Origin of the sequence: Prevotella sp. P3-92 (genome assembly GCF_002251205.1) — a bacterium.
Taxonomy (GTDB): Bacteria; Bacteroidota; Bacteroidia; order Bacteroidales; family Bacteroidaceae; genus Prevotella.
The window spans coordinates 1-115343 of the sequence record NZ_NPJE01000062.1; the positions used below are offsets into that span (position 1 = coordinate 1).

The 115343-nt window shown below is 43.8% G+C and carries 90 protein-coding genes, 2 tRNA genes and 1 pseudogene (1 of these 93 running past the window's edge); 60 read left to right on the forward strand and 33 right to left on the reverse strand.

What is annotated here, in order from left to right; translation table 11 throughout:
• Window positions 1-651: 651 nt before the first annotated feature.
• Window positions 652-1374 carry a Bax inhibitor-1/YccA family protein gene (locus CIK93_RS10410; RefSeq protein WP_094447324.1) on the reverse strand — a complete coding sequence of 241 codons (723 nt, stop codon included), beginning with the start codon at window positions 1372-1374 and terminating at the stop codon, window positions 652-654.
• Between the two features lie 147 nt (window positions 1375-1521).
• Between CIK93_RS10410 and CIK93_RS10415 the strand changes: the two genes are divergently transcribed.
• Genes CIK93_RS10415 through CIK93_RS10430 form a run of 4 tightly spaced genes read left to right on the forward strand, consistent with a single transcriptional unit; the run spans window position 1522 to window position 5125 of the window.
• Window positions 1522-2337, forward strand: a complete 816-nt coding sequence (locus CIK93_RS10415; protein ID WP_094447325.1) for an SGNH/GDSL hydrolase family protein — start codon at window positions 1522-1524, stop codon at window positions 2335-2337.
• 31 nt (window positions 2338-2368) lie between these two features.
• Entirely contained in the window at window positions 2369-3106 is a 738-nt protein-coding gene (locus CIK93_RS10420; RefSeq protein ID WP_094439241.1) for a (Fe-S)-binding protein, read from the forward strand.
• A 36-nt stretch (window positions 3107-3142) separates the two neighbouring features.
• Window positions 3143-4510: a lactate utilization protein B gene (locus CIK93_RS10425; RefSeq protein ID WP_094389460.1), complete on the forward strand. Its 1368-nt coding sequence runs from the start codon at window positions 3143-3145 to the stop codon at window positions 4508-4510.
• 21 nt (window positions 4511-4531) lie between these two features.
• Entirely contained in the window at window positions 4532-5125 is a 594-nt protein-coding gene (locus CIK93_RS10430; RefSeq protein ID WP_094389459.1) for an LUD domain-containing protein, read from the forward strand.
• Between the two features lie 43 nt (window positions 5126-5168).
• Here the strand turns inward: CIK93_RS10430 and CIK93_RS10435 are convergent, their stop codons facing one another.
• The 8 genes from CIK93_RS10435 to CIK93_RS10470 form a co-directional block, all read right to left on the reverse strand.
• Entirely contained in the window at window positions 5169-6284 is a 1116-nt protein-coding gene (locus CIK93_RS10435; protein WP_173815138.1) for a DegT/DnrJ/EryC1/StrS aminotransferase family protein, read from the reverse strand.
• Entirely contained in the window at window positions 6259-7098 is an 840-nt protein-coding gene (locus tag CIK93_RS10440) for a GNAT family N-acetyltransferase (RefSeq protein WP_371597817.1), read from the reverse strand. The genes CIK93_RS10435 and CIK93_RS10440 overlap by 26 nt, the downstream gene beginning before the upstream one ends.
• Before the next feature lie 86 nt (window positions 7099-7184).
• Window positions 7185-7598, reverse strand: coding sequence for an FdtA/QdtA family cupin domain-containing protein (locus CIK93_RS10445; RefSeq protein ID WP_094447328.1), 414 nt, complete (start codon window positions 7596-7598; stop codon window positions 7185-7187).
• Entirely contained in the window at window positions 7579-8766 is a 1188-nt protein-coding gene (gene purT / locus CIK93_RS10450; RefSeq protein ID WP_094389456.1) for a formate-dependent phosphoribosylglycinamide formyltransferase, read from the reverse strand. The genes CIK93_RS10445 and purT overlap by 20 nt, the downstream gene beginning before the upstream one ends.
• A gap of 20 nt (window positions 8767-8786) precedes the next feature.
• Entirely contained in the window at window positions 8787-9923 is a 1137-nt protein-coding gene (locus CIK93_RS10455; protein WP_094447329.1) for a dTDP-glucose 4,6-dehydratase, read from the reverse strand.
• Between the two features lie 20 nt (window positions 9924-9943).
• Window positions 9944-10441: a metallophosphoesterase gene (locus CIK93_RS10460; RefSeq protein WP_094389454.1), complete on the reverse strand. Its 498-nt coding sequence runs from the start codon at window positions 10439-10441 to the stop codon at window positions 9944-9946.
• A 13-nt stretch (window positions 10442-10454) separates the two neighbouring features.
• Window positions 10455-11081 carry an AAA family ATPase gene (locus CIK93_RS10465; RefSeq protein WP_094389453.1) on the reverse strand — a complete coding sequence of 209 codons (627 nt, stop codon included), beginning with the start codon at window positions 11079-11081 and terminating at the stop codon, window positions 10455-10457.
• Window positions 11068-12423, reverse strand: coding sequence for an MATE family efflux transporter (locus CIK93_RS10470; protein WP_094436051.1), 1356 nt, complete (start codon window positions 12421-12423; stop codon window positions 11068-11070). The genes CIK93_RS10465 and CIK93_RS10470 overlap by 14 nt, the downstream gene beginning before the upstream one ends.
• 518 nt (window positions 12424-12941) lie before the next feature.
• Here CIK93_RS10470 and CIK93_RS10475 point away from each other — a divergent pair.
• The 8 genes from CIK93_RS10475 (at window position 12942) to CIK93_RS10510 (ending at window position 21067) form a co-directional block, all read left to right on the forward strand.
• Window positions 12942-14381 carry a S8 family serine peptidase gene (locus CIK93_RS10475; protein WP_094447330.1) on the forward strand — a complete coding sequence of 480 codons (1440 nt, stop codon included), beginning with the start codon at window positions 12942-12944 and terminating at the stop codon, window positions 14379-14381.
• A gap of 4 nt (window positions 14382-14385) precedes the next feature.
• Window positions 14386-15555, forward strand: a complete 1170-nt coding sequence (gene xseA, locus CIK93_RS10480; protein ID WP_094389450.1) for an exodeoxyribonuclease VII large subunit — start codon at window positions 14386-14388, stop codon at window positions 15553-15555.
• Window positions 15552-15746, forward strand: coding sequence for an exodeoxyribonuclease VII small subunit (xseB, locus tag CIK93_RS10485; protein ID WP_094389449.1), 195 nt, complete (start codon window positions 15552-15554; stop codon window positions 15744-15746). The genes xseA and xseB overlap by 4 nt, the downstream gene beginning before the upstream one ends.
• A gap of 69 nt (window positions 15747-15815) precedes the next feature.
• On the forward strand, window positions 15816-16865 hold the full coding sequence (locus CIK93_RS10490; RefSeq protein WP_256387585.1) for a branched-chain amino acid aminotransferase: 1050 nt from the start codon (window positions 15816-15818) through the stop codon (window positions 16863-16865).
• A gap of 140 nt (window positions 16866-17005) precedes the next feature.
• Window positions 17006-17659 (forward strand): DUF975 family protein, encoded by a 654-nt coding sequence (locus tag CIK93_RS10495; protein ID WP_094447331.1) that lies wholly within the window; start codon window positions 17006-17008, stop codon window positions 17657-17659.
• A 10-nt stretch (window positions 17660-17669) separates the two neighbouring features.
• Window positions 17670-18440 (forward strand): tRNA (guanosine(46)-N7)-methyltransferase TrmB, encoded by a 771-nt coding sequence (trmB, locus tag CIK93_RS10500; RefSeq protein WP_094389467.1) that lies wholly within the window; start codon window positions 17670-17672, stop codon window positions 18438-18440.
• A 133-nt stretch (window positions 18441-18573) separates the two neighbouring features.
• Entirely contained in the window at window positions 18574-19779 is a 1206-nt protein-coding gene (locus CIK93_RS10505; protein WP_094436037.1) for a pyridoxal phosphate-dependent aminotransferase, read from the forward strand.
• A gap of 40 nt (window positions 19780-19819) precedes the next feature.
• A complete protein-coding gene (locus CIK93_RS10510; RefSeq protein ID WP_094447332.1) occupies window positions 19820-21067 on the forward strand; it encodes an ABC transporter permease in 1248 nt (415 codons plus the stop codon).
• A 47-nt stretch (window positions 21068-21114) separates the two neighbouring features.
• On the opposite strand, the gene CIK93_RS10515 is transcribed toward CIK93_RS10510, so the two are convergent.
• A complete protein-coding gene (locus CIK93_RS10515; protein ID WP_094389444.1) occupies window positions 21115-21819 on the reverse strand; it encodes a tRNA1(Val) (adenine(37)-N6)-methyltransferase in 705 nt (234 codons plus the stop codon).
• 332 nt (window positions 21820-22151) lie between these two features.
• Here CIK93_RS10515 and CIK93_RS10520 point away from each other — a divergent pair, with 332 nt between their 5' ends.
• From CIK93_RS10520 to CIK93_RS10585, 13 genes are all read left to right on the forward strand, one after another.
• Entirely contained in the window at window positions 22152-24131 is a 1980-nt protein-coding gene (locus tag CIK93_RS10520) for an alpha-L-arabinofuranosidase C-terminal domain-containing protein (protein ID WP_094447333.1), read from the forward strand.
• A gap of 32 nt (window positions 24132-24163) precedes the next feature.
• Complete coding sequence (locus CIK93_RS10525; RefSeq protein ID WP_094447334.1) at window positions 24164-25201, forward strand: alcohol dehydrogenase; 1038 nt, start codon at window positions 24164-24166, stop codon at window positions 25199-25201.
• Window positions 25202-25236: 35 nt separating this feature from the next.
• Window positions 25237-25707, forward strand: a complete 471-nt coding sequence (locus tag CIK93_RS10530; protein WP_094447402.1) for a PaaI family thioesterase — start codon at window positions 25237-25239, stop codon at window positions 25705-25707.
• A 59-nt stretch (window positions 25708-25766) separates the two neighbouring features.
• On the forward strand, window positions 25767-27878 hold the full coding sequence (locus CIK93_RS10535) for a prolyl oligopeptidase family protein (RefSeq protein WP_094447335.1): 2112 nt from the start codon (window positions 25767-25769) through the stop codon (window positions 27876-27878).
• A gap of 572 nt (window positions 27879-28450) precedes the next feature.
• Window positions 28451-29368, forward strand: coding sequence for a fimbrillin family protein (locus CIK93_RS10545; RefSeq protein WP_094447337.1), 918 nt, complete (start codon window positions 28451-28453; stop codon window positions 29366-29368).
• An 83-nt stretch (window positions 29369-29451) separates the two neighbouring features.
• Window positions 29452-33003, forward strand: coding sequence for a fimbrillin family protein (locus CIK93_RS10550; RefSeq protein WP_094447338.1), 3552 nt, complete (start codon window positions 29452-29454; stop codon window positions 33001-33003).
• A 49-nt stretch (window positions 33004-33052) separates the two neighbouring features.
• The gene (locus CIK93_RS10555; RefSeq protein ID WP_094447339.1) at window positions 33053-33949 is read left to right on the forward strand and encodes a fimbrillin family protein; all 897 of its coding nucleotides are present in this window, start codon (window positions 33053-33055) and stop codon (window positions 33947-33949) included.
• Window positions 33950-34005: 56 nt separating this feature from the next.
• Window positions 34006-35067, forward strand: a complete 1062-nt coding sequence (locus CIK93_RS10560; protein ID WP_094447340.1) for a hypothetical protein — start codon at window positions 34006-34008, stop codon at window positions 35065-35067.
• A gap of 1 nt (window position 35068) precedes the next feature.
• Window positions 35069-36064, forward strand: coding sequence for a hypothetical protein (locus CIK93_RS10565; protein WP_094447341.1), 996 nt, complete (start codon window positions 35069-35071; stop codon window positions 36062-36064).
• Between the two features lie 3 nt (window positions 36065-36067).
• Window positions 36068-37714 carry a leucine-rich repeat domain-containing protein gene (locus CIK93_RS10570; protein WP_094447342.1) on the forward strand — a complete coding sequence of 549 codons (1647 nt, stop codon included), beginning with the start codon at window positions 36068-36070 and terminating at the stop codon, window positions 37712-37714.
• Window positions 37715-37749: 35 nt separating this feature from the next.
• The gene (locus CIK93_RS10575; RefSeq protein ID WP_094389434.1) at window positions 37750-38319 is read left to right on the forward strand and encodes a hypothetical protein; all 570 of its coding nucleotides are present in this window, start codon (window positions 37750-37752) and stop codon (window positions 38317-38319) included.
• A gap of 36 nt (window positions 38320-38355) precedes the next feature.
• Window positions 38356-39324 (forward strand): serine/threonine-protein kinase, encoded by a 969-nt coding sequence (locus tag CIK93_RS10580; RefSeq protein WP_094447343.1) that lies wholly within the window; start codon window positions 38356-38358, stop codon window positions 39322-39324.
• A 241-nt stretch (window positions 39325-39565) separates the two neighbouring features.
• On the forward strand, window positions 39566-40333 hold the full coding sequence (locus CIK93_RS10585; RefSeq protein ID WP_094436012.1) for a LytTR family DNA-binding domain-containing protein: 768 nt from the start codon (window positions 39566-39568) through the stop codon (window positions 40331-40333).
• A gap of 1828 nt (window positions 40334-42161) precedes the next feature.
• Here CIK93_RS10585 and CIK93_RS10595 read toward each other — a convergent pair.
• Window positions 42162-42235: transfer RNA gene (locus CIK93_RS10595), tRNA-Arg, on the reverse strand.
• A gap of 270 nt (window positions 42236-42505) precedes the next feature.
• Window positions 42506-42579, reverse strand: a tRNA-Arg gene (locus CIK93_RS10600).
• A gap of 310 nt (window positions 42580-42889) precedes the next feature.
• Between CIK93_RS10600 and CIK93_RS10610 the strand changes: the two genes are divergently transcribed.
• The 4 genes from CIK93_RS10610 (at window position 42890) to CIK93_RS10625 (ending at window position 50397) form a co-directional block, all read left to right on the forward strand.
• Window positions 42890-44788, forward strand: coding sequence for a cation-translocating P-type ATPase (locus CIK93_RS10610; protein ID WP_094447346.1), 1899 nt, complete (start codon window positions 42890-42892; stop codon window positions 44786-44788).
• 3 nt (window positions 44789-44791) lie between these two features.
• Window positions 44792-45865, forward strand: coding sequence for an AI-2E family transporter (locus tag CIK93_RS10615; RefSeq protein ID WP_094447347.1), 1074 nt, complete (start codon window positions 44792-44794; stop codon window positions 45863-45865).
• Between the two features lie 195 nt (window positions 45866-46060).
• On the forward strand, window positions 46061-48229 hold the full coding sequence (locus tag CIK93_RS10620) for an ATP-binding protein (protein WP_094436002.1): 2169 nt from the start codon (window positions 46061-46063) through the stop codon (window positions 48227-48229).
• Window positions 48226-50397 (forward strand): HAMP domain-containing sensor histidine kinase, encoded by a 2172-nt coding sequence (locus CIK93_RS10625; protein ID WP_094447348.1) that lies wholly within the window; start codon window positions 48226-48228, stop codon window positions 50395-50397. Before CIK93_RS10620 ends, CIK93_RS10625 begins: the two co-directional genes overlap by 4 nt.
• A 15-nt stretch (window positions 50398-50412) precedes the next feature.
• Here CIK93_RS10625 and aat read toward each other — a convergent pair whose 3' ends face one another.
• From aat to CIK93_RS10640, 3 genes are read right to left on the reverse strand one after another with little or no spacing between them, the layout of a single operon-like run.
• Window positions 50413-51060, reverse strand: coding sequence for a leucyl/phenylalanyl-tRNA--protein transferase (gene aat, locus CIK93_RS10630; RefSeq protein ID WP_094435998.1), 648 nt, complete (start codon window positions 51058-51060; stop codon window positions 50413-50415).
• Window positions 51061-51072: 12 nt separating this feature from the next.
• Window positions 51073-53355 (reverse strand): AAA family ATPase, encoded by a 2283-nt coding sequence (locus CIK93_RS10635; protein ID WP_254046784.1) that lies wholly within the window; start codon window positions 53353-53355, stop codon window positions 51073-51075.
• 17 nt (window positions 53356-53372) lie between these two features.
• The gene (locus CIK93_RS10640; RefSeq protein WP_094447350.1) at window positions 53373-53675 is read right to left on the reverse strand and encodes an ATP-dependent Clp protease adaptor ClpS; all 303 of its coding nucleotides are present in this window, start codon (window positions 53673-53675) and stop codon (window positions 53373-53375) included.
• Between the two features lie 124 nt (window positions 53676-53799).
• On the opposite strand from CIK93_RS10640, the gene CIK93_RS10645 reads away from it, so the two are divergent.
• The 4 genes from CIK93_RS10645 (at window position 53800) to CIK93_RS10660 (ending at window position 60295) form a co-directional block, all read left to right on the forward strand.
• Window positions 53800-55200, forward strand: a complete 1401-nt coding sequence (locus tag CIK93_RS10645; RefSeq protein ID WP_094439206.1) for an aminopeptidase P family protein — start codon at window positions 53800-53802, stop codon at window positions 55198-55200.
• A gap of 43 nt (window positions 55201-55243) precedes the next feature.
• Window positions 55244-56443, forward strand: a complete 1200-nt coding sequence (locus CIK93_RS10650; RefSeq protein ID WP_094447351.1) for an aminopeptidase C — start codon at window positions 55244-55246, stop codon at window positions 56441-56443.
• Between the two features lie 155 nt (window positions 56444-56598).
• A complete protein-coding gene (recJ, locus tag CIK93_RS10655; protein ID WP_094447352.1) occupies window positions 56599-58335 on the forward strand; it encodes a single-stranded-DNA-specific exonuclease RecJ in 1737 nt (578 codons plus the stop codon).
• 64 nt (window positions 58336-58399) lie between these two features.
• Window positions 58400-60295, forward strand: coding sequence for an ATP-dependent DNA helicase RecQ (locus CIK93_RS10660; protein ID WP_094439201.1), 1896 nt, complete (start codon window positions 58400-58402; stop codon window positions 60293-60295).
• Window positions 60296-60329: 34 nt separating this feature from the next.
• On the opposite strand, the gene CIK93_RS10665 is transcribed toward CIK93_RS10660, so the two are convergent.
• The 10 genes from CIK93_RS10665 to CIK93_RS10710 form a co-directional block, all read right to left on the reverse strand.
• Window positions 60330-61238, reverse strand: coding sequence for a dihydroorotate dehydrogenase (locus tag CIK93_RS10665; protein WP_094389401.1), 909 nt, complete (start codon window positions 61236-61238; stop codon window positions 60330-60332).
• Window positions 61226-62002 (reverse strand): dihydroorotate dehydrogenase electron transfer subunit, encoded by a 777-nt coding sequence (locus CIK93_RS10670; RefSeq protein ID WP_094439253.1) that lies wholly within the window; start codon window positions 62000-62002, stop codon window positions 61226-61228. The genes CIK93_RS10665 and CIK93_RS10670 overlap by 13 nt, the downstream gene beginning before the upstream one ends.
• A gap of 59 nt (window positions 62003-62061) precedes the next feature.
• Window positions 62062-63366, reverse strand: coding sequence for an NCS2 family permease (locus CIK93_RS10675; protein ID WP_094447403.1), 1305 nt, complete (start codon window positions 63364-63366; stop codon window positions 62062-62064).
• 223 nt (window positions 63367-63589) lie between these two features.
• Entirely contained in the window at window positions 63590-64639 is a 1050-nt protein-coding gene (gene ilvC / locus CIK93_RS10680; RefSeq protein ID WP_094447353.1) for a ketol-acid reductoisomerase, read from the reverse strand.
• A 173-nt stretch (window positions 64640-64812) separates the two neighbouring features.
• Entirely contained in the window at window positions 64813-65598 is a 786-nt protein-coding gene (locus CIK93_RS10685) for an acyl-[acyl-carrier-protein] thioesterase (RefSeq protein ID WP_094389403.1), read from the reverse strand.
• An 81-nt stretch (window positions 65599-65679) separates the two neighbouring features.
• Window positions 65680-66222, reverse strand: coding sequence for an acetolactate synthase small subunit (ilvN, locus tag CIK93_RS10690; RefSeq protein ID WP_094435986.1), 543 nt, complete (start codon window positions 66220-66222; stop codon window positions 65680-65682).
• A gap of 54 nt (window positions 66223-66276) precedes the next feature.
• Window positions 66277-67986, reverse strand: a complete 1710-nt coding sequence (gene ilvB, locus CIK93_RS10695; RefSeq protein WP_173815139.1) for a biosynthetic-type acetolactate synthase large subunit — start codon at window positions 67984-67986, stop codon at window positions 66277-66279.
• 55 nt (window positions 67987-68041) lie between these two features.
• Window positions 68042-69826, reverse strand: a complete 1785-nt coding sequence (ilvD, locus tag CIK93_RS10700; RefSeq protein WP_094447354.1) for a dihydroxy-acid dehydratase — start codon at window positions 69824-69826, stop codon at window positions 68042-68044.
• 314 nt (window positions 69827-70140) lie between these two features.
• On the reverse strand, window positions 70141-72660 hold the full coding sequence (locus tag CIK93_RS10705; RefSeq protein WP_094447355.1) for a glycosyl hydrolase 115 family protein: 2520 nt from the start codon (window positions 72658-72660) through the stop codon (window positions 70141-70143).
• Between the two features lie 441 nt (window positions 72661-73101).
• On the reverse strand, window positions 73102-74250 hold the full coding sequence (locus tag CIK93_RS10710) for an OmpA family protein (protein ID WP_094447356.1): 1149 nt from the start codon (window positions 74248-74250) through the stop codon (window positions 73102-73104).
• Between the two features lie 174 nt (window positions 74251-74424).
• Here CIK93_RS10710 and cobU point away from each other — a divergent pair, with 174 nt between their 5' ends.
• The 11 genes from cobU (at window position 74425) to buk (ending at window position 86731) form a co-directional block, all read left to right on the forward strand.
• Window positions 74425-74931 carry a bifunctional adenosylcobinamide kinase/adenosylcobinamide-phosphate guanylyltransferase gene (cobU, locus tag CIK93_RS10715; protein WP_094447357.1) on the forward strand — a complete coding sequence of 169 codons (507 nt, stop codon included), beginning with the start codon at window positions 74425-74427 and terminating at the stop codon, window positions 74929-74931.
• Window positions 74928-75977, forward strand: a complete 1050-nt coding sequence (cobT, locus tag CIK93_RS10720) for a nicotinate-nucleotide--dimethylbenzimidazole phosphoribosyltransferase (protein WP_094389410.1) — start codon at window positions 74928-74930, stop codon at window positions 75975-75977. Before cobU ends, cobT begins: the two co-directional genes overlap by 4 nt.
• 21 nt (window positions 75978-75998) lie before the next feature.
• On the forward strand, window positions 75999-76859 hold the full coding sequence (locus CIK93_RS10725; RefSeq protein ID WP_094447358.1) for an adenosylcobinamide-GDP ribazoletransferase: 861 nt from the start codon (window positions 75999-76001) through the stop codon (window positions 76857-76859).
• A gap of 410 nt (window positions 76860-77269) precedes the next feature.
• A complete protein-coding gene (locus tag CIK93_RS10730; RefSeq protein WP_094439185.1) occupies window positions 77270-78976 on the forward strand; it encodes a glutamine--tRNA ligase/YqeY domain fusion protein in 1707 nt (568 codons plus the stop codon).
• Between the two features lie 17 nt (window positions 78977-78993).
• Window positions 78994-80427: a lipopolysaccharide assembly protein LapB gene (locus CIK93_RS10735; RefSeq protein WP_094447359.1), complete on the forward strand. Its 1434-nt coding sequence runs from the start codon at window positions 78994-78996 to the stop codon at window positions 80425-80427.
• A complete protein-coding gene (locus tag CIK93_RS10740; RefSeq protein WP_094389414.1) occupies window positions 80424-81053 on the forward strand; it encodes a DedA family protein in 630 nt (209 codons plus the stop codon). The genes CIK93_RS10735 and CIK93_RS10740 overlap by 4 nt, the downstream gene beginning before the upstream one ends.
• Before the next feature lie 117 nt (window positions 81054-81170).
• Complete coding sequence (locus tag CIK93_RS10745) at window positions 81171-82238, forward strand: mannose-1-phosphate guanylyltransferase (RefSeq protein ID WP_094447360.1); 1068 nt, start codon at window positions 81171-81173, stop codon at window positions 82236-82238.
• An 84-nt stretch (window positions 82239-82322) separates the two neighbouring features.
• Window positions 82323-83411, forward strand: a complete 1089-nt coding sequence (gmd, locus tag CIK93_RS10750) for a GDP-mannose 4,6-dehydratase (protein WP_094389416.1) — start codon at window positions 82323-82325, stop codon at window positions 83409-83411.
• A gap of 65 nt (window positions 83412-83476) precedes the next feature.
• Complete coding sequence (locus tag CIK93_RS10755) at window positions 83477-84682, forward strand: GDP-L-fucose synthase (RefSeq protein ID WP_173815140.1); 1206 nt, start codon at window positions 83477-83479, stop codon at window positions 84680-84682.
• Between the two features lie 32 nt (window positions 84683-84714).
• Window positions 84715-85554, forward strand: a complete 840-nt coding sequence (locus CIK93_RS10760) for a phosphate acyltransferase (protein WP_094447361.1) — start codon at window positions 84715-84717, stop codon at window positions 85552-85554.
• A 109-nt stretch (window positions 85555-85663) separates the two neighbouring features.
• Window positions 85664-86731: a butyrate kinase gene (gene buk, locus CIK93_RS10765; RefSeq protein ID WP_094447362.1), complete on the forward strand. Its 1068-nt coding sequence runs from the start codon at window positions 85664-85666 to the stop codon at window positions 86729-86731.
• 90 nt (window positions 86732-86821) lie between these two features.
• Here the strand turns inward: buk and CIK93_RS10770 are convergent, their stop codons facing one another.
• The gene (locus tag CIK93_RS10770) at window positions 86822-88312 is read right to left on the reverse strand and encodes a xylulokinase (protein ID WP_094435959.1); all 1491 of its coding nucleotides are present in this window, start codon (window positions 88310-88312) and stop codon (window positions 86822-86824) included.
• Between the two features lie 238 nt (window positions 88313-88550).
• Between CIK93_RS10770 and CIK93_RS10775 the strand changes: the two genes are divergently transcribed.
• From CIK93_RS10775 to CIK93_RS10825, 11 genes are all read left to right on the forward strand, one after another.
• Complete coding sequence (locus CIK93_RS10775; protein ID WP_027449457.1) at window positions 88551-88919, forward strand: response regulator transcription factor; 369 nt, start codon at window positions 88551-88553, stop codon at window positions 88917-88919.
• A 23-nt stretch (window positions 88920-88942) separates the two neighbouring features.
• Window positions 88943-90160 (forward strand): sugar transferase, encoded by a 1218-nt coding sequence (locus CIK93_RS10780; protein ID WP_094439177.1) that lies wholly within the window; start codon window positions 88943-88945, stop codon window positions 90158-90160.
• A 22-nt stretch (window positions 90161-90182) separates the two neighbouring features.
• Window positions 90183-91145 carry a TolC family protein gene (locus CIK93_RS10785; RefSeq protein WP_094389421.1) on the forward strand — a complete coding sequence of 321 codons (963 nt, stop codon included), beginning with the start codon at window positions 90183-90185 and terminating at the stop codon, window positions 91143-91145.
• A 17-nt stretch (window positions 91146-91162) separates the two neighbouring features.
• Window positions 91163-93346 (forward strand): hypothetical protein, encoded by a 2184-nt coding sequence (locus tag CIK93_RS10790; RefSeq protein WP_094435957.1) that lies wholly within the window; start codon window positions 91163-91165, stop codon window positions 93344-93346.
• A gap of 4 nt (window positions 93347-93350) precedes the next feature.
• Complete coding sequence (locus tag CIK93_RS10795; protein WP_094447363.1) at window positions 93351-94880, forward strand: O-antigen ligase family protein; 1530 nt, start codon at window positions 93351-93353, stop codon at window positions 94878-94880.
• A gap of 3 nt (window positions 94881-94883) precedes the next feature.
• Complete coding sequence (locus CIK93_RS10800) at window positions 94884-95780, forward strand: glycosyltransferase family 2 protein (RefSeq protein ID WP_094447364.1); 897 nt, start codon at window positions 94884-94886, stop codon at window positions 95778-95780.
• 3 nt (window positions 95781-95783) lie between these two features.
• On the forward strand, window positions 95784-96959 hold the full coding sequence (locus CIK93_RS10805; protein ID WP_094447365.1) for a glycosyltransferase family 2 protein: 1176 nt from the start codon (window positions 95784-95786) through the stop codon (window positions 96957-96959).
• Between the two features lie 156 nt (window positions 96960-97115).
• Window positions 97116-98132, forward strand: coding sequence for a glycosyltransferase family 2 protein (locus CIK93_RS10810; protein ID WP_158215513.1), 1017 nt, complete (start codon window positions 97116-97118; stop codon window positions 98130-98132).
• A 6-nt stretch (window positions 98133-98138) separates the two neighbouring features.
• On the forward strand, window positions 98139-99662 hold the full coding sequence (locus tag CIK93_RS10815; protein ID WP_094447367.1) for a lipopolysaccharide biosynthesis protein: 1524 nt from the start codon (window positions 98139-98141) through the stop codon (window positions 99660-99662).
• A 121-nt stretch (window positions 99663-99783) separates the two neighbouring features.
• Window positions 99784-100593 carry a glycosyltransferase family 2 protein gene (locus CIK93_RS10820; RefSeq protein ID WP_094447368.1) on the forward strand — a complete coding sequence of 270 codons (810 nt, stop codon included), beginning with the start codon at window positions 99784-99786 and terminating at the stop codon, window positions 100591-100593.
• A 4-nt stretch (window positions 100594-100597) separates the two neighbouring features.
• Window positions 100598-101521: a DUF6625 family protein gene (locus tag CIK93_RS10825; protein WP_094447369.1), complete on the forward strand. Its 924-nt coding sequence runs from the start codon at window positions 100598-100600 to the stop codon at window positions 101519-101521.
• Between the two features lie 108 nt (window positions 101522-101629).
• Here the strand turns inward: CIK93_RS10825 and CIK93_RS10830 are convergent, their stop codons facing one another.
• Window positions 101630-102925 carry a glycosyltransferase family 4 protein gene (locus CIK93_RS10830; protein ID WP_094449236.1) on the reverse strand — a complete coding sequence of 432 codons (1296 nt, stop codon included), beginning with the start codon at window positions 102923-102925 and terminating at the stop codon, window positions 101630-101632.
• 92 nt (window positions 102926-103017) lie between these two features.
• On the opposite strand from CIK93_RS10830, the pseudogene CIK93_RS10835 reads away from it, so the two are divergent.
• A pseudogene (locus CIK93_RS10835) lies at window positions 103018-103300 on the forward strand (IS1380 family transposase); the annotation flags it as partial.
• 729 nt (window positions 103301-104029) lie between these two features.
• On the opposite strand, the gene CIK93_RS10845 reads toward CIK93_RS10835, so the two are convergent.
• The 6 genes from CIK93_RS10845 to CIK93_RS10875 all read right to left on the reverse strand — a co-directional run bounded on the left by CIK93_RS10845 (window position 104030) and on the right by CIK93_RS10875 (window position 110434).
• On the reverse strand, window positions 104030-104932 hold the full coding sequence (locus CIK93_RS10845) for a transposase (RefSeq protein ID WP_094447372.1): 903 nt from the start codon (window positions 104930-104932) through the stop codon (window positions 104030-104032).
• 134 nt (window positions 104933-105066) lie between these two features.
• Window positions 105067-105561: a hypothetical protein gene (locus CIK93_RS10850; protein ID WP_094447373.1), complete on the reverse strand. Its 495-nt coding sequence runs from the start codon at window positions 105559-105561 to the stop codon at window positions 105067-105069.
• A gap of 40 nt (window positions 105562-105601) precedes the next feature.
• Complete coding sequence (locus CIK93_RS10855) at window positions 105602-106063, reverse strand: acyltransferase family protein (protein WP_094447374.1); 462 nt, start codon at window positions 106061-106063, stop codon at window positions 105602-105604.
• Window positions 106064-106317: 254 nt separating this feature from the next.
• Window positions 106318-107301, reverse strand: a complete 984-nt coding sequence (locus CIK93_RS10860; RefSeq protein ID WP_094447375.1) for an acyltransferase family protein — start codon at window positions 107299-107301, stop codon at window positions 106318-106320.
• A complete protein-coding gene (locus tag CIK93_RS10865) occupies window positions 107298-108281 on the reverse strand; it encodes a cellulase family glycosylhydrolase (RefSeq protein ID WP_094447376.1) in 984 nt (327 codons plus the stop codon). Before CIK93_RS10865 ends, CIK93_RS10860 begins: the two co-directional genes overlap by 4 nt.
• Before the next feature lie 1364 nt (window positions 108282-109645).
• Complete coding sequence (locus CIK93_RS10875) at window positions 109646-110434, reverse strand: sialate O-acetylesterase (RefSeq protein WP_094447378.1); 789 nt, start codon at window positions 110432-110434, stop codon at window positions 109646-109648.
• Window positions 110435-110688: 254 nt separating this feature from the next.
• Here CIK93_RS10875 and CIK93_RS10880 point away from each other — a divergent pair, with 254 nt between their 5' ends.
• The 4 genes from CIK93_RS10880 to CIK93_RS10895 all read left to right on the forward strand — a co-directional run.
• Entirely contained in the window at window positions 110689-111966 is a 1278-nt protein-coding gene (locus CIK93_RS10880; protein ID WP_094447379.1) for an ATP-binding protein, read from the forward strand.
• Window positions 111967-112274: 308 nt separating this feature from the next.
• Window positions 112275-113429 (forward strand): ROK family protein, encoded by a 1155-nt coding sequence (locus CIK93_RS10885; protein WP_254046786.1) that lies wholly within the window; start codon window positions 112275-112277, stop codon window positions 113427-113429.
• Window positions 113430-113790: 361 nt separating this feature from the next.
• Window positions 113791-114936, forward strand: a complete 1146-nt coding sequence (glf, locus tag CIK93_RS10890) for a UDP-galactopyranose mutase (protein WP_094447381.1) — start codon at window positions 113791-113793, stop codon at window positions 114934-114936.
• A 34-nt stretch (window positions 114937-114970) separates the two neighbouring features.
• Window positions 114971-115343, forward strand: partial view of a ComEC/Rec2 family competence protein gene (locus tag CIK93_RS10895; protein WP_094447382.1) — the beginning only. 1214 nt of this gene lie beyond the right edge of the window; 373 of the gene's 1587 nt are visible here — the first part of the coding sequence; its start codon is at window positions 114971-114973; its stop codon lies beyond the right edge, outside the window.

Here is a 115343-nt window from a genome sequence, read left to right on the forward strand (position 1 = left end):
TCCTAAAAATCGACGGTTCGTAAATTCACCCAAGACTGTACTCATAAAAAGTAAGTCTCGCTTCTTGTACTACTACTTCTCTGTTTTATGTAAATCTTTCAAAGAACTCTTCCTTCAGTGCTTGTCACCAGTTTTGTGGTGAAAGCGAATGCAAAGGTACGTACTTTTTCGATATCACCAAAGAAAATCCATGTTTTTTTTCATTTACACACATTATTTTTCCGTTTCTTTGACACTACATTTTTCTACACCTTATTATATATATGCACTGTTAAACTTTTGCCGTACGTTTTGTACATTGGAAAAGGTTCGTGAAGTGGCTTAACATTTGGAGGTTAAATAAAAGAAAATTGGAGCAGAAGGAGGCAATGGATAAGTTTTTCTCTTAGGCTGTGTTCGGGATGTGTTCGGGATACGTGAGAACTTCATTCTTATCAAAAGCGTCTATCGAATTATTGTAATGTTTCCCAAGTAAGTTTGATATAAGTCCGATGCAAGTCCCTTTTTTAGCGAACGATATTGGATCTTAGTGGGGACTATCATGAAAATTAGACTTATATAGTCTTGATAGAATTTAAGTGAAGAAAAACAAAGATCCCACTTTAAAAGGTCAGACCTGTTTTAAAGTGGGATCTATTAGATATTATCTTTTTATTCTCTTTTTCCAAAAATACGGAGAAGATATAAGAAGAGATTAATAAAATCGAGATAGAGTGACAATGCTCCGAGTAGAGCTATTTTTTGCGCTGATTCTCCAGCATCTGGAGCTTGTGCAAGCATTATTTTTATTTTTTGGGAATCGTATGCTACCAATCCTACAAAGATTAATACTCCGGCATAGGTGATAAAGAGTTCCACTCCTGTGCTTTTAAGGAAGAATACGTTTACGAGTGTGGCAATGATTATTCCCACGAGAGCCATCATCGCCAAGCGTCCTATTGATGTAAGATCTTTCTTTGTCGTATAACCAACAACTGCCATGACAGCAAATGTTCCTGCCGTAACCAAGAAAGTAGAAGCAATGGACGATGCTGTATAGATAACGAATATACTAGAGAACATAGCTCCGTTGATGACGGAATATAGTATAAACAGAAGTGTAGCTGATGTAAGCGACAATCTGTTTATGGCAGCACTTACTCCTATAACAATGGCAAGTTGAGCTATTACCATTCCCCACAACAACATTGAGTTGGAATAAATTGTCATGAGTACACCAGGACTTGTAGCTACGGCATATGCTGTGAATCCTGTAATTGCCAAGGCAAAAACCATCCATGTATAGACTTTACGCATCAGAGCGGGAAAGGCCGAAGAAACTTCCCATTGTCGCTGATATGCGACGCGATCATTTTCAAAATAATTGTTATTCATATTCGTTTTGTATTTATTCGTTTGCAAAGTTAGTCATTTTTTTCGCTAGTTGCAGCATCAATAATATTAAAAAAAAACAAAGGAAGTTGGTAGTTTCTTCATTTTTTTCTACTTTTGCAGTTAAATAATCCATAATTTAATAAAATAATGAAACGATATATTTTTTTTGCGCTGTATTTCATCCTTACACTGGCTCATGAAGTCAATGCTCAGACCATTAGCTTCCCTCATCCATGGGCGCATAAGCGCGTGGCTTATTTTGGTGATTCAATTACTGACCCCAACAACGATGGTTCTAAATTGAAGTTTTGGAATTTTCTAGAGGACTGGCTCGGTATTACACCTTATATATATGGTGTCAGCGGTCGTCAATGGGACAACATTCCCACCCAAACAGAAAAGTTGCATCAAGAACATGGTGATTCGGTTGACGCCATCATCGTTTTCATCGGTACCAACGACTTCAATGCCGGTGTTCCCATTGGAGAGTGGTATGACATCAAAGAAGAACAAGTCATGGCAGGCATACACGAGCCCAAGCACATGGTAACTCGTAAACGTATGTATCCTATAATGGATAAATCGACCTATCGTGGACGAATAAACATCGCCCTCGACAAATTGAAACGCACCTACCCTACCAAACAGATAGTATTACTCACTCCAATTCATCGGGCAGGTTTTTATCGTAATGAAAAGAATTGGCAACCTACAGAAGATTATTACAACCTCTGTGGCGAGCCCTTTCAGCGTTATGTAGAATCAGTAAAAGAAGCCGGTAATATCTGGGCCGTTCCTGTTATCGATCTCAACTCACTTTGTGGTCTATTCCCCATGATGGACGAATATACTACATACTTTAAGGACAAGGAGGTTGACAGACTGCATCCCAATGATGCGGGTCATCGTCGAATGGCTCAAACTCTTCTTTACCAACTGAGTACTCTCCCTTGCACATACTAAACAAACAATAATAAACAAGCACAATTCTTTTATGAAAATCGGACTATTCATCCCCTGCTATGTAGATGCCGTTTATCCGGAAGTTGGTGTTGCAACTTACAAACTGTTGCGCCATCTAAATCTGGATGTCACCTATCCACTCAAGCAGACCTGTTGCGGACAGCCCATGGCCAATGCCGGTTTTGAAAACGAAGCCGTTCCTTTAGCCAAAAAGTTTGAAGACAAGTTTAAGGAGTTTGATTACGTCGTAGCTCCCAGTGTATCATGTACCGCGTTCATTAAGCTCAACTACCCAAGGTTGTTGAAAGGAAAGCACGAATGTCAGACGTCTGACAAGATTATGGACGTTGTAGAATTCCTTCACGACGTAGTCAAGGTCAATCAGCCCTTAGGAACATTCCCACACAAGGTAAGCCTCCACAACTCCTGTCATGGTGTACGTGAACTGGGCCTTTCTTCCCCATCAGAAGAGCACGTCGCTCCATTCAACAAAATCAAAGACCTTCTTCAATTAGTACAAGGAATTGATGTTGTAGAGCCTGACCGTCCAGATGAATGTTGTGGCTTCGGAGGAATGTTCTCCGTAGAAGAGACCGCAGTGTCAACGCAAATGGGCATAGACAAAGTTGAACGTCATATTGCGACCGGTGCGAAATATATTACCGGTGCCGACTGTTCTTGTTTGATGCACATGGCCGGAATTGCCCGTAAACAAGGCAAAGACATACAATTCAAACACGTTATTGAGATTCTTGCCTCAGGCCTTTAACAAGACTTTATGTATTCCTATTAAAACGCATGCACTATGAGTACATCACATTCAAAAGCAGCCAAAGAATTCTTAAAAAACCAAGAATATGCAAAGTGGCACGACGCCACATTTTGGTCAGTTCGCACCAAACGCGACAAGATGGCCTATGGACTTGAAGAATGGGAGCAATTACGTGAGAAAGCTTCAGCTATCAAGCGTCACACCTTGACCCATCTTGACGAATATCTAGATCAGTTTGCCACCAATGCTGAGAAGAACGGAGTTATTGTACATTGGGCGAAAGATGCCAATGAATTCAATGAGATCGTCTATGATATCTTGAGCAGCCACCATGTTAAGAAGATGGTGAAATCAAAATCAATGCTCACGGAAGAATGCGAGATGAATCCCTATTTGGAAGCACGTGGCATAGAAGTAGTAGAAACCGACCTTGGTGAGCGCATTATCCAATTGAAAGGTCAGAAGCCGAGTCATATCGTAATGCCCGCTATTCACCTGAATCACAACGACGTAGGTGAATTGTTTGAAGAAAAGCTCAATTCAGAGAAAGGAAACCACGATCCCACGTATCTAACCTATTGTGCCCGATTGAGTTTGCGCAATGAGTTTCTTACTGCAGATGCAGGCATGACAGGTGCCAATTTCGGTATAGCCGAAACTGGTGATATAGTGGTGTGTACCAACGAAGGTAATGCAGACATGTCCACTTCCTGTCCGAAACTACATATTGCCGCAATCGGGTTAGAGAAAGTCATCCCCAATTACGATTGTCTTGCCGTTTTCCAGCGCATGCTCTGCCGTGCAGGAACAGGCCAACCCACAACAACATACACCAGCCACTTCCGTAAAGCTCGTCCTACAGCTGACAATATGCACATTATCTTAGTTGATAATGGCCGTTCGGAGTGGATAGGCAATCCTACCCATTGGGAATCTTTGAAATGTATCCGCTGTGGTTCATGTATGAACACCTGCCCTGTTTATCGCCGTAGCGGTGGTTATTCCTACAGTTATTTCATTCCAGGTCCTATAGGAATCAACCTTGGTATGCTTCGTGACAGTAAGAAACATTCAGGCAATGTATCAGCTTGTACGCTCTGCAACAGTTGTCAGTCAGTATGTCCTGTCAAAGTAAACCTTGGAGATCAGATATACCTTTGGCGTCAGCAGTTAGATGAATTCGGCACAGCCAATCCACAGAAGAAGTTAATGTGTAAAGGTATGACTGCACTTTACAACCATTCATGGCTTTACAACCTTGCCACGGGCATGGCCTCATGGGCCAATATTCTTCCATCGTTTGTTCTTAACAATGGTCTGAATCCATGGGCAGAAGGTCATAAAATGATGCAATTTCCCAAGAAGCCTTTCCATGAGTTAATTAAGGAATTAGACAAATAACACCCTATCATACAACAGATTATGAGCAACAAGGAAGATATACTTAAGAAGTATCGTTCAAATATTCATGAACGTTTTGAAATGCCCGATCTAAGTGACATCACGCCCATTACTTATAAAGAACCACTTTCTCAATTTATAGAAATGAGCAAGAATGTTGGTGGCAACATCATAGAAGTAAAAGAGAATCAAGATATTAATGCTCTGGTCAAAGAACTCTATCCTGATGCCAAAGAGATTGCCTCCAACCTCTCCGAGATTACCATCGCCACACGAAATCCCGACACAATAGAGAATGCTCAAGCTCTCAACGGGACTGACGTGGGTATAATACGAGGAATGTTTGGTGTGGCAGAAAACGGATGCATTTGGATTCCTCAGCAAATGAAAGAAAAAGCCGTTTGTTTCATCTCCGAGAATATCGTCATTCTACTTCGTAAGTCTCAGATTGTAAACAACATGCACGAAGCCTACAAGCAGATTGCATTCGACTCGAAATATGATGGTTACGGTACCTTTATTAGCGGTCCATCAAAGACAGCAGATATTGCCCAGGTATTGGTAATGGGAGCTCAAGCAGCACGAAGCGTTACTATTCTTCTGATGCCAGATTGATGTTTGCATCAATGGATACTCCCTCCTAATGAGCTAATGAGGGTCAAAAAAAATCATTCAAGAGGCGGGCAATATGGTCTGCCTCTTTTTCTTTCATCATTGGATAACAAGGCAGACTCAATTCCTGCTTATGAATCAGCTCCGTTATAGGGAATGAACGTTTTAATGCAGGATAACACTTCTGTAGATGTGGGGGAACTGGATAATGGATTACCGTTTCCACATCATGTTCTTTCAGATATGTCTGAAGTTCATTTCGTTTTTCACAAAATAGAGGATAGATATGATAGACAGCCCGAGAAGACATTTTTGCTGTTCGAATCAATGGATTGTTAATCAGTTTATCGTAGATGTTAGCAATATTTCGTCTGCTCTGATTATCCGAATCCAACCATGACAGTTTCACATCAAGAACAGCCGCTTGTATTTCATCTATTCTCGAATTTCTTCCACAGCGTTCAAACAAATACTTCTGGGAACTACCATAATTCCCTAATTCTCTGATTATTTCCGCCAATTGTTCGTCATTGGTTGTAACAGCTCCAGCATCACCTAATGCTCCAAGATTTTTTGTTGGATAAAAACTATGTCCTGCTGCATCTCCCAATGCCCCTGTTTTTATACCATTCCATTCACATCCATGAGCCTGCGCATTATCCTCCACTAATTTCAGCTCGTATTTCTTACAGATTTCAGCAATACGTTTACTATAAGCACACGAACCATATAGATGCACGATCATAACGGCACGTGTTCGTCTGGTAATCGCCTTTTCTATCTGACTTTCATCAATTTGCAACGTTTCGAGATTTGGTTCAACAAGAACAGGAACGAGTCGATTCTCTGTAATAGCCAATAAAGAAGCAATATACGTATTGGCAGGTACGATCACCTCGTCTCCTTCGTTTATCACTCCCATTTCTTTATATGCACGAAGAATCAGCCACAAAGCATCAAGTCCATTGCCACAGCCTACACAATATCGCGTTCCAATATAACGGGCATAATGTCTTTCAAAGCGTTCTGTTGCTTCCCCTCGTAGATACCACCCACTCTGTAAAACAGAATCTATGGCATCATGTAATTGCTCTTTTCTATGGTCAGACAATAATTTCAAATCGCAATATTTCATATCAAAGATTCCATTGGTACGTATCATAACAAATGCTTCTCGCCCCAAATCCTTCTTTTTGATAAGCCAAGGAAGCATTCAACAGGCAACTGTCTGTTGCTGTTGATTTTCCGAAATCAAAATAGTGGCATTCTTGCGGAAGATTTTCCAGAAGGAAATCGAAAAGGCAATCAAGTACATGTAAACGTTTGCCTTCAGCAGAAGCAGATATATACTGCACATGAACTACATTTCGAGTCATGTACAAAACAGTTCCTCCCATGACACGACCATTAATCTCTGCCACAAAAAGTCTGATTTGTTTTGGAAAAAGATGATGAAGCAAATGTATTTCATCTAACGTATGAACAGGAGATACGCCATATTTTGTCTGTAGATTCTCAGTCAGAATATCCCAAAAATCAGAATAGTTTTCCCCCCCACGAATAACACAACCATGTTGAATTGCTTTTTTAGCTCCTTGTTTACGGATATTCCTCCATGGTAGCAAATGATTTGTGCAGGCGACAGCAGCCACATCACGTCCCACGAGTTGAGCTTTACATACATTATACAAAGCATAAAGATCCTCTTCTGCAGCATACTGATGATAGATCCATGGTACTGGTTTATAGAAGACTGTCCTAAATCCTTGGTTTCGCAGGTAATCATTCATTTCTGCAAACAACACAGATATTCTTTTTGCAGTAGCCTTTTCATCCATTATCAATCCACCGTACGTCAATCCATTATGTGAGCAAAGCGTATCTCCGTCTTTGTGGGCAGGTAACAAAGCGACCAGTCTTCCTTCAAGATAAAACATCAATGAGGCATCCTGAAAACGATCAGCATGATAATCCATATAATGTCTGTCGAAAAGGAACGTGGCATTTTTAGAACGCTCCACAAAAGCATTCCATTTTTCGTATTCAGATGAATGGTAAGGAGTTATTTGGAACATTTCACATACTTCAAAAACTCGTTGTAATCATCAATATAATCTGCGGCATTATAACCTTCTGATGCTAAAACCAAACAAACAGCACCTGGTGAAAATTGATCAAGAGTCACCCATAGTGTCTTATCAATGAACAATCCTTGATAGGGATTATTGAGAAGTATCGTTTTTCGTTCGTAGCCATTATCGAGTGTGACATGACAAGCGCCACTCACAGCAACAAGAAGTTGCTGGAGCCGGCGATGTGCATGTCCTCCCCTACTGCCGTTTTCTGGGACTTCATACAACCAATAAACCCTTTTTATATCAAAGGGCACGTTATCGAAAGCCTCTGCAACGGTGAGGTTTCCCCTTGAATCGGCAATTTTTGGAAGAGTAATCAGTTTAGTGTTCAATTTTTGCATAAGGATCTGTTCCCAGCACAGTCTTTGCCAATCGTTTAGCTTTATTGCGCAAGGCATCAGTATCGGCATCAGTATCACCATAGCATAGGACCACACCCATGCGTCTTCCCGGATGAGCTTCTGGTTTTCCGAAGATACGCACTCGTGTGCATTCCTCTTTTAGTGCATCGACGAGGTTGTAATCAAGTGGACCTTTCTTTTCTATAGGCGAAAGGACTACCGCAGAAGCGCCTGCATGTTCCAGTCTAATATCGGCGATAGGCAAGCCCATGATAGCTCTGAAATGAAGTTCAAACTCCGATAGGTTTGTTGTATGTCCGAGAGTTACCATTCCCGTGTCATGTGGGCGAGGGCTCAATTCAGAGAAAATGACTTCTCCTTGTTTGGTCAGGAAGAATTCCACGCCCCATATTCCGTATCCTGTCAGCGCTTTAGTCACTTGGTCAGCCATATGCTGAGCTTGTGCAAGAGCCTGTTCTGATATTTTATAGGGTTGCCATGACTCGCGATAATCTCCGCTCTTTTGTACGTGTCCGATAGGTGGGCAGAATATTGTTGGAGCGTTTTTCTGTGTCACAGTAAGAAGAGTGAATTCAGATTCAAAATCAATAAATTCCTCAATAATCACCTCTTTTACATCTCCACGGCTACCTTCCATAGCATCTTTAAAAGCCTGTTCAAGTTCGTCATCATTGTGTACATAGCTTTGTCCATGTCCAGAAGATGACATTAGTGGTTTTACCACACATGGGAATCCGATTTCGTCTGCAGCTTTTTTAAATTCATCAAATGTTTTAGCGTAAAAATACTTGGCAGTACGAAGACCCAATTCGCGTGAGGCCAGATCGCGGATAGCGCGTCTGTTCATAGTAAAATTCACGGCGCGAGCAGAAGGTACAACTTGAATGCCTTGTTTTTCAAAATCAAAAAGACGTTCTGTACGGATTGCTTCAATCTCAGGAACGATAAGATCTGGTTTATGCTTATTGACGACAGCCGTAAGGGCATCACCATCCAGCATAGAGAAAATCTCTCGCTCATCTGCCACTTGCATGGCAGGAGCATTGTCATAACGATCGCATGCCACCACGTAGGCACCTGCACGCTTTGCGGCAATTACGAACTCTTTACCAAGTTCTCCGCTTCCAAGTAGTAATACTTTCTTCATTAATAATGTTAATGTTAAAATTATGATTGTTGTGAATACATATTGTCATAGTATTTCTGATAGTCTCCCGAGGTCACATTATCGAGCCAGTCCTGATTGTCGAGATACCAGCGTACCGTTTTCTCTATACCCTCTTCAAACTGTAATGAAGGTTCCCATCCGAGTTCTTTCTGCAATTTTGTAGAGTCAATAGCATAGCGCAGGTCATGTCCAGCTCGGTCTGTTACGAAATTAATGAGATCCATATCTTCTCCTTCTTTACGTCCGAGCAACCTGTCAACGGTTTTAATCACCACCTTGATAATATCGATATTCTTCCACTCGTTAAATCCTCCGATATTATAGGTATCAGCTATTTTTCCTTTATGGAAGATCAGATCAATAGCTTTTGCATGATCTTCCACGAAGAGCCAATCGCGTACATTTTCACCTTTTCCATATACGGGCAATGGTTTGCGATGACGTATATTGTTAATAAACAAAGGAATCAACTTCTCCGGGAACTGATAGGGTCCGTAGTTATTAGAACAGTTTGTCACCACTATAGGCATTCCGTATGTATCGTGGAAAGCTCTAACGAAATGGTCAGAACTTGCCTTCGATGCAGAATATGGAGAGTGTGGGTTATACTTTGTTGTTTCGAGGAAGAACTCTTCTCCGTAAGCCAGATGGTGCTGTGCAGACGAAGCTGTTGTAGTATATGGTGGTTTGATACCCTCTGGATGTGTCAGTTCAAGAGCTCCATACACTTCATCGGTAGAAATGTGATAGAATCGTTTTCCTTCATATTTTTCGGGCAATGACTCCCAATAGAGTTTTGCAGCCTGAAGTAGCGCGAGTGTTCCCATCACATTGGTTTGTGCAAATGTAAATGGGTCTTTGATAGAGCGATCCACGTGACTTTCTGCGGCAAGATGAATGATGCCATCGACATGCTTTTCTTGCATGAGTTTATAGAAGGCGTCGAAGTCGCAGATGTCCATTTTCACAAACTCATAGTTAGGTTTATCTTCCACATCTTTAAGATTGGCCAGATTACCTGCATAAGTGAGTTTATCGAGGTTGATGATGTGATACTCAGGATACTTGTTCACGAACAGGCGCACTACATGGCTTCCTATAAAGCCTGCGCCACCAGTAATGACGATTGTTTTCATATCTATCTGCTTCCTATGGTTTATAAATGATGACCAAGAGTGATGACCTCACAGTCTTTAAATTCATTTTTATCTATGGTCAGTCTGACCAGTGTGCGTTCCTTGTGCCAACCTTGTTGTCCGGCAGCACCAGGATTGATGTGTAAGAGACGAAGTGTCTTATCGTATTTCACTTTAAGGATGTGTGAATGTCCACTGATAAACAATTGTGGCGGTGAGGCATAGATTTGTCCTCTTATGCTGGCATCATAGTTGCCAGGATACCCACCTATATGTTTCATAAGCACTTCCACATCTTCACATTTCCATCTCAGCACTTCAGGGTACATCAGTCTTAGGTCTCCTCCGTCGCAGTTTCCGCAAACAGCCCGTAACGGTCTGAAAGCCGCTAATTTTTCTGCCACTTCTACCGAGCCAATATCTCCAGCGTGCCATATTTCGTCACACTCTTCGAAATAGGTAAGATATTTATCATCCCAATAAGAATGTGTGTCACTGATGATTCCGATTCTCTTCATATTTCTTTTTGTTTCAATCGAGGTCGAGATATTTTCTTATGAAGTCAGCAATGATGTGTTCCGTTGCTTGCAATCCAAGTTTTGAAGAGTCGATACAGAGATCATAAGACGAAGCATGTCCCCATTTCTTTCCGGTATAATAATTATAGTATGCAGCACGTTTTGACTCACCGTTTTCAATGAATTTTCGTGCTTCCTCCCTTCCTATATTTTGTTTATGCATCACTTGGTCTATGCGAAAATCCATATCTGCAGTAACAAACACGTTGACGACATTAGGGTAATCACGCAGCACATAGTCAGCACATCTTCCAACAAAGACGCACGAAGACTCTTGTGCTGCCTTTCTTATAGCATCGCTTTGAAATTTGAAGAGATTCTCTTGCGAGAAGTCGTTGCTGTACATGTTATTATCCCCCATGTGAGGTGCATGCAGATGAAAGAGTGTTCGCAGAAATCCACGTTGTTCATCATTCTGTTCGAAGAATTTTTCGCAGAATCCACTTTCCTTGGCAGCCAGGTTAAGCAATTCTTTATCGTAGTATTTCGCATTGAAATCCATGGCGAGCATACGTGCGATGTCGTGTCCGCCACTACCGAGTTGTCGGCCTACGTTGATGATGATTTTATTGTTGAGCATTTGTTCTAAGTTTTTTCTTATAGGTTTCCATTGTCACCCACGTCACAATAAATGCAATTCCATCACTAGCAGGTAGTGCAGCCCATACTCCGTCTATTTTAAATATCGGTGGTAGGATAATGAGTAGTGGCACGAGGAATAGCATTTGTCTCGACAAGGAGAGAAGCATGCTGATTTTTGCTTTTCCTATCGATTGGAAGAAACAGGTGACCACCATCTGGTATCCTATCAAGGGGAATAGGAGCATATTAACCCTAATAGCTTGTATGGAATGATTGATGAGTGTTTGGTCAGAAGTAAAGAGTCTGGCGCAATAGTATGGCAACAGTTGTCCTGTAACCCATCCTGCCACAACCACTACTGTTGCAGCAAGCATTGCCAATCTTACTACGTGTATGAGTCTGCTATGGAGTTGTGCACCATAATTATATCCAGCAATGGGCTGCAATCCCTGCTTGATTCCCATAACAATCATCACAAAGATAAAGGCAATTCTATTAGCGATTCCATAGGCTCCAACGGCCATATCCCCACCGTAGCGTACCAATGCTGTATTGATGAAGATAACCACAATACAAGCACAAGCATTCATGGAGAAAGGAGAAATACCAATAGCCAGAATATTCTTGATGATATCCGCTCTCAACCGATATGTTCCCTTTTTAAAATGGAGCATTTCTTTAGGATTGGAGAAGATGGACAGTTGCCAACATAGTGCCAGCATCTGTGCAAGAATCGTAGCCAATGCTGCTCCTCGTATGCCCATATCAAATACCCAGATGAATATGGGGTCCAGAATCGTGTTGACAACAACCGTAAATATGGTTGCATACATGGCCTGTTTGGGTTTCGAAGCTGCCCTCAGCAAGGCATTAAGTCCAAAATACAGATGCGTTGCCACATTTCCCACTAAGATAATCTGCATATATTCACGTGCATATCCTATAGTGTTCTCTGTTGCACCGAAGAAATAAAGGATAGGGTCAAGGAACAAAAGGCATACGGCTCCGAATAGGATTCCCGTAATAATTTTCAGAACGATAGCATTTCCCAAAAGCAGCTCTGCGGTCTTATAGTCTTTCTGTCCAAGTTTCACAGAGAGATAGGTGGACGCTCCCACACCAATGGCAGCTCCTACAGCTCCCGACAGGTTCATAAAAGGAAATGTGATTGCCAATCCCGAAATAGCCATAGCTCCTACACCTTGTCCTATGAATATGGAGTCAACCATATTGTAGAGACTGGAGGCGGTCATTGCCACAATGGCAGGTAGCGCATATTGCATAAGCAATTGTCCTACAGGTTTGGTTCCAAGTTCAAGGGTCGCTTGTCTATTATCCATTCGTTTATATTTTGTGCAAAGATAGTGCAATTCGAGCAGAATACCAAATTTTGGAGCAGCGAAAGCAGAGTAACAATACATTTTTACCTGTTGAGTCGCGACATAATAAGCCAAAGGCAAATTTTGGAGCAGCGAAAGCAGAGTAACAATACATTTTTACCTGTTGAGTCGCGACATAATAAGCCAAAGGCAAATTTTGGAGCAGCGAAAGCAGAGGGAAAATACATTTTTTAAGTTTTGTGAACAAACATCTGCCTTGCTTATTCTCTACGAACACCTGCGTCCCGAACACATCCCGAACACATCCCGCAAGCAATAAGACAACCCAAAAGCCACTCTAAAGTATAATATCCATTCCCACTTAAGAAAGAGCAATTCATTTTTTACTATGTCGAAAAGCGACAAAACAATCCAAAGGCAACCAACAAGCGACGTCTTCAACGGAAAAACGAACATTTTTTTGGCAGTTTCCCCATTTCTTCGTAACTTCGCAACCTAAAAGAAAATAGGATTGAAACATGCGAATCACTCTGTTGACATTGTTAACGGTAATATGTTGCATCACCACAACGGCAGCAACAACACAGGCTAGCGCCAAGCGGGTCAGAAACAAGGTGTGTCCGGCTTATATCTACCGTATCACGTTGACAGACAAAAACAAATCACCCTACTCCATCGACCATCCGTCACGTTTTCTTTCCCGTCGAAGCATTGAACGCCGTAAGCGCCAAGGACTTGCCATCGATTCTACCGATCTTCCAGTCAGTCCACATTATATTAGAGCAATCGAAAACCGCCAGACCGCCGTTATCGGACAAAGCCGATGGAACAACACCGTTCTTGTTGAAATGCGCGACACTTCCGACATCCAGCGCATCCGCCATCTTCCCTTTGTCAGCAATTGCCGAAACGTATGGCAAGCCCCCGACTCCATCGAGCCGACTGCCATCCGAACAAAATTCCACGATTCTTTTCTACCTAACGACTCTATTCCCGACACCATGTACGGTCGCGCAGCAGATCAGATTCAGACCACCAACGGCCAAAGACTTCACGACATCGGCTATTGTGGTGAAGGACTGACGATTGCAGTCTTAGACGGAGGATTCAAAAACGTCAATCGCATACCTGCCTTCTCGAAGGTTGACATCAAAGGCACACGTGATTTCGTATTTCCAAACTCACCGTCGGTCTTCTATGAGACTGACCACGGCACACGCGTTCTATCCACCATGGCCATCAATACACCTTATTATTATATAGGAACAGCCCCTCAGGCTTCTTATTGGCTTCTGCGCTGCGAAGACCCGCAGTCAGAACAAGAAGTAGAGGAAGACTATTGGGCAATGGCAGTAGAATTTGCCGATTCGGTAGGATGCGATCTCATCAACTCATCCCTTGGCTATCATCAATACGACCACGGTATCGGGTCACATCAACTCTGGCAACTCGACGGCCACTCAACATTCATCAGCCGTACTGCATCAATGGTCATCGGAAAAGGTATTATCCTTGTCAATTCATCGGGCAATACGGGTATGGGAGGCTGGAAGAAACTTACCTTTCCTGCTGATGCTGAGGACTGTCTCACCGTAGGCGCCGTTACGGAGGAACTCGGAAACGCTCCTTTCAGCGCAGTAGGTCCCACACAAGACGGACGCATCAAACCAGATGTTGTGGCCATCGGAAGTCCCGCAACCATTGTTACAGGACGTGGAACCATTGCCCAGGATATGGGCACCTCCTTTGCCTCACCCATCATTTGCGGCCTGACCGCCTGTTTGTGGCAAGCCTTACCGAAACTGACCGCGAGGCAGATTATACAACTCATTCGTCAGACCAGTCGCAATAGCGAACATCCCGACAACATCACCGGCTACGGACTTCCAAACTTTTGGCGAGCCTATATGGTAGGGCGCATCCAACAGAAATCTGATCAGCCATCCCAAACGGAATAGAATTATGGAGCAAAGCCACCATTTCTCACTATATGCACTCAACGCATTAGTCCACGAAGCCGTCAGCAACGCCTTACCCGATGAGTATTGGGTAGAGGCAGAATTGGCAGAATGCCGTGAGCGCAATGGACATTGCTATATGGAACTGGTAGAAAAAGACGAGCGCTCCAATTCGCCCATTGCCAAAGCATCTGCCAAATGTTGGCGACAGACCTGGACACTACTCCATGCTACGTTTCTTCGAGCCACAGGACAACCGTTACGTGCTGGCATGAAAGTACTGTTGCGAGTCTATCCACAATTCCACGAAGCCTATGGCTTTTCCTGGATTGTCAGCGATATTGACCCTACCTACACCATCGGAGATTTAGCACGTCGCCGACAAGAAATTATCAAGACATTGAAAGCCCAAGGAGTTTTCGACCTCCAACGCGAACTACGTCTGTCTCCCTTTGCTCAGCGCATTGCCGTTATCTCGGCAGAATCGGCGGCAGGCTACGGAGACTTCTGTCGGCAATTGCTCGACAACGAATACAACCTTCAATTCCACACCGAGCTCTTCCCTGCCATCATGCAAGGCGAACGCGTAGAACAAAGTGTCATCCAGGCACTCAACCTCATCAATAACCGTATCGACGACTTCGATGCGGTAGTCATCATCCGCGGTGGAGGAGCTACCAGCGACATGAGCGGTTTCGACACCCTTCCGTTGGCAGAGAACGTTGCCAACTTCCCGTTGCCCATCATCACAGGTATCGGTCACGACCGCGACGAATGTGTGCTCGACATGGTGAGCCATACCAGAGTAAAGACTCCAACAGCCGCAGCCACACTACTGATAACCCACCTTTGCAACACCTTACAACAGGTGGCTGATGCAGAAAATGTCATTGCACATTATGCACTAGACCGACTGCAGCGCCATCGACTGCAACTGGAACACATCACCACGCTTCTACCTCATCTGGCGCAACGCCTTATGACAGAAGCACACCACAGCCTGGAGCGCATCCAACTCAAACTGGAAGGCTACGACCCACAGTTACTTCTCCAACGCGGTTACAGTATCACGCTCCACAACGGACAGATTGTCAAGAGCCCCCAAGACGTTAAATCCGGTGACGAGATAGAGACACGACTGAAACAAGGAACCATCAAATCCATCATACAATGAATCATCCCCAAAAATACGAAGAAGCCTTTGCACGGCTTCAGGAAATCGTCCGTAAAATGGAGGGCGGCCAACTGGACATCGACCAGATTACCGCCCACATGAAAGAAGCCCAAGAACTCATCACGCTTTGCAAGAAACGGCTCACCGAAACGGAAAAGGAGATAGATAAACTCACCCAAGCCGAGAAATAATCGATAAAGATGAGCATTTTGAGCAATAAAAGCATCGAAATTATTGGAAAACTTAACAAAAATGCTTAAATTTGCAAGCAAAACTGTCAAACATATAAAGATATGAAACAATTAGATTGGGCTAATCTGCCTTTCGGTTACATCAAGACCGACTACAATGTACGCTGTTACTATCGTGACGGTAAGTGGGGCGAAATAGAGGTTTGCTCCGACGAGTATCTCAACCTGCACATGGCTGCCACCTGTCTGCACTACGGACAAGAGGCCTTTGAAGGTCTGAAGGCTTACCGCTGTCCAGACGGAAAGGTACGCATCTTCCGTGTGAAGGACAATGCCGAGCGTCTGCAGAGCACTTGTCGCGGTATTCTCATGCCCGAACTTCCCACCGAACTCTTCACCGAAATGGTCAAAAAGGTGGTACGTCTCAATCAGGAATGGATTCCTACCTATGAGAGTGGCGCAACACTCTACATCCGTCCATTGCTCATCGGTACCAGTGCACAGGTTGGTGTACATCCTTCAAAAGAATACTGTTTCCTGATTTTCGTAACTCCCGTAGGCCCATATTTCAAGGGTGGTTTCTCTGCCAACCCCTACGTCATTATACGCGACTACGACCGTTCTGCTCCTCTTGGCACAGGAAAATACAAGGTGGGTGGCAACTATGCTGCATCCCTCTTTGCCAACAATCTGGCACACGAGAAGGGTTACGCCTGCGAATTCTATCTCGATGCTAAAGAGAAGAAATACATTGACGAGTGTGGTGCCGCCAACTTCTTCGGCATCAAGAACAACACCTACGTCACTCCGAAGTCAACCTCTATTCTTCCCTCTATCACCAACCGTTCACTCATGCAGTTGGCCGAGGATTTAGGCATGAAGGTTGAGCGCCGTCAGATTCCCGAAGAGGAGTTGGAGACATTCGAAGAGGCAGGTGCTTGTGGAACAGCAGCAGTTATCAGTCCCATCAGCCATATTGATGACCTCGACACAGGCAAGGTTTATTCCTTCGGCGACAAACCAGGTCCTTGGTCTGAGAAACTCTTCAACCATCTGCGCGACATCCAGTATGGTATTGCAGAAGACAAGCACGGATGGACTACTGTAGTCATCGAATAATATCATTCACGCTAAAGTCTGCTTAGGCAGCACTTCAGCTGAAAGGATGTTTATTACATCCATCCTTGTTCATAAAATCTCCGTCGGGCCGTGAACATTCTCGGCCCGACATTATCATAAAACATAACACAAAGAAAAAAATGGGATACATCGTAAATTGTAAAGAGAGAGCCATTAACAGTCTTGACCACAAATGGGGCGAGAGCGCCATTCTTGTCCTCATATATCTCCTTATCGGTGGTACTGTAAGCTGTGGCACAGGATTGCTGATGCCTACTACATCAGAAATAACATCATCGCTTACCAGCAACATCTTTTCTCTTTTACTCATCCCTATGTCATGGGGCGTGACCATCACCTTTTTGGAAGTGTCACGTGGCATGAAAGTAAACTACGGAAACCTGACTAAGGGTTATCACGATTTCACACGCATCTTCCTGACAATACTCCTCAAAGGTATCTATACCTTATTATGGTCTTTGTTGCTTATCATACCAGGCATCGTCAAGAGCTACTCCTATGCCATGACCGAATTTGTCCTTGTCGACCGTCCTGACTTGGCTTACAACGAGGCCATTGAGGAAAGCATGCGACTGATGCAAGGCAACAAATGGCGCCTCTTCGTACTCGACCTGAGTTTCCTTGGATGGGCATTGCTCTGCATCCTCACCTTGGGAATCGGTTATCTCTTCTTAGCTCCATACATGGAAGTGGCACATGCCCATTTCTATGCCGACCTGAAAGCCGACGACCAAGAGTTTTCAGATGATACCATTACCATCGAAACAATATAATCCATACTACATGGGAAAAGGAAAACTACAGAAATTTGCAGAAATGGAGACGTTCAGCAACGTCTTCCAATATCCATTCTCAGTCATCGAGAATGTACCTTTCGAAATGAAGGGACATTGGCGCGAACAATATTTTCATAACGACAATCCCATCGTCCTCGAACTGGGTTGCGGTAAGGGTGAATATACCGTAGAACTGGCACGCCTCTACCCACAGGTCAACTTCATCGGTGTTGACATCAAAGGAGCACGCATGCATAAAGGAGCAAAAGAAGCACTTACAGCAGGGCTGTCCAACGTGGCCTTCCTACGCACCAATATCGAGATCATCGACCGTTTCTTTGCCAAAGACGAGGTTCAGGAGATCTGGCTTACCTTCAGCGACCCCCAGATGAAAAATCCACGCAAACGGCTCACCAGTACTTATTTCATGAACCGCTACCGCCATTTTCTCGTTGACGGAGGTCTCATCCACTTGAAGACCGACTCCAACTTCCTCTTCACCTATACCACCTACATGGTCGAGGCAAACCGTCTGCCCCTGCTCTTCCGCACCGAAGATCTCTATCATACCGACGGTATCGATGAGGAGACTCGCAAAATTCTGTCCATCCAGACTTTCTACGAAGCACAATGGATTGCCCGTGGCCTCAATATCCGCTACATGAAGTTCCATCTTCCTCAGCAAGGCGAACTCGTGGAGCCCGATGTTGAAATACCATTAGACGACTACCGTTCTTTCCACCGCGATAAGCGCAGCAGTTTGGAAACAAGCAAATAAATGACAATAGGATTTCTATGCCATTAGCCACAAGGTAAGTCAATCACAGCAAAGACAAAGAAAATCGACGTTTTTCTTTGTAGTTCAGTTGGTTTACAGTACCTTTGCATTTTGAAACGAAAAAAAGAAAACAATGCCAGAAATATCAGTTCGCGGACTGGAGATGCCCGAGTCACCTATCAGAAAACTCGCTCCATTGGCCGCAGCAGCAAAAAAACGGGGAACCAAGGTCTATCACCTCAACATCGGACAGCCTGACCTGCCTACACCGCAGGTAGGACTCGACGCATTGAAGAAAGTGGATAGAAGCATTCTCGAATACTCACCATCTCAGGGTTACCTCAGTTATCGCGAGAAATTGGTGGGCTATTATGCCAAATACCACATCAACGTATCGGCAGACGACATCATCATCACCTCTGGCGGTTCCGAAGCTGTTTTGTTTGCATTCATGTCGTGCCTCAATCCTGGCGACGAGATTATCGTACCCGAACCGGCTTATGCCAACTATATGGCGTTTGCCATTTCTGCCGGTGCAAAGATTCGCACCATCGCCACAACGATCGAGGAAGGTTTCTCCTTGCCTAAGGTAGAGAAATTTGAAGAACTCATCAACGACCGCACACGCGCCATCATGATTTGCAATCCCAACAACCCGACGGGTTATCTTTATACACGTCGTGAGATGCAGCAAATCCGTGACCTTGTGAAGAAATACGACCTCTATCTCTTTTCCGATGAGGTTTATCGTGAATATATTTATACCGGTTCACCCTATATTTCCGCTTGCCATCTTGAGGGCATCGAGCAGAATGTCATCCTCATCGACTCGGTTTCTAAACGCTATTCAGAATGTGGTATTCGCATCGGTGCGCTCATCACCAAAAATGCAGAAGTGCGCAAGGCAGTCATGAAGTTCTGTCAGGCACGCCTCTCTCCTCCTCTCATCGGACAGATTGTGGCAGAGGCTTCACTCGATGCTCCTGAAGAGTACTACCGCGATGTCTATGACGAATATGTCGAACGACGTAAGTGTCTGATTGACGGACTCAACCGCATTCCTGGTGTCTATTCGCCCATCCCCATGGGAGCTTTCTATACCGTAGCAAAGCTCCCCGTTGACAATGCAGAAGAATTTTGCCGTTGGTGTTTGGAAGAGTTCACCTACGAAGGTGAAACTGTGATGATGGCTCCTGCCGCTGGTTTCTACACCACGCCTGGTGCTGGCATCAATCAGGTGCGTATTGCCTACGTGCTGAAGAAAGAAGACCTTGAGCGAGCGCTCCTCGTATTGCGTAAGGCATTGGAGGCTTACCCTGGTCGCGTTGATGAACAGTAATATTCGGTCTGCCACCATTTAAGGTATTTGGATAAAAACCATGAATTTCCCACTTTTCATAGCAAAACGCATCTATAGCGACAAAGGCGACCGCCGTAAAGTGAGCCGCCCAGCTATTCGTATTGCCATGATAGGCATCGCCATCGGTTTAGCGGTTATGATTGTCACGGTTTCGGTAGTGTTGGGATTCAAACACACCATTCGCGACAAAGTGGTGGGCTTCGGCAGCCATATCCGAGTGGAAAATTTCTTATCATCACAGTCTCCCATGCCCGCCCCAATTTGCATTGATGACTCGTTGTCAAATGCCATCAAGCACATACCGGGCGTCAAACATGTAGAACGTTATGCTTTGAGCCAAGGCATTCTCAAGACTGACGCAGATTTCATGGGTATTGCGCTCAAGGGCGTCGGAAGCGATTACGATGTCACATTTCTCAACAGCAACCTTACTGCTGGCACCCTGCCCAAATTCTCCAGCGAAAAGAGCAGTTACCAACTGGTCATATCGCAACAGATGGCCAACAAGCTCAATTTGAAGGTCAACGACCGCATCACCGCCTATTTCATCAGCTATGATAATGTACGCGCCAGAAAGTTTACCATTGCTGCCATCTATGCCTCTAATATGAGCCAGTTTGATGAAGTCATGTGCTTCACAGATCTCCCCACAGCCGTTCGTCTCAATAATTGGGAGAAAGACCAATGTAGTGGCGCAGAACTGCTTGTTGAGGATTTTAACAATCTCAACGCAACTGCCGACCGCGTCGTACAGCGCATCAACCGCCATACCGACCATTATGGTGAAATCCTCACCTCCCACACCATCTACGAATCGTATCCACAAATCTTTTCCTGGCTTTCATTGCTCGACATGAACGTATGGGTTATTCTGATACTCATGGTGTGCGTTGCATGCTTCACGATGATAAGCGGTCTGCTCATCATCATCCTCGAACGCACACAGATGATAGGCCTATTGAAAGCACTTGGAGCTCAGACAAAATCTATTCGCTATACCTTCCTGTGGTTTGCTGTCTTCATCGTGGGACAAGGCATGTTGTGGGGAAATATTCTGGGCATAGGCCTTGTCGTACTCCAACAAAAGACTGGTTTCGTCACACTTGACCCTGCCAACTATTATGTCAGCGAAGCTCCCATGGAATTAAACATCCCGTTAATAGTAGCTCTTAATGCTGCCACGCTATTGGTTACTATGGTCGTACTTTTAATACCTACCGTACTCATATCACGCATCCATCCGGCACGTTCCATGCGCTACGAGTAAGCCTTTGCATCATTTCTATTTCCCGTTTCTACAACAGTTACTTGACGCTATAGATAGAAATCTCCGGTCAATCGACGATAGGTTTCATCGCCCAACACCATTTCTTCAGACTCCATCCGTCTTGGCTTCTTCGTATAAGACAACAATACACGACGAGGCGGTTTCCGATCGGTGGTACGAAACATACAGATTCTGTGGGGGAACAGTCCGACTAAAATAGCAGCTTCGTCCATTAGCGACTTTACCTCAACAGGAATCACAACAGATATTTCCCCTTCTTCCGCCATAAGCCTCTCAGCCGACGCCATCAGTTCGGAAAAGGTCAACGTTTCCGCGTGTCGTGCCACAGTACGCTTATTATCAGGACATTGTAGCGAGTTGATAAAAAACGGCGGATTACATACAATAGCGTCATAAAGCGGTAAGGTCTGAGCATCATGAACGCAGCGATGAATAGGTTGCCATTCCTGCACTTTTGCTCTTGCAACGATGATGCGGTCGCTAAAGGGCGACTGCTCCACATTACGATGTGCTGTTTCAAAAGCATCATGGTCAATGTCAATGGCATCAATCTCGGCAGCAGGAAAACGCTGTGCCATCATCAAGGCAATGAGACCTGTGCCACATCCCACATCGAGGATACGATGACCTCCATTGGCCCAAGAACCAAGCAGAACACCATCGGTCCCAACCTTCATGGCGCAACCTTCTTGTACGACATCAAACTGACGAAAACTAAATCTGTCTTTCATAACGTTCTTGCTGTATAACGTTGCAAAATTACGAAAATCCATCGATAACGCCATCATATTGACCTTATTTAATACGCTCGCTGCTCGCTTATTCGTACCTCTGCAACATAGTTGCGAAGGTACTTTCGCTCGAAAACGAAAAGAAATGCGAGCTTTTCTTTTGCATTTTGCTCACTTTTTTCGTACCTCTGCAACATAGTTGCGGAGGTACTTTCGCTCGAAAACGAAAAGAAATGCGAGCATTTCTTTTGCATTTTGCTCGCTTATTCGTACCTTTACACCTTAAAACAAGTACTAACGAATACTAACGAAACACTAACAACACTATGACTATGAATTTGAAAATGGTGGCGACCACAATGGTGGCTTTGACCTTTGCCTGTAACACACAGGCACAATCACATGTGCTGCAGGTAAACACCAAGAAAACTGTGGCTCCCATACAATCCACCATGTACGGACTTTTCTTTGAAGACATCAACTATGCTGCCGACGGTGGACTCTATGGCGAACTCGTCAAAAACCGATCCTTCGAGTTTCCACAGCCACTCATGGGGTGGCAGACCTTCGGTCATGTCACTGTGGAAAACGACGGGCCTTTCGAACGTTGCCCACACTACGTCACACTCGCCTATCCCGGACACCGCGAGCGCCGGTCAGGACTCGTCAACGAGGGATATTTCGGCATCGGAGTGCTGAAAGGCGAAGACTACCGCTTCTCCGTATGGGCAAAAGCGCCCAACGGGGAGGCGCGTATCAAAGTGCAACTCATCGATGAAGGTACGCTTGAGGAACGACAGGATTTCGCCACGGCACATATCGACATCAACTCCAATGGATGGAAGCGCTATGAGGTGAAAATTCATTCACCCAAAACCGACAACAAAGCGCGACTGCGCATCTTCCTGGAAGGTCAGCAACCCGTGTCGCTCGAACATATCAGCCTCTTCCCCGTTAACACTTTCCGCAACAGAACCAACGGTATGCGACGCGACCTTGGACAGGCACTTGCCGATATTCATCCGGGGGTATTCCGATTCCCTGGCGGATGTATCGTTGAGGGCGAAGAACTTGCCAACCGCTATCAATGGAAGAATACCATCGGTCCCGTGGAAAACCGTCCGCTGAACCGCAACAGATGGGAGTTTACCTTTGAACATCGTTACTATCCCGACTATTTCCAAAGTGGCGGTCTGGGATTCTTCGAGTATTTCCAACTCTCTGAAGATATTGGTGCCGAACCATTACCTGTACTCAATGTGGGCATGGCGTGCCAGTATCAAAACTGGAACGATGCCAACGCCCACCAGCCTGTTGACCAACTCGATCCCTATATCCAGGATGCACTCGATCTCATAGAGTTTGCCAATGGCGACACAACCACCACATGGGGTCGCCAACGCGCAGAAATGGGCCATCCTGAACCATTCAACCTAAAGTTCATCGGAATAGGCAACGAGCAATGGGACTCAATGTATTACGAGCGCTTAAAACCATTTGTAACTGCCATCCGTAAGCACTATCCCAACATCAAGATAGTAGGTTCAAGCGGTCCCTATCCAGAGGGTGGAGAGTTTGACCGAGGCTGGGCAGAAATGCGTCGCCAGAAAGCCGATTTGGTGGATGAGCATTACTACCGCGACGAACAATGGTTCCTTCACAACGGACTGCGCTATGAGACCTACGACCGTCGTGGTCCTAAGGTCTTTGCGGGTGAATACGCCTGCCATGGAAAAGGAAAGAAATGGAACCACTACGAAACGTCACTCTATGAGGCAGCCTTCATGACCGATCTCGAGCGAAATGCCGACATCGTTCACATGGCCACCTACGCTCCCCTCTTCGCCCATATTGAAGGATGGCAGTGGCGCCCTGACATGATCTGGTACGACAATACGCGCATGTTTAAGACCACGAGTTATTACGTCCAGCAGATGTATGCCACACACAAAGGCACGCATGCGTTGCGCCTTACGATGAACGGCAAACCGGTGGCAGGACAAGACGGACAGGATGGTCTCTTCGCCAGTGCTGTTGCTGACAAAGCCAAGCACACCATTATCGTGAAGGTCATCAACACCAGCAATCAGCCCCAACCTGTCAGCATCCGCTTGCAAGACAGAAAATCAACCAATGACGTGCATACGCTGACACTCTGCCACACCGAGATGGACGAAGAGAACACCCTCGACAATCCCGACCTCATCTGTCCTGTTGCAGGCAAACTCGCTGCAAAAGCCGTCAAGGGTTCCGTCATCATCGACGACATCATACCAGCCAAGAGTTTCCGACTCTACGAAACTGCAGAATAACACAGCATACCCCTCAATAGCAATCAGACGATATGAAAGCATTTACCTATATTGAAAAAGGCAAGTTTGCCATGACCGACAAGCCACGCCCTTCAATCCAATCCCCCACCGATGCCATCGTGCGCGTCACCCTGGGCAGCATCTGTACCAGCGACCTGCACATCAAGCATGGTAGCGTACCCCGTGCCGTACCAGGCATAACCGTGGGCCACGAGATGGTGGGCATTGTAGAAGAGACGGGAAGCGAGGTAAAGGGTGTCAGCGTCGGCGACCGCGTGACGGTCAATGTAGAAACATTCTGCGGTGACTGCTTTTATTGTCGTCACGGTTATGTCAACAACTGCACCTCGCCCCACGGCGGATGGGCATTAGGCTGTCGCATTGACGGTGGACAGGCAGAATACGTGCGTGTTCCACTGGCGTCACAAGGCCTCAACCGCATCCCCGACAGTGTGACCGACGACCAAGCGCTGTTTGTTGGCGACATCCTCGCCACAGGCTTCTGGGCTGCACGCATCAGCGAGATAAGTCCCGACGACACCGTCCTCATCATCGGAGCAGGTCCCACGGGAATATGCACCCTACTCTGCGTCATGCTCAAGCATCCGAAGAATATCATCGTCTGTGAACAGTCGGAAGAACGACGCCGGTTCATCCGCAACAACTATCCCGATGTGTTGGTCACCACCCCCGAGGAGTGTTGCGACTTCACAGCTGCCCACAGCCTTCATGGAGGCGCCGACCGCGTGTTGGAAGTGGCAGGAGGGCCCGACACCTTCCAACTGGCCTGGCAGTGTGCCCGTCCCAATGCCATCGTCTCCATTGTGGCCCTCTACGATAAGCCGCAACTGTTGCCGTTACCCGACATGTATGGCAAGAACCTCACCTTCAAAACAGGTGGTGTAGATGGTTGCGACTGTGCCGAGGTGCTCCAACTGATCGCACAAGGCAAGATAGACACCACCCCGCTCATCACCCACCGTTTCCCGCTCAGCCGCATCGAAGAGGCTTATCGCATCTTCGAAAACAAGGAAGACAACGTCATCAAGATTGCCATTTATAACGATTAAAAGCAAGATTAAAAAACAACACAGATAACATGGACATGAAGAAAATCACAAATCCTTGGACCGGATTAAAAGGTTACAACTGCATCGGTTGCGCCCCCGACAACCCCTTCGGTCTTCACCTCTGCTTTTACGAAGACGGAGACGATATCGTCAGCAAATGGCAACCGTCTGCCAACTACCAAGGGTGGCTCAATACGTTGCACGGCGGCATCCAGGCATTACTTCTCGATGAGGTGTGCGGATGGGTCGTCACTCGCAAATTGCAAACGGCAGGTGTTACCTCAAAGATGGAGACACACTATAAGCACCCCGTATCAACCAACGATTCAGAGGTGACCGTGCGAGCCCATATCCGCGAGCAGAACCGAAATATCATCATCATCGATGCCACCCTCGCCGACTCTTCTGGCAAAATATGCACAGAAGCCACATGCACCTATTTTGCATTTCCGAGAGAAAAAGCCGAAAGAGACATGCACTTCAAACCCTGCGAAGTGGAGGAATGAAAATCCACCGCTGAGCACGTTTAGATAAAGCTATCCGGGAACACCAAAACGAAATAACTATGATAAAACAGATTCTTTGCGCATCGGCACTCTCTTTGACTGCCGCTGCCGTTCATGCACAACAGATGCATTATCCTACGCCACCTACCGACAATACCATCGACGAGTATTTCGGAGTGAAGGTGTCTGACCCCTATCGTCCACTCGAAAACGACACCAGCGCAGCAACGGCAGCATGGGTCAAAGCAGAAAACGCAGTGACCAATGCCTATCTGGCCAAGATTCCACAGCGCGCCAAATATCTTAAACGGTTGCGCCAGGTTGTCAACTACGAGAAAGTCTATGCCCCATTCAAGAAGAATGGCAAATGGTACGTTTATCGCAACAACGGACTGCAAAACCAGTCGGTGCTCTATCAGATGGACCAGTTGGGTGGTGAACAGCGCGTCTTTCTCGATCCAAACAGTCTCAGTACCGACGGAACCGTTGCGGTAAAGGACATTTCCTTCTCCAACGACGGACGCTATTTTGCCTACGTCATTTCGCGTAGCGGCAGCGACTGGGAAGAAATCTATGTCAAGGATGTGGCAACCGGAAAACTCCTTGACGACCATATCGTATGGGCAAAATTCACCAATGCCACATGGCGAGGCGACGGTTTCTATTACAGTGCCTACGATGCACCTGAGAAGGGCCTTGAGACCTCAGCGAAGAACGAGGTACAGAAAGTTTATTACCACCGCATCGGCACCCCTCAGAGCGATGATGTGCTGTTCTATCAAAACCCGGCACAACCCCTGCGCTTCTACGGTGTAGGACTCAACGACGAGGAGACGCTGATGTTTCTTACCGAGTCTGGCATGGACCAAGGCTACAACCTCTATGTGCGCGACCTCCGTGTGGCAGACTCGCAGTTTATCCAGATGACAGCAGACGCCAGTAAGACCTATTCGCCTGTAGAGATGATCGGCGATTCCATCTATATCCTCACCAACCAAGGTGCTCCACGCTACCGCTTGATGGTGGCTGACGTGCGTAAACCCGGCATGACCGACTGGCATGAAGTGGTAGGTGAGCAAGACGGTGTGCTTCAGGATGTGCTTTTTCTGCCCGCTGACCGCATGATTCTTACCTACTCTAAAGACAACTGTACCGAGGCATGGCTCTATTCTGTCAAGGGAGAGCGTCTCAGCCGCATCGAGTTGCCAACCTTTGGTAGCGCCTCATTCAGCGGCAGCCGCAAACAGGATGAGTGCTTCTTCAGTTTCACCTCCTATACCGTTCCTACCACCATCTATCGTTTCGATCCTGCCACAGGCAAGAGTCAGGTAGAAAGTCAGCCCAAGGTCAACGTCCGTCTTAACGACTATACCACAGAGATGGTATTCTGTACCAGCAAGGACGGCACCAAGGTGCCTCTGTTCCTCACCTACCGTAAAGGTCTCAAGCGCAACGGCAAGAATCCTGTCATGCTCTATGGCTATGGAGGTTTCAACATTTGCTATCCCCCATCGTTCTCACCCATGCGCATTCCCTTCTTGGAGAATGGCGGCATCTATGCCTATGCAGCGCTCCGTGGTGGCGGTGAGTATGGTGAGTCATGGCATTTGGCAGGTACAAAACTGCAGAAGCAGAATGTGTTTGACGATTTCATCTCAGCAGCCGAGTGGCTCATCAGCGAGAAATATACCGATTCCAACCATCTTGCCATCTATGGCGGTAGCAATGGAGGCTTGCTGGTAGGAGTTTGTATGACTCAGCGTCCCGACCTCTACCGTGTCTGCATCCCAGCAGTGGGAGTGATGGATATGCTGCGCTATCATAAGTTCACCATCGGTTGGAACTGGGCTCCCGATTACGGTACAAGCGCCGACAGTCCTGAGATGTTTGAGTATCTCAAGGGCTATTCCCCCCTCCATACTTTGAAGCCAGGTGTGAGCTATCCTTCCACTCTTGTCACGACAGCCGACCATGACGACCGTGTTGTTCCTGCCCATTCGTTCAAGTTTGCAGCCCGTCTGCAGGAGTGTCAGAGTGGCAAGTCGCCAGTGTTGATCCGTATCGACAGCAAGGCAGGACATGGCAGTGGTAAACCTCTTGCCAAACAGATGGAAGAGCAGGCAGACATCTTCGGTTTCTTGCTTCATGAAATGGGTGTGAAGATGAAGTAACGTCTGTTTACCGCATCTATCCTGCGGTGATTATTTTTGAAACATTCAACTCTGAAGGTGGAGATTGGATTTCATCCTTCGTTTTCTCGCCATGGCAGACCTCGAACGAGTTCGGGTCTGCTCATCTGGCTTAACGAAAACGTTCTTTGAGTGCCATAATCAGGTAGATTTAATAACAATATATTATCACTTTCCTAACATTGTGTATGGATAAAAATCGTACATTTCCGACATCATAAGAGCAAAACCAATGTCAATTCCAAGCGTTATAGTTTGACAGTTGACAGTTTCCGAAAACGATTTTTTTTGCGTTACAGTTACAGTATTACAGTTTTGAAAAGCAAAATCGTACATACACAGCAATGCTTTCACGGATTTAACAGTTGGCAAGTGGAACTGGAACCAGTTCCCCTGTTTCCGCTCCCCTAAAAACATGTTGTTTAACACCTTTTCCATATATGAACCATTATGAACTTGTATAATACCACTTCTTTTCCTACCTTTGCAAAGTAAATGAAACTAGCTGTTCCAGATACACCTATGAAAAAGTAATCATATAAAACGAAGAAATCATGAAACAGAAGAAGTATTTAGCAATCGTAGGGAACATGCTCCTCGCATTAACCGCATGTTCCGGTGGAGGTTCAGAATTAGGCCCTACACCTAGTCCAACCCCTTCAGCAAAAGTACCTATCAACATCAGCACTTCGATAACCCGTGCTACTGATTTGGCTTTTGAAACGGGAGACCAGATAGGATTGTTTGTTGTCAACCATCAAGCCGATGGCTCTGCCGCAACACTTCAAACGACAGGTAACTATATAGACAACACGAAATTTACTTATGATGGAACCTGGAAGGCTGCAACTCCAACCTACTGGAAAGACAACAGCACCCACGCTGATTTCTACATTTATTATCCATATACAGCCACTATCAGCAACATAGAGGCGATGCCTTGGACCGTAAATGCTGACCAGAGCACAACGGAAAAATACAAGGCTAGCGAACTTCTGATAGGCAAGACTACAGATGCGGCTCCTACAGAAAGCGCCGTGAAGATAGAAGCCAAGCACGTGTTGAGCCAGATAATCATCAACCTCGTGGCAGGAAACGGATTTACAGAGGCTTCGCTTGCTGCAGCCAAGATTAGCGTAAAGATCAACCGTCTGAAGACACAGGCTACAGCCAATCTTTCTACAGGTGCCGTAACAGCCCAGGGTGATGATACAAACCTCATTCCGCTCAAGGAAGAAGGCAACAGCTACATGGCGCTCATCATTCCGCAAGCCGTAGGCGATGGAAATCTCATTACCGTAAATGTTGACGGCAGAGATTTCAATCTCCCTAAGTCATCCCAGTTTTCCGCTTTCGAGGCTGGCAAGAAGTATAAGTTTACCGTTACGCTCAGCAAGACCAGCAACGGCGTGAATGTAAATATCAGCAAGTGGGAAGACGACGGTATTGACTATGGCGGAACAGCTGAATAACAGAACAGACGATTTTCTATCTAGAAATAATACGAGATGATCTTTCTGACTGAGAAAGGCCATCTACCCAAAAAGAATTATTTATGAAAAAAGTAAAACATTCCTTATTATATCTGCTTGCGGCAGGAGCCATGCTCCTGACGGGCTGTAGCGAAGACTTCATCGGCGACAAGACCGAGCAGCACGACAGCAACCGCATCCGGCTTTCTGGCGATATCGACCAGCTTGCCGTAACCCGCGTCAACGACAACGGTTTCTGCAACGGCGACGTGATGGGTGTTTACATCGTAGATTACGAAGGAAACAAGCCTGGAACCCTGAAGGTAAACGGCAACCGTGGCGATAATGTGCGCCACACTTTCGATGAGCCTAACTATAAGTGGAACTCCGCTTATGACCTTTTCTGGAAAGACAAGCATACGCATATTGATGTGTATGGTTACTATCCGTTTGCCAACCCAGAGAGCATCGAAGATTATCAGTTTGAAGTTCAGAAAGACCAGAGCAAGGCTACCGAGAATGGCGAAATGGGTGGCTACGAAGCGAGCGATTTTCTCTGGGGCAAGGTGTCAGATGTGGCTCCTACCACCAGCGTAATCCGTTTGCCTATGGCGCATCGCATGTCTAATGCCCGCGTTACCCTGATTCAAGGTTCCGGTTTTGCCGAGGGCGAATGGGCGAATCTGGAGAAGATTGTTCTGACAGCCAACGTAGCCCGCAAGGCAAGCATCAACCTTTCTACTGGCGAAATCAAGACTGCAGGTGCTGTAGAGAACACCATGACCATCCCATCTCGTACTAACGACGAGTGGCGCACCATCGTGGTTCCTCAAACCGTGTCAGCCGGCACAACTCTCTTCAGCATCACCATCGGCGGCGTACCTTATAAATTCGTTAAGAACGAGGCACTTACCTATGTGGCTGGCAAGATGATGAACTTCGGCATCAAGGTAGATAAGCAGGCAGGAAGCGGCGCTTATAAACTTACTTTGATAAGCGAAAGCATCACTCCTTGGGAGAATGATCTCGTGAGCCATGATGCAACAGCAAAGGAGTATATTGTTATCAACTCTACTCCTGGTGGTTTGAAGAATGCCATTACTGCGGCTAATAAGGACTATACCAAAATTAAGAATCTGAAGATTACAGGTGAGATTAATGCCAAGGATTTCTATTTTATGAGAGATTCTATGGACATTTTGCAGGCCTTGAATCTTAAAGATGTAAGAATCATTGGTACAAATGAACACGTAAATGACGGATGGAGTGAGTGTGTCAACAAAGATGATCAAATACCACACTTTGCTTTTTCGGGAAATAGAGGAGAAGGTAAAAGTAGCCTAACATATATTGTTTTACCAGATAGATTAAAATCTATCGGAACAAGAGCCTTTTTTAAATGTGGATATCTATCAGGATCTTTAAATATTCCAGAAGGTGTTGTAGATATTCAACAAGGTGCTTTTACTGGGTGTAAATCATTGACGGGCTCATTGTCATTACCATCAACTCTCATATATATAGGAAATGATGACCAAGGCAACCATGAAGATATCGACTACTCTTGTGGAACTTTCGCAGGTTGTGGTTTTGTAGGAGAACTGAATATACCAGAAGGAGTAAAAGAAATACGAGGATATGCTTTCGACAACTGCAAAGGTTTTTATGGAAATTTAAAATTACCAAACAACTTGGAAAAATTGGGAGAACATTCTTTCTTCTTATGCAAGAATTTAACAGGTACCTTAACTATTCCTCAAAAAATAAAAATCATTCCTAATGAATGTTTTACCGGATGCGGTTTTGATGGAACCTTAACCTTGCCAAATGGTGTTACCTCTATAGGAAACTCTGCATTCGGTGATTGTCATTTCAAAGGAGAACTATCGCTGCCTAAAGATTTACGAATCATCAACAACAATGTCTTTAGCAACAATGATTTTTCAGGTGAACTAAAATTACCTAAGAATATTAGTGTCATTGGTGAAAAAGCATTTGCTTATAATTGGCGTTTAATGGGTACTCTCGAATTTCCAGAAGGCATTCAATCTATTGGCGCAGGAGCTTTTGCACATTGTCGCAGTCTCGAAGGACTTATTTTTCCAGAAAGTCTAGAGAATATTCGTTGGGAATCAAGTTGGACTGAAGATGGTGGAGCTTTCCAAGGTTGTTACGGAATAAATAGTATTGTCTGTAAAGGAGATTTGCCTGCTTGCGTACAAACTGGTGCCTTTGAAGGCGTAGCCAAGGATAACTTCACTCTCGAAGTACCTGAATCTGCCATTTCCCAGTATCAGGCAGCACCAGGCTGGTGCGACTTCAAGCGAATCGCAGCTCACCACGAGCTCGTTTGCCGACCATCTGTTGCCTGCGCCTTAAGCACGGAGCATAAGCAGAAACTGGTGATTAACGCCGAGGGCGAATGGGAAGTAGCCAGCAAGCCAGACTGGTGTGAGGTTTCTCCTGCCAGCGGCAACAAGAAAACAGAAGTTACTTTGACCATCAAGGGAATGGCTAAGAATGCTGACAGCCGTGATGGAAAGGTGGTATTCCGCCTGAAAGACAAAGACTACACCCACGAATGTAGCGTTTCGCAGTATGGTTATGAATATGGCGAGGACGAATGGATTACCCTACAGAAGGCTACCAAGGGCAATAATGGTGGAATCAACATCGTTCTGCTCGGCGACGGCTTTAGCGCAAAGGATATTGCCAGCGGCAAATATCTGAAGGATATCAAGCAGGAAGTAGAGTATTTCTTCGGTATTGAGCCTTACAAGACTTACCGTGATTACTTCAACGTTTATACCGCCATTCCGCTTTCTACGGAATCGGGCGTAGGAACCGTGAACACCATCCGCTACAACCGATTCAATACCACCTTTACCGGTGGCGTAGGATTAAAGGCAGATTATGACGAAGTATTCGATTATGCTCTGGGCGCTCCAACCGTCAACAAGGGCAATCTGAATCAGACGCTGATTATCATCGTTCCTAATTCTACCGATTACGGCGGCATCTGCCAGATGTGGGAAGACGGTTCGGCTATTGCCTTCTGTCCTCAGAGTACCTACGGTTATCCGCTCGATACCCGTGGCGTCATCCAGCATGAGGCAGGCGGACACGGATTCGGAAAGTTGGGCGATGAATACATTTATCACAACGCCTTCATCGACTTCTGCGACTGCACCTGCTGCGAACACGTTTTTGAATTCAAAGCAGCCAAGTCACTCGGCTGGTACGACAACCTGGAACTTACCGGCAAGATGCATAGCGTAGGCTGGAGTCATCTGATTTTCGACGACCGATATAGCGACATCGTAGACATCTACGAAGGAGGCTATATGCACAATCGAGGCGTCTTCCGTTCGGAGCCGAACTCCTGCATGAACAACGATATTCCTTACTACAGCACCATCAGCCGTGAGAGTATCGTGAAGCGCATCAAGGCTTATGCCGGAGAAACCTACAGTTTCGAAGATTTCGTGAAGAACGACAAGCGGGATGCGGGAATCGTACAAAGCCGTGCTTTCGGCGGCAATGGCGACCAACGCACATCCGGAACCTACCAGCATGCTCCTATCTTCCATAAAGGCAGTCCGCTGAAAATGGCAAAGGTTAGAAAGCATCGCTAAGAGCGAAGGCAAGGTAAATCAGAATATGGACCATTAAAACAAGAAAAAAATGAAGAAACATATAATAAGATACGCCAGTTTTGCGTTGGCTATATTAGGAATAGTTTCATGTAGCGAGGAGGTGGAAACAATCTCCCACTTCAAGGATGCCCAATCTACGCCGATGACTTTTGCCGTAAACTATCCCGGCCAGAGCCGTGCCACGGCAACCAGTTTCGAGTCAAACGACAAGATAGGTCTCTACGTGGCAGAAAGCAAGGCTCCACTCGAAATAGGCGGCAATCTCGTGAACAACGAAGCGCTCACCTACGATGGCAGCAAATGGGAAGCCGCCCGTACCCTCTATTGGGACGAAGGCACTTACAACGCCTACGCTTACTACCCATACATACAGGGCGTAAGCAGCACGACAGACCAGCCTTTCAGCGTAGCCCTCGACCAGAGTATCCCGAAGACGGCAACTGCACTTGGCGGTTACGAGGCAAGCGACCTGCTCTTTGCCACCAGCAAGGACATCCAGGCATCCAACTCCCCTATCAGCCTCAATTTCAAGCACATCATGAGCAAGCTCAAGATACGCCTGATCAAGGGCGAAGATTTTGAGGGAGACATGCCTACCCATGCCCAGGTAACCATCCACAGCACGGTACCTACAGCCACCATCGACCTTCAGGCAGGCGTAGCAACCCGTTATGTGAAAGGAACCCAGCAGAGCATCATCGCCCATCAGGAGAGCGACTACATCTACTCGGCCATCATCGTGCCTCAACGCATCGAAAACCGAAGACCACTCATCGAAGTAGTAATGAAAGGTGTAAGTTATCTCTTCGAGAGCAGATTCTGGTTTAAACCCGGAACCGAACATCTTGTCAACTTCATTATTTCTGACAACCCAGACCAGGTGAAGATAGAGATAGGCGGCGAGATTCAGAACTGGGGGAAATAAATAAGAAAGCCTTTCTCCCGAAGGGCTATGAATGATAAGAATACAGAGAATTATAAATGAAGAAGACGGTATTGATATTATCCCTTCTAGCACTCCTTCTCGGCGGATGGGTGGCAGCCTTGTGGCTGCTGCCCTCTGCCGTTTATAAAGGCGACTGTCAGGAAATCCGATACGGAGTGAACGAAGGACTGGAACTTGTAGAACAGGACAACGGTGCGAAAGGCAAGCGATACGTGGTAGAAGATGCAGACGGTAACGAGCTGTTTACCATCCCTTTGCGTGGCTGTCTGCTAGACACCCGTTTCCGCAACGGGCAGCTCCGGTTCCGCGAGCAAAACTCTAAGAGAGAGGGATTTATCGACCGCCAGGGTATGGTAGTATTCACAGAAGACAGTAAATATGCGGTTCCGGAAGCCAACAGGCAGCAGGCGCAGATGCTGATGAACGGAGAGACGGAAGAAGGCACGAAGAGTGCGACTGATTACCAACCGGTAGAACAGGCAAGCAGGCAAGCGAAGGCATCAAAAGCAGGAAAGACCAGCCATCTTTCGCAGGTAGATCTCAAGACGATGGCGCAGTCGAATCCTTTCTACAAGGAAGCCTCGAAAATCATGCAGGGCAAACTCACAGAGACCGATGCCAGACGCCGCCACACCATCCTCAACTACTGCGAACATTTCCGCACAGCCTATACCACCAAGGATCTTGATTTTCTGAAACAGGTGTTTAGCGACAAGGCACTCATCATCGTAGGAAACGTGGTAAAACCAGTAGCCAACGACAACAAGTGTCAGGCTGAAGCAAAAGTAACCTACGCCATTCACTCGAAGAAAGACTATATTTCAAGACTGGCGAAGGTATTTACAGTCAACCAAAAGATAGACCTGAAATTCTCGGGATTCCGCATCATGCGCCATCCTACGATGGACGGCATTTACGGCGTCACCCTCCGGCAGCAATACAAGAGCGACCGCTACGCAGACGACGGCTATCTCTTTCTGATCTGGGATTTCCGCAACCCGTCCATGCCGCTCATCCACGTGCGTACCTGGCAACCGGCAGGAACCGTACATAGCGGAGACGATGTAATCAGTATACAAGACTTTAATTTAGAATAATATGATGGCAGTTAGGAGTGAGAAGTTAAGAGTTGGTGGTTTTAGACTCACGATACTCTTATTCATATTAAGCCTGTGGTCGGCATCCGTCCAGGCACAAGAGTTTTCGGTAGCAGGTTTCCGTCTGTTGCCCAACGACGTGAGTGCCTTTATCACCCCCGTACGCGACCTCAACGATGACCCTTGTGCCCTGGTGAAGGTAGAAGCACCCTCCGACTTTGCCTTCTCCACCCCGCTCGGAATCGTATCGCGAAAAGATAAAGTGGGCGAAATCTGGCTCTATCTTCCTAAAGGCTCCAAACTGCTTACCATCAAGCATCCGGAATGGGGCGTGCTCCGCGATTACCGGTTCAGCGAACCGCTGGAAAACAGAATGACCTACGAGCTGAAACTGAAACTGCCCAAGCCTACTCCTATCATCCAGGAGAAGCACGACACCATCGTAGAGGTAAAGACGGTAATAGATACGATTGCCATCCCACAAGTACGTAAGAAGATGCCACTCGCCCTCTACACGCTCGCCACGCTATCCCTTCATGAAGACGGACCGTCCTATGGTCTCTTCTTCGCCCTGATGCGCCGCCACGGTTTCTTTATCCATGCCAGCAGCAACCTCAAGAGCATAGGCAGCACAGAGGGAACCTGCAACAAAGAAGGTTTAACGCCGGGCAGCAGCATCAAACCTTATTATACAGGCAGTACACGCCACCAGAACTACACCTTTACCGCTGGAGCCATCCACCACATCACGCATGGCTTCTGTCTCTTCGAAGGCGTAGGCTACGGCAAAGCCGCTACAGCCTGGCAACAGACCGAGAGCAGCGGAGGCGGATACCTGCTCAACGAAGAGCTTACCCACAAAGGCTTCGCAGCCCAGCTGGGTGTGCTCGCCTCGTTCAACAGAGTGAGCATCGCAGCCTCAGCCATCACCATCGCCGGAAAACAATGGCAGGGCAGCATCGGCATAGGTATTAAAATAGGAAAACAAAAGAAGTAAGAAATGAACATAAAAAGCATATTACGCAACATCAGATTTCTTGCCCTCCTGATAGGAAACATGATGATGGCAGGGTGCAGCAATAGCGATAAGCCTGCCTATCTGGAGCCGCATCTGATAACCACAGAGGCGACCCATATCACCCGAACAGAGGCTACCCTCAACGGATCAGCTACCATAGAGGGAGAAACAGAAATGCCGAAACTTCTGTTCAGATACGGCACTTCGGAGAGCATGGATCTCAATACCAGCGAGGTTCATGCCCAGGGAGCTGACGTCTCGCTGGTTCTGACGGGGCTCAAAGCGGGCACTACCTATTATTATATGCTGCAGGGCAACAACGGCCGAATAACCACAACCAGCAACATGATGAGTTTCAACACTCTACCCAATATGAGTCCGAAACTTACATCGGCCACGCTCTTGAGCCACGGACCGATGAGCGCTTTCGTAAGTTACGAAATAACCGATGATGGCGGCGAACCGATGACCGAAACCGGATGCTACGTTTATCAGACCGGCGAGCCGGAGAACAAGCAGAAATACATCATAGAAAACTTTGACGGAAAGGAGGGCAAGATCAAGTTGCGTATCGGAAATCTGGAGCGGAATGCCCACTACGAGTTTCAGCCTTTCGCCCGGAATACGGTAGGAGAAACCATAGGAACCGCCATCAAATATGATACGAGCGACGCCATTACGCTAAACGAAACAGGCGAACTGACCCAGCTGATGGGCAACCATCTTTACGATTATACCCAGCTGACCATAGCCGGAACCCTGAACGGCGAAGACCTCAGTTGTCTGAGATTGATGATGGGGCGCGACAATAATAATGCATCCACCCCAGGCAAGCTCTCAGATATAGTCCTTACCGACGTTCACCTCGCAGCAGGCGGAATGGTAGGTCCTTATCATCACGAAGCTGCAGAAAACCAGATTGTGCAAGGCACATTTGCCGGTTGCGAGAAGCTCACCCACGTAGTTCTCCCAGCCGATGCAACCACCATCGGGAAAGATGCGTTTGCCGATTGCACTTCGCTCCGCGAGATAGAGATTCCTGCCTCAGCAGACAGCATTCTCCCTTCCAGCGGATGCACGGCGCTCGAAGCCCTTACGGTTTCGCCTGCCAACGCTTACTACAAGAGTCAGGACGGCGTGCTGCTGAATGCAGAAGGCAACAAAATCGTCTGGTTTCCGATGGGCAAGAAGGGCAAATACACCCTTCCTTCCACCTTTACCTCCATTGGTGCCTACGCCTTCAAGGAATGCAGCATCGAGGTGTTTTATCTGTCAGACAACGTCAAAACATTAGGTCAAGGCGCCTTCATGGACAGCCAGATAAAGGAAATACATCTCGGGGCAGGCATCAAGCTGATTCCTACGGGCGTTTTCCAAGGCTGCAGGAAGCTCACGAAAGTATATCTGGGAGCAAAAACCGAACATATCAGCAACTACGCTTTCGATGAATGTCCGCTTACCGACCTCTATGTTTCTGCTTCCATGATACCTTACTGCGAAGAAAACGCCTTCTCCAACAAGGTAACCAACCTCTTCACCACCTGCGTGGTCCACATTCCTGCAGGCATGAAAAAGGGGTATCAGAACCATAAGATATGGGGCAAATTCACCCATATCGTTGAAGAATAAAATTGTCGAACATTCATACTGTTAAAGAATAAATTATGACAACACCAGAAATAGAAGAGCTCAAATCGCTCGTAGAACAGAAATATGGCAAGATTCTTGCCACGACAACCGACTTCGAAGAGTTTTCACTCTATCTGGAGAAGAAAACATGTGGAACTATTTCTCCATCCACCCTCAAACGACTCTATGGATACGTGAGCGACAATCATAAGCCGCGCATGGTAACCCTCGATGTGCTTTCCCAATACATCGGGCATAAGAACTACATGGAATTTACCCATTGGCTCAAGACCAGCACCAAGTACAACAGTTCTTTCTTCAAGGCAAGCCAGCTGGTAAGTAGCGATTTACAAGAAGGTACTCTTGTTTCTATCGGTTGGAGTCCCAACCGTCTGCTGCAGCTCCGCTATCTGGGCGACAGCACCTATGAAATAGAGAAATCAGAGAACAGCAAACTGCAGCCTGGCGACCGCTTCGTAACAGGCTGTTTCATCAAGGAGCAGCCCCTCTTCCTGCCCTACATCGAGCGTGGCGGCGAGCGTACAGCCTCGTTCGTAGCCGGCAGAAACGGCGGACTTACCGTCATCAGCATCAACGAGAAATAAAATAACAGTAATCAAGAAAAAGAGGAATCCGTGAGCATGGAAGAAACTGAAGAAAAGAAGAAGAAAACGACATCGGGATTTACCGAGGATATCAGCAAGGAGATGAGCAATTCAAACCCCTTGCCTGTGGAGGATGCATTCAGCAATCTCCACCAATGCTACGTGTCTATTTCGGGCCATACACGCATCTTTACAGCCACCAAATACGGCAAGCGTTTCATGTTGAAATGTCTCAAGAACGATTTTCTCTACACCCCTATTTACCGCCAGGCACTCGCCAAGGAGTTTGAAATAGGTCAGCAGCTGGAACATCCCAATATCTGCCGTACCATCGACCTGGAAAAGGTTGACAACCTAGGCACGGTAGTTGTGATGGAATATATTGACGGCGATAATCTGGAACAGCTCATCAAGAAGAATGCCCTCTCGGCAGAACTTGCCCACAAGATAGCAGGACAGCTGATGGATGCACTGGAATACATGCACAACAAACAGATGATTCATCGCGATCTGAAGCCTTCCAACATCATGATTACACATAACGGACAGAACGTGAAGCTCATCGATTTCGGTCTCTCGGATAGCGATTCTTTCTGCGTATTGAAATCGCCAGCCGGAACTTCGGGCTATATTGCTCCCGAACAGATGTTGCCGGGAGCCAAGGCTGAACCGCGTGCCGATATTTATTCTCTGGGCATGGTTCTGGGCGACATGGCCAAGGCTACGGGCGATAAGGCGCTCAGCAAGATGGCAGAAATCTGTAGTTGCCGCGACCCGCAAAGCCGTCCGCAGAATATCGTCCAACTGCGCCAGCGCCTGTCCTGTACGCCCCGTTACCGCCACGCCTCCCTCCTGCTCTGTGCCCTCATCATCGCCCTACTGGCAGCCCTGGCCGGGAGCTATTATCATCTGGAGAAGAATGCCCAAGAACCTGCATCTTCGGCAAGCGACAGCATTCAGCCCAACGACAATAAGGTAATCGACTATCAGCTTTGGGGTAAATAAAGCAGGAACAGACCCTGGGTTTGACATCCGTGCCTACAACAATACCAAGGCACGAATTGGTCTGAATATCATCCGCCACACTATGGCGATTATCAACGAAGAAAACAAAAACTCAAAGATCCGTTTCGATATTCATAATAATAATGGATGCAGCGCTATGCTTACGGTTCAGAGACACTTGAAAGCACTATAAAGTAAATATTTCACAAATTTAAACTATTATTCTATAAATTAGATACTTATGAAAACAATTATTATAGACAATGAGATTCTCTCCATCGAAACTTTGAGTCGCATGCTCTTGGAATATGACGATATTGAAGTGGTGGGTAGTGCCTGCAACACCATGGTGGCAGAAGGACTGATCAAGGCAGCTTCTCCTGACCTCGTCTTTCTTGATGTAGAACTGCCGGGCATGTCGGGAGTGGATTTCATCCGCGAGGTGAAACGTCTGACGCAAGGACGCTGCCGGGTGGTGATGTACACCGGACATAAGGACTCGATGCTTTCTTCGTTTCGTAACGAGGCATTCGACTTTCTACTCAAACCCGTTGACCGCGACGAACTCTCGGCGATGATTCAGCGCTTACGCCTCCATATCGAATCCTCCAACCAGAAGGCGCCTGACAACAATCCTGCCGACATCAACAGTACTGTACGGCGCGACCGCGAAAAACTGATTTTCAATACCAACTTCTCTGACTTTCGAGTGGTTTCCATTGCCGACATCGGACTCTTTTACTACAATAGTGATCAGCGAATCTGGGAAGTCGTTGTGTCGGGATGTGAAGAACCCATACGCCTGAAACGTAACGTCAACTGTGAAACATTGCTCGCCCTCGACCCTTGTTTTGTACAGGTGAGCCAGCGCTTTGTCATCAATATCAACTGTTTGATGGAAGTGTGCGACAATGTCTGTCGCCTCTATCCACCCTTCGACCATATTAATAATGTCAAGGTGGCGCGGCTCTATCGCAAGAAACTCATCAGTCGGTTTAACACCATTTGAACCACTATTGCCGACAAAAAGAACTTGTCAGAGGGTCTATGTCATCATTCCTAAGCGTTACAAATAACAGATAACAGTTAACAGTTTCCAAAAACGATTTTTTTGCGATTCAAGCGTGACAATATAACAGTATTACAGTTTTTGGAAAGCTAATCGCACATACACAGCAATGTTTTCACGGATTTAACAGTTGGCAAGTGGAACAGGAACCAGTCCCCCTGTTTCCAAGTCTCGAAAAAATCAAATTCGTATAACTCATTGAATACTATCAATTTAAATCATGTCCAAGATTTTTTCTTTGGACAGCAGTGAATCTTTAACTAAAATCTCTGACCAAAATGCGCTCGAGTACCTCGATTCTGGAAAGAATTTTATTATGGATCGCCTACGGTTCGAATTTTTGGAGAAGCGAGAGCAGAGAATAAATCCAAAAATTTATTCTTTGCCGAGTCGTGACAAAAATAACCTATAGGTAAATGAAAACAAAATCTTTAGAATAATCTTCAACTAGAATCGTTTCCGTGTCCTCTGTGTGTTCCGTGGATAAGAAAAATTTCCGTGCGACATTACACCATTCATATATCTCAACACAACAAAATAGTATACAAGGTAATTGTTTTATACATTTGACCACAAAATTCACTCGCCAACCAAGCAATTATCGTTCGCTTCTCGTTGACTTCTCGTTCGTTCCTCGTTCGTCTCTCGTTGTGCTTTCGTTCGTTATTCGTTAGCCGATCGAGGACATAACGAATACCGAACGAGAAAACAGCGAAATGACAACGAGAAGACGACGAAAAGACGACGAGAACAAATCGAAACGGGGACGAGAAGCAAACAAAACAAACTACAGACCACAATCACCAACTATTATACCCGTTTTTGGCCATTTACATGGCGCGTGCTGCAAATCAACCCATCAGGCAGTACACCCTAAGCTCAAGACAAAACAAATGGCTGTAATAGTCTCTTTTTAACAACACAAAATCTGAAACTGCTCGCGCGCGAACCTATAAGTACCTGGCGAAGCCCTTTACACCCTACCACATACTATCACCCCCTGAACCAAAACACAGCCAGGTCATTTTTACCCGTGTCATAACATACAGCCAAGACCGTCAGACACACATCTAAAAGCAACATAACAAACTGCATATCAAATACATACAGAAATAAAATACAGCTAACCAGTAAGAATGGGACACCAATCTACAACAGTCCAAACAGATTTACAGACAAAATGCATCAAAAATGATACAAACATTTACAGAAAGTAGCATTTTCACTACCTATCACAGCAAAGGGCAGGAGTCTCCTGTGAGAGTCCAGCCCTTTTATGTGATTAGAAATAATGAAGTCTTGTGATCAGAAACCTATCAAGGCTTCACCTTGAGTTGTTTTTTAATAGAGATTGATTGTCTGTTGCATGAGTTTACTTATCTGCAATTCTTCTCGTCTTTAGTATCAGCGTTACTCGTTTATTGTTATTTTCCTGGATTGAAACGAGAAAAGCAAGTGTAAAATCGAGAATAACTCTTAATTGGCTTTCCCTCCGGCCGCCGAACATTGCCGAAATCAGCAATTATGCTACATTTGTGTGCTCATCTTCTTTAGAGGATGCGATGGTGGTGGGAACGTCAGCGATGATAGGAACGGAGCTTGATAGCATCGTGAATCAACACACGGATAAGTTCTGCAATCCCGTCGTGTTACTTAGAACAAATTCCGTTGCCCGTGATTCATCCGAGATCCACTTCTTTCAGGCGTTAGGCAATGCCCATGCTGAGCGCACAGAAAAAAAAAAGAGAACCATTGCTGATTCTCTTTGTGATTCCGGCGGGATTCAAACCCACAACCTTCTGATCCGTAGTCAGATGCTCTATTCAGTTGAGCTACGGAACCTCTCGTGGCGCCTCATTTCTCAATTGCGGGTGCAAAGGTACTATATTTTTTTCAGACTACCAAACTTTTTTGCCTTTGAATTTTGCCAGTTTTTATTTATAGGTTTGATTCCTGTCCAGATGCGCACGGACAAGTAGCTGATTCATTGCATCTTCCGTATTGAAATCATAACATCTGACTGAATAGAGATGTGTACGACGTCTTCAAGACATAAACCGCATAGAAACAAAACAGAAACAAAAAAAAGAGAACCATTGCTGATTCTCTTTGTGATTCCGGCGGGATTCAAACCCACAACCTTCTGATCCGTAGTCAGATGCTCTATTCAGTTGAGCTACGGAACCTCTCGGGTGCCTCATTTCTGAATTGCGAGTGCAAAGGTACTATGTTTTTTTCACTCGACCAAACTTTTTGGGATTTTTTTTCAAAAAAAGGTGCATTTTCCTTGGTTTTCCTGCCATTTCTTAGCCTTTTTACACCTGTTTTTCAAAGGAGAGAGAGACAATTATGCAAAATGATCCTCAACAACTGCGAGACAAAAAACGCTGTGCCCCACCCTTGCCTCTTGATTTATATAGATGAATTTAGGTATGATAGATTACAATTAGAAGAAATCCGTTGGCTGTCTCACGAAAATATTCTACCTTTGCAAGCATGAAGAAGACATTTGCCGTATTGGGAATGATGTGTGCAGGATGTGCAGCAAGTGTGGAAAAAAAACTCAAAACCACAGAAGGGGTGACAGACGCTGCTGTCAACCTGCCTGCACGTACAGTATTGGTGGAATATGACGAACACCGCACGTCACCAGAACAACTACAGGCATCGCTGGCGCAAGTGGGCTACGACCTTGTTGTGGAACAAGACCGCAACGTAGAAGCCATTGAGCGAAGATCATGGCAGCGAATCCTGCGACAGGCCCTGCTCTCGTGGGGCTTTGCCCTCATGGTCATGTTGGTGGCAATGGGTTATATTCCGATGGGAAACCGCAATACGGAAAACCAAGTGATGCTCGTCATCGCGCTGCTCAATCTGTGTTACTGCGGACGGAGTTTCTACTGTAATGCGGCTCGACAACTCCTGCACCGTTCCGCCAATATGGACACCCTTGTGGCACTCTCCACCGGTATTTCGTTTGTCTTCAGCAGCTTCAACACCTTTTGGGGCGATAGCTTCTGGGGAGCACGAGGCATGGCGTGGCACACCTATTACGATGCATCGGTCATGATTATCAGTTTTGTGCTGACAGGCAGACTCCTGGAAGAGCGTGCCAAGCACAACACAGCCTCAGCAATCCGCGCTCTGATGGGACTCACTCCAAAGACCGCCCACCTCGTTGTAGATGACACGGTAAGCGATGTGATGCTGGCAGCCCTGCAACAGGGTGACACGATAGAAGTGAGACCTGGCGAAAAAGTACCCGTAGATGGCACCATTATCCCAGACTGCCGCACCAGCATCGACGAGAGCATGATTACAGGTGAAGCTGTGGCTGTGGAAAAAGCCCCCGGCGACAAGGTGCTGGCAGGTACCATCGTGAAAGGAGGCACGTTCCGCTTCAAGGCAGAAGAGGTGAGTCAACAGACCGTTCTGTCGCAGATGATTCGCATGGTGGAAGAAGCACAAGGTTCCAAAGCGCCCGTACAGCGTGTTGTGGATCACGTGGCTGCGGTATTCGTGCCAGCCGTGGGACTCATTGCCGTAGCAACCTTCCTGCTCTGGTATCTTATCGGAGGCAGCAACTGTCTGCCGCAGGCTGTCATTTCTGCCGTATCCGTACTGGTCATAGCGTGTCCATGCGCCATGGGACTTGCCACGCCAACCGCCCTCATGGTGGGAATAGGCAAGGCGGCAGAAGCCGGCATACTGATCAAGGATGCCACCGCATTGGAACTGTTGCGCAACGTGGACTGCATGGTAGTAGATAAAACAGGAACCATGACTCTCCCCTCACCCGATGGTCAAGGCGAACAACTCAAGCCCTTTGCCCGTGAAGCCGTGGAGGAGTTACATAAAATGGGCATCACCCTCTACATGATGAGTGGCGACAAAGAAGAACGCGTCAGACACGGGGCACAGGAGGCTGGTATCAGCCACTACAAATGGCAGGTATTACCACAAGACAAAGACGATGCGGTAAAGGCCCTGCAACAAGAAGGCAGACACGTGGCCATGGTGGGAGACGGCATCAACGACTCGCAGGCATTGGCACGTGCCGATGTGAGCATTGCCATGGGACGCGGCACCGATGTGGCGATGGACGTGGCGCAAGTCACGCTCATGGGCGACGACCTCAGGCGCATCCCTGATGCTATCCGATTGTCAAGACGCACGGTGGCAATGATCCGTCAGAACCTCTTCTGGGCATTTATATATAATATGGTGTGCATCCCACTGGCAGCCGGACTGCCTTACGCCTTTGGCGCACACTGGCAGATCACCCCGATGTGGGCATCTGCCCTGATGGCCTGTTCGAGCGTCAGCGTAGTGCTCAACAGTCTGCGACTGAAACGAAGCAATACCGTCATTCTGTCATTCACGAAACAAGCATAACAAATGGAACGCAAAGAAATCACCTTCGATACCTTTATCCGTGGCGTACTCTTCGTAGCCGTACTGGCAGGTATCATCCTCCTGCTGCGCCGCCTCAGCGGAGTGCTGCTGCCTTTCTTCCTGGCATGGCTCATTGCCTACCTGCTCTTTCCGCTGGTCAAATTCTTTCAGTACAAATGCAGGCTGCACTTCCGCATTCTCGGCATCCTTTGTGCCTTTCTTGTGGCAGGAGGCATTGTGTCACTCGCTTTCTGGCTCATCATACCACCCATGGTGGAAGAAGGAATAAGAGTGAAGGATCTGGTGCTCCATTATATAGAGACCAATGCCACCTTCAACAACATACCAACTCAGATACAGGAATACCTGCACCGTCACCTTACCGGCGATGAGGTCAAAGCCATGGTCACGCAAGAGGGATTCATGCAAGCCATGAGAGAGGCCATGCCCAAGATATGGGCCATCATCACCCAAAGTATCGGGGCGGTAAGCAGTCTGCTCTCGATCACTATGGTATTCCTATACACCCTGTTTATCCTCATCGACTATGAGAGACTGACCACAGGATGGCCCGACCTGTTGCCACAACGCTACAGAGCCTTTGCCGTGCAACTGGTACACGACGTAGAGGACGGTATGAACAAATATTTCCGCGGACAGGCCTGCGTGGCATTCTGCGTAGGTGTGCTGTTCAGCATCGGATTCCTCATCATCGACTTCCCCATGGCGGTAGGTTTGGGCATGCTCATCGGCCTGCTCAACATGGTACCTTACCTGCAAATTGTAGGTTTCGTACCAACGGTACTGCTTGCCATCATCAAAGCGGCAGACTCAGGAGAAAACTTCTGGATTGTGTTACTCATGGCACTCATCGTGTTTGCGGTGGTTCAGATCATTCAAGACACCATTCTCACCCCACGCATCATGGGTAAGGTCATGGGCCTCAACTCAGCCATCATCCTACTCTCACTGTCTATTTGGGGGTCGCTGTTGGGCATGTTGGGTATGGTAATCGCCCTGCCTCTCACCACATTGCTCATCACCTATTACCAAAAATACATTGTCAAAAAAGGATAAAAATCAGATAATTATTTGTCATTATCCCATTTTGTTCGTACTTTTGCATGCAAAAGACCATGGTTTATGGCAAAGAATATCATACGGTTATAGACATACAAAGACAACATATTAAGAATATTACAGAACACATCGATATTAGAGGATGCAACAACAAACAAACGACACAACAAAATAAAAAGATTGTTTTTAACAATGGGGAAAGGATTACAACAACATATTGTGCGAGCCATTGTCACTGTGTTCTTCATCATATACACAGTGGCTTTGTCGGCACAAAACAACCAATACCGCATGGATGACGGTCTCTTCAAACTCTACGAAAAGGCCTACAAAGAACGAAAAACGCTGGCAGGAAAAATTCTCGCAGATACCATCATTGAAAGAGCTAAAGCCATAGGAGACCGAAATGGCGAAATCACGGCAATGACCATCCTCTTGCTGTACAACTACTATCAGGAAGACAATATGCCCGCTGTGGAACGCGAAGCAAAAAAACTGATGGATAAGGCTACTGCATACGAAAAATGGACCTACTACTATTTCGCAGCAGCCAACCTCACCAACTATTATATCAGGGAAAAAAGATACCTCGAAGCCTATACGATAGCTCTGGAACAAAGAAAAATCGCAGAGAAAAACAACCATCTCATAGGCATTCGAGACAGCTACTATTCACTGGCAACCATACAACAATACCGAGGAGAATATGCGAGAGCTATCGACAATTACCGCGAGTATATCAAATACTCGAAAGACCACAATATACCTTCCAATTTCACAGACACTTATGCAAACATCTGCAATTGTCTAAGAAAGACTCAAAGCTTTAGAGAAACACTCCAGGAAGTGAAGGAAGCATGGGCCGAATGTAAGTCGGACTACAACCGGTTTGACATTAAACTACAGGAATGTTACGCACTCTTCATGCTGGGAAGGTATGATGATTTCAGGAAAGAATATAACTATCTGAAACAACATGAAGCATACGACCGTGATCTGCACGGCGACGTGAAAGAAGCTGTGGAAACATTCAAGAAAATGCTCGACGGAAAAGACCAGGAGGTGTTGGAAACCATCAAGAGACTCAAAGAGGAAAGCGAACTGGAAGGGTACAGACTGGCTGTGGCATACTATAAATACAAAGGGGACTACGCCAAAGCGGTCAAAAACCAATGGATGCTCATTGATGTTTATGGAGATTACGCCGGCGAACTGGTTCAAAACGATGATCGTATCGTAAAAAACATGTCCAACATACAGCAACATGAAAGAGAGGTGCAGCAGATGGACTATCAAAACACCCAACTGGCCATGGCCAACGCACAACTCTCACTCAACAAATCAACCCTCGAACTCAACAAATCACAGGACAATGCACAACTCGCACAACTGCAGGCTGACAGAAACAAACTAAACTACCAGAACCAACAACTGGAATCGCAAAGACTGCAAAACAAGCTTGAACAAGAAAACAAAACACGACAGGCGGAAGCAGAACAATACCGCCTCAAGAAAGAGGGAATGGCACTTTGTCTGACCTTTGTCGTACTCATCGCCATCAGCTTCACACTCTATGCTATCATACGATGGAGACACGGAAGACAGTTGAAACAGGGCATTAGAAAACTGCGAGAGAGCATCTCGCTACTGAATACCGCCAAACTCAGAGCCAGTGAATCGGAACTGACTAAGACACGCTTCATACAGAACATGAGTCACGAGATAAGAACACCACTCAATGCCATCGTGGGATTCTCTAACGTACTCGTCACCATGGGCAACGAACTGTCAGAAGCAGAAAGTCAGGAACTGACACAATATATCACAACAAACTCAGAACTGCTCACCACCTTGGTCAATGACATTCTCGACCTGACTAACCTGCAGAGTGGTAACTTCGTCATGACCAAAGAAATTGTAAAGGTCAACGAACTCTGTCGAGAAACCATGGAAACCGTCAGACACAGATTGGCAGGAGGCGTGACGCTGACATTCGAAACAGAGTTGAATGAAGATTTCGAAGCCGTAACAGACCGCAAGCGTGTGCAACAGGTGCTCATCAATCTATTGACAAATGCTGAAAAGAACACAGAAAAAGGCAGCATCATACTGTCTTGCAAAAAGATAGAAAATACCGATATGATCTCTTTTACTGTCACAGACACAGGAATCGGCATTCCTGTCGAACGGATGGATGAGATATTCAAACGTTACAAGAAACTCGACGACAAAAAACAAGGTTCCGGACTCGGTCTCGACATCTGTCGCACCATTGCAAAAAAACTTAATGGTGAAATCAACATCGACCGCCAATACACCAATGGTGCACGTTTCTACTTCAATATTCCCTACAACGCATGAAACAGACAAAAAGAACTACAATATACACCCTGCTGATCATCCTGCTGTTTGGCTTGGCTTTGCCCACACAAGGACAGAACAATCCATTCAAGATCAACGACAGCCTGTACCCACTATACCTCAGAGCCAACTACAACAGAAAGAACCATATCTGTCTGGAACAGGCTGACTCACTAAGGAGAAAAGCCATCAGGCTAAAAGACCACAAGGCAGAAATCCTTGCTCTTCTCGTTCCTCTGAAATACCAAATAACAAAACAGCACAATTTCCCTGCCGTTTGGAAAGCAAGTCAGCAGGTAAGAAAGAAAGCACAGGAATACAACTATCTGCAGTATTATTTCTACACTTCTACAACTATGGCAACCTACCTCCTGTCTGAAGACAGATTCGACGAGGCGAAAGAACTGATGCAGAAAGACATCCAGTTTGCCACAAAACACAAACACCCATACGGCATTCAAGCAGGCTATGTGGCATTGGGAAATATGCTGATGGCAAGAGGGGAATATGCACATGCCATTTTCTACTACGAAACAGCACTACAATTCTCACAGGAACACATGCAGAAACAGGAGCGGTCAACAATCTATCCTCACATCTGCGATGGTAACATACGTTTAGGACGATTCCAAGAAGTCGTCAACGCAACAAATGAGGGCATCCGCTACTGTTATTCAGAACCTACAAAAGCTGGACTCTACGGCTACAAAGCTATTGGCCACTTCATGACAGGTGATTACGCCAACTTCAAGAAAAGCTATCAGGAATATTTCAAGAGATTGAATACTGTCCCTATTATCGCAACAGAATACCTTATTTTATTGAACTCATTATACGCCATTTCCAATCAGGATTCTGTGAAATATCAGGAATACAAGAACAAACTGTCCGGACTGCTCAGAAAATACAGCTCCTATGCCTACTATTCATACAACGGACAATATGACAAGGCGGCAAAAGTCATGAACAAAATTGTAAGACTCACACAAAACGGAGGCAACACCAACATCCTCACAGACCTTGCAGGCATGAGAAACAGCTTTGCCATGCAGATTGCTGACATCGACAAGCAAAAGGCTGCCAACGAAATGGCAAAGCTACAACTGCAACTGGCCCAACTGCAACTGGCCAGCAACAACCTTGAGATAAGCAATGCGGACAGACTCAAGAAATTGGCAGAGATGCAGAACGGTCGTAACCTGCTCGCACTACAGAACCAAAAACTCAAGTCTAACAAACTGGGCGTTTCCATCGACAGTCAGAAGAAACTGGTAGAACTGCAGAAACGACAATACAACATGCAAAAACTGATCATGGTAGCCATGGCGGCTATTGCCCTGCTGCTCATTGTTGGCACGATCATCTATCTGAAAGCTAACAAAAAAATGGAGCGACGACTGTCCAAACTCTCTAAAAATCTGACCCATACATTGGCCGAACTCAACATCGCCAATAAAGAAGCACAACATGCCGACCAACAAAAGACACTCTTCATACAAAATATGAGCCACGAAATAAGAACACCACTCAACGCCATCGTAGGTTTCTCGCAAGTGCTTACCGACCCCAGTTTCAACATCAGCGATGAAGAGAAATCGGACCTTACCTATAGAATCACAGAAAACTCAGAGCAATTGAGCAACCTAATCAATAATATCCTTGATCTGACCTCCATAGAGAGTGGAAAATATCAATTGATAATAGAACCGGCAGACATCAATGGTGTGTGTCGGGATGCCGTAGAAGAAGCACGCAGTCACGTGGCAGAAGGGGTGATGTTAACATTCAACACCCAACTGGCAGAAAGCGAAAAGATTGAAACTGACGGAATGCGGGTGAAACAGGTTGTGACACACCTGCTGAATAATGCTATCAAGAACACAACAGCAGGCAGCATACAGGTAAACTGTTCGAAGAACCAGAAAGGACAAACCTTCATCACAGTAACTGACACAGGTGTGGGCATTCCGCAAGACAAGCAAGAAACCATCTTCGAACGCTTCGGAAAACTGGATCAATTTAAACCTGGATCAGGTCTCGGACTGGAAATCTGTCGCACCATTGCCCATAAATTAGGAGGTAATGTGTACCTCGATCCCGACTATACCAACGGCGCACGTTTTTGTTTTTTCTTTGGGAAACCAGAAGGAAAAGCGGCAGAGGTCTGATCCTTCAAAGGATACTTACTCCTGACGCAACATGGCAAGATAATCATCGTAAGAAATGTGACGACCACCCATGGAACGGAGATGCGGAGTTTCAAACTGGCAATCGATCATCAGTCCGCCATTCTTCTCCATCAGTTGTGCTAAAGCGATGAGTGCCACCTTGGAGGCAGATGGGGCCAACGAGAACATACTCTCACCCATAAAACAACGACCAAGACAAACTCCATACAGTCCGCCAACGAGTTGTTCATCCTCATCCCACACCTCCACACTGGCGGCAAACCCCTGACGATGCAATTCGGAAAACGCAGCTATCATCTGAGGACCAAGCCATGCACCTTTCTCTTCAATTCGCAGTTCGCTACAATTATCTATAACAGCTTGAAAATCTTGATTAAACGTCACATGGTAAATATTTTTATTTAACAGCGAACGCATGGAGTGACTAATATGAATCTCATGAGGTAAAATCACATAACGGTCCATCGGACACCACCATTGAATCTCGTCATAATCACGAAAACTGTACCAAGGGAAGATGCCGTTACTATAAGCAAGTAACAGGCGATCAACACTGAGGTCACCACCAATGGCAAAGAGTCCGTCATCATCACCACGGCGTGGATCAGGAAACCAGAGATTGTTGTCAAGTCGATAAATCATAACTGCTCCAAATCATTTAACAACAAAAACACCATCCTTACAGTCCACAGTGGCTATTCCACCCTTGCTGAGAGAACCAAACAACAAGGCACGCATCAACAACGGTTTGATATTGTTGCCAATCACTCGATCCATCTCACGAGCACCGTATTCCGGTGTAAAGCCAAGCGTAAGCAGACGGTCGAAGGCCTGCTGAGAAACAGTTAGTTTCACCTGGCGCTGGCCAAGCTTGTCAGAAAGGAGGGCAAGTTTCTTACGAAGGATAAGCGTTGCCATTGTCTTGTCCATATCACGAAAAGTCACAATATCGGTCAGGCGGTTGATGAATTCAGGCTTGAACACCCTCTTCACCTGTTGCCGCATAGCCTCACCACGGGACACATGCCCCGTGAAGCCAACGCTGGCCTGTGAAGCATACTGCGCTCCTGCATTAGAAGTCATAATAATGATAACATGATGGAAATCCGCCTGCTGACCTCGGTTATCTGTCAGGCGGGCATAGTCCATTACTTGAAGTAGAATATTATAAATGTCGCTATGGGCTTTCTCAATCTCATCAAGCAGAAGCACACAGTTGGGCGTCTTACGAATGGCCGAAGTAAGCAGACCACCATCATCATACCCCACATAACCGGCAGGCGAACCAATAAGTTTGGCAACGGTATGCTTCTCCGCATATTCAGACATATCGAAACGCACCAATTCCACGCCCAACTGACGAGCAAGCACACGGGCAACCTCTGTCTTACCAACACCAGTGGGCCCCACAAAGAGCAATGAGGCCATCGGTTTGTCAGAATCGGTAAGACCAGCCTTGGCCATCATCACTGCATCTGTCAGACGCTCAATGGCCTTATCTTGACCATAGATCTGACTCTTCATCTGTGTGACAAGGTCTTTCAACGAATTATTATCGGCCTCTTTCAAGGCATCGGCATCAATACGGCAAACCTTATTTAATATTTCATCAACCAGGCTCTTTGTCACATAGTTATGCAGACGATTACGCGGGTGGACTTCAAGATAAGCACCTGCCTCATCAATAATGTCAATGGCTTTGTCGGGCAACTGGCGATTTGTTATCAACCGAGCCGAACTCTCAACAGCATACGTCCAAGCATCCTTCCGGTAGATTACATTGTGATAGTTCTGAAAGGTTGGTAACAATGCTTCTACAATACGAAGGGTGTCCTCTACAGACGGTTCCTTAATGTCAATCTGCTGGAAACGACGAGTAACGGCCTTCGACTTGGCAAGGGTACGATTGAAGGCTTCATAGGTTGTTGAACCTATAAAACGGAGTTTACCTCGATCAAGATAGGGTTTCATGACATCAAAAGCACTGATACTATCAGATTGCGCTTGTTCACCACCCATCATCAAATGAATCTCATCGAGATAGATCACACTGTTACCTTGGGCTGTAGCACCGTCCAGAACATCCTTGAGGCGCTTTTCAAACTCGCCTCGAAACTGTGCACCAGCCATCAACTGTCCCATTTCAATAGAATATATGTGGGCCTTTTGCAACCTATAAGGCACATGACCTTTGGCGATGCGTTGTGCCAAACCATAAATCAGAGCGGTCTTACCCACCCCAGGCTCACCAATATGGAGCGGATTGTTCTTCTCCATACGGCAAAGCACCTCTATGGTACGGTCAAGTTCTGCCTCGCGACCGATAATGGGCAGATGATCAGTGGCTTCTGCTGTAATATCAGTGGTCCATTGTTTCCAATCTGATGACGAAGCAAAATCAGAAGGACTTCCCATCATCTCATCATCGTCCTCCAAGTCATCATCATCCAAGTCATCGTCTTCTAAGTCATCCAAGTCATCGTCAAGTTCTTCTTCAGCAACATAAGAATCCTTTGCATCGCAATATTCATGAAGAGATAACAGAAGAAACACTTCCGTGACTTTGAGATGTTTGGTCAACAGATAGGTCCCCATACACTCAGCATCACGCATCATGGCTTCAATAAAGGAAGTCACACACAACACACGATCAGCATTTTCTCCTTTGCATATCGTGAAAATCCGACGCATAGAAGACGACAGTTCCAAATCTACTGGCTTTGGGGCTTTTTCTTGAGAAGCTAACCATTTTTCAACATCTTCAGCCAATTCACCAGGCTGACAATCTAAAGATTGCTTCAATACATTAACAAAAGACGGTGCTATTTGGCATAGAGCCAACAGCACATGTTCAGGCATCAGAAATTCATGGGAAGACCGATGAGCAAGTTCACAGGCTTGCTGGATGGCCCTATTCATCGTGGTTGTTATTCTCATTGCTAATTATCGTTTGATCATTCAGGAATATAACTCAAGGTCAGAGGAAAACCATTGGCACGGGCAAGACGCATGGCTTTGTCAACCTTGGAACGCGCAATATCAAGCGGATAGACGCCCACCACAGCCTGACCTGTACGATGAATGGCCAACATGAGTCGTTCTGCCTCATCAGCAGACTTAAAGAACACGTCCATCAGCATCATTACCACAAAATCCATCGTTGTGTAATCATCGTTATGACAAATCACCTTATAACGTCCCGGCTCCTTCATATTGAGGCGCACGCGCATTGTTGATTGAGTTTTTTCTTGAGCCATAATCCACGTAAAATGTAATACTATAGTGCAAAGGTAATCATTTTCAGCAAAATAAGATGCAAATATTTTGCCTTTTGGTTTATTTGTAGTAATTTTGTGGTCAAGATATTAATAAGTTACTACTATGTTTGACAAAGAAACTTACATCAGGCGAAGAGCCGAATTGAAAAAGCTGGTAGGCAACGGAGTCATTGTACTCTTCGGAAACAATGAATCACCCTACAACTCACCTGCCAACTGCCATGCACCAATGCGTCAGGACTCTACGTTCCTCTATTACTTTGGACAACACCGCGACGGACTGGTAGGAGTAATTGACGTGGACAACGACACAGAAATGCTCTATGGTGACGATATTGACATTGAAGACATCGTATGGATGGGATTCGTAGATAGCGTGAAGGTTTTGGCAGATGCTGTGGGCGTCAGCATCACAGGACCGATGAAAGAACTCTCACACGTTTGTCACGAGGCATTAGCAAAGAAACGCACCATCCACTTTCTGCCACCCTATCGACACGATACAAAAATACAAATCATGGACTTGTTGGGCATCCACCCCTCACAACAAAAGGATGCTGCATCTCTACCATTGATTCATGCAGTGGTAAAAATGCGTTCGACCAAGGAAGAACAAGAGATTGCTGCCATTGACCGCGCCTGCAATATCGGCTACGAAATGCACACCACCGCGCAACGTCTGACAAAAGCAGGAACAACAGAACGTTACGTTGGAGGACAAGTTGACGGAATAGCCCGTTCAATGGCCCAGGACACAAGTTTTGCCACCATCTATACCCAACACGGTGAAATCATGCATGGCAATCCATCAGACGCAATACTGCAAGACGGAAGACTTGTCATCTGTGACGCAGGATGTGAACTGGATGACTATTGTTCTGACCATACAAGAACAATGCCTGTCAACGGAAAATTCACCCAGCGGCAACTGGAAATCTACAGCATCGTAGAAGCTTGCCATGATTATGTATTGGAAGTAGCCAAACCAGGAGTTAAGTACAAGGAAGTACACTTTGCCGTATGCCGTAAAATGGCTGAAAGCCTGAAAGAAATCGGTTTGATGAAGGGAGACATTGATGAAGCTATTGCAGCAGGAGCACACGCCATGTTCCTCCCCCACGGACTTGGGCACATGATGGGTATGGACGTACATGACATGGAAAGCATCGGACAAATCTATGTCGGATTTGACGATGAGACAAGACCCAATCTGGAACAATTCGGCACCAACTGCCTAAGAATGGGAAGACGGTTGCAAGAAGGATTCGTCGTTACAGACGAACCGGGAATCTATTTCATCCCACATCTCATTGATGAATGGAAAGCTAACGGACACTGCAAAGACTTCCTCAATTTCGATATGCTTGAAACTTACAAGGACTTTGGAGGAATACGCATCGAAGATGATGTACTGATAACCAATGACGGATGCCGTTTCTTGGGAAGCAAACGTATTCCATACCATCCCGCAGAAATAGAAGAAATAATGGCAGGAAACAAATAAAAACGAACAAGCAACAAATAAATAAAAAAAAAGAGAACTAATTATGAAGAAAACATTCATTATCGCAATAATGGCAATTCTTGCCATTGGTGCTCAGGCTCAGGAAAAAAAGACTGAGAACAAAAACAAACCGGTATTCACCGTTGTCAAGGAGAATCCTATTACATCTATCAAGGACCAGAACCGTTCGGGTACGTGCTGGGCCTATTCTACTCTTTCGTACTTTGAGGCAGAAATTCTGAAAAAGACAGGTAAGACCTATGACCTCTGTGAGAGTTTTGTGGCCAACAAGGACTACATGGACCGTGCCATACAGGTTGTAAGACTGCACGGAGACTGCCAGTTTGCACAAGGCGGATCAGCTTATGATGTGCATTACGTGCTCCAGAACTACGGAATCTGTCCAGAAGAGGCCATGCCTTTCCCTGGTTCACTCTATGGTGACTCTCTCAACAACTTCAACGAGTTCTTCTCACTGCTTGAACCATACGTGGCTGCCGTATCAAAAAGCAATGCTAAGAAAATCTCTAACCAGTGGAAAGTTGGACTGCAGGGCATTCTCGATGCATATCTTGGCAAATGTCCGGAAGAATTCACCTACCAAGGCAAAACATACACTCCAAAGAGTTTTGCTGCTTCACTCGGTCTCGACTGGAACGACTACGTTAGCATAACTTCTTTCACTCACCATCCTTTCTATACCGCTTATGCTGTTGAAGTACAGGACAACTGGCGCAATCCTCTGAGCTACAACGTACCTATGGACGAAATGATGAAAATCATTGATAATGCCATTATGAACGGCTACACTGTAGCATGGGGCGGAGACGTTTCAGAAGAAGGATTCACACGCAATGGATTGGCTTATGCCATCGACACCAAGAAGACTGAGAGCCTTCAGGGAAGCGACATGGCACGCTGGCTCAAGATGACTGCCCAGAAAAAACGCAATCTCATCGACTCACTCGGATGCACCGTACCCGAAGTTAAAGCAACACAGGAAATGCGTCAAGAGCGTTTCGACAACTGGGAGCTCACCGATGACCACGGCATGCTCATCTTCGGTATTGCCAAAGACCAAAACGGACGCGAATACTATATGGTTAAGAACTCATGGGGAGAAACTGGCGAATATAAAGGAATTTGGTATATGACTAAAACCTTTATCGCAGCAAACACGATGGATTACACCGTTAACAAAAACGCTATTCCTAAGGATATCCGCAAAAAACTCGGCATCTAATAAATGACCTTATTATATGTAAAATCGGAACATACCATGATTTTTTCCATGGTATGTTCCGATTTCTTGTTTTTTCTTTGTAACTTTACACCGCATATTGGCTATTGTAAAGCCGATAGTATCTGAAATAAAGAAAAAATAAGAACAATATATAAATGCACTACCAATGGAATTACGAACCTCCTACACCAAAACGGCAACAAGCAATTAAAGAACTGGCCGAGAAAATCAACATGAGTCCCATTGTTGCAGATTTGCTTATCAGCAGAGGCATCAAAACTGAATCGGCAGCAAAACGTTTCTTCAGACCGATGATGAACGAACTCATCGATCCTTTTCTGATGAACGATATGGATGTGGCCGTAGATAGGCTCAACGATGCAATGGGACGCAAGGAACGCATCATGGTGTATGGTGACTATGACGTGGACGGATGCACAGCAGTGGCACTCGTCTATAAATTTCTTATGCAGTTTTATTCCAACATCGACTATTACATCCCTAACCGAGAAGAAGAAGGATACGGAGTAAGCTACAAAGGAATAGACTATGCCAAGGAAACAGGAGTTAAACTCATCATTGTACTTGACTGTGGCATCAAGGCCATTGAGGAGATTACCTATGCCAAACAACAAGGTATAGATTTCATCATCTGCGACCACCATGTGCCAGATGAGATTCTGCCTCCAGCAGTGGCTATACTCAACCCTAAACGCACCGACTCGTCCTATCCGTTCAAGCATCTTTGCGGATGCGGCGTAGGTTTCAAGCTGATGCAGGCATTCGCAAAAAATAACGGTATTCCATTCTCAAGACTGACTCCTCTACTCGATTTATGCGCAGTCAGCATTGCGGCAGACCTCGTGCCTGTAACCGGCGAGAATCGCATTCTGGCATTTCATGGACTGAAACAACTCAACATCAACCCATCTATTGGTCTCAAGGCCATTATCAATATTTGTGGATTGACCGGACGAGAGTTAACCATGAGCGACATTGTTTTCAAAATCGGTCCACGCATCAACGCAAGTGGAAGAATGCAAAACGGAAAGGAAGCTGTGGAACTGCTTGTAGAACGCGATCTCCAACGTGCACTGACAGAAGCTAATCGCATTAACGAATACAACGAGCAGCGAAAGGACATAGACAAGCAGATGACCATAGAGGCCAATGAAATCGTGGCTCGCTTGGAAAGTCAGCAACATATGTCGTCTATCGTGCTGTACGATGAAGGATGGAAAAAAGGAGTTGTAGGCATCGTTGCCTCACGCTTGACGGAAATATACTATCGGCCAACTGTCGTTCTCACCATTATAGATGGCATCGCGACAGGATCTGCACGTTCCGTAGCAGGATTCGACATCTATGATGCCATCAAAAACTGCAGAGATATCCTTGAGAACTTCGGTGGTCACACCTACGCAGTAGGACTCACCCTGAGACAGGAGAACATCCCTGAATTCCGTCGTCGTTTCCAGGAATACGTCAAACAACATATTCTACCAGAACAAACGTTGCCAACACTTGACATCGACGAAGAAATCGACTTTAAGGATATCACCAAACGCCTACACGGCGATTTGCGAAAACTTGCCCCTCACGGACCTGCCAACGAGAAGCCTCTCTTTCTTACACGCAACGTCTATGACTATGGAACATCGAAAGTTGTAGGCCGCCATCAAGAACACATCAAACTTGAACTGGTAGATTCGAAATCGGCAGTTGTCATGAATGGAATTGCCTTCGGACAAAGCGCAGATGCCAGATACATCAAGTCTAAGCGCTCGTTTGACATTGTTTATACCATCGAAGAAAATGCCTATAAACGCGGGGATATCCAATTGCAGATAACCGACATCCGTCCCAGCGAGACACCGGAATCTCCTAAATAAAGAAAGCGTACTGCCTATAAGTGATAAGAAAACTTGCAGACTGACAAACAGAAAAGACCATAAGATGGACAAATACCAACAGATTCTCAAACGTTATTGGGGATATGATGATTTCCGCGGAATCCAACGAGACATCATTCAATCCATTGGAGAAGGTCATGACACGCTTGGCCTTATGCCTACGGGTGGAGGTAAGTCTATCACATTTCAGGTACCAGCACTCTGTCGTGAGGGAGTCTGTATAGTTATCACTCCACTCATCGCACTGATGAAAGACCAAGTCAATCATCTGAGACGACGTGGCATCTTGGCGGCTGCCGTCAATTCCAGCATGAGCCATGATGATGTGTTACGCATTCTCGACAATTGCATATTAGGAGGCACTCGGTTACTTTACATCTCACCAGAACGCCTGGCAAGCCAACTGTTTATCACAAAACTAAGACATATGCAAATTAGCTTCATCACTGTAGATGAAGCACATTGCATCAGCCAATGGGGATATGATTTTCGTCCAAGCTACCTCAACATTTCAAGCATTCGTGTTCTTTTACCTGATGTGCCTATTCTGGCTCTTACAGCAACAGCGACACCAGCTGTAGTTGAAGATATCAAAGACAAATTACAGCGACCTGACGACAAAGGTGGCACATTCAATGTGTTTCAAATGTCATTTGAACGTAAGAATCTCAGCTATATCGTCAGAGAAGCTATGGACAAGCGACATGAACTTATAGAAGCTCTACACACATCAACAGCCTCTTCCATCGTATATGTCCGGAGCCGGAAACATGCTCGAGAAATAGCAGAACTACTTACCCAAGAAGGATTCAGTGCGACATACTACCATGCTGGACTTGATACAGAGGAAAAAGACAAGCGACAAAACGACTGGCAGGCAGACCGCACCAGAATTATTGTTGCCACGAATGCTTTCGGCATGGGCATTGATAAAGCAGATGTCCGACTGGTGCTTCACTACGACTGCCCAGACTCTATTGAAGCTTACTTTCAAGAAGCTGGACGCGCAGGACGCGACGGGAAACCTGCCCAAGCTATTCTACTCTATGGGCAACAAGATATCGTCAAACTCCGCAAACGTGTAGCTGACACATTCCCTGACAAGGATTATATCCGGAAAGTTTACGACCATATAGCATTCTATTTTCAGATAGCATTAGGAGACGGTAATGGTGTTTCCCATGAATTCAACCTACAAGATTTCTGCTATAAATTCAACCATTTTCCTGTTCAGGTACATTCTGCCCTACAAATTCTGCAAAGAGCCGGCTATTTAGAATTCACTGCAGAACGTGAGAATGCCTCTAGAGTGATGTTCGTCGTAGAAAGAGACGAACTATACCGGCTGACTGGCAATACGCCCAACGAGGATCGTCTGATTGTTGTCATGTTACGTAACTTTTCTGGGATGTTTTCTGAATATGCCTATATTAATGAAGCTCATCTGGCATCAATCAGCAATATTGACCGAACTGAAGTACACGACATTCTGTTGCAACTGTCGCGCAAGCACATCATACAATACATACCTCCTAGCCAGTTGCCTTTTCTCCGCTACCTGCAGAGACGAGAAGACAGCAAACATTTGTTGTTTCCTGCAGAAGTTTATGAAAACCGTCGCAAACAATTCAGCCAACGCATAGAAGCAATGATCCATTATCTACAGGATAACACTCATTGCCGTTCACAGCAGTTGCTTTCTTACTTTGGAGAAAAGCAAGAGAAAACATGTGGTCAATGTGATGTGTGTGTTACTATTAGCGATGATGATGTTCAAGCAGCGCAAAAGCAAATACTTCAATTTCTCTCCGATAAGAAGCCTCATCTGCTTGTAGAACTCCGAGCGCTACACATTCCTACCGAAATCTTTTCACGAGCTCTCCGTTATCTTGTTCTTGAAGAGCTCGTAAAAAGCGATTCGGTTCAAATAAGCCTTTAAGAGGCAATGTAGAATATCTACCAGTAAAGAAGTATCAATCGAGGCAACCTATAATTTCACGGACAGAATGACATCCATGATCATCAAGCCAACGATCAATGCCATCACGTACCTTTATGGTAACTGATGGATCTATAAAGTTTGCTGTTCCTATCTCAATAGCTGTGGCACCTGCCATAAGAAATTCAATAGCATCATGGGCATTCATTATACCACCAAGTCCAACAACAGGAATTTTAACCGCACGAGCAACTTGCCACACCATACGTAATGCAACAGGTTTAACCGCAGGACCGCTCAAGCCACCAGTACCGATACTGAGTACAGGACGACGTTTTTCTATATCAATGGCCATTCCCATCAATGTATTAATAAGCGAAACACTGTCTGCGCCCTGTGCTTCACAAGCACGAGCAATGTCGGCTATATTTGTAACATTAGGCGAAAGTTTCACTATTAACGTTTTATGATAACGTTCACGTACAGCTTTTACCACACTCTCTGCCCCAGCGCAAGTTACGCCAAAAGCCATTCCTCCATCCTTGACATTGGGACAAGAAATATTGAGTTCTATTGCTGGAATATTGTCAAGAGCGTCAATGCGCGAAGCACATTCTGCATAATCGTCTGGTGACGAACCGCTAACATTTACAATGACGTTAGTATTTATATCCTTAAGTTGGGGATAGATGTGCTGGCAGAAATAATCCACACCCTTATTTTGCAATCCTACACAATTGAGCATACCACTGGGAGTTTCTGCCATACGCGGATAATCATTACCTTCACGTGCTTTCAACGTGGTACCTTTAACGATGAATCCTCCTAAACCATCAAGGGGAATAAAGTCTGCAAACTCTAATCCATAGCCAAATGTTCCCGAGGCCGTCATTACTGGATTTTTAAGTGCCAGATGGCCTATATTCACTTTCAGATCTGCCATAACAATTGTTTTACATTAAATACAGGACCATCTTTGCAGACACAAAGATTACCCTTTACTGTTTTCTCTACACAACAGAGACAAGCTCCAAGACCGCACGCCATCATATTCTCCAATGACGCTTCACACTCAACATTTGCTTGAGAAGCATATCGTGCCACAGCCATCATCATGGGTTTAGGACCACAGGTAACTATTCTATCAAATGTTTCTTTCTTTAAAATCGAGTGATTGGTTACAAACCCTTTTTCTCCTTCAGTTCCATCTTCCGTTGTAATACAAACACGGCCATAATGACTGAAAAGATCTAATTCTAACAAGTCTCCCTTGGAACGTGCACCAAGCAGAAATGTCGGTTCTACTCCCAAGCGTTTCATTTCTGCACCCATATATAACAATGGAGCCACTCCCACTCCTCCACCTACAAGAAGCAGGCGTTCTGAGGACTTATTGGGCATAGTAAAACTATTACCCAGAGGCAATACGCAATTGACAACATCCCCCACTTGTACCTGTCCTAAGTAGCGTGTGCCCTTGCCGACCATTGCCACCATAAGCCAGAGTTCATTATTCGTTCTATCTACAAAATTAATTGAGATTGGACGGCGAAGCAAAACGCCATCAACACCTTCCATACTTACTTCGACAAATTGTCCGGGAAACATTTCAGGTAAAGGTTCTTCGTGTGTCAATTTAATCAGCACATGTTTCGAACTGATGTGATCAACACTCTTCACCACAAGATCACATATAATTTTTTTCATATTCATCATTATTTTATAGTTTTCGTCATGTTCTACTAACATTTCCTGAACTAAATCGCTTATAAAAACATATACTTCATTATAAACAGAAGGGCAAGGATAACAGAACCTATTGACAAATCACGGTATTTACCACTAAATGCATGTACCATAACCCAAGTTATGAGTCCAAGAAGAATACCATCGGAAATACTGTAACATAGAGACATCATAATAATGCAGAAAAAACAAGGAATTGCTTTCGCATAATCATGAAAATCAATATCACGGACGCCAACCATCATAAAGACTCCAACCATAATCATTGCCGGTGCTGTTGCCTGAGAGGGAATCAAGAGGAACAAAGGGGCAAAGAAAAGCGCAAGTATAAAACAAACGGCAGTTGTCATAGCAGTAAGTCCGCTACGACCACCAACGTTCACACCTGCAGCACTCTCTACATAGGTCGAGACTGTAGATGTTCCAACGATTGCACCAAACGTTGTTCCAACAGCATCAGCAAAAAAAGCTCTGTTCATGCCGTGCATCGTTCCGTCTTTTTCTACAAATCCTGTTCTATTACCTACACCGATAAGTGTACCTAATGTGTCGAACATATCCATAAACAGGAGAGTAAACACACAAATCGCCATATCAGGTGTGAAGATATTCTGCCAATCCATTTTACAGAATACAGGGGCAAGACTCGGTGGAGTATCTACAATTGTTTTAACATGTTGCACATCTGTTACTCCCAAAGGAATTCCGATGGCTGTTGTTGCAAGAATGCCTATCAACAATCCTCCAGTAACATTTCTCACCATAAGAACTGCACTAATAACAATACCGAAAAGAGCGACTAAAACTGGCGTTGTATGAAGATCGCCAAGTGTAACAAGTGTTGCGTCACTATGAACAATAATACCAGCCTGTTGAAGACCTATAAAAGCAATAAACAACCCGATACCTGGTGATATTGCCTTTCTAAGTTGTATTGGCATGGCATAAACAATCTTGTCACGTAGGCCTGCAATGGTCAAAATAATAAAAATTACGCCCTCAATAAAAACGGCCGTAAGTCCGAATTGCCAAGAATATCCCATCTTCAAGACAATGGTATAGACAAAAAATGCATTCAGTCCCATTGCAGGGGCCAGTGCAAAAGGCAATTTAGCATATAGAGCCATAACGATGGTAGCTACCAAAGAGGAGAGCACCGTTGCTGTGAAAACAGCTCCTGCATCCATTCCTGCATTGCTGAGTATAGACGGTTGTACGGCAAGAATATAAGCCATTGTAAGGAAGGTAGTAATGCCACCGAGCAGTTCTTTTTTCAGCGACATTGTTGCAGGATTAAATCCAAAGAGACGATTGAGCGTATTCATTATCTTAAAAATTGTTTTTGTTAGAGTATCATTTAAAAACTGCATGCAAAGTTAATGAATTATTTTGAGATATAATGCTATAGATGAGCTTTTCTTAACTAAGATACCAATAAAAGACATTTATCTTATGCGCTCATCTTCAGATGGAAAAAAACCGTTACCCTTGGTCGAGGGTAACGGTCCAATATCAAATAAATTCTTTCTATTCTAAAAGAATGATCTCTTAGTCTTCCTGGTTTTCAGGACGGAGTTTGCGAACAGTCACACCTGCACGCCACATTTCCTGATTGCGCATAGCTTCAAGCTCTTTCTCCAAGCCGGCACGATAATCAGGCTTTGAGTTAGCATCAATTGAAATCTGTGCTTCATTACCAGTCTTAACAGAATAGTAGAGCCACTCCATAACAGGTTTTATTGCATCATGGAAACGAGGAGCCCAATCGAGAGCACCACGCTGTGCGGTTGTAGAGCAGTTAGCATACATCCAATCCATACCCTTTTCACCGAACAACGGGCCAAGGCTTTGGGTAAGTTCTTCAACTGTCTCATTGAATGCTTCTGAAGGAGTATGTCCGTTCTCGCGCAATACTTCATACTGAGCAAGAAGAAGTCCCTGTATAGCACCCATCAGTGAACCGCGCTCACCAGTCAAGTCACTAGTAGCTTCACGTTGGAATGTTGTCTCAAAGAGATAACCAGCTCCAATACCAATACCGAATGCGATGGTCTTCTCTTTTGCCTTACCACTTGCATCCTGATATACTGCATATGAACAGTTCAGACCGCGACCTTCACAGAACATGGTACGAAGAGAAGTACCAGATCCCTTAGGTGCAACCATGATTACATCAACATCTTTTGGTGGAACCACACCAGTGCGGTCGCTCCAGTTGATTGCAAAACCATGACTATAATATAATGTCTTACCGGGTTTCAGATATTTCTTAATATTAGGCCATACCTGAATCTGACCTGCATCTGAAAGCAACATGCAAAGGATAGTACCCTTTTCAGCAGCCTCTTCAATAGAGAAAAGGGTCTTGCCTGGTACCCAACCATCAGCAACGGCCTTGTCATAAGTGTTACCCTGACGCTGTCCAACAATGACATTGAAACCATTGTCGCGCAGGTTACAAGCCTGTCCAGGTCCCTGAATACCGTAGCCAATAACTGCGATTACTTCATCTCTCAAAACTTCACGTGCTTTCTCGAGTGAGAATTCTTTGCTGGTGACAACTGTTTCTACTACGCCACCAAAATTCATTTCTGCCATATATGCAAATTGTTTAATGTGTTGTACATGTCCACTTGAACCATGCCCGCCCTCACGAGAGCAGTCGTCTTGTTGGTCCAACACCTCGCTTACTCGAAGCGACGCCAATGGATTAACTATTTCTTTTCTGGCTGCAAAGATAACAAATTATCACCAAACAACCAAATTTTCTTTCAATCTTTTACAAATTTAACTTTACTTCTACATACTTCTATGCCATCGTCTTTGCAAATTCGTATGCAGAATTCGTTTTCATCCGCACCATTCTCTCGATAGAACGAAAGTTTGTCACCTGCATGTGCCTCAGCCACATATGCTATTTCAAAGCGTTTGATTCGGTGTGTCCGATACCAGTCAATAGGCCATAAATCAAGAACATGTTCTATATATTTCACAGAGTTGACGTGTCCGTTGATATCTACATCATTATAATAGGTGTCTATGGTACGCACATATTGTGCTTGATTGGTCATTTTCACCCTTCCTCCTTTATCTATCGGACATTCCTTTTCTGTTTCTATCCATTGTTGGATAGCTCCGTCGTTGACAGCAAGTATATCAGTAGGTTGGCGGTTATCAACATCAATCATTGCCCATATAGAGCGTCCATAGCCATATATTTTTTGATTTCCCTGTTCATCTTTACCGCTAACGGCAAAGTTTCGCTGTGTGAAATAGCGCATTGCACCCTCCACCCATGTCTCAACTGTGAATGGTGTGTATTGAAATGGCATTTCTTCCATTTCTATTGCTAATCGGGACAATACCCATGCTCGCTTTGCTTTCATCAGATAGCGCATACCGAACCCTCGGTCGGTAGAATGAAAGTCTGCTGCATTAAGTAAATGATTTCCAAGATGTCCCATAAACAAACGGCCACTATAATCACAATGGAAAGGTTCTGCAAGGAACTGATATCTTCCAATCTTTCCTATAGTCTTATTATCTTGACTGTCCATCAATATATCTCTTTTAATGATCTACCAATAATTATGTATTTTGCCTCTCGTTATTTGCATTATTATCTGCAAATGCGGTTTCTAAACATGATTATTTTCTCTTTCATCAAGGAATTCACTAACCTGTTCTTGTGTTGATCGGGTCACCGCAATACGTCCACTTCTCGTATATTGCAATACACATCCATAGTCGTTGAGTGTATGATACAATTTAAGGATATCTTCAGTAATACCGAATTTCATCACGATAACATAGGTAGGATTAACCTCAGTAATACTAGCATCTGAGCGTCGGATAACCTGGCAGATTTCTGGATTTCCGAATACCATTTCCGTTGAAAGTTTATAGAATGCGGTTTCTCGTATAAACAGCTGATCGTCTGTAAAATAGTTAGCCTTCACCACATCTATTTTCTTTTCAATTTGCTTAGTAATCTTAGTAATTTGGTCTTCATCACTCCAGGCTGTAATAGTATATTTGTGAACGCCTTCAATACTTGAGGGCGATACATTCAAACTTTCGATATTAACTTGTCTTCGAGTAAACACAGCAGTTATCTGGTTGAGAATACCAGCAATATTCTCTGAATAGACCAACAATGTATATAATGTTTTATCGTTCATCTTATTTCCTTTTATTCTGTTTACATTTGGAGAACGTTCGCTTACTTGTTTTTATTAAACCTGAACGTCGAGCATCATATCATCGACACTAAGTCCCGGAGGTGTCATCGGTAACACATTATCATCTTCCAGAATAGCACATTCCAGAATATAAGGTCCGTCAGTTTCTGCCATTTTCTTTATAGCTTGTGCCAAACGTGCACGGTCTGTAACTGCCTCATAAGGGATGCCGTATCCTTGCGCGATGAGTTCGTAGCACGGATTCATCATTTTGGTAAACGATTGTCTTCTGTGCCAGAACATATCCTGCCACTGGCGTACATTTCCAAGATAATGATTATTCATGAGAATCATCTTTACTGGGGCTTGCTGTTCCATAATCGTACCCAATTCTTCTATGCACATTTGGAATCCTCCGTCACCCATAAAACAACAAACCATACGGCCAGGAGCTCCAAAAGTTGCTCCTATAGCGGCAGGCATTCCATACCCCATAGTTCCAAGTCCACCACTTGTACAGATACTTCTTTTGTGATGATATTTAAAATAGCGGGTTGCAAAGAGCTGGTTTTGACCCACATCGGTTACAAGGACAGCATCATCTGGAGTATTTTCTGCCACAGCATTCACGACTTCACCCATCAGAAGAGGGCCTTCTGTAGGATGTATGGCGGGTTCTATCACTCGCTTGCGTTCCTGCTCATGAAGTGGCAGGAAAGAATCGCGCCATTCTTTATGATTGGCATTATTAACAAGAGCCGTCAATGCCGGAAGAGATTCTTTGCAGTCGGCAATGATAGCCACATCAGCTTTCACATTCTTGTCAATTTCACTTTTGTCAATATCGAGGTGAATGATTTTTGCCTGTTTGGCATATGTTTTTAGATTACCCGTTACACGGTCGCTGAATCGCATTCCGATGGCAATAAGAACATCACATTCCTGTTCTTTCAGATTGACAGCATAGTTTCCATGCATTCCCAACATACCAACATTAAGCGGATGATTGGAAGGCAAAGCACTAAGTCCAAGCATGGTACGTCCTGCAGGAATATCGGTTTTTTCCAAGAAATTCAGCAGTTCTTGCTGAGCATGTCCGAGTTCTACGCCTTGTCCAACCAAGGCAAGGGGACGTTTTGCTTCGTTAATCATACGAGCGGCTTCTGCCACCGCCTCTTTGTTGAGTTTAGGATAAGCCACATACGAACGAACATAGTCAACTTTTTGAGGTACAAACTCGACGTCTTCCGTTTGTGCGTTTTTAGGAAAGTCGAGTACGACAGGTCCAGGTCTTCCGCTTCTTGCAATATAGAATGCGCGACTTACCGCCCATGCAATATCCTCCGCATGTCTGATTTGATAGCTCCATTTCGAGATGGGCTGAGCCAATCCCACAAGATCCACCTCTTGGAAGGCATCGGTTCCCAACGCTCCGATAGGAACCTGTCCGGCAATAACCACAATAGGAGTTGAGTCGAGCATAGCATCAGCCACACCAGTCAGCGTGTTTGTTGCACCTGGTCCACTTGTGACCAAGCATACTCCAACCTCTCCGCTAACCCTTGCATAGCCTTCTGCAGCATGCGCAGCTCCTTGTTCGTGTCTGACAAGAATATGATCAAAGGCTTTTTTTTCACCTCTTGTATAGTCGTAGAGTGCATCATAGACAGGCATGATAGAACCTCCAGGGTAACCAAAGATTGTTGTTACCCCTTCATTCTTTAATGCGAGCATCAACGCTTCACTTCCTTTTATTTTTTCCATACTATTCTCTATTTCTTTCATTTAATCATCGTCGCGGCTTCCTTTGCCGTTATTTTCAGTCGATTATTCTCACTCCACCTTTATCTGCCGATGAAACGCTCTGCGCATAGGCGCGAAGGGCTTTCGACACTTGTCTATTTCTCTTCAACGGCTGTTGTGGTCTTGCAGCAAGCTCCTTTTCTGAAAGTTTCACGTTGATTCTGCGGTTTGGAATATCTATTTCTATGATGTCTCCATCCTTTATCTTTCCAATATTTCCACCTGCAGCGGCCTCAGGAGAAATGTGTCCGATGCTTAATCCTGACGTGCCTCCGCTGAATCGTCCGTCGGTAATAAGTGCACACTCTTTACCCATGTGCATGCTCTTAATGTATGATGTAGGATAGAGCATTTCCTGCATTCCAGGACCACCCTTCGGACCCTCGTGTGTGATGACTACACAATCACCTTTTTTGACTTTTCCTCCGAGAATTCCCTCGCAGGCATCATCCTGTGAGTCGAAGACCACAGCGGGACCTTCAAAATGCCAAAGAGCCTCATCGACACCTGCTGTTTTCACAACGCATCCATCCTGAGCTATATTTCCGAAGAGTACAGCCAATCCTCCATCTTTGGTATAGGCATGTTCAATATCACGTATGCATCCATTCTCACGATCAACATCGAGAGTCGGATATTGCTCGTTTTGAGAACCCATCTTTGTACTGAAACGTTGTCCCGGTGCTGAGAAATAGATTTCAGGTTGATTGGCAACATCATATTTCTTCATTGCTTCATCGAGTGTCATTCCATCCACACGCGCCGCTGTTCCGTCAATGAGTCCACCTTTATTGAGTTCGTTGAGTATTCCGAGGATTCCTCCTGCTCTATTACATTCCTGAACGCTATACTTTTGCGTATTTGGAGCAAGTTTACACAAGCAAGGAGTTTTGCGACTCAATGCATCAATATCCTTGATTGTAAAGTCTGCGCCAGCCTCCTGTGCCACAGCCAACAGATGAAGTACTGTATTGGTAGATCCTCCCATAGCAATATCGAGTGTCATGGCGTTGAGGAACGCTTTTCTGGTTGCGATATTTCTAGGCAGAACGCTCTCGTCTCCATCTTCGTAATAGGCCAAAGCATTCTTTACAATCTGTCTTGCTGCCTTTCTGAAGAGTTCTATGCGTCGTTCATGTGTAGCGAGGATTGTTCCATTTCCTGGCAATGAGAGTCCTATGGCTTCTGTCAGCGAGTTCATGGAATTTGCAGTAAACATTCCAGAGCAGCTACCGCATCCTGGACATGCACATTGTTCTATTTGCTGCAGTTCTTCATCGCTTATAGAATTATCAGCTCCTTTGATCATGGCAGTAATAAGGTCTGCATTTTCTCCTCTCCATCTTCCTGCTTCCATAGGTCCACCGGAACAGAATACTGTAGGGATATTGAGTCGCATGGAAGCCATGAGCATTCCAGGAGTCACTTTATCACAATTTGAGATGCAGATCATTGCATCTGCTTTATGTGCATTGACCATATACTCTACCGAGTCGGCAATAATATCTCTTGAGGGCAAAGAATAGAGCATACCGTCATGTCCCATTGCAATTCCGTCATCAATAGCAATTGTATTGAATTCGGCAGCATAGCATCCCATTTTCTCTATTTCTTCCCTTACGATTTGTCCTATTTCGTGCAGATGCGTATGTCCGGGTACAAACTGGGTGAACGAATTGACGACGGCAATGATCGGTTTCCCAAATTGCTCATGTTTCATTCCTGTAGCCACCCAAAGAGCTCTGGCTCCAGCCATTCTTCTTCCTTCTGTGCATACTGCACTGCGTAATTGGTGTTTCATATCTATTTAGTTTGTTTGTTTATTCCTTTTTATGTGGATTTTCTCCACCATCTCACCATATTGAGTTGCAAAGTTACACTTTTTTCGCCTAATCACCAACGAAACATTAGAGGTTTTTCGGTTTTTGCTTATAAATTGAAAGTTTCATAGTGAATTACAGAAAAAAGCGAGCCGTAGTTTCCATCGGCTCGCTTTCGTTTCCTTAACAATCTCTTTACCTTTGATTCGTACCTATGTATGTTTTCTGAGTGCAAAGATACATTTAATCTCTGTATGATTTATGCACTTTTTTGACATAATTTCATAGAGCCGTTTTATTTTTGACTTGCATCAATTTTGCATGTACTTTCATTCATGAAGAGGTACGACGGTTTGTATCCTCCTGCGTCAACGACGATTTTTTCGAAGACGATGGCAGGATCGTTAGGTTTGATTGTCAGGGTATGGAATTCGCCTTCTACTACTGGGAGTGTAACAATACTTTCCACTACTCTTCTTGCCACGGTTGGGTAATAGATGGAATAGATATTTTCCTTTTTCTCATTGAGATTGTGGTTGAAGTTGACTGTTTGAACCTCTCCTTGATCGAGTTGCACACTATAAGTAAGTCCGCCTTTGTTAAGATAGTCGAGGGTGGATTTCACTACGATGTGTATTTTGAGTGGACTCTTCACTCCGTTTGGCATACGGAATCGATAGGTCAGGCTTGCCCCTTCCACACCTTTGGTATAAGGCATTAGGGTAACTCCGCTTCTTGTGCGTCCCATGTCTGGTATGATAGTCCATTTTGCTTCTGATGCATCAGATGCGGCATAGTAGTGTTCTGCTTCCATGGCTACCACTCCATTTGCTTCTGTAAACACATATCCTCCGTTTGTAGGATTTTCAATGCGTTTCACTTCTGGCATCCTGTCTGCCGGGAAGTCATCGTTCCATGAAGTGTAACCGATATGTTTCTGAATCATCATTCCATTCCATTTTCCGCCTGCCATTTTGAGGTTATAATCAGCACAAAGTGTAGAATCGCGCTTAAACGCCTGTTCTACGCGATCTGCCCAAAGATTACAATCAGGATTTCCCTCTTTGAAGAGTTTACGGTTCATGGCTTGCGCATAATACATTTGATGGATATTACCCATTGCTTGTATCGGGAAGAGTATGATTTGCTGATAAGCATCGCGCTGGTTCTCGTCGAGTGTGAGATACTGTCTGAGTGCATCGCGCTCAAGAGTTGCGTATTCATCGACCACTTGTTTCCATTCACCTGTATTTATATTATAGGTATTCGCATCCATCATTTCTGCCGTGCATCGTCCGTTGAGTTTGCAGACGATATTGAGCAGACGGGCTGCTTCGTCTGCCTGTTTTGCTCCAAACTGTTGAAGACAGAACTGGCGGGCATGCTCTGTGATATTGTTGACATCGTATTTTCTTGGATTCCAAGCCATATCCATAAACATAGAGATGGGAAATTCCATTGGCTTAAGGTCGCCAACATTGAGAATCCACATCGCCTGTATTCCGTTTTCGTAGGCTAAAGTGAGTTGCTCCCACATATTCTGCATAGGAGTGACGTTGAGCCATTTAGAATTTCTCGGTGCTCCCACATAATCCACGTGGTAATAGAGTCCCCATCCTCCTTTATGCTTGCGTTCTTGTGCATTCGGTACTCTACGCACATTTCCCCAGTTATCGTCACAAAGGAGAAGAATAACGTCTTCAGGAACTTTCATTCCTTTGTCATAATAGTCAAGCACCTCTTTATAGAGCGCCCAGACTTGGGGCGTTTCGCTTGCTTTCTTTCCTGTTACGTCTGCAATAATCTTTCGCTGGTCTGCAATAATCTGCTGCATGAGTCGCGTATCGGCTTCGTCGCTCATGGCTTCGTCGCCATCGCCTCTCATTCCTATGGTTACAAGCTGCTCGGTTCCTTTCATGCGCTCGATGCCTTCACGGAAGAACTGCTGCAACTTTGTTTTGTTGGTATTATAGTTCCATGGTCCCCACTCTGCTCTTTTACGTGCATATTCCTGATGGTTTCTTGCCATTGGTTCATGATGTGAGGTACTCATGACAATACCCATATCGTTGGCCGTTTTCTCGTTGGCAGGATCGTCTGCATAGAACGACCACATCCACATGGCAGGCCACATCATGTTTCCTTTCAGTCGGAGCACAAGTTCAAAGACGCGCTCATAGAAATGGTGGTCTGCATAATTAGTACCAAATGTATTTTTAATCCATGTAGAAAGACACGGTGCTTCATCGTTGAGGAAGATTCCTCGGTAAGCAACAGCCGGTTCTCCGTCAGTATATATTCCTTGGTTGACATAAATCTCTTCATGTCTTTCAGTAGGCACGTCAGCCCAATAGTACCATGGCGACACACCCATCTGTGCAGAAAGTTCATAGATTCCATAGACAGTACCTCTTCTGTCGCTTCCTGCAATAATGAGTTGTTTTCCTACGGTTGTGATGATAAACTTCTCGCGTTTTCCTTTAAGTTGTGTTGCATCGATAAGTTTTTTCTTTGCGAGTTGGTCAATAAATTTAGAGTGCCCTATAGTTCCCACTATAATCTTTGCATCTGCCTGATGTTGAAGCACGGCATCTTGTCCTGTTACTCGCCCGAAGTCTGCTGCCAAAGCATGTACGGCAATATCAACGGCTTTAAAATCTGCTTCATCCGTTGTAATGGTTACTTGCTTTTGTGGGTTAAGGAGCAGGTCTCCTTGATTGAAATTTACAAATCGCTCTGCAGCCTTTATGGTTTGCATTCCAAAGAGGGCAACAAAAGCCAATAATGTTGTTTTGATGATTTGAATAGTTGTCATAAGTGTATATTGTTTTTAAGTTCGGATGCAAAGTTACACATTATTTCTCAAAAATGATAACGTTGTCCGTCATTTTAAACAAACAAAGTTTTGCATGCGAGATTTCAGTCGTTTTTTTAATGAGGCCTTCACTATATTCTCATTCGGGATGCATTCGGGATGCATTCGGGATTGACCCATTCATAGAAAGGCATAATATTCCTAAAAACCGAGTCATAAGTAAGTCCTAAGTAAATCCCAAGTAAGTCCCATCAGATTTGGGACAATAATAGGAGATAGTTGGGAAGAAGAAAGGACGTTCTAGGGTAATACTTTAGGCATTTCACTATTCAGAAAGCGACAGAAGTACAGATGTCTCAAAGTTATAATCAAAAAAATCCGTCTTGCAGAAAATACTCCACAAGACGGACTGTTTATTTGTCGCTAAATGCTGAGTTCTTATTACTTAGTAGTATCGAAGAACATAGCTACGCGGTTGAAGTCAATCTCCTCTGAGAGTTTGTCGGTTGCACCGAGACCCTCAGTAGTGATGCGGCTGGCCGCAATCTTGTAACGCTTAACAAGAGCGTTCTTCACAGCGTTAGCACGTGCGATAGAAATCTTCTCGTTGATTTCTGCACTTCCTTCTGGTGAAGCGTAGCCACGAACGATAATCTTAGAATTCTTGTGATTACGCATGTACTTAGCAACCATTTCGATGCTTGCATACTGAGCTGCGTCGATGGTGCTCTTGCCCTGACCGAAGATGACGATTGGCTGGAGCTGAGTATTGTTTTCCTTAACGACTTTCACCTCAGGCTGCTTGCTCTTTTCAGCAGCGAGCTGAGCCTGAAGGTCAGCGATGGTACGGCCATCAGCAGCAATCTTGTTGTCCTTGTTAGCATTTTCAGCACGGAGCTCGTTAATCTTGGCATTCAGACCATCGATTTCGGCCTGGTCACGGAGCTGTGCGATTTTGAAATTGTGAGTACCATTGGTGTTACCGAACTTATAGTTCAAACCTACGTTAACTCCGAAGGCTGCTTTACCGAAGTTGTACTTGATGTCCTGACCATCTGCATTGAGACCATACACGAGGTTTGGTTCAATATAGAGCTGCCAAGCCTTGTTTGCGCCAAGGTTGAAAGCGAAATCAAGACCAATCTTAGATGTCAGTACATCGTTGTCCTGACCTTCACGCTCGTTAGAAGTACCGAAAGCGTGACCCCAACCGAGTCCATAAACACCGATTACCTCAAAGTTGCGAGGCTCGCCTTTGTATCCGCCAAACCAATTGCTGAAGTTTGTAGTACCGAGTACTGAAGTGTTGAGCGCACGAACCAATGTACTGTAGCTACCGAATCCACGTGTACGGGCATAAGCGTCGCTTTCAACGGCGAGACCGAATACTGGAGTAAACCAGCGGCCTACACGAATTCCGGCAGAAGGGTTAATGTTGTTGAATACTGAAACACCTGTGGCCTTTGCACTCGCACCAGCCTTGATGCCTACATACCAGTTGTCCTGATTCTCACTTTCCTCTACAGTCTGAGCAGAGATTGCCTGTGCAGAAAAAGCTGCTACGGCAAGCATTAAAAATACTTTTTTCATCGTTTTTAATGATTATATAATATGTTGTAACGTTTAATTACTTAAGTTTCGAGCTGCAAAGTAACAAAAAAAAAAAATAACTACCAAACATTTCCTAAGAAAACTCTACGAATAGACAAATTTTTCCATCGAAAAGAACAATTTATTGAAGAATTTATTTTAATTTTGCATTTTATGAGCAGAATAATCCTTATCACCGGAGGCCAACGGTCTGGAAAAAGTGAAAAAGCAGAGCAATTGGCGTTAACACTCAGCGAAAACCCTGTTTATCTGGCCACAGCCCATATTTGGGACGATGAGTTTCGCGAGCGTGTACGTCGCCATCAGGAGCGTCGTGGACCACAATGGACTAATATAGAAGAGGAACACGTACTGAGTCGTCACGATTTTTCAGGACGTGTGGTTTTGGTGGACTGCCTGACGCTTTGGGCCACTAATTTCTTCTGCGAAGCAGAGGAGGTTGACATAGTGCTCGACAAACTGAAACAGGAATTTGACCGTTTGGTGAGTCAAAATGCCACATTCATTTTCGTAACCAACGAAATTGGATCGGGTGGAGTGAGTGCCAATGCCGTGCAACGCAGATTTACAGATCTACTGGGATGGTTGAACCAATATGTGGCTTCAAAGGCCGACGAGGTAATTCTGATGGTTAGTGGAATTTCAGTAAAAATCAAATGACAACATTTAATATTTATCCTCTCGACGATTCACTTCGTCCTACCATTCAGTCGAAAATCGACAATCTCAACAAACCCAAAGGCTCATTGGGCCGCTTGGAAGAACTCGCATTACAGATATGCTTGATAGAACAGACACTATCGCCCACCCTGCATCATCCCAGTCACTTGCTATTTGGTGCAGACCATGGTATTGAGCGCGAAAGAGTAAGCGTCTCGCCACGCGAAGTGACTTGGCAACAGATGATAAACTTCACACGGGGCGGAGGCGGAGTCAATATGTTCTGCCGACAATACGGTTTCGACTTGAAGATTATCGACGTCGGAGTGGATTACGACCTTTCATCTATAGAAGGTATCATTCCACGCAAAATCGCTTGGGGCACTAACAATTTCTTGCATGAAGCGGCCATGAGTCAGGAAGAAATGGAACAAGCACTCGGCATAGGCCGCGACATGGTGGATTGCTGTCAGAAAGAAGGTTGCCAGGTGATTTCTATAGGAGAAATGGGCATCGCCAACACATCGCCAAGCAGCATATGGATGAGCCTGTTTGCCCATCTGCCACTCAACACCTGCATCGGAGCTGGCGCAGGACTCAATACAGCGGGCATCAATCATAAATACGAGGTACTGAACGAGGCAGTAAACAGATTCAAAGCCAATGGAGGTCAGGAAGAGGATGCATGGGAGGTAATACGTTATTTCGGCGGATTCGAAATGGTGGCAGCCATTGGAGCCATGTTGCGTGCGGCAGAATTACACCTTATTATATTAATAGACGGATTCATCATGTCTGCATGTGCCTTGGCCGCAAGTAAACTCTACCCACAAGCCAAACAATACATGGTATTTGCCCATTGTGGTGACGAAAGCGGCCACAAACTTCTGCTTGACAGTATGGGAGTGCAGCCACTATTGAATCTTGGTCTGAGACTGGGAGAAGGCACAGGAGCACTTTGCTCCTTTGGCATTTTGGAGAGTAGCGTACGGATGATGCAGGAGATGAATAATTTCGATAATGCACACATCACCAAATATTTCTAACCATCGAAAAAAACAACAATCATGAGACTTCGCATAGACCAAACAAAATGGTGGGAGACTCCTATGGCAGCACTCATCTTCTTCACCCGGCTGCCTTTCTGGCGACTGTGTTCACCCTCCAAAGCATGTTATCAGCACGTTGTGGAATACTGGCCTTTGGCCGGATGGCTCACAGGCGGAATCATGGCTCTAACATTCTATATAACAAGCGCATGGTTCCCCTTGCCCGTAGCGGTATTATTAGCCATCATCGCACGAATCCTCACCACAGGGGCGCTCCACGAAGATGGTCTTGCAGACTTTCTTGACGGTTTCGGAGGTGGTTACAACCGTGAACGCATCCTTTCCATCATGAAAGACTCACATATAGGCACATACGGAGTTTTGGGACTGATTCTTTATTTTGCACTACTCGCCACTACACTTCTCGCCATCGGAGATCATGAAATAACCACCCTCACGCCTTCCTTCGCTTTGGATAATGCCGATTCCGCTTCAACACTTCTTCTTGCTTCGACAATTCTTGCAGCCGACCCATTTTGTAAGATGGTAAGCGGTCAACTCATCATGTTTCTACCCTATGCCCGTAAAGAGGAAGAGGCTAAATCTAAAACCGTTTATGTAAAATACGGACTCCAGGCTGGTCTCCGACTGGCTCTCACCGGACTAATGCCCTTAGTAGGTTGGGGCTGGATGATGAACCAATGGTTTGCCGTTCCATTTTCATCGATAGAAGTGCTGGTTGCCGTTCCGTGTATTGTATTCTATCTGCTCTATCTGTTGATGAACCGCAAATTGCAGGGATATACGGGCGATTGCTGCGGAGCCACATTCCTTTTAACAGAACTCTCGTTTTACCTCACTTTCGCAGCCACATTATAATGGCCCAACATCTCGGAATAGAAAAAAAAATATTCAAATGACCCTGTATTAACAATATACTCACCCACATAACGTCATCTTGTCAATACAAAAAAAAGCGATGTCCCAACTTCACAGCAGAGACATCACGAAACAGGTATTAGTCCTTTTAAGGTAAAAAGATTGTATTCAGGATAACGTCTGCAAAGGTACTTCTTTTTTTTAACTAACACAAATATTTTTATATGATATATAACATGTTTTCGACCTAATTCCACATTTTTTACCGCTTTTCTTGAGATTTTAGAGATTTCTATTGTATCTTTGCAAACGAAGGGCAAACTATAGCCGTCAAGCTAACAAACATCACTATATCACACATGTAGCATAGACTGCTCCAACAAAAAGAAAACAAAAACGTATCACATAATATGACTGAAGAGAAAACAACAACAGAGAACGAAGAGAAAAAAAGCATTAGCTTCGTTGAACAGATTGTAGAAAACGACCTCGCAGAGGGCAAAAATGGCAAACGCATACAGACACGATTCCCACCGGAACCTAACGGATACATACACATCGGACACGCCAAGGCCATCTGCATGGACTTCGGAGTAGCAGAAAAATACAACGGAATTTGCAACCTCCGATTCGATGACACCAACCCCACTAAAGAAAACACAGAGTATGTCGAAAACATCATGAACGACATCAAGTGGCTCGGATTTAACTGGGGAAATGTGTATTATGCATCCGACTACTTCGATAAACTGTGGGAATTCGCCATTTGGCTCATAGAAAAAGGAATGGCATACGTGGACGAACAGACATCTGAACAAATTGCAGAACAGAAAGGAACGCCCACACAGCCTGGACAGCCAAGTCCGTTCCGCGACAGACCCATAGAGGAGAACCTCAAGCTCTTCAAACAAATGAATACGCCGGAAGCCGTAGAGGGTTCTATGGTGCTCAGAGCCAAACTCGACATGGCAAACCCAAACATGCACTTCCGCGACCCCATCATCTACAGAATCATTCAGATTCCTCACCACAGAACAGGAACAAAATGGCATGCATACCCCATGTACGACTTCGCACACGGACAGAGCGACTATTTTGAAGGGGTTACACACTCCATCTGTACCCTCGAATTCGTGCCTCACCGCCCACTCTACGACAAATTCGTGGACTTCCTGCAAGAAAAAGAAGGGCAGACAGAATACCGCCCAAGACAGATTGAGTTCAACAGACTCAACCTCACTTATACCGTCATGTCAAAACGCAAACTTAAAGCACTCGTTGACGAAAACCTCGTCAGCGGATGGAATGATCCACGAATGCCAACCGTTTGCGGAATGAGAAGAAGAGGATACTCTGCACAAAGTATCAGAAACTTCATCAACTCCATCGGATACACTAAGTTTGACGCACTCAACGACTACGCTCTCCTTGAAGCAGCTGTACGTGAAGACCTTAACAAAAAAGCATGCAGAGTGTCTGCCGTGCTCAACCCTGTAAAGCTTATCATCACCAACTATCCTGAAGGACAGACAGAAGAACTCACAGCTATCAATAACCCAGAGAACGAGGCAGACGGGACACACAACATCACCTTCAGCCGCGAACTTTGGATTGAGCGCGAAGACTTCATGGAAGATGCACCCAAGAAATTCTTCCGTATGACACCAGGAAAAGAGGTGAGACTCAAAAACGCATACATCATCGCCTGCACAGGATGCAAGAAAAACGAAGCAGGAGAGATTGAAGAAATCTATGCAGAGTACGATCCAGAAAGCAAGAGCGGAATGGCGGGAGCAGACAGAAAGGTCAAAGGTACACTCCATTGGGTAAGTGCCGGCCACTGCATCAAAGCAGAAGTAAGACTATACGACAGACTGTTCTCCGTAGAAAACCCTGGTGCTGATGAACGCGACTTCCGCGAACTTCTCAACCCAGAATCTCTCACCGTGCTCAACAACTGTTATGTAGAGAAATTCCTGGAAGAGAAACAACCTGGAGACTTCCTGCAGTTCCAACGTATCGGCTATTTCACACCAGATGAAGATTCTAAACCCGGACACCTTGTCTTCAACCGTACAGTAGGATTAAAAGACAACTGGGCAAAGAAAAACAAATAAGAAACAAGGCAATTTAAATGCTATTGACTGACGACAAATTCTTCAACGACCCAGAGTTCAGAGAAATGCTCAAAGCATACGAAGAGGCAGCATCCAAAGGGATGCCGCCCTTCTTTGATGCAGACGACCTCATAGACATTGCAGACTACTATCGGTTGACAGGCCAAATGGACAAAGCCATGGAAGTGGCACAAAACGCTATAGACCTCTTCCCAAACGCCACCCTGCCCAATGTCTTCATGGCAAGAAATGCACTCCAGAACGACAACCTCAAAGAGGCAGAATACTACGTCAGTATGATTGAAGCCGAAGACGATCCCGACTATATCTACATCAAAGCCGAACTACTCATTTACCAATACAAGCTAGAAGAGGCAGAAAAGCTCCTTGAAGCAAAATTCCACGAACTCACCAATGATGACAACGGATGGTTCATCAAAGACGTAGCAAACCTCTATCTCGACTATGGAGAATACGAAAGAGGATATACATGGATGATGAGATATTGTGACGTCAAGGACGACGACTATAAAGAACTATTGGGAAGAGCACTCTACGGTACATGGAAACTCGAAGAATGTGAAAGCATATTCACAGAACTTGCCGACAAATATCCTTTCGACAAGAAATACTGGAAAGTACTGGCTGAAGCACAACTCTCACAAAACAAATTCGATGAAGCCATCAATAGCAGCGAATATGCAATTGCCATTGACCCTGACGATCCCGTTCCACATGGCATCAAGGCATCTGCATTAATGGGAAAAGGCAACTGGGAAGAGGCTGTAAAATTCTTCAAGACCGCCCTCAGTCATGCACAATATGATTGTAGCGGATATATTCAACTTGCCACCTGCCTCATCAACACCAATGAGTTTAAGGAAGCATTGGAATGGTTGGAAAAAGCACTCAAGGAAAGCGGGAATGCCAAAGAATACGCAGGAGCTATCTATCATCAAATGGCACTCTGCCAAGGTGCACTTGGGAATAACGTAGAGGCAAAAAAACTTTTGGATAAAGCAGAAGAAAAAGGAGAAAACAAAACAGACCTCTACGTGGCTCGGGCACATATCCTACAAACTGAGAAACAGTACGAAGCAGCTGATAGATATTTCAACAAAGCTCTCGAACTGTCAACAGACCAGATGCATACACTCATAAGAATTGCCATCTCCCTAACAGACTGTCAAAGATATAAAGAGTGTCTCCAACTACTCAAAGAGAAATTGCCAGTCATCGATGAAAATTGCACAGAAGGACTTTCACTTCTCGCACTATGCTCACTCAGACTTAACCAAGCTGAAGACTTTCTCTATTATCTCCGTCTGGCAGCAGAACGAAATCCCATCGAACTGCGCATGATACTCGGGGCATACTTTCCCGAGAATATGGCCACGAAGGACTATTACGATTTCGCATATAAACAGATTCATAAAAGCAAACAACAGTGAACTTTATTACATCACTCCTTGCCAACCTCAACTATGGCACCATATTCTTCCTCATGCTACTCGAAAGCACGGTCGTACCCGTACCATCAGAATTCGTAGTTACACCAGCAGCCTACCATGCTGCAGGAGGAAATCTTGATGTTTTCCTTGTCATACTATTCGCTACAATCGGAGCTGACTTCGGAGCATCCATCAACTATCTTGTGGCTTACTACGTAGGAAGACCGGTAATCTATCGTTTCGCCAACAGCAAATGGGGAAAACTATGCCTACTCAATCAAGAGAAAGTAGAGAAAAGCGAACGCTACTTCGACGACCACGGCGTAGTAGCAACTCTCACAGGAAGACTCATACCTGGCATCAGACACCTTATTTCCATCCCAGCAGGACTCGCCAAGATGAACTACTGGAAATTCTTGCTCTATACTACAGTAGGAGCAGCAGCATGGCATTCTATCCTCGCACTTCTGGGATGGTACCTCCACAGCGTTGTACCTGAAGAGCAACTAAACGATAAAATCACAGAATATGCCGAATACATAAAAATTGGCATACTTGCCATCATGATACTTGCCATTGGCTATTTCATCGTGCGTTCGTTGCTAAAAAAATCAAGAAAAAAGTAAAAAAACAAAGATTCTTGTAAAAAGGCAGATAAAATAGACGTAAATATTTCTTAATACCGAATATTTTCCGTATATTTGCCACGTTTTCTTAAACTTTCAACAACGTATAAATTGCTTATGTCAAGAAACAACAACCATCTCGTTATCATGGCAGGAGGAGTAGGTAGCAGATTCTGGCCTATGAGTACCGAAGAAACCCCAAAACAGTTCATCGATGTATTGGGAGTCGGACGCTCATTGCTCCAACTCACAAGAGACCGCTTCGAAAGTGTAGTCCCCCATGACAATATATGGGTGGTCACAAATCGAAAATATGTTCGTATGGTGCAGCAACAACTGCCAGACATGCCAACAAGCCATATACTTTGCGAACCATGTCGGCGCAATACCGCACCATGTATTGCATACGTCAGTTGGCGAATTAAAGCTCAAGACCCCAAAGCTAATATCGTAGTCACACCAAGTGACCATATCGTAACTGACCCTGTAGAATTCCGACGTGTAGTAAGCGAGTGTCTGGATTTTACGGCTGATAGCGATGCCATCGTTACCCTGGGCATGAAAACCTCAAGACCAGAAACAGGATACGGATACATACAGGCAGACCTGTCAAGCAGTTCTTTACGAAACAAAGAAATTTTCCGAGTGGACTCGTTCAAGGAAAAGCCAGACCTTGAGACCGCCAAACAATATATCAAGAAGAACTACTACTTCTGGAACGCAGGTATATTCATTTGGAATGTATCAACCATCGTCAATGCATTCCGCGTATATCAACCCGTCATGTCCAAACTCTTCGAGTCACTACTCCCGATATACGGAACAGAAAAAGAACAGGAGGAAATAGACCGCACATTCCCAGAATGTGACAACATATCCGTCGATTATGCCATCATGGAGAAGGCAGAAGAGATTTTCGTATGTCCTGCAGACTTCGGATGGAGCGACCTCGGCACATGGGGTTCGCTGCAAATGCAGACCAGAAAAGACATCTATGGTAATGCATGCATCGGAAATAATATCACTCTCGTCGAGTCACACAACTGTATGATTCATACCACACAAGAAAAAAAAGTGGTAGTACAGGGACTCGACGGTTATATCGTAGCAGAAAACAACGACACCCTGCTCATCTGCAAACTCTCAGAAGAACAACGCATCAAGCAGTTCTCTGAAATGGATTAACCGAGTCTAAAAATCTAGCGATTTTATTTCGCACGAAAGAAAAATAATCCTTAAACCAAACAAGACTAACACAATAACATAGATATGGAAGACAAGAAAGTGGCCCTCATCACAGGAATTACTGGACAAGACGGTTCATACCTCGCTGAATTTCTCATCGAGAAAGGTTACGAAGTACATGGACTCCTAAGACGTTCATCATCATTCAATACAGGAAGAATAGAACATCTCTATCTCGATGAATGGGTACGCGATATGAAGAAAAAACGACTCGTCAACCTCCATTGGGCGGACATGACAGACTCTTCGTCGCTAATCAGAATCATTGGTGAAACAAAACCTACGGAAATATACAACCTTGCAGCACAAAGCCATGTAAAGGTGTCATTTGACGTGCCAGAATATACGGCAGACGTTGATGCAACAGGAGTACTCAGACTTCTCGAAGCAGTAAGAATTTGCGGACTGGAAAAAAGCTGTCGCATCTACCAAGCCTCAACATCAGAACTATTTGGAAAAGTACAAGAAGTTCCGCAAAGCGAAACAACTCCATTCTATCCCCGTTCGCCCTATTCTGTTGCCAAACTCTATGGCTATTGGATCATGAAAAACTATCGGGAGTCCTACGGCATGTATTGCTGTAACGGTATTCTCTTCAATCATGAAAGTGAACGAAGAGGTGAAACATTCGTCACAAGAAAAATAACACTTGCTGCCGCACGCATTGCACAAGGCTATCAAGACAAGCTCTATCTCGGAAACCTCAACTCACTCCGTGACTGGGGATACGCAAAAGACTACATCGAATGCATGTGGCTTATACTACAACAGCCCCAACCCGATGATTTTGTCATTGCAACAGGCGAATACCATACTGTACGTGAGTTTGCGACACTCGCATTCAAGGAGGCTGGTATTGAATTGGAATGGCGTGGCGATGGTATAGACGAAAAAGGAATAGACAAGAAAACAGGAAAAATTCTTGTAGAAGTAGATCCTAAATACTTCCGCCCTGCAGAAGTTGACCAACTACTCGGAAATCCTGCAAAAGCCAAAAACACACTGGGATGGAACCCACAGAAGACATCCTTTGAAGAACTCGTCAGAATCATGGTTCGACATGACATGACCTTCGTCAAAAAACTCTTCCTCAAAGCACAGCTCCCAGAGTAATTATAAATAAAACAACCCACAACGGGGTAAAAATAAACAAGATAAAAGTCAAAACAAAGACAACAATGTTGGACAAGAACAGCAAAATATATGTAGCTGGACACCACGGGCTCGTAGGCTCAGCCATTTGGAATAATCTCAAGCAACGGGGTTATACAAATCTCGTTGGGCGAAGCCATAAAGAACTTGATCTGACTGACCAAATAGCAGTCAAAGAGTTCTTCGATCAAGAACAACCTGATGCTGTTGTCCTTGCAGCGGCTTTCGTAGGTGGCATCATGGCCAATTCCCTCTACCGTGCAGACTTTATCATGCAGAACATGAAAATGCAATGCAACGTTATCAGCGAAGCCTATGCACACCAAGTCAAAAAACTGCTGTTCCTTGGCTCAACATGCATCTATCCTAAAAACGCGCCACAGCCCATGAAGGAAGATGTCTTGCTTACCTCACCACTCGAATACACCAACGAGGAATATGCTATTGCCAAAATAGCAGGTCTTAAGATGTGTGAGAGCTATAATCTACAGTACGGCACGAATTATATCGCCGTGATGCCAACCAACCTCTACGGACCAAACGACAACTTCCATCTTGAAAACAGTCACGTCATGCCTGCTATGATGCGAAAAATCTATCTGGCAAAACTCATCCACGAACAAGACTGGAAGAGTATCGAGACAGATATGAATAAACGCCCCATCAACCCCACAGACAAATTACGAGCCCTCATCGGAGAAGGTAATGTCGATGGAAATAATAGCCACGAACGTATTCTAAGAGCATTAGAATTCTACGGCATATACGACAACAAGGTTGTTTTATGGGGAACGGGCACTCCACTACGCGAATTTCTATGGAGTGAAGACATGGCAGACGCAAGTGTTTACATTCTCTTAAACGTAGATTTCAAAGACATCATTGGAATAGAAAAATATTCATCTGTTTTCTACGGTGCAAAGACTAATGGTCTCGTAGATCGAAACAATTCTGAAGGACGTGGTGGTGCAATTCCTGCCCTTGGAGAAATCCGCAACTGTCACATCAACGTAGGAACAGGAAAAGAACTCACCATCAGAGAACTCTCAGAATTGGTAAGGGAAACCATAGGATTCAATGGTGAGATCGTTTTCGACACCTCAAAACCTGACGGAACCATGCGCAAGCTCATCGATGTTTCCAAACTACACTCACTGGGATGGACGCATCACGTAGAGATTGAAAATGGAGTAAGAAAACTCTTTGAATGGTATCGGCAAAGTCTGATATAGAAATCCTAACAATAAAAAAATAACTAAAGCCTATGATTCAATCCTTTGAAGAACTCCGTAACAAACTGCAGCAGAATGGAAAATGCCGTAAAATTGCTGCTGTATGCGTCTATGACGAAGCCACCAAGTCTGCGCTCAACCAATGTGAACAACTTGGATTGGCAGAAATTATCTATGTAAATGATGACATACCAGAAGAAGCAGCCAACAAGGCCGTGGCCATGGTAAGAAACGGAGAAGCCGATGTCCTTATGAAAGGACTCATTGGAACAGACCAGCTCCTACGTGCAGTACTTAACAAGGAACATGGACTGCTTCCAGAAGGACGTATCCTAACCCACCTCACATTGGCAGAGATACCCACATACCACAAAATGCTCTTCTTTAGCGATGCTGCGGTAATTCCATATCCCACTCACGAGCAACGCATCGAACAGGTAAGATACGCTTCAGAAGTATGTCATGCCATGGGCATCCGTCAACCACGTATTGCCCTTATTCATTGTTCTGAGAAACCAAGTAAGCGTTTCCCGTTCGTTGACGGCTATAAAGACATTTGTCAGATGGCGAAAGATGGCATCTATGGTGATTGCATCGTAGATGGTCCTCTAGACATCAAAACAGCATGTTCTTTAAAAGCCTTACAGGCTAAAGGTCTGCAATCACCATTGATGGGCGAAACCGATGTGCTCATCATGCCAGACATAGAGGCAGGTAACGTTTTCTACAAATCCATGACACTATTTGCAGGAGCGAAAACAGCAGGAATGCTTTGTGGAGCTTCCCATCCAGTCGTGGTACCTTCACGTGGCGACTGTGCCGAAGCAAAATTCAACAGCATACTCTTCGCCCTATCAAGCCTACCGGATTAACTCAAAACAAGTTCTTTCCACAAAAACGGCACTCTAAAAGAAAAGCCAAAAAGAAAACAACAAGGGAATGAGATAAGTACAGAAAGTCATTAACTAATTATCAAAAACTATGCGAATTCTCGTCATCAACCCAGGTTCAACATCGACAAAGATAGCTGTCTATGAAGACGAAAAGCCAATACTCCTTCATAGCATCACCCACTCTGCCGATGAATTGGCTGTCTACGATGCTATTACCGAACAACAGGATTTCCGACGCAATCTTGTCATCAAAGAACTGCACCGTGCCAATATTCCTGTAAAATTCGATGCTGTCATTGGACGTGGAGGCTTGGTTAAGCCTATTGCAGGTGGAGTTTATGAAATCAACGAGCAGATGCTCAACGACACACTACACGGATGCGTCATGCACAATCACGCGTGCAATCTTGGTTGTCTGATAGCACATGAAATTGCCATCACAATTCCAAACTGTCGCGCATTTATTGCTGACCCAGGAGTTGTCGATGAACTCTCTCCATTAGCACGTATCAGCGGTAGTCCGCTCATGCCTCGCATCTGTATATGGCATGCTCTTAATCAACGAGCCATTGCAAGACGATACGCAAGAGAAATCGGTAAAAGATACGAAGACCTCAATCTCATCATCTGCCACTTAGGAGGAGGCATATCCGTAGCAGCACATGAACACGGAAAGGCCATCGACACCAACAATGCTCTCGACGGTGAAGGTCCGTTCTCGCCAGAGCGTGCAGGTTCCTTGCCGGCAGCAGACCTCATCCGCCTCTGTTTCAGTGGAAAATATACAGAAAAACAATTACTGAAGCGAATAGCAGGAAAAGCAGGACTTACCGCACATCTTGGCACCAACAACATGAAAGAGATACAAGAACGCATCAAGAATGGAGACAAACAAGCACAACTCATTACAGATGCCATGATTTACCACACGGCAAAACAAATAGCAGCAGAAGGTGCAGTACTTTGCGGTAACGTTGACGCTATTCTATTGACAGGGGGCATGGCACATAGTGATTACATTACTAACGAGCTTCGTCGCAGAATCGGCTACCTCGCACCTGTTTATTGTTTTCCTGGAGAAAACGAAATGGAAGCATTAGCTCTCAATGCGTTATCTGTATTAAAAGGAACTAGCAAGGCACAAATTTACCAATAGCCCCAACACAGTAGTTAGATTCTGAGAAAAAGAAAACTCCTCTCTTGTTATTAGCAAGAGAGGAGAAACTATATGAAGCAATATCTATAATCAGATATTGTTTTTCAGAATATCCTTCCAACGGGCGTAAGCAGCAAGATACTCTGCGCGGTGTGCCTCATCCGGTTCAATCACCTGAAGTTTATCCAAAGAAGCAAAAGCCTCATTATTGTCTTTATAGATACCGGCACCGATACCAGCACCCTTGGCAGCGCCTACCGATCCATCTGTATCATATAATTCAATAGTTGCCCCACTAACACCTGCGAGGGTATCACGGAACAATGGACTCAAGAACATGTTAGCCTTACCAGCATGTATCTTGTGGATATCCATACCCATCTGTTGCATGATTTCCATACCATAGCAGAACGAGAACACAATACCTTCCTGTGCAGCACGTACAAGATGTGCACGATTGTGCTTATTAAAATTAACACCATTGAACGAACAGCCAATTTCCTTGTTCTCCAATACGCGTTCTGCACCGTTTCCAAAAGGAATAACAGTAACTCCTTCACTTCCGATAGGAACAGTAGCAGCGAGATCATTCATCTCTGCATAACCAACCTCAGGAGTTATATTACGATGAACCCATGCATTTAGGATACCTGTACCATTGATGCACAGCAGTACGCCCAAACGGGTTTGTTCTTCAGTATGATTGACGTGTGCAAATGTATTCACACGACTTTTCTTGTCGTAGTTAACATTTCCAAGCACACCATAAACCACACCTGATGTTCCGGCTGTAGATGCAATTTCTCCAGGATTAAACACATTAAGCGACAATGCATTGTTGGGTTGATCACCTGCACGGTAGGTTATCGGGGTTCCTGCCTCCAAACCTGTCTCTGCAGCAGCTTCTGCCGAAACTTCACTCTGAATGCTGAAAGTCGGAACGATATCGCTGATTATCGACTCATCAAAGCCATAATATTTGGTCAAGAAATCAGCAACTCTGTTATTTTTGAAATCCCAAAGCATTCCTTCGCTCAATCCACTTACTGTAGTATTGGCAACACCTGAGAGACGCATGGCAATATAATCACCTGGCAACATCACCTTATAAATTTTCTCATAAATGTCGGGCTCGTTCTCTTTCACCCATGCCAATTTAGCCGCAGTAAAGTTACCTGGTGAATTCAACAAGTGACCAAGACATTGTTCTGCGCCCAAATCACGGAATGCTTTCTCGCCATAAGGTACTGCACGTGAATCACACCAAATAATAGAAGGACGCAGCGCCTGCAGATTCTTATCTACACATACCAAGCCGTGCATCTGATAGGAAATACCAATAGCCTTGATATCTTCACCCTTAACCTGGGCATCAGCCATAATTTTCTTCAAACTCAATTTGGCATTATCCCACCACATCTGAGGATCCTGTTCTGCCCATCCTGCTTTTACAGCCATAATAGGAGCTTCTTTTTCAGGATAAAAAGCAGTAGCAACACACTTGCCTGTGTCGGCATTTACCAACGACGCTTTGACAGAAGAACTGCCCACGTCAAAACCTAATAGGTATCTATTTGACATAATACAATAGTTAATAATTTATTTATAATTCGTTTCTGCCTACAAAGTTCTTCATTTTTTTTTAGAAAATCGTCTTTTTTCATCTTTTTTTCTCATTTTTTTGCTCAATATACCGCTACTTTTAATTTTTTTTCCTACCTTTGCGCATAAAAGAAGCCTAATAAACAGAATGAAGTCAACTTCTATCCTGCCATGGCCAAACAAAAATCACGACCAAAACATAAAGTTCAGTTCATAAATGAAAAAGAAAATATTAATCCTTGATGACAAAGAGACCATCGCAAAGGTGCTCTCAATCTACTTGATGAGTGACTATGATGTTCAGTGGCTCCCCGACGGGCTACAGGGCGTAAAATGGCTTCAGGCCGGTAACACTCCCGACTTGATTATCTCCGACATCCGTATGCCAGGAATGCGAGGAGACGATTTTTTGGAGTGGATTAAGCAGAACGAGTTGTTCCGTCACATCCCAGTAATCATGTTATCAAGTGAAGATTCCACAAGTGAGCGAATTCGCCTATTGGAGATTGGTGCAGAAGACTATATTGTTAAGCCTTTCAATCCCATGGAGCTTAAAATTCGTGTGAAGAAGATTTTACCAAACTAATTTTGAGAAATCACATATAATATATGATAGGTGTTGTTTACTTAGGAAACAATCCAAAAACACAGGAAAAACTAAAATACATCCCAGGGCAGATGGTTCGTATAACCAATGCTTATAAGGATACTGCTCAATTGTGTACGCCTCACGTACGCAATGAGCATTTTATTGTGTTTTACGAACGTAGTGTCCGCAACGAAGACATCACCGCCATCACCTACCTTCGCAAGAAGTGCCACAATGTATATATCATTCTCCTTACCAATGCTATGACACCAAAGGAGCGTGATATTTATATGAAATGCGGTATCAATGATACCATAGAATGTGATGCGTCTGTTACGGCATTGAACAAGAAAATTCAGTTCATATCCGATCGTGAGAACATACTTTTCGATGACGAAAGCTCCAAACACAAAATTTTAAAATTCAAAATTCCACTTTGGAAACGTCTTTTCGATATTATATTCTCTAGCATTGCTATCATCCTGCTTTCACCTGTATTCATCCTTACTGCCATTGCCATTCGTTTGGAAAGCAAAGGACCGATTCTATTCAAATCGAAACGAGTAGGTACCAATTACACAGTATTCAACTTCCTTAAATTCCGTAGCATGTATGCAGATGCAGAGCGTCGATTAAAGGAATTAAGCAAAGATCATAACCAGTATGCAGAAAAGGATACTGATCAAAAAGAAGAGGCCGATAAGCAGAAGAGCATTACAGCACCTTTGGGTGACGAGGCTGAGCAAGAAATGCTCACCATGGGTATGGAATCCGGCATGATGATTGGCGATGAAGAAGTGATGCTCATTGGAGACAACTACGTTGTAGCAGAAAGCGAATTCAACAAGAAGCGTGAAGAAGAGAATAATAACGCATTTGTTAAGATAGAAAATGACCCACGCATCACTAAGGTAGGTCGTTTCATCCGCAAATACAGCATTGACGAACTTCCACAGTTGTTTAACATCCTTCGAGGTGATATGTCTATTGTTGGCAATCGTCCGCTTCCTCTATATGAGGCAGAAAAGCTAACCGTTGACACCAGCATTGACCGTTTCATGGCCCCCGCGGGCCTTACCGGCCTTTGGCAAGTAGAAGAGCGCGGCAAAGGCGGCAATATGTCTGCCGAAGAGCGCAAACAACTTGACATCACGTATGGACAGACCTATAACTTCATGCTCGACATGAAGATTATATTCCGTACACTCTTTGCATTTATCCAGAAAGAAAACGTTTAAAAATTAGATTAACTAAATTGAGATGAAAAAAATCAAGAGACTACTATTGCTCTTAGTTCTAACTGGTGCAGGTACTGCCGCCCATGCTCAGTTGGACGAAAGTGGCATTAGCGCTGGATTCTTCGATTCCAGCGAAAACAACACGCTCAACTTTTCCACCTTCCATTTACCACCATTATCCGTGTTGTATGAAAACGCCAAACAGAATCCTCAGATTCTGTCGTTGGCAAAAGCGCAGGAGTTGGCACAGGCAGAAGTTGCCAAACAGAAGCGCCATATCTTTTCATACGTCACAGGTCATGCCAGCTATAGTTATGGTAAGGCCGATATGTGGGGAAACAGTTCGTCGGCTTATAGCCCGACACTATACCAATTTCAAGGAACCGAACAGAGTTATTGGAATGTTGGTGTCAATGTTGCCGTTCCATTGGAAGACATCCTTGACCTCAGCGCATCTGTTAAACGCAAGCGCATTGAGGCTGAACAGGCAAAATTAAAAAAAGACATTGAATTTGAAGATTTAAAAAAGGAAATTGGTATTCTTTATGTGACCATTACCAACAATTTGATTACTCTAAAGACCGCCAGTGAAAGTGCTGCAGCATACCAAGGTGCCGGCTCTTTGAATCAGGAAGATTTCCATCAGGGCAACATGACTATGGAAAACTATGCCTACACCAAGATGCATGAGCTCAGCGTAGTTCAGCAATACCAAACGCTTCAAACCAAACTGATGACAGACATCATCACTTTGGAAATTCTCTCTCGCACACCAATCATAACCAATGCTACAACAGACGTAACACTTGATGATACCATCCAGAAATCTGACAAGCAGATTGCTAAGGAGAACAAAGCTGTTGACAAGCGTATTGCAGAAGAAGTAAAAAATGAAGAGAAACGCTATCGCCAGTTAGAGAAAGCTGAACGCGAAGCACAGAAAAAAGCAGAACGCGAAGCTGCCAAAAACAACAAAAAGAAATAACATAACGCCTTACTAATATGGATTTATTCAGATATATCGTCAGATTTTTATATAAGATACGTTGGTATTTGGTTATCTTCCCCATGATAGCCCTTATCATAGCATGGTTCTCTACCCGCCACATGGACCGCGTTTACGACACTAATGCCACTATTTATACTGGTATGATTACCGGCTACAATATTGAAGGTGGTGTGGGTGTTGCAGGTGGCAATCCCCAAACCAACATCAATAACTTGATGCTCATCATCACTACAGAGACTACTATCAATGAGGTTTCCCTTCGTCTGTTTGCTCGTTGTATGATGTATGGCAATCCAAACAAAGACAACAACTACATCTCAGCCGAACACTTCCGTGAACTTGACGCCCAAGTTCCTGCAGAAGTCAAGGCATTGATTAACCGCAACAGCGAATCGGCATCCTATGCCAACCTAAAAGCATACGTTAAGCCCTCCCAAGACAACTACATCTTTGGCTTACTTAACTATCACCCATATTTCGGTGTAAACCAAATCACCTCACGCTTAAAAGTGGTACAATTAAATAATAGTGATATCATTGATATAGGTTATTCCGCCAACGATGCAGGTATTGCTTATAATACATTGGACATTTTGAATGAAGTCTTCGCTCGCCAATATCAGTTGATTCGTTTCGGTGAAACCAACAATGTCATCAAGTTCTTTGAGCGTGAGGTTGCTCGCCTCTATCGTATTCTGACAGGCGCAGAAGATGATCTCATTCGCTACAACGTTTCGAAACGCATCATCAACTATGGTGAACAGACCAAGCAGTTAAGTGGTTTGGAAGCCCAACAGCAGAATTTCCGCAACGACCAATTGATGGAATATACCACTTCAAAAGCCATATTGGACTACTTGGAGCGTCATTTGGGCGATCGTGCCAAAGTAATCCGCGCAAACCAGAGTTTCACCAACGAAATCAAGGATATTTCACGTTTACAGTCACGTATCTCTAACCTTCGACTGATGAGCGGAGAAGGTGGTGACCTCAATAATGAGGCGCAGGAAGAACTGGCAAAAGCACAGAAAGAACTCCAAGCCACTACACAACGTGTTAGAAAACTCACCCACGACATTGAAGCTGGTAGTTACAGCACCGAAACTGGTGTTAAGGCTCAGCCAATGATTGATAAGTGGCTGGATCAAATGTTGACCATGGAAAAAGTGAAAGCACAGATGTCAGCAACAGATATCATGCAACAGAATCTCGATCGCCAATATCTGTTCTATTCTCCTATTGGTGCCACCTTGGACCGTAAAGCGCGTCATATTGGATTTGTGGAAGGAAACTATATGGAAATGCTGAAAGCTTTGAATGCAGCACGCCTGCGTCAGAAGAACTTGCAGATGAGTACCGCCACCCTCCGTGTACTCAACCCACCGATGTTCCCTTTGAATGCACAGCCTACCAATCGTATCATGATTCTGTTGGGTGCATTTCTTCTGACCTTCATGCTGACAGCCTTATACTTCTTCATTATCGAATTGCTCGATCGTACACTTCGTGACCGTATGCGTTCAGAACGCATCACCAAAGTACCCGTCATGGGTTGTTTCCCACGCGAAAGCAATCTGCGCTATCGCCGCTTCAACAAGACCATTGCCGATATGTCATTGCGCCAGTTGAGCAAGGCACTGCTTCCCCATTTCAAGGAAGGTCAGCAGAATGTGTTAAACCTCATCTCTACCGACTCAGGTAATGGAAGGAGCTATCTCGCTCAGGAATTGGAAAACTATTGGATATCCATCGGTCTGCAAGTTCGCCGTCTTACATACGACGAAGACTTCTTGGCAGAAGACAGCAAATTCATTATGGCAAACGGCATCAAAGACTTGTGCCCAGATATCTTGCCCGATGAGATTGCCATCATTGAGTACCCGAACCTCAACGACAACTCCATTGCTCCAGCATTGCTAAACATGGGTACTGTCAACCTCATGGTAACTCGTGCCAACCGCACCTGGAAGGATGTCGATCAGAAAGCCTTGAAGGAAGTAGAGGCCATGCTGGACGAAGATCACAAGAACACACTCTATATGTATCTGACAGAGGCAAGCCGCTATGCTGTTGAAGAGTTTGTCGGTCAATTGCCACCTTATACTAAGTTCAACAACTTTGTATATCGCATGTCTCAGTTAGGATTGACAGCCACTGAAAACAACAAAGCCCTGTAAATACATGCAGAATAAGTTCGCAACCTATACGGACAGATACGGAGGAAGAGCATTATTGCTCTTTCTCCTGTTTTCAGCCGCCATCTACCAATTGGTTACAGTTGGTATTGGCATGTTCGCATTGATATGTCTGTTACCTTTGGTTGTAATTGCCATTTATGTGGCATTCCGATGGCGTACAGCAACATTTTGGCTGTTGTTCTTTATCAACTATTTTATACAATGGTTTTCAAAGAACAACTGGATACCCTCTGGCATACCACTGTCATTTTATAACGAAGCATTGGAAATTGTTTTGTTGGTCATAGCCATCATCGATGCTCGTAAATCTCCATGTTTTGAACGTACTGGAAACATGATGCTTTATGCTTTGATGATTTGGTGTGGATTTTGTACCTTGGAAATCTTCAATGACACCTGTGGTCTTGGAATGAACGTCTATGCTTGGTACACTGGTGCCAGACTCATGGCTTTCCAGATTCTCTATGCATTCTTAGTCTATATTATCTATATCGACAAGCCCAAGATTCTCATATATTATTTGATATTTTGGGGATCCCTCTCCTTATTCTCTGTTTTTTGGGTGTGGAAACAGAAATATATAGGATTCACCAATGGTGAACATGCATGGATATATGGAAGAGGATTTAGTACACATATCATCCAATGGGGAACACTCATACGTTATTTCTCAACACACAATGACGCAGCAAGTTTCGGAATTGGTATTGCCTCTACGGCTGTAGCATTCTTGATTTTTGCCTTAACCAGCAAAGTAAAAAAATACCGTTATTTTTTCCTCATCACAGGCATTGCCTGTACATGGGCGATGTTTCCGTCGGGCACCCGTACAGCTATTGTGTGTTTTGGCGCAGGCATTGCGTTCTATACTGTTTTAGCAAAATCCGTCAAACTGTCAGCCTTTGTGGGTATTACCTTTGGCATTGCATTTTTCATCTTAGCTTTTACCAATATCGGAAACAGCAACGGCTCAATCAGACGTATGCGCACAGCATTTGACAGAAGCGACGCCTCTTTAAATGTTCGTGATGTAAACAAGGAATCCATCAAGAAATATATCAAAGAAGCCCCTTGGGGAATTGGCATAGGTATGGAACGCGAACAAGTACCTGCCAATAACAAATACCGTATCTTGACAGAAATTCCCCCTGACTCAGAATATGTATATATTTGGGTACGTACAGGCAAGATAGGTATCATAACTTTCGTATTGACCATGCTCATCATGTTAGGTGGAGCATGTTGGACTGTCCTATTTAGGATAAACAGCCCATCCATGCGAGGTATTGGTGCAGGATTATGTTGCGCCTTTGTATCAATGCAATTAGGAGGTTATGCCAACCAAATTCTATTGAATTTCCCCAACTGTTTAATTTACTATGGTGGTCTCAGTTTAGTCTATGCTCTACCCTATATGGAAAAGGAATGGACTGAATGGGAAAACAAATTATTAGAGAAAGAAGCTGAACGAAAGCGACTAAAACTGGAGAAAAAGAAAGCATCGCGAGTATAAAACATCAAGACATTGGAAGCATTATTATCTATCATCACTATCAATTACAACGGACTTGACGACACCTGTTCGCTGATTGACACCATCCCCTTTGATGATTATCCATTAGAGGTGATAGTGGTAGATAATGCTTCCCGTGATGATGAAGCCACTATTATCGAACACCGTTATCCTCAAGTTAGGGTAATTAGAAGTAATAAGAATCTTGGTTTCGCTGGAGGAAATAATCTCGGTATCAGAGCAGCAAAAGGACAATTTCTTTTTTTTGTCAATAACGATACAGTATTCTTTCGTGAGAGCAAAGTCAAAGTGAATCTTCAAGCCTTGGTCAATCGTTTTGCCTCATCTTCTAAGATTGGCGCTATATGCCCAAAGATACGTTTCTTTTGGGACGAAGCCCCCATTCAATTTGCAGGCTACACTCCCTTGTCGTCTATCACCATGCGCAACAGTGCTATCGGCTATGATGAGCAAGATCATGGACAATATAATACAGCCCATCCAACACCCTATGCCCATGGGGCTGCTATGATGGTCAAGCGTGAAGTTATTGCCCAAGTTGGAATGATGCCAGAATGTTACTTCCTTTATTATGAGGAATTAGACTGGAGTATAATGATACGTCGGGCTGGCTATGAGATTTGGTACGACCCTACTGTTACAGTCTTTCATAAGGAAAGCCGCGCCACAGGCCAAAGCTCACCACTTCGCATGTATTACATTACACGCAACCGTTTGCTGTTCGTCAAAAGGAATTATTCTGGTTTCAAGGGGCTATGCTCAAAATTGTATTTAATCGGCATTGTAGCACCCAAGGATATGTTGCTATCGCTCCTTCATGGCAAGTTGCGTCATGCACTATCCGTAATCAATGGCATTGTTGACTACATAAAACTTTAGATTATGGACATCTGGACACTCTTATACTTCTGTGACATCACATTATTCTGTCTAATATCATTTACGGTGATATATATGACGATTTTCACTTTGGCAGCAATGTTGCCAAAGCGTCATTACACCCAGAAAGTGAAACATCAGAACCGTTTCATCATTCTTATACCTTCATACCGCAATAGTAACGTAGAGCAAACAGTAGCCTCGGCATTAGGTCAGAATTATCCTCAACGGTTATTTGATATCACTGTCATATCAGATCGCAACAACGAGATGACCAATTTCCATTTGGCACAGCAACCTATTACACTACTCACCCCCAATTTCCGAGAAAGCAATAAGGCAAAGTATTTCCAATTGGCCATTTCAAATCTGCCCCAATTCAAGCTCTACGATGTCGTTATAATTCTTGAAGCTGGCAACATCATTGAGTCTGATTTCCTGGAAAAGATCAATACCGCCTACGAGAATGCAGGCACGAGAGCTCTTCAGGCACATCGTGTCTCAAGAAACAGCAAGAGTCAAGTATCACAGATGGCTGCTATTTTTGAAGAAATCAACAACACCATATTCCGTAAAGGACACAATCGTTTGGGGTTATCTGCCAGTCTTTGTATGTCAGGAATGGCGTTTGATTACGAATGGTTCAAATCTACAATTCTCCAATTTAAGGCCAATTGGGATGATAAGAATCTAGAGTCTATTCTACTCCAACAACACGTATTTGTGGAATATGTGGAAGACCTTTATGTCTATGACGAAAAGCCACAACATGCAGAAGATTTCAACCGTCAACGTGGTCAATGGATAAAAAGCCAGTTCGTTACACTACTCAAGAATATCCATCATCTTCCTTGGGCAATACTGACTCGCCAATACGACTTGGCAGACAAGATTATACAATGGATGCTGATGCCTCGTATGGTGTTGATGGGACTTGTTGTAATGATGAGCGCTATTCTCCCATTCATCTATATGTCATTGGCATTGAAATGGTGGGCATTGTTTGCCTTTGTTCTATTTATCTTTGCTTTAGCAACACCAGACTATCTTGTTGACGAGAATTGGAGTCGCTCTTCGCTTAAATCACCCTTGATACTCATGAGGTGCATTCCTGGTCTTTCAAAGATAGCCGATTTTATAGATTACCTCGACAAAAAGTTTCATCATACAAAACGATAAACTCCCTATACCATGTGGACTATCATACATATCATTGACATTGCGTTATGGATTTTCATAGCGCCTTCTGTCATTTATGTATTATTCTATGCCATCGTATCCTTGTTTCATCACAAAAAAAATAAAACTACCATAACAAAGGTACAACACACCTATTTGGTATTATTCCCTGCCTATCATGAAGATGCAGTTATAGTATCATCCATCAAAAGTTTTCTGGAACAAACCTACCCGAAGACACATTATGATGTTGCTGTCATTTCTGACCACATGACAAAGAGCACCAACGATGCCTTGCTTGCGCTCCCCATCACGCTCCATCGACCTATATTCTATAAGAGTAGTAAAGCAAAAGCATTACAATATGCTATTTCAGAAACCAGGAAACAGTACGACCATGTGGTCATTTTAGATGCTGACAATGTCGTTCATCCTGATTTCCTTGAGCGTCTTAACGCTGTTTGTTGTCAAGGTTTTGATTTCGTTCAATGTCATCGTTGCGCAAAGAATAGCGACAACGACATAGCTGCACTTGAAGGAACAAGTGAAGAAATCAACAATACCATTTTCCGTAAAGCCCATAACATAATAGGAATGTCGTCAGCATTAATCGGTTCTGGCATGTGTTTCCGTTTTGAATGGTTCAAAAATCATGTATCCAAACTACAAACTGCAGTAGAAGACCGCGAATTAGAAGCCATGCTCATGCATGAAAATATTTTCATCAAGTATGAGGCAACTATCCACGTTTATGATGAGAAGGTATCTAATCAAGACAACTTCCGTCGTCAGCGTCTTCGTTGGATGACAGGTCAGATACAAAGTCTTTTGTTCATGCTCCCTTATTTACCCAAGGCTTTTATAAAAGGGAACATCAACTATATTGACAAGACCCTACAACAGCTACTGATACCCCGTTCTATACTTTTAGCAACAATACCTGTTGTTGCAGTCATAATGACCTGTGTCTGTTGGCAATGGGGACTTCGCTGGTGGGCATTGTTTATTGCGTTGATTATAGCCCTCTTGATAGCCATTCCTCGCCATCTCCGCACAAGAGCTATCTTCGGAAAAATCATCTCATTTTTCAGGCTTACAGGCAGTATGCTTCAAAACCTGACGAAGATAAACATCAAAAGTAATGATTTCATTCACACCTCACACCATAAATAAAGCCCAATGGCAGAAAGAATCCACAAAAGTATATTGAATGCGAAAGTAAATCTCGTTTTTTACTTTCTCTCTTTATTCTTTGCTTTCTTTTCTAGGAAAATATTCTTAGATTGCTTAGGGGCAGACTTTATTGGACTAACAGGAACACTTGGAAATATATTAGGTTACCTCAATCTTGCAGAACTTGGGATTTCTGCATCTGTAGGATATTTTCTCTTTAAGCCACTTCAATCAAATAATAGAGAGGAAATACAAGAAATTCTTTCCGTTTTAGGATTCTTATATCGAAAAATTGGAATAATCATTCTCTTTGCTGGTATTTCTGTCAGCCTATTCTTTCCTCTTATCTTTTCCAAAGCAGGTCTAAGCTTCTACATTATTTATTTCTCTTTCTATTCTTTTTTAGGCTCTGCCCTTATAGGATACTTTATTAACTTTAGGCAAATTCTATTGTCTGCAGACCAAAAAAATTATCTAGTTGCGATATATTACCAGAGTGCCAATCTATGTAAAATAGCCTTGCAGATATTCTTAGCATATACCTATAAGAACTTGTTCGTATGGGTATTCGTCGAATTCTTATTCGGTATCATAGGTTGCATTATCCTTAATTGGAAAATCAACAAAGAATACCCTTGGCTCAATGTCAATATCAATAACGGCAAGGCATTATTGAAGAAATACCCAAATATAACAGGAAAAACCAGGCAAATATTCATTCATAAGATTAAAGACTTCTTGCTTATAAAAAGCGACGAGTTGTTCATCTTTATATTCGTTTCATTGAAAATGGTTGCCCTCTATGGCAATTACCTTATTATCTTCTCAAAACTCATATCATTATTTAATTCCATTACCAATAGTATTGGAGCAAGTGTAGGCAATCTTGTTGCAGAAGGGCATCGCCCACACATCATCAATGTCTTTTGGCAAATCACAGCCCTTCATCATTTCGTTGCAGCAACATTATGCTATTCCTTATACAACTTCACAGAACCATTTATCTATCATTGGTTAGGATCATCATATATTATGGACCATAACATTTTGATATTACTTGTTATCTTTATTTATATTACCAATTCCAGAAACTCGGTAGATAATTTTAATTATGCCTATGGCCTTTATGCTGACGTGTGGTCAGCATGGGCAGAACTAATCATAAATATAAGCATTACCATAATTTGTGGATTAAAATGGGGAATCATAGGAATACTATTAGGTAAGATTACTAGTCTTTTATTGATAGTTGTAATCTGGAAGCCATGTTATTTGTACCATTCAGGCTTTAAGGAGCCCATTTTCAACTATTGGAAATCTGTGACAAGAAACTATATTGTTTCATTGATTGCCATCATTATACCAACATGCTTGACGAGGCTTTTACCAATTGATCCGTATCAAAATATCGGCACGTGGGTTTTATACGCTTTATTGGGAATGGCAATATATTTTGTAATTTCTATTCCATCCTATTGTATTTGTGTAAAAGGAACCAAAGATTGCCTGCATAGATTTATACACAAATAAGTAATCTCAATCGTATTGAAAAAAAATCAGAAACGATAATTATTTTCGTCAATATTAGACTATATCTCACAGATAATCATTAACTTTGCATTAAAAGTTGAATTGATATCATATAAAGTTTATGAAATTTTCGATTATTACTATTACCTACAACAATGTGGAAGGTCTCCGCAACACTGTCAAAAGTGTTGTAAATCAAACATATACTGATTACGAATTCATAATCATTGATGGTGGTTCAACAGACGGAAGCGTTGAGGTCATAAAAGAATACGCCAACAAAATCACGTATTGGGTATCAGAACCTGACAAGGGTATCTACAATGCCATGAACAAGGGTATTCAGGTTGCCAATGGAGAATATCTTAATTTCATGAATTCTGGAGATTGTTTTTATAATAATGATGTATTACAGAAAGTGGCAGATTATCATCTTGAAAAAGATATGATTGTCGGTCATGATTACCATTATAATGAAGATCTGAAACTTGGTCATGTATCATTGGAGCCCATGCGACTTTCCATGATTACGTTTTACGAAGAAACCCTTGCCCATCAAAGTACATTTTTTAAGAAATGTTTATTTCAAGAATATCAATATGACGAATCATACAAATTCGTTTCAGATTGGATTTTCTATTTAAGAAAAATCGTAGCAGAAGAAAAGACAGTAATCTTTATTCCAGACATTATCTGTAAACGAGAAGCTGGAGGTATCACAGAACGTCAAAACGCAAAAAGTCAAGAAGAAAAGCGGCAGTATCTGAAGAATTTCCTGGCTCCTGGTGTGTATAAAGACTACGCATCTTTATCTAAGATTGACAAAATAACCCTATATAAATTCTTTTCTCTCTGTAATGAAGAAAAAAACGTCAAGATGATTAGATTCTGTATCAAAGTGATTTATCGTATATCAAAATTCTTCAAATAAAGCCATGAAATCTATTGTTGTTATATTCCCCTATTTCGGAAAGCTACCTCCACAATACAACATTTGGAGGGCGTCAGCTATACGTAATCCAAGTGTTGACTTTATGTTCTTTACCGATGCAGAAATAGCACCATATAAGAATATTATCGTACACAAAATGAGATTTGAGGACTTTCGTATAATTGTTCAAAAAGCATTCGATTTTCAGATTATATTAGATAGGCCATACAAGCTTTGCGAATATAAACCAGCTTATGGCTATATTCTAAAAGATTACATCAAGCAATATGATTTTTGGGGATTTGGTGACTTAGACCTTGTATATGGAGATATACGCACTTTTATTACTGATGAGGTATTAAAATTCAAGTTTATATTAGGATGGGGACATCTTTCTCTTTTCAGAAATGATTCTGACACCAATGAATATTTTATGAAAGAAGAAAATGGTTTCCAAAAATATACTGATGCATATACAACAAGAAACATTACATTCTTCGATGAGTTTGACCATATGGGGTGTAGCGACAAATGGAAAGCATGCCGCCCAAATGATTGTTGGCTAGAGACTCCATTTGACAACGTCTCAAAGCCCAAACAAGCTTTTCATTTCAACAGTTTAACGCGAGGATGGCAACAAGTATTGTTTGAACACGATGGTCAACATTTGTATATGATTCGCATAGCCAATGGGAAAATCGAAAAAAAAGAATCTCTCTATGCACATTTCCAACATAGGGCATTTATGAAAGATAAGATTTCAAATTACAATCACTTTCTGATTACCCCAACATCAATGATTGATTTTCCCACACACATGATAAAATTCCATTTGTTATTTTATAGCAGGAAACGAACCTTTAGGACAAAACTTGCACAATGGAAAGACCGCATTATATGGAAATTAAACTTAGGACACTATAAATAAGCAAGGCGGAGTCAACTAGCAAGTGCAAATTTACGATATTTTTTCGGGTCTATAACGTTTCGTATGCTTACCCACACGAAACGTTATAGACCCAAAAAACGACTTCCCCTAAATTAATCCTAAATTTGTCAGCGATTTGCAAAAAACATCGTAATAAGTGCTGCTGTCAAACTGCTTTATATGGTGAACTTCAGAGGCTGACATTTTTTTCCTGCGTTCTGGGTCGCTCACTAACTCATTAATTGCATCTGCCAACCTTTCTTCAAATCGCTCACCTCTTTTAACAACAATAACGTCAGGTGATATATATTCCGTTATTCCACCAGAATCGGTTGTTATTAGCGGTATGCCACATGCTTGTGTTTCGAAAACAGTCAGTGGTGCAGGGTCATCCCATTGAGAAGGTAACACTGCTATGTCAGCCACATTATAATATTGCGGCATCTTTTCATAATCCACAAATCCCGTGAACACAATTCTGTCCTTGATTTTCTCTGCCGACTCTCTTAGCTTTCTGACAAATAGAGTGTCAGAAGATGTTTCTCCACCATAAAAACTGGCTCCTATAACTAAAAGTTTTACCCTATGTTGACAGACTTCCAAAGCGCTTATCAGTTTGTCTATGCCTTTCAGGGCATCCAATCTGCCAGAGAATACTATTACGATATCATTATCCTTGAACCCTAAAGATTTGCGTAACGCTTTTGTCTCACGGTTGTATTTTAGTTGAGTAAACCTGTTAGTGTCCACCACATTTCTTACGGTAACAACCTTGTCTACATTAATATGCGTTGTGAGAGTCCTTTTTCTTATGTAGTCACTTACCGTCAGAATTAAATCAGAAGATTTTGCCAGCTTTTCCCCATTTCGCATTTCATTATTAATCAGGTCATTGTGCAGATGAGACACAATTTTTGAAGAGATGCAATTTCGGAGATAAGGTGCAAATTCTGGGCGGTTTTCAATAACGACGATGTCAAAGTTCTCTTGCTTTACTATTTTTCTTGCCTTAGACAGGAAGGGGAACAGGCCAACATACAGATTATAGTGGAATCTGTTGAGTAGGACATGTCTCAAATACATGTAAATTTTATAGCGACGGCGAGAGTAGTTGATAAAATGGAAATGTACGTTGCTGAATTGGTTCGCCTTTTCAACCGCCTCGGGAGTATATTTCGATATTACATGCAGCTCAAATGGTTGTTTTTTCAAAACTTCATTGTTTTCAAGCATTATCTGCACTAAACTTTCAACAGCGCCACCTTCGGTTACTGGTACAGGCAGTATTCCTGCTGTAAGGAAACACAATTTCTTCATTATATATTCAAATTTAATTATTATTTTGCATTCGTTAACAACATCAAGGTGTGGAATAAGGGCAACAAAAAGCTCTTGCTTTGGCAAGCGGCAGAGCCGAGCGACTCAGGATTTTGTCGTGTCAGATTTTTCACCTATCTTCGTGTTGCGAATCCAAAGACGAAAAAATCATCACTGACATGGCAAAAGTACAAATAAAATCTGAGAAACTTACATCTTTTGGAGGAATATTTTCAATAATGGAGCAATTTGACTCCATGCTTTCATCTGTAATTGACTCTACTCTTGGTATCAGGTGTGGTTCTTATGGTTATCAATACAGTGAAATTGTTCGTTCACTCATGAGTGTTTACTTCTGTGGTGGTTCATGCGTGGAGGATGTAACCACCCATCTCATGCACCACCTCTCACTTCATCCTACGCTTCGCACCTATAGCGCTGATACCATCCTTAGAGCCTTCTTGCTGTCTTCCCCGAGGTTGACACTGCAGCCATGGGGTTTCCAGTTGGGTGGGAAAATGAGCCGCTATGGAAAAGATATTAACTCAACTTATGAATTCGATAGATTCCCATAAGATATGGAATGTGCTTCTCAACAAACCAAATGACAGGAATGAAAACCAAGACAATTATTAGTGCGGCAAAAGGATCAACGTAAGATACTGATGGTTCTATCTTTCTAGTGAGGTCAATAAGATAGAAATGGAAGCCCAAAATGATTATTGTGCCGTTGGAAATGTCGGTTATAACTTTATGATGAATGCTATATAGCCATTTAGAAATGACAAATGTCATTACTGTTCCTGCTATACCACCGACAAAAAAGAGTACAATATTTTGACCATATCCATTAATATACATCCACACGCCTCCATTATATTTCCCGCATAAATACACAGTGACCAATGAAGTTACAAGGATCATAAGTTGAAACTTGAAAGACTTGAATTCATTCAGTTGTCTCTTCTTTTCCTTTAGCAATGTGCCAACACAAAAGAAAGGGGCAGCCATGCATATGTTGATGGCAGCATTAGAGCTATACACAAGGCTAATGCCATGAATTGTAGGATTCCATCGATCTATCATGATACCTAGAGCAGGCAGCACAAAAAAAACAAATGATCATAAACAGGCTTCGGCTTCCGAAAAGATTATGAATGATCTTCAGGATAATTAGGGCCTGCTGAATTATTATCTGTTCACAGGCAGAGAGTAGCAGACGTAGGTCCTCATAGCGACGATAATGATGAAAAACCGCCAGATTTCGGTCAGGGCAAGACAAAGTTCCCTTAGGAACTTCATCACATTCTTGACGAAGTAGCACATTCCCGTCCAGCATCGTGCTGTATCTGGAAGCTTGGCTCTTATGTCATTGGCTCGATAGATTCTCTTGCCAGTACCGAATGAGCATTCGATTTCATTGCGCTCCCCGATGGCTTTGGCCATTTTGGATTTCATCTCATCTGAAGGTGGATCCTTGCGGCAGCCGTCATGTATAATATCAACGTCAACAGGATAACGCATCTCTGCATCGGCACAAGTAGCATCAAGCTTCAGTACACCCTTGTGCTCGCGACCTTGTGAGTCGGTGAAGGATGCGGCATTCGAATCCTTTGGTTTCGGAGTCGGCGGGTCCTCATCATTCTTCTGCGCTTCTTCCTTACGCTTGCGTTTCTCTTCAAGAAGACGCTTCTGCTTGTTGAGAAATTTGACTGTCATCTTGTTGAGTTCTTCCTCAGAGATTCGCTTGCGTATCGTGACGAACAAGCTCGGGTCGAATATAGGCTTGTCGGTGAACTCATGCAATCCACAAAAGTACTGCATGTAGGGACTCTCTCTGATAATCTCGATGGTCTCGGCATCACTCAGGTTTAGCTTGTGCTTGTTAATCATTGCGCCGAGAATCATGCGTGCCGGCTTGTTTCCTGCACCTTTCTTCTGATTGTCCAACCTTGAGTTGTATTCCTTCTCAAGTTCAGTCCATGGAAGAAGGTCACCGAGAGCCACCCATCGGTTTGTCTTGTCCAACTCATCAAGAGACGAGCGGAGCAAACCGAGGTCAAGTTGCTTGTATTTTGGAGCGTAAAACTTCATCTTGCTTTGAATTTAACTATACAAAGGTACTATTTTCTAGTTAAGCAAACGAAGAAATGAAGTTATATAAACTTAAATATCAGAGAGTTATAAATTATTCAGCAAACACTAATTAATGGTGTTTCCATCTTTATTCACTTTATAATTTTAAACTTCTTTTTATCTTTACCCAATAGTATGGGACAATATATCTTTGACAATATTATTAGAGGGTAACAAAGTATTAATACCAGCAATAAAGATACAAGTTGAGATTCATCACCTATTGATTCCACCACGGGCTTCAATCCCTTCACTACCTGAAAGTGCACACCCAATATCAAAAATGTTCCATCACTAATATCTTCAATTATACGGTTCCTTGGCAAAGTTCTGGCGACGATCATTAGAGCGGCAGTTCCAAGCATTGCCATTACGTAATAAAGAACAACGCTATTACCGAAACAAAAATGATACATGTCAGTTATTTCGCCTCCATTCTCAAATTTCATGATTCCAATCATGAATGCGAAAAGCAGGGCTGATAATAGTAAATTCTTTATTTTAGTCCAATTTTCTAGTCTCGCTTCTCGTTCTAATGTACATCCAAAATACTGTCTTATTCTGTTTCCTATTATGAAATATGGCATTGCACATATTGTTCTATCTATGTAGAAGGACGTGTGAATCCTACTTGCATGAGACAAGAATATATAGATTATACACAGCAGAATTACCCCCCCCCCATTTCACCGTGATGATACCAACAAATCGTTGCACAGCATTGGTTATGAACTTCATAATGACTAACACCCACACAAACCAGAACTGAGGGCAGAGCGTTATGCCTTTCCGTATATCTATAGTTTGATTACTAATGACATTAATACTATAAGAGATAAAGGCATGTGCCAAAATGTATAGTAAAACCGCAGCCACTAAAGGGACGACAGATTGTATAAGTTTCTTTATTGGTATGTCAAATTTCGACAAATATCCGGAGACAAAGAAAAAGGCAGGTACATGAAAAAGATATATCTCTTTAGTGAAAGTCCCTCCAGTATGACCAAGAACAACGAGCATAATCAGTATTGCCTTCATCCAGTCAATCCAATTCAATCTACCTATAGTTGCTAAACTGTCTGGTTTCATATCAACCTTAATTCCGCACCACTCTGATTTGAATATTTTTATAAGTTCCTGAGCAACAAAATGTTGCCAAGGATTTTGTCATGTCAGAAATTTCACTTACCTTAGTGGTACAAAAACAAGTCAGTAAAACAACTGGATAACATGGCAAAAGTACAAATAAAATCTGAGAAACTTACATCTTTTGGAGGAATATTTTCAATAATGGAGCAATATGCAAAAAATTCTTTGCTGTTATCGACCGTTATTCATAAATCTCAAAAAACGATTTGTCTTACCATTCGATTTTTATTCAAAAGCCATGACAACACAAAGCCACCAATCAAAGCACACATAAACTGTAATATACTTACAACGCTCGTGTGCTCAAATATAGGATAAAAAGCCACCATACGATGAGCGATGTCCTTTCCTAATACAATAAATGGTATTTCCATACAGAAAATCGTCAAGGAATGTCTTCCTAACAAGACAAGAGGAATCCGACACACTTTCGATTTTTCAAGCAGCAAAGCCAAATTAGTAAGAATCATACATCCAGCAAAACCTGCTACTAAAAAAAGAGATAGACTATTGCCATATTCTCTCACTGAAATATTCACACCTTCAGTAAATCTCAAAGCAAAAACATAAATAATAGCACATATTAACACCAACCACTTTTCTGTAAGTAAATTTCGCACTTTAATTTCATATCCAAGAATCATAAAGATAGTAAGAAGTGGTGCAGTATCTATACTCCATGGTAATAGTATTGGTAAATGTGACATGGCAACAGACGCCAGAAAATAAACAGCCAGAACAATATATTTATATTTAAAGAAACGAAGATAAACAGCATAGAGCAAATAACATAGTGACATACAAGTCAGAAACCACAGCGGAAAGTTTCCTACTATGAAGAGTCTATAAATATCATCCGTTCCAATTGGAAGCAAACAATATCTTGAATAAACAATACCAGAAATAGCTCGCAAAGAAAAGTCATTAAATATAAACAGCAACAATACGCTAAAGAAGAAGTATGGTTTAAGTAATTTTGGCAACTTTTTAACGACAGTTATAAACCGAAATTTCTCTTCTTGATTGAATGAAAACGTATAACCCGAACAAAAGAAGAATATAGAAATCACAAAAAAAGAGGAGAAAGTCACCCATTGACAACTTTCCACATGATTAAACAATACTAGAATAATACCAATACCTTTTGCAATATCAATGAATTCAAGACGTTTCTTCATTTTTCTCTTATCTTATCATTCTCAAACACTTTGGCGGGAATGGCTGTTTGTCGGATGCCATACGCACCATCAATCACATCAGTTCCCCATGCTGTCGGCGTCTTCCAATCACGATGATCTACCATATCAAGCCAAGCATTCTCTTGGTTATTTCCTGTCCATGACCAAGGCATAAAACCATAATCCAACTGATGACATGTTTTTAGGATTGTACGATGGTCGGCCTTACAACCGAGATTATTTTTGCCATCATTATAGTTGTAGCCAAACTCCCCAACGATCAAAGGCAATTGTTTATTCTTGGCTTCTGTCAGTTTATTGATAATTTTTTGGGAGTCATTCCATGATCCATACATGTGGACAGAAAATAAAATATTGTGCAAAGGGTCGCAGTCTATAAGTTGCTGACCACCTTTTAATATGGGTAAAATATTCTGTCCCCAACCTGGAGCATCAACAACCAACGTCGTTTTGAAGCCAGCTTCACGAAGTAATGCGATAGCCTTTTCATAGCTTTTCTGCCAATGTTTCGTGGTAACACGATGAGCGCCCCACTCGTTTGCAATATTGATGAGCAGAAAGCGTTCGTAACGCATCAGTACAGTTTTGACATCTTCACGAGCATAGTATTGCGCCATATCGAGCAGCCGTTCGCCCGACGAGTTTCCCGTTACATCGTGAAGTTCCACCATCGGAATCATCTTCAGCGCTATGCAACGCTCTATGACGCGTTCCAATTCTGCGGCTTGCCCCCTTGTGTGCCATACGATACGTAGCGTGTTAGCTCCTGTAGCAGCAATATCATCAAGTGCTTGATAGGCTTTTTCACCTAACCAAGCATGCGGGTTGTTGACACCCGCAATAATAAAAGGTTGTCCTGCGGCATCAATCAGTTGTGTTTTTTGGACATGAAAGTATTCTTGCGCATGACTTTCAACACCAAGAATTGTCATTAGAATGGTTAGCAGTATTGACTTCATTGTTTCAGAAAAATATCTTGATTGTGATCTTTTTTATTATTTCTATTTTGCAAATTTACGAAAAAGGTTGAAAATAAAAAAAATTTTGGGCAATTAATACGATTCTACCTTATAAATACTTCTGTTTGATGTAATTGACAATAAGAAATTTTGGAGTCAGCAATCGCCTTGGTATTACAACAATTATTCTTGGGACAGGATAGAATGTGGAAAGCGAAACGTTAATTAGACTCAAAGGCAAGAATATCATTCTGTAAATATATCAAACACGTCTTGTATTAATATTGTAAGGTTATTATACTTATATTGCACAAAATGGTGATATGGAGGACTCTGCTGTGGCTTTGCATGATTTTTATGGTTTGACCTGTAGTTGAGCCTATGAAGATGGGACTGTTGGGTGTGTTCCAGGTTGTTTTTGGGGTGGACAGAGGATTCTCTGTTGGTTATGTGGGGGATAACTCGGTTATTTAGGTGGAAAACAAGGCATTAAAAGCCCGTGGAGGGCTTTCTGCAGGGTTGAATCATAGTGACCCACGGAATGGACGAAATGGTTTTATTCGCCGTAAAAATGCTCAGTGTGGACTGGAAATGCGGGGTTCTACCTCGGCAGATTTGAGACAAAAGGCATTGTGCTGGTTTGTGGTTGCTGAAGGGTGTACCACCAGCCATGATGGTGGCATTTCGTCGAGTTTTCGATAGATTCTCGCTATTTACTCGATCGACATTCGTTGCTCTTTCGTTCGTTTTTCGCTTGTTCCTCGTTCGGTTCTCGTTCGGTCTTCGATAGACTAACGAATAAGCAACGAGAGACGAACGAGAGACGAACGAGGACCTAACGAGAAGTCAACGAGAACCGAACGAGAAGCAATCGAGAAACCGTGGGCTTTCTGTCGTGACCTGATGGCATGTAAATCTGTTGGTTTTGTAAACATAATCAGTATTTTAATTGTTGAATTATTTGTTTGATTTTTGGTTTAAGGGTATCTTTCTTATTTTTAGAAATCATCCTCGGCTTGAAATACAAAGATACAACATGACACCCCCGGAATGCAAGAGTTTTGGCAGCTTTAATTAGATATTTAACACTATTTAACTTTATTATAGATATTTTTGTTTTCAAACTCGTATAGTGTTCTCCATGGATTTTTATTGTCGCAGAAATCGTGGTAAGTAAAATCTTAAATACATCAGATGCGTGATAAGTGAAATACGAAAAGCGTTCAAAAGCCTCGGAGAAGAAGTGTGATTCTCCCCCCAAAAAACAATATCTTACAAGAATTAAGTAAGAAAAACGCAAAAGCGTACCATGTTATATAGAATCACTGTAACTTGGTTTGTCATGTCATCCAAAAACACACCATCTATTCAACAAGTATGTCAAATTGATAACACCAATTATGCATTGGGTATATCTTTTTGGGGACTATCGCAGCGTTGACAAGACCTTGACTATCACGAAGGTTTCCACGAGCTCCTCTTAAATAACCACTTTTTCCTTTCTGACCATTTACAGCATACCTTACTTTAGCACCCTTGACTAAATGTGAACATTTCAACAAAATGGTATCTCCATGTACCACAATATCTTTAATAATAGATTCATTAGAGGCGGTAACAATATTAAACCCATAATAATCTACTTTGCTAACTTCTATAGTATCTATTACTAATGGAGGACAAGGTACATCTAAAACAACTTTTACCTCTCTTCCTTCAGCAATTATTTTCTTTGGATACAACCCACGATGTTTTTGATTTCTTATAATGCTTATAACCGATTCCGCATTATAATAACCAACACGTTTTTGGCTTATTGCATTTATATGCATACGTTCCCGGACAAAAGACAAAAAATAAGTAGGCGTTCCAGCAACAAAGAAAGAATTGTCACGAACTAACTCCATCTGTGCTTGTGGTATGCTTGTCTCATATAAACTATATTCATTCTGACAGAACTCATTGCACAAAGCTAACATATTCGTTTGATAAGATACTATCTTGATATCTTGCTTTTGATGAGTAATTGCCTTTATATCTTTATTGATATCAATACAAAACTGATTCAACCTTTGTTTGTAATCAACATTTGTATAGTCATACATGTCTGACTCGCCTTGCATCCAACATATTGCAGGAACGTAGAATTTCATTCCCTTCTCATCTGCTTTCTCTTTCCCTTAAGTAAACCATAGATTTATTGATAGTAAACGACATCGTTTAATTATCACCCCCTAATGTTATCACCGTTTTTCCACAAACTGCATAGTAAAATAGCCACAAACTGTATAGTAGATTTCCCTCAAACGGTATAGTAAAAATGCCACAAATTGTATAATAGCCATTTAATAATTTGCATATCTCACAGATTATTAATAACTTTGCAACCGAAAAAGGAAATCCAATTATGAAAGAATACAAGGCAAGAATTGCAGACAAAATACTATCAAGAAGACTGAAAAGTGTTGGTGCCGTGCTCATACAAGGTCCTAAATGGTGTGGCAAGACCACCACAGCAGAGCAACAAGCACAAAGTGTGGTCTATATGGACGACCCAGAACTCATTGCACAGAACATTGAATTGGCCAAACTTTCACCCAAAAACCTGCTTGCAGGCGCCACACCTCGCCTTATCGACGAATGGCAACTCGCCCCACAACTTTGGGATGCTGCACGTTTTGAGATTGACCATCGAGATGGTTTGGGACAATTTATCTTTACGGGATCAGCAGTTCCTGCCGACACCAGCAACATTCATCACACTGGTACAGGACGCTTTTCGTGGTTAACAATGAGAACGATGAGTCTTTCTGAATCTGGAGATTCCAGCAATGAAGTAAGTCTTAAAGATTTATTTGACCATCCAAACCTTGATATCTTCGCCACCAACAACCATAATATCGATGACATTGCGTGGCTTATCTGTCGTGGAGGATGGCCCAAAGCAACAATAGTAGATAAAGAAGTAGCCTTAGACATGGCTTATAGCTACTATGAAGCAGTAGTCAATACCGACATCTCACGCATTGACAATGTGCATCGTGATGCCGAAAAAGCAAAGAGAATCTTGCGTTCGCTCGCAAGAAACCAATGCGCACAAGTAGCCATCAATACCATTTGTGCCGATATCGAAAACAACGACACAACACCCACCAATCGCATAACAGTAGCATCCTACATTGATGCGCTAAAAAAAATCTTCGTTTTAGAAGATTCTGCAGCATGGAATCCCAATCTGCGAAGCAAAACTGCGATACGTACTTCCGACACACGTTATTTTTCTGACCCATCCATAGGAGTGGCAGCATTAGGCATCGGACCAAAGGACTTGGTCAACGACCTCAACACCATGGGGCTATTTTTTGAATCAATGTGCATTCGCGACCTGCGTGTTTATGCTGATGCACTAAATGGTACCGTCTATCACTATCGTGATGGCAACGGTTTGGAATGTGATGCCGTGATTCATCTGCGTGATGGCAGTTACGGACTCATCGAGATCAAACTCGGTGGAGAGCAAAACATCAATGATGGTGCAAAGAATCTGCTTTCTCTTGCATCAAAGATTGATTCCAGCAAGATGAAATCCCCAGCTTTTCTAATGGTTATCACCGGTGTATCAAAATACGCCATTCGAAGAGAAGACGGAGTTTATGTCGTTCCCATTGGATGTTTAAAAGAATAACACCTAACAAATTACGGAACATTTTTTAAACAGAACTGATGTAATAATCTGTGCCGATTATCTTAAATGAATAGAGAGTCTGTTATCCATCCACATAGAGACATGAAGAGCTTTGATAGCCGATATTATACTTAAAAACACAAAATATGAGGCATTTTCCACAATATTAAACTTTATTAACTTTCAAACTATTGCAAAGGGACACAAAATAGAGTACTTTTGTATAAGCAAAAATTTTATATATGAGGGACGAGTTACTAAAACACATTAGGAACATAAATAAAAAATCATCAGTTCAGGGTCGAATCTTGGAACAGTTCGTATCACAAGGTACTTATACTATTCCAGAAATGTCAAAGGCTGTTGGCGTTAGTCTGCCTACTGCGACAAGCGCCATCAACGAACTCATCAAAGCAGGACTCGTAAGAGAGGTCGGAAAAAAAGACATCTCTTCCGGTCGCATTCCTATGGCTTATGATCTTGTTCCTAACGCAGGCTATTTTGTTGGTGTAAACCCTGAAATGGACTGTCTTGCTCTTGCTGCAAGCGATTTCTGCGGCAATCTGATTACAGAAAAGATAAGAGTTCCTTATACATACGAAAATACTCCAGAGAATCTGGAGCAAATGGCTAAGATTATCAACGATTTCATTGCTACACTTCCTTTCGCCAAAGAAGAAATCCTCCAAATTTGCGTGAATATTGCAGAGCGTGTGAATCCTTTTGAGGGAAATGCCTATAACATGTTTACCTTCCTTGAGGAGTCGCTGACCAGTAAACTCACCAAACTCATTCAGATTCCCGTCTGCATCGAAAACGACACAAGAAGCATGACATTTGCTGAGTTTATCAAGGGACGAAGCAAAGGACTGAAGAATGTCATTTTTGCCAACGTATGTTGGGGCTTAGCCATCGGCATTATTATTGACGGCAAACTCTACTACGGAAAGTCGGGATATTCTGGCGAATTTGGCCACATGACAGCCTATAATAATAATATCATCTGCCATTGCGGAAAGATCGGTTGCATAGAAACAGAAGTTTCAGGAAGGGCACTCAAGAGAAAACTGACAGAAAAAATCTTAAATGGCAAGACCTCTATCCTCTCGGATAAAGTGCTCAACCAAAAAGAGGAACTCACACCAAAGGACCTACTGGAAGCCATCGACAAAGAAGATGTGCTCAGCCTTGCAACGTTACAGAACATCGCTGACGAACTTGGTAAACAGCTGGCTGGTGTCATCAACATCTTCAATCCTGAAATGCTGGTCATCGGCGGCGAAATGTCGGCAACGGGCGACTACCTCACCCTCCCTGCAAGAATGGGCATCAAGAAATTCTCTCTCAATATTGTAAATGAAGATTCGCAGATTGTAACTTCAAGTCTAAAAGGACTTGCCGGCATTACAGGAGCATGCCTCATGGCAAGACACAGACTGTTGAATGATAGTATCAAAGGCTAGATAAATACTTTTTTTGTTTATAAAAAAAACTTCCTGCAAGCAGCCGTCAACTTGTACAAATAGTCTAAAACGTTGCAGACGGGAAGTCACTCCCACCTGTCTCCCATAAATGAGCATCTTTTGAGGACTCACTTGGGACTTACTTGGGACTTACTTGGGAAGAACTACGCACATAAAAAGGATAGTTATAACCCGAACGCATCCCGAAGACATAGAGAGAGCAATCCATTGGACGACAAGCACAAACCGCATTTTGGACTTGAGACGAAAAACTCCACAAGATAACAATTCATCCGACAATTGTTTGGAATTTCGGGAAAGAACATGTAAATTTGCAGTATCAATACAAAAAACTTAGAGCATGAAGAAATACGATTACCTCATTGTGGGAGCTGGACTATATGGATGCACCTTCGCATACTTTGCCCAACAACAAGGAAAACGCTGCCTTGTGATTGACAAACGCCCACAACTGGGTGGAAACGTCTATTGCGAAAATATAGAAGGCATCAATGTCCACAAATATGGAGCACATATCTTCCACACATCCAACAAGAAGGTATGGGATTTCGTCAACTCATTTGTAGAATTCAACAGATACACCAATTCACCTATTGCCAACTACCAAGGCAAGCTCTACAACCTGCCTTTCAATATGAATACCTTCCACGAAATGTGGGGAATCAACACACCTGAAGAGGCTTTAAACATTATCGACGAGCAGAAACAGCAAGCCGTAGAAAAGATGAAAGCCGACGGAGTGACAGAACCTCGTAATCTGGAAGAACAGGCACAATTGCTTGTAGGCCGAGACATCTACGAGAAACTCATCAAAGGATATACGGAGAAACAATGGGGAAGAAAATGTACAGAACTGCCCGCATTTATCATCAAACGCCTACCTATCCGACTGACCTACGACAACAATTATTTCAACGACAAATACCAAGGTATCCCCATCGGAGGATACAACAAACTGATTGACGGTCTGCTTGAAGGCATCGACACCCAAGTCAACGAAGACTTCTTTGAAAATCGCGAAAATTGGGAAGCGCAAGCGGACAAAGTTCTCTTTACCGGAAGAATCGATGAATTCTACGACTTCCGATTCGGAAAGCTCAACTATCGTACCGTACGGTTTGAACATCAGACCTTAGACACTCCCAACCACCAAGGTAATGCCGTAATAAACTATACCGAACGCGACGTACCATACACCAGAATTATTGAGCATAAGCACTTCGAGATGTTCGGACAGACCGTATATGACCTGCCCAAAACAGTTATTTCCAAAGAGTATTCCACAGAATGGAAAGATGACATGGAGCCCTACTACCCCATCAACGACCAAGCAAATACTGCTGTTTACCTACAATACGAAACGCTGACAAAACAAGAAGCCAACGTGATGTTCGGTGGTCGTTTGGCAGAATACAAATACTACGACATGGCACCTATCGTGGAGAAAGTCATGAACTTGCCACTATTTGCCTCTGAAAGAGAATAGCAACTTAACTACAAAACTCAAAAACAACGGCTACATGATGTTGAGAATAGAAGCACCATTACTTCCCGTAGCCATTGCTTTGATAGTCGGCATCGTCATAGGCGAGTGGATAAAAGCCCCAATAGTGGTTTTCGCCGCAATGGCGGGAATACTTATCATAACACTCTTCCTCCGTTATCATCCCCGTTGGCAGACCACTACTATATTAATATGTGTAACGCTGTTCGGTTGCATCATACGACAATACCAAGAAAACAACATGAAAGTCTGGTGGCCGGAATATCCTGCAGAATGGCAAGCTGTAGTAATTGACGAACCGATAGAGAAAACAAAGACCATGACGGTTGATGTATTGCTGGCAAACTGCCGACAAAAGGTACGTTGCCATATTGCCAAAAGCAACGACA

Coding starts and splice junctions, on each gene's coding strand:
- CIK93_RS10410 (WP_094447324.1), bottom strand. CDS start 1,374: ATGAATAACAATTATTTTGAAAATGATCGCGTCGCATATCAGCGACAA.
- CIK93_RS10415 (WP_094447325.1), top strand. CDS start 1,522: ATGAAACGATATATTTTTTTTGCGCTGTATTTCATCCTTACACTGGCT.
- CIK93_RS10420 (WP_094439241.1), top strand. CDS start 2,369: ATGAAAATCGGACTATTCATCCCCTGCTATGTAGATGCCGTTTATCCG.
- CIK93_RS10425 (WP_094389460.1), top strand. CDS start 3,143: ATGAGTACATCACATTCAAAAGCAGCCAAAGAATTCTTAAAAAACCAA.
- CIK93_RS10430 (WP_094389459.1), top strand. CDS start 4,532: ATGAGCAACAAGGAAGATATACTTAAGAAGTATCGTTCAAATATTCAT.
- CIK93_RS10435 (WP_173815138.1), bottom strand. CDS start 6,284: ATGATACGTACCAATGGAATCTTTGATATGAAATATTGCGATTTGAAA.
- CIK93_RS10440 (WP_371597817.1), bottom strand. CDS start 7,098: ATGGATTATCATGCTGATCGTTTTCAGGATGCCTCATTGATGTTTTAT.
- CIK93_RS10445 (WP_094447328.1), bottom strand. CDS start 7,598: ATGCAAAAATTGAACACTAAACTGATTACTCTTCCAAAAATTGCCGAT.
- purT (WP_094389456.1), bottom strand. CDS start 8,766: ATGAAGAAAGTATTACTACTTGGAAGCGGAGAACTTGGTAAAGAGTTC.
- CIK93_RS10455 (WP_094447329.1), bottom strand. CDS start 9,923: ATGAAAACAATCGTCATTACTGGTGGCGCAGGCTTTATAGGAAGCCAT.
- CIK93_RS10460 (WP_094389454.1), bottom strand. CDS start 10,441: ATGAAGAGAATCGGAATCATCAGTGACACACATTCTTATTGGGATGAT.
- CIK93_RS10465 (WP_094389453.1), bottom strand. CDS start 11,081: ATGCTCAACAATAAAATCATCATCAACGTAGGCCGACAACTCGGTAGT.
- CIK93_RS10470 (WP_094436051.1), bottom strand. CDS start 12,423: ATGGATAATAGACAAGCGACCCTTGAACTTGGAACCAAACCTGTAGGA.
- CIK93_RS10475 (WP_094447330.1), top strand. CDS start 12,942: ATGCGAATCACTCTGTTGACATTGTTAACGGTAATATGTTGCATCACC.
- xseA (WP_094389450.1), top strand. CDS start 14,386: ATGGAGCAAAGCCACCATTTCTCACTATATGCACTCAACGCATTAGTC.
- xseB (WP_094389449.1), top strand. CDS start 15,552: ATGAATCATCCCCAAAAATACGAAGAAGCCTTTGCACGGCTTCAGGAA.
- CIK93_RS10495 (WP_094447331.1), top strand. CDS start 17,006: ATGGGATACATCGTAAATTGTAAAGAGAGAGCCATTAACAGTCTTGAC.
- trmB (WP_094389467.1), top strand. CDS start 17,670: ATGGGAAAAGGAAAACTACAGAAATTTGCAGAAATGGAGACGTTCAGC.
- CIK93_RS10505 (WP_094436037.1), top strand. CDS start 18,574: ATGCCAGAAATATCAGTTCGCGGACTGGAGATGCCCGAGTCACCTATC.
- CIK93_RS10510 (WP_094447332.1), top strand. CDS start 19,820: ATGAATTTCCCACTTTTCATAGCAAAACGCATCTATAGCGACAAAGGC.
- CIK93_RS10515 (WP_094389444.1), bottom strand. CDS start 21,819: ATGAAAGACAGATTTAGTTTTCGTCAGTTTGATGTCGTACAAGAAGGT.
- CIK93_RS10520 (WP_094447333.1), top strand. CDS start 22,152: ATGAATTTGAAAATGGTGGCGACCACAATGGTGGCTTTGACCTTTGCC.
- CIK93_RS10525 (WP_094447334.1), top strand. CDS start 24,164: ATGAAAGCATTTACCTATATTGAAAAAGGCAAGTTTGCCATGACCGAC.
- CIK93_RS10530 (WP_094447402.1), top strand. CDS start 25,237: ATGAAGAAAATCACAAATCCTTGGACCGGATTAAAAGGTTACAACTGC.
- CIK93_RS10535 (WP_094447335.1), top strand. CDS start 25,767: ATGATAAAACAGATTCTTTGCGCATCGGCACTCTCTTTGACTGCCGCT.
- CIK93_RS10545 (WP_094447337.1), top strand. CDS start 28,451: ATGAAACAGAAGAAGTATTTAGCAATCGTAGGGAACATGCTCCTCGCA.
- CIK93_RS10550 (WP_094447338.1), top strand. CDS start 29,452: ATGAAAAAAGTAAAACATTCCTTATTATATCTGCTTGCGGCAGGAGCC.
- CIK93_RS10555 (WP_094447339.1), top strand. CDS start 33,053: ATGAAGAAACATATAATAAGATACGCCAGTTTTGCGTTGGCTATATTA.
- CIK93_RS10560 (WP_094447340.1), top strand. CDS start 34,006: ATGAAGAAGACGGTATTGATATTATCCCTTCTAGCACTCCTTCTCGGC.
- CIK93_RS10565 (WP_094447341.1), top strand. CDS start 35,069: ATGATGGCAGTTAGGAGTGAGAAGTTAAGAGTTGGTGGTTTTAGACTC.
- CIK93_RS10570 (WP_094447342.1), top strand. CDS start 36,068: ATGAACATAAAAAGCATATTACGCAACATCAGATTTCTTGCCCTCCTG.
- CIK93_RS10575 (WP_094389434.1), top strand. CDS start 37,750: ATGACAACACCAGAAATAGAAGAGCTCAAATCGCTCGTAGAACAGAAA.
- CIK93_RS10580 (WP_094447343.1), top strand. CDS start 38,356: ATGGAAGAAACTGAAGAAAAGAAGAAGAAAACGACATCGGGATTTACC.
- CIK93_RS10585 (WP_094436012.1), top strand. CDS start 39,566: ATGAAAACAATTATTATAGACAATGAGATTCTCTCCATCGAAACTTTG.
- CIK93_RS10610 (WP_094447346.1), top strand. CDS start 42,890: ATGAAGAAGACATTTGCCGTATTGGGAATGATGTGTGCAGGATGTGCA.
- CIK93_RS10615 (WP_094447347.1), top strand. CDS start 44,792: ATGGAACGCAAAGAAATCACCTTCGATACCTTTATCCGTGGCGTACTC.
- CIK93_RS10620 (WP_094436002.1), top strand. CDS start 46,061: ATGGGGAAAGGATTACAACAACATATTGTGCGAGCCATTGTCACTGTG.
- CIK93_RS10625 (WP_094447348.1), top strand. CDS start 48,226: ATGAAACAGACAAAAAGAACTACAATATACACCCTGCTGATCATCCTG.
- aat (WP_094435998.1), bottom strand. CDS start 51,060: ATGATTTATCGACTTGACAACAATCTCTGGTTTCCTGATCCACGCCGT.
- CIK93_RS10635 (WP_254046784.1), bottom strand. CDS start 53,355: ATGAGAATAACAACCACGATGAATAGGGCCATCCAGCAAGCCTGTGAA.
- CIK93_RS10640 (WP_094447350.1), bottom strand. CDS start 53,675: ATGGCTCAAGAAAAAACTCAATCAACAATGCGCGTGCGCCTCAATATG.
- CIK93_RS10645 (WP_094439206.1), top strand. CDS start 53,800: ATGTTTGACAAAGAAACTTACATCAGGCGAAGAGCCGAATTGAAAAAG.
- CIK93_RS10650 (WP_094447351.1), top strand. CDS start 55,244: ATGAAGAAAACATTCATTATCGCAATAATGGCAATTCTTGCCATTGGT.
- recJ (WP_094447352.1), top strand. CDS start 56,599: ATGCACTACCAATGGAATTACGAACCTCCTACACCAAAACGGCAACAA.
- CIK93_RS10660 (WP_094439201.1), top strand. CDS start 58,400: ATGGACAAATACCAACAGATTCTCAAACGTTATTGGGGATATGATGAT.
- CIK93_RS10665 (WP_094389401.1), bottom strand. CDS start 61,238: ATGGCAGATCTGAAAGTGAATATAGGCCATCTGGCACTTAAAAATCCA.
- CIK93_RS10670 (WP_094439253.1), bottom strand. CDS start 62,002: ATGAAAAAAATTATATGTGATCTTGTGGTGAAGAGTGTTGATCACATC.
- CIK93_RS10675 (WP_094447403.1), bottom strand. CDS start 63,366: ATGAATACGCTCAATCGTCTCTTTGGATTTAATCCTGCAACAATGTCG.
- ilvC (WP_094447353.1), bottom strand. CDS start 64,639: ATGGCAGAAATGAATTTTGGTGGCGTAGTAGAAACAGTTGTCACCAGC.
- CIK93_RS10685 (WP_094389403.1), bottom strand. CDS start 65,598: ATGGACAGTCAAGATAATAAGACTATAGGAAAGATTGGAAGATATCAG.
- ilvN (WP_094435986.1), bottom strand. CDS start 66,222: ATGAACGATAAAACATTATATACATTGTTGGTCTATTCAGAGAATATT.
- ilvB (WP_173815139.1), bottom strand. CDS start 67,986: ATGGAAAAAATAAAAGGAAGTGAAGCGTTGATGCTCGCATTAAAGAAT.
- ilvD (WP_094447354.1), bottom strand. CDS start 69,826: ATGAAACACCAATTACGCAGTGCAGTATGCACAGAAGGAAGAAGAATG.
- CIK93_RS10705 (WP_094447355.1), bottom strand. CDS start 72,660: ATGACAACTATTCAAATCATCAAAACAACATTATTGGCTTTTGTTGCC.
- CIK93_RS10710 (WP_094447356.1), bottom strand. CDS start 74,250: ATGAAAAAAGTATTTTTAATGCTTGCCGTAGCAGCTTTTTCTGCACAG.
- cobU (WP_094447357.1), top strand. CDS start 74,425: ATGAGCAGAATAATCCTTATCACCGGAGGCCAACGGTCTGGAAAAAGT.
- cobT (WP_094389410.1), top strand. CDS start 74,928: ATGACAACATTTAATATTTATCCTCTCGACGATTCACTTCGTCCTACC.
- CIK93_RS10725 (WP_094447358.1), top strand. CDS start 75,999: ATGAGACTTCGCATAGACCAAACAAAATGGTGGGAGACTCCTATGGCA.
- CIK93_RS10730 (WP_094439185.1), top strand. CDS start 77,270: ATGACTGAAGAGAAAACAACAACAGAGAACGAAGAGAAAAAAAGCATT.
- CIK93_RS10735 (WP_094447359.1), top strand. CDS start 78,994: ATGCTATTGACTGACGACAAATTCTTCAACGACCCAGAGTTCAGAGAA.
- CIK93_RS10745 (WP_094447360.1), top strand. CDS start 81,171: ATGTCAAGAAACAACAACCATCTCGTTATCATGGCAGGAGGAGTAGGT.
- gmd (WP_094389416.1), top strand. CDS start 82,323: ATGGAAGACAAGAAAGTGGCCCTCATCACAGGAATTACTGGACAAGAC.
- CIK93_RS10755 (WP_173815140.1), top strand. CDS start 83,477: ATGTTGGACAAGAACAGCAAAATATATGTAGCTGGACACCACGGGCTC.
- CIK93_RS10760 (WP_094447361.1), top strand. CDS start 84,715: ATGATTCAATCCTTTGAAGAACTCCGTAACAAACTGCAGCAGAATGGA.
- buk (WP_094447362.1), top strand. CDS start 85,664: ATGCGAATTCTCGTCATCAACCCAGGTTCAACATCGACAAAGATAGCT.
- CIK93_RS10770 (WP_094435959.1), bottom strand. CDS start 88,312: ATGTCAAATAGATACCTATTAGGTTTTGACGTGGGCAGTTCTTCTGTC.
- CIK93_RS10775 (WP_027449457.1), top strand. CDS start 88,551: ATGAAAAAGAAAATATTAATCCTTGATGACAAAGAGACCATCGCAAAG.
- CIK93_RS10780 (WP_094439177.1), top strand. CDS start 88,943: ATGATAGGTGTTGTTTACTTAGGAAACAATCCAAAAACACAGGAAAAA.
- CIK93_RS10785 (WP_094389421.1), top strand. CDS start 90,183: ATGAAAAAAATCAAGAGACTACTATTGCTCTTAGTTCTAACTGGTGCA.
- CIK93_RS10790 (WP_094435957.1), top strand. CDS start 91,163: ATGGATTTATTCAGATATATCGTCAGATTTTTATATAAGATACGTTGG.
- CIK93_RS10795 (WP_094447363.1), top strand. CDS start 93,351: ATGCAGAATAAGTTCGCAACCTATACGGACAGATACGGAGGAAGAGCA.
- CIK93_RS10805 (WP_094447365.1), top strand. CDS start 95,784: ATGGACATCTGGACACTCTTATACTTCTGTGACATCACATTATTCTGT.
- CIK93_RS10815 (WP_094447367.1), top strand. CDS start 98,139: ATGGCAGAAAGAATCCACAAAAGTATATTGAATGCGAAAGTAAATCTC.
- CIK93_RS10820 (WP_094447368.1), top strand. CDS start 99,784: ATGAAATTTTCGATTATTACTATTACCTACAACAATGTGGAAGGTCTC.
- CIK93_RS10825 (WP_094447369.1), top strand. CDS start 100,598: ATGAAATCTATTGTTGTTATATTCCCCTATTTCGGAAAGCTACCTCCA.
- CIK93_RS10845 (WP_094447372.1), bottom strand. CDS start 104,932: ATGAAGTTTTACGCTCCAAAATACAAGCAACTTGACCTCGGTTTGCTC.
- CIK93_RS10850 (WP_094447373.1), bottom strand. CDS start 105,561: ATGCCATATTTCATAATAGGAAACAGAATAAGACAGTATTTTGGATGT.
- CIK93_RS10855 (WP_094447374.1), bottom strand. CDS start 106,063: ATGAAACCAGACAGTTTAGCAACTATAGGTAGATTGAATTGGATTGAC.
- CIK93_RS10860 (WP_094447375.1), bottom strand. CDS start 107,301: ATGAAGAAACGTCTTGAATTCATTGATATTGCAAAAGGTATTGGTATT.
- CIK93_RS10865 (WP_094447376.1), bottom strand. CDS start 108,281: ATGAAGTCAATACTGCTAACCATTCTAATGACAATTCTTGGTGTTGAA.
- CIK93_RS10875 (WP_094447378.1), bottom strand. CDS start 110,434: ATGAAATTCTACGTTCCTGCAATATGTTGGATGCAAGGCGAGTCAGAC.
- CIK93_RS10880 (WP_094447379.1), top strand. CDS start 110,689: ATGAAAGAATACAAGGCAAGAATTGCAGACAAAATACTATCAAGAAGA.
- glf (WP_094447381.1), top strand. CDS start 113,791: ATGAAGAAATACGATTACCTCATTGTGGGAGCTGGACTATATGGATGC.